The sequence below is a fragment of the Sphingopyxis sp. MC1 genome, assembly GCF_000371385.1.
Taxonomy (GTDB): domain Bacteria; phylum Pseudomonadota; class Alphaproteobacteria; order Sphingomonadales; family Sphingomonadaceae; genus Sphingopyxis; species Sphingopyxis terrae.
In genome coordinates, this window is the sequence record NZ_AOUN01000014.1 from 1 (window position 1) to 112327 (window position 112327).

Below are 112327 nucleotides of genomic sequence, written 5' to 3' on the forward strand. Positions count from 1 at the left end.
GTCCTCGGCTGCTTCCTCGAAGATCAGCGCAGCCGCAAGGAAGTGCTCAGCCTGATGGGCTATTGATGCGCGTCGTGATCGTCGGCGTGTTTGGGAAGACGGACGGTTAGGACCGATTGCGGACATGAAATCCTCCCTGTGGCCGCAGGCCATGGGGAGGTGGCCGCGCGAAGCGCTGACGGAGGGGCTAATGGCGCGCCGTCGCAGCCCCTCCACCATCGCCTGCGGCGACGGTCCCCCTCCCCATCGCTTCGCGACAGGGAGGATTGGAACCTCCGCTTCCCACCCAAAAACCATCGTCCCGTCAGCCGAGCAGCGCTTCCTCGACTTGTCCGAGTCGGTCCTTGCCGAAGAATATCTCGTCGCCGACGAAGAAAGTCGGGATACCAAAGGCGCCGCGCGCGACCGCGGCTTCGGTGTTGGCGGCGAGCTTGGCCTTGATCGCATCCTCCTGCGTGCGCGCCAGCAGCGCGGGGCCGTCGAAGCCGTTTGCTGTCAGGAAGGCAGCGGCGACCGCGGGATCATCCATCTTCAGCCCGTCTTCCCACATCGCGCGGTTCACCGCATCGATATAGTCGTCGAGCACGCCTTCGTCCTCGGCGACGACCGCGCCGCGCATGATGAGCAGCGTGTTCACCGGAAAATGCGGGTTGAGCCGGAATTTGGTGAGCCCGTGGCGCGCGATGAAGCGCCGCATCTCGAGATTTTCATACGCCATCTTCGCCGGCGCGTCGGCATATTGGATCATCGGCGCCTTGTTGCCGGTGGCCTTGAAAATGCCGCCGAGCAGGCAGGGGGTGATGATCAGATCGGCGCCTGTGCGGTCGAGCAGGTCGGGTAGTATCTTCATCGCCAGATAGGCGTTCGGACTGCCGAAATCGAAGATGAATTCGAGGGACTTTCCTGCGCTCTTGCTCACCATTTTTCTCCCCAGGGGCGAAGGTCGAGTTCGTGCGTCCACGCGCTTTTCGGCTGGCGGTGGAGCATCACATAATTGGCGGCGATGGCCTGCGGGTTGAGGATCAGATCCTGCGCCTTCGCATTGTCGAAATCGGGATGACGCCCCTTGATGAAATCGGTGTCGATCGCGCCGTCGATCACGACATGCGCAACATGGACGCCCTGCGGCCCCAGTTCGCGCGCCATCGATTGCGCCAGCATTCGCAGCGCCGCCTTGGCGCCCGAGAAGGCGGCATAGCCCGATCCGCCGCGCAGGGATGCGGTGGCGCCGGTGAAGATGATCGTGCCGCGGCCGCGCGGCGCCATGCGCTTTGCCGCCTCGCGCCCCATCAGGAAGCCGCCGAGGCACGCCATTTCCCAGACCTTGGTGTAAACGCGCAGCGTCGTCTCGGCGATCGGGAAGTTGACGTTCGCGCCGATATTGAAGACCGCGACCTCGATCGGTCCGACCTCGGCCTCGACCCGGTCGAACAGGGCGATCATCGCCTCTTCGCTACGCGCGTCGCCGGGAAAGGCGCGGGCATCATCGCCCTCATCGCGGATCGACTGCGCCAGCGCCTCGAGCGCATCGGCGTTGCGTTCGCGGCGGTTGACGCAGGCGGTGAGGCCTTCGGCGGCAAAGGCGCGGGCAATCGCGCCGCCGGTGGCGTCGCCGGCTCCGATGATGACGGCTGCGGGGTTGGGCATGCGCGACTCTCCTCTTGCAGCAGATTGTAGCTATGATAAACATAGTGACAAGAGGTTTTTGTCGGTGGGATGAGAATGCCGATGAAGAGAATGACAAGGGTATAGGGACATCATGCCCAAACGCGCTGATCTTTCGGATACATTTTGCCCGGTCGGCCGCTCGGCCGAAATCCTGGGCGACCGCGCCGTGCTGCTGATCCTGCGCGACCTGTTCTTCGGGCGCCGGCGGTTCGAGGCGATCGCCGCGAACACCGGCCTCGGGCCGCAGCTCGTGTCGGCGCGGCTCAAGCTGCTGGTGCATGAGGGTGTGGTCGAGCGTTATGTCTATCAGGATCGGCCCCTTCGCCACGAATATCGACTGACCGCGAAGGGCAAGGATCTGTTCGACGTGCTGTACGCGATGCGCAATTGGGCCGAGCGCTGGGCCTATGCGCCCGGCGAGACGGGAGGCGGACCGGCGATGCGCTATATTCACCGCGCCTGCGGCGCCGATGTCGGCACCGCGGTCGTCTGTCCGGGGTGCGGCGAAGCGCTCCATTATGGCGATTTGAAGGGCGAGCCTTCGGCGCCGCTTCAGGCCGAGCAGGCGGCGCGGAGCCGCGGTTGAAACCCCTCCCGCATGCGGGAGGGGCAGCGAGAGTTGCGAACTTGTTCGCTACTCGCAGCAGGGTGGGCGGGGTGATGCGGCGACAATGCCCACCCCATTGCGACTAGGCCCGGCTTCGCCGAACCAAGTCTCATTGCCCCTCCCGCATACGGGAGGGGCTGAACAATTTACGCCTTTTCCAGCGTGCATTGCAGCGGGTGCTGGTTCTGCCGCGCGGCGTCCATCACCTGATTGACCTTGGTTTCGGCGACTTCGTAACTGAACACGCCGCACACCCCGACGCCCTGTTGATGAACGTGCAGCATCACCTGCGTCGCGCGTTCGATGTCCATGTTGAAAAAGCGCTGCAGCACCATCACGACGAATTCCATCGGCGTATAGTCGTCGTTGAGCAGTAGCACCTTGTACATCGAGGGCTTTTTGGGTTTCGCGCGCGTGCGCGTCGCAATGCCGACACCCGGAGCGCCGGGCGTATCGTCATCCTTGCCCGCCATGGCGCGGACGATGTGAGGAATGGAGGCGGGAAGCATCATCATCGGGAATATCGCAAGCCGGGGCGGAATCGCAAGAGGGCGGGGATGCATTAACCCCCTTTTCGTCGCCCCCGTGAAGTCGGGAGCCTCTGGCAAGAGTGCACCAAGTCGATTGCGGCCCCCGCCTTCGCGGGGGCGACGATCAGGATAAAAACAAGAGCCGCCCGTTTCGCGAAGGAAACGAGCGGCCCTGTATGTGTCGGCGCGGGGTCGGGAGGAGGGGAGAGAGAGCCCGCGCCAACGATGGAAGAAAAAGGCCCTTAGGCTGCCTTCATCTTCGAGCTGATGACCGACACGCGGTTCGAGATCGGCGCGAAGCTGTCGTTGGCGAGCTTCACGACCATTTCGCTGGTCTTCGAGGTCTGCGCAACGGCGGCGTCGAACGCCTTCTTGCTGTTTTCGGCATAGAGCTTGAAGAACTCGGCCGGCGACTTGACGGCGGTGTAGCCCTTCAGCGCGGCGGTGGTGTCTTCGAAGCTCTTGCGAGCGAAGGCGACGCCTTCCTGGCCGAGCGTTTCGAAGCCCTTGGCCGCGATCTTGCCCGATTCAACCATGGCTTCGATGTTCGCCTTGTTGAATTCGACGGCTTCCTCGGCGAGCTTGCTGCTCTTGCTCATGGCTTCCTTCGCCTTTTCGTTGAATTCGGCGGTCATCGCTTCGGCGCGGGTCTTGGCGTCTTCGGCGAACTTCTTGACGGTGTCGTTCATGGTCTTGAATCCTTTGGAGGCGGCGGCAACCGGCTTCGGCGCGGCCTTTGCTTTGGGGGTGATGGTCTTGGCGGCCGCCTTCTTGGGGGCGACCTTCTTGGCGGCCGGTTTTGCGGCCTTCTTTTGGACCGGCTTGGCCTTGGCCTTCACGGTCTTGGTCTTTTCGGGCGCCGGAGCGGCAACCGCAGGCGCCACGGGAGTCGCAACCGGCTTGGCGGCGGTTTCCAGCGTCGCGGCTTCGAAAGCCTTTTCGGCACTATCCATCTTGGTAGCCATCGGAACAACTCCTTTATGTTGCACTGCACAATATAGGAGTGGATCGGCGATTTCAAGGGTATTTTTGTGCAGCGCACAAAAATTGTCGATGAACCGCCGCAGCTAATTGATAATCCCGCGATGTTACCGCTGTTTGACGTAGCGTCCGGGCGCGTCCTCGATCGCCTTTTTCTTGCCCTTGCCGGGCACGCGTGCGCCTTTGGCAGGCGTCCTGTCGCCGTCCTGATCGGCGATCCAGCCGATCCAGTGCGGCCACCAGCTTCCCTTGGTTTCGGTCGCGCCCGCCTCGAATTCGGCGAGCGAGGCGGCGTCATTGTCGCCGGTCCAATATTGATATTTGCCCGCCGCGGGCGGGTTGACGACGCCGGCGATGTGACCCGAACCCGCAAGCAGGAAGGTTTTTGGCCCCGACAGATGGTCCATCAGCCGCCAGACGCTGGCCAGCGGGGCGATATGATCTTCGCGTCCGGCCTGGATATAGGCGGGGGTGGTGATCTTCTTGAGGTCGATCGGGGTGCCCATCACCGTCAGGCTGTTCGGAATGACCATCCGGTTGTCGCGGTAGAGGTCGACAAGATATTGCCGGTGCCATTTCGCCGGCAGGTTGGTCGTGTCGCCGTTCCAGTAGAGCAGATCGAAAGGCGGATAGTCGTTGCCGAGCAGGTAATTGCTCACGACATAATTCCAGATGAGATCTCGGCCGCGCAGGCTGTTGAAGGTTGCGGCCATATAGCGGCCGTCGAGAAAGCCGCCGGCCGACAATTGCTGGAGCAGCGCCAGATAGCCGTCATCAACGAACAGCTTGAGTTCGCCCGCCAGTTCGAAATCGACCTGCGCGGTGAAGAAGGTGACCGACCTGACCTTGTCGGCATCGCCCTGCGCCGCGAGCATTGCGAGCGTGGCGGCGAGCGTCGTCCCGGCGACGCAGTAGCCGATCGCGTGGACATGCGGCACGTCGAGCAGATCGCGCACCGTGTCGATCGCATCGACCTGCGCCGCGATATAATCGTCCCACACGACATCCTTCATCGACGCGTCGGCCGATTTCCACGACACCATGAAGACGGTCAGCCCCTGTTCGACCGCCCAGCGCACGAAGCTTTTCGCGGGATTGAGATCGAGGATGTAGAAGCGGTTGATCCACGGCGGGAAGATGACGAGCGGGACGGTGAAGACGTCTTTCGTCGTCGGCTCATATTGGATGAGCTGATAGAGATCGGTTTCGTGGATCACCTTGCCCGGGGTCGTCGCGATATTCACGCCGACCTCGAACGCATTCTTGTCGACATGGCTCAACTGCCCGCGCGCAAGGTCGGCGAGCATGTGGCGCAGTCCCTTGAGCAGGCTTTCGCCGCGCGTTTCGACCGCGCGCTTGATAACTTCGGGGTTGGTGACGGCAAGGTTCGTCGGCGACAGCGCGTCGGCCATCGACTTTGCGGCAAATTCCATCTTGGCCCGCGCATCGGCGTCGAGCCCCTGAAGCCGGCGCGTGGTTTCGAGCAACTGGTCCGACAACAGGCCATAGGTCTGCCGGATCAGCGCGAAGGCGGGGTTTGCGGTCCAGTCGGGGTCGGCGAAGCGGCGATCCTTGGGCGCATCGGCCGCCGCGGAGGGCATGAAGGACGGCTGGATCGCGGCGAGCGACGACCAGAAATGCACGCCCTGTTCCCACATCTTCGCGCCCTGTTCGGCCCAGAGCTGGGTCGTCGGATTGTCGATCCATCTGGCGGGATCGAACAGCGGCCGCGCATCCTTTTCCTCGTCGGCCTGACCCAGCGCGAATTCGAGCATCATCTGCTGCGCGCGCGCCATCACGCTGGCCCAATGCTGCATATCGTCGGGGGACGGGAGAAAGGGATTCGGCGCCTCGACCGCGGCGCCGCCATTCTTGTCTTTTTCGCCCGCGTCGCTCATGCCGGTTCCCGCTGGTCAGCCTCTCGTCCGATGCGTATAACAGCCGCCGACGCGGCTGGCGAGGTGCCGATCGCGTTTCGACCGACTAAACGCTTACGAAAAGGAGTTGTTCTAGTTCCCCATGTCCGACGATGAATTCTACCGCATCAAGCGCCTGCCGCCCTATGTCATCGCTGAAGTGAATGCGATGCGAGCGGCCGCGCGTGCCGCGGGCGAGGACATTATCGACCTGGGAATGGGCAACCCCGACCTGCCGCCGCCGCAGCATGTGATCGACAAGCTGTGCGAGGTTGCGCAAAAACCCGACGCGCACGGCTATTCGCAGTCGAAGGGCATTCCGGGGCTGCGCCGGGCGCAGGCCAATTATTATGCCCGCCGCTTCAACGTCGAACTCGATCCCGAAAGCGAAGTCGTCGTGACGATGGGGTCGAAGGAAGGGCTCGCCAGCCTCGCGACCGCGATCACCGGCCTGGGCGACGTCGTGCTGGCACCGAATCCCAGCTATCCCATACACACCTTCGGCTTCATCATCGCCGGTGCGACGATCCGCAGCGTGCCGACGACGCCGGACGAAAATTACTGGCGCGCGCTCGACCGCGCGATGGCGTTCACCGTGCCGCGTCCGTCGATCCTGGTCGTCAACTACCCGTCGAACCCGACCGCTGAAGCCGTCGACCTCGCTTTCTACGAGCGGCTCGTCGCCTGGGCGAAGGAAAACAAGGTCTGGGTCCTCAGCGACCTTGCCTATTCGGAGCTTTATTACGACGGCAATCCAACGCCCTCGATCCTGCAGGTGCCGGGCGCGAAGGATGTGGCGATCGAATTCACCTCCATGTCGAAAACCTATTCGATGGCCGGGTGGCGCATGGGTTTCGCGGTCGGCAACAAGCGGCTGATCGCGGCGATGACGCGCGTCAAATCCTATCTCGACTACGGCGCCTTCACCCCGATCCAGGCGGCGGCTTGCGCCGCGCTCAACGGACCGCAGGATATCGTCGCGAAGAACCGCGAGCTTTACCAGAAGCGCCGTGACGTGATGGTCGAAAGCTTTGCGCGCGCCGGCTGGGATATTCCGAGCCCACCCGCGTCGATGTTCGCCTGGGCGCCGCTGCCGCCCGCGCTCAAGGAGATGGGCAGCCTCGAATTCTCCAAGCAGCTTCTGACCCATGCCAAGGTCGCGGTTGCCCCCGGCGTCGGCTATGGCGAGGATGGCGAGGGCTATGTCCGCATTGCGATGGTCGAAAACGAACAGCGCATCCGTCAGGCGGCGCGCAACGTTCGCAAATTCCTCCAGATGCATGGTGTCAACACGCCGTCGGTCGCGGCAGGATAGACGCGATGTTCGAAGGGGCGCCGACAATCGCCCAGACGATCCAATTGTCCGTCGCGCCGGTGTTCCTGCTCGTCGCGATGGGCAATTTGCTCAACGTCTTCACTGGCCGCCTCGCGCGCGTCATCGACCGGTCGCGCAAGCTGACCGAACGTCACGCGACGACGACGGGCGTCGAACATAGCCGGCTGGTCGAAGAATTGCGCGTGATCGCGCGCCGGATGCGCGTCATCAACACCGCCATCCTGTTCGCCGTATGCGGCGGGCTGGTGGTGTGCATCCTCGTGTCGCTGCTGTTCCTGCAATATGCGGCCGGCTTCCATCTCGGCGTCGCGGTATCGCTGGTCTTTGTGCTGGCGATGCTGTTCCTGCTGCTCTCGCTCGGCATGTTCCTCTACGAAGTGCGCCTCGCGACGCACGCCATATTGATCCCGACCGAATATCTCGAGCGTAACTAGCGTCAGGGCGTAACGCTGGCGCGATAGGTTGGCGCTACGCGTTTGCGGCTTGCCTGTTCATAGGCATATCCGGCCGCCAGAATATCGCCGTCGCTCCATTTGGTGCCGATGAAGGAGAGGCCGATGGGCAGCCCTTCGACCGCGCCCATCGGGACGGTGAGGTGCGGATAGCCGGCGACGGCGGGAAGCTGGCTGACGCCGGGACCGGTATAATGGTCGCCGTTGACGAGATCGGTGGTCCAGGCGGGCCCATTGGTCACGCCAACCAGCAGGTCGGCGCCGCTTTCGCGCAGCAGCCGGTCGATGCCCTCCGGTCCCGCTAGCCGCGCCGCCTTGGCCTTGGCGTCACGATAGGGCTGGCTGTCGAGGCCGCCCTTGCTTTCGGCAAGTTCGAACAGCGACTGGTCGAACCAGCGCATCTCGGCGGGCGTCGCCTTGTTGAAGGCGATCAGGTCGGCGAGCGAGCGCGGCGCCTCCTTCCCGGGCAGTCCGGCCAGATAGGCGGCCATGTCGAGCTTGAGTTCGGTCATCAATATCTCGAATTCGGCATCGCCCAGGCCGTCGAGACCGCTACGGCTATCCTTGATCTCGACGATCGTCGCACCGGCGGCGCGCATCGTGTCGAGCGCGGCATCGAACAGCGCGCCGATGTCGGCGCGGCCGCCGATGCGATCGCGCAGCACGCCAATCGTCTTGCCGCGCAGTGCGTCCGGCGACAGCGCGGCGGCAAAGTCACGGCGGTGCGCGTCGGCCTCTGCCGTTGCCGGATCGGCGGGATCGCTGCCCGCCATCACCGACAACAGCGTGGCCGCGTCGCGCACCGTCAAGGTCATCGGTCCCGCCGTATCCTGACTGTGGCTGATCGGGACGACAAGACTGCGGCTCACCAGGCCGACGGTCGGCTTGAAGCCGACCACGCCGTTCATGCCTGCAGGGCAGGTGATCGATCCGTCGGTCTCGGTCCCGATCGTCAGCGGCGCAAGGCTGGCCGCCGTCGCGGCACCGCTGCCCGCCGACGAGCCGCATGTGTTGCGGTCGAGCGCGTGCGGATTGCGCGTCAGCCCGCCGACGGCGCTCCAGCCGCTGGTCGCGTCGTTCGACCGGATATTGGCCCATTCGCTGAGGTTGGTCTTGCCCAGGATCACCGCGCCGCCTTCGCGCAGCCGCGCGACCAGCGGCGCATCGCGGCCGGTGATATTGCCTTTCAGGGCAAGCGAACCGGCGGTCGTCGCAACCGGCCCCGCCGCCTCGATATTGTCCTTCAGCAGCACCGGAATCCCGTGCAGCGGGCCGCGCACATGCCCCGCCTTGCGCTCCTGATCGAGCCGATAGGCCTCGCTCATCGCGCCGGGAAACACCGCGATCACCGCGTTGAGCGTCGGGCCCGCCTTATCGATATTCCGGATGCGCTCCAGATAGGCGGCGGTGATGACCTCGCTGCTCGTTTCGCCCGCGGTCATTTCCGCCTGCAGAGTTGCGGCATCCTTGCCGGCGACATCGGGAAGCGGCGGCGGCATGGCGGCGGCGGGGACGGAGGCGAGCAGAGCGGCTGTCAGCAGCGAAATTTTTTGCATGGCGCGAATGCTGGCAGCCGTAACGGCAATTGCAAGTGCCATTTTACGCCGTGCCGCCCCGGCGTTGACAGGGTGCAGCCGGGTCTGCACCTTCGCCCCCATCGGGAGAGAAAAATGTCGGAAAAGCCAGCTCTTGCCCTTGGTGCAGGGTCGCAAGCATCAACCAGCGTCGCCGCGAAAACGCGCACGATGCTGTGGGTGCTCTTGATCGTCTATATCCTCAATTTCCTTGATCGGCAGATCGTCAACATATTGGCCGAGCCGATCGCACGCGATCTCAAGCTGTCCGATTCCGACATCGGCCTGATGACGGGATTGGCCTTCGCGCTCTTTTACACCTTCCTGGGTTTGCCGATCGCGCGTTATGCGGACCGTCCCTCAACCAATCGCGTCGGGCTGATTTCGGTGTCGCTGGCGATCTGGTCGGGGATGACCGTGCTGTGCGGCATGGCGCAGAATTTCGTCCAATTGCTGCTTGCCCGCATCGGCGTCGGCGTGGGCGAGGCCGGGTGCACACCCGCGGCACACTCGCTCATCACCGATGCCGTCGAACCCGCCAAACGATCGTCCGCCATTGCCTTTTACGGGCTCGGGATTCCGATCGGCAGCCTCCTCGGTCTGATCGTCGGCGGCATCGTCAACGATCTCTGGGGCTGGCGCATCGCGTTCATGGTCGTCGGTGTGCCTGGCCTGTTGCTCGCCTTCATGGTCCCGATGTTCATCAAGGAGGTGCGCGCACGCGGCGCCGATGCTGCTGCGACGACGGGCGCGAGCGGCGCCCTGTCGATCGGGCAGGCGCTGCGCGAAGTTTTCAGCACCCGGGCCTTCGTTTACATCGCGATCGCGGCGTCCTTCACCGCCTTCCTGGGCTATGGCAAAGGCGTCTGGGCGCTGATCCTGTTTCAACGATCGCACGGGCTGAGCGCGGGCGAAACCGGACTTTTGCTGGGCGTCGCGCTGGGCATCGCGGGCATTTTGGGAACCTGGCTCGGCGGCTATTTCGCCGACCGGTTCGGCAAGACCGACCGCCGCCATATGCTCACCACGCCGGCGATCGGCATGGCGGTCGCGGCGCCGATCCTGTTTCTGGGCTACGCCGTGACCGAATGGCACGTCGCGATCGCGCTGCTGTTCGTGCCGACCGTGCTCAACGCCGCTTATTACGGGCCGACCTTCGCCTGCGTCCACGGGCTGGTGCAACCCGAGGCGCGCGCAATGGCCAGCGCGGTGATGCTGTTCCTGCAGAATCTGATCGGCCTCGGACTTGGCCCGCTCCTCTTCGGCATGGCGTCGGAGGAACTCAAGCCGACCCTCGGCACCGAAAGCGTCCGCTATGTCCTTTATGGGGCGGCGTGGCTCGGGCTGATCCCGGCCTTCTTCTTCTGGCGCGCCAGCCTGCGGCTCGGGAAGGAGCTCAAATCGGGTTAGAAGGGCGGCGGCGCTTGTTCGCGCTGCGCCTTCGCGGCGTCGGTCCACCAGGCAAGGTCGTCGGCGAAGCGCGGAAAGGCCCGTGCCAGCCGCTCGCCGTCCTCGCCCGCAGGCCCGCCGTCGGCATCGAAAGCACCACCGATGCGCGCGAGGCTGAGCGGGGTCGCGGTGACCACCATGCCCATCGCGCCAAGCGTCGTGCGCCACGCGGTCGCGGCGCGGATGCCGGCGAAGGGGCCCGCGGAATAAGAGGCGATGGCGGCGGGGCGCCACGCGAATTGGGGAAGATAATGGTCGACCAGATTCTTGAGGCCCGGTTGCAACCCGCCATTATACTCGCCGGTCACGAAAACGAAGCCGTCCGCGGCGGCGATCCGGTCGGCGAGCGCATCCATCGCGGCGGGGGCCTCGCCCGCTGCAAAATCGCTGTGCCGTCGGTCGAGCATCGGCAGATCCACCGCCATCGCATCGACCAGTTCGGCGCGGTCGCCGCGCGCAGCAAGGGAATCGACGATCCAGCGGGCAAGCTTGATGCCCTGCCGGTCGCGGCGATAGCTTCCGTAGAAGACCAGGATAGTGCGGCTCATCGGCCGACCGTGCCACGCCGCGCCGCCGAACGAAAGCGCGTCTTGCGCCGCACCGCGCGGCAATTCTAGAGTGATCGGGACCAAGGGGGGGGGATTATGCGGGTTTATCGTACACCGGACGAATGTTTTGCGGGCCTGACCGACTGGCCTTTCGCGCCGCGATATACCGAGATCGCGGGCGGCCTGCGCGTCCATTATATCGACGAGGGCGCCGCCGATGCACAGCCGGTGCTCATGCTGCACGGCGAGCCGACGTGGAGCTATCTCTACCGCCACATGATCGGTCCCGCGGTGCGCGCGGGCTTCCGGGCTGTTGCGCCTGACCTCATCGGCTTCGGTCGCTCCGACAAGCCGCTCGACCGGTCGGCCTACAGCTATGCGCAGCAGGTCGCGTGGATGCGCGCCTGGATCGAGACGCTCGACCTTCGGAACATGATCCTCGTCTGCCAGGATTGGGGTTCGCTGATCGGGCTGCGTCTGGTCGCCGAAATGCCCGAGCGCTTCGCGGGTGTCGCGCTATCGAACGGCGGACTGCCCGAGGGGCAGGCGGCGCCCCGCGCCTTTGCGATCTGGCGCGCCTTTTCGCGCTACAGCCCGCTGTTCCCGATCGGCCGGATCGTCAAGGCGGGAACGAAGCGCCCGCTCAGCGCCGAAGAAATCGCCGCTTATGACGCGCCCTTTCCGACGCGCGCGTCGAAGGTCGCACCGCGCATCTATCCGTCGTTCGTGCCGCTGGGCGACAATGTCGCAGTACCCGATCAGAAGCGCGCATGGGCCGCGCTCGAACACTTCGACAAGCCTTTCCTCTGCTGCTTTTCGGACGGCGACCCGATCACGCGCGGCGGCGATGCCCTGTTCCTCGGCCGCGTGCCCGGAACCGCCGGCATGCCGCACCGCACGCTAAAAGGCGGGCATTTCATCCAGGAGGATGACCCGGCGGGCTTCGTTGCCGCCATCGAGGCCGTCGCCGCGGCGGAGCGCGGGGCGTCAGCCGGGTAGCGGCAGCACGCGGCTCTGCTTGACCACGCCGTAGGCCAGGCTGGTGTCGATCGACGCGATGCCGTCGATCGCGTGCAGCCGTTCGCGCACGAAGCGTTCGTAGCCGTCGAGGTCGGGCGCGACGACCCGCAACAGATAGTCGATATCGCCCGTCATCAGGAAGCAGTCGAGAATATCGTCGATGGCGCCGATCGCCCGCTCGAACGCCTGCACGGTCGCTTGGTCATGCTTGCTGAGCCGGATGCCGACGAAGACGGTGATCGGATAGCCCATCGCCTTTTGATCGACGAGCGCGGCATAGCCGGTGATGACGCCGCGCTCTTCGAGCAGACGAACCCGGCGCAGACAGGGCGACGGCGACAGGTTCACCGCCGCGGCCAGATCCTGATTGCTCAGCCGGCCGTCGTGCATCAAGGCGCGGACGATCTGGTGATCCTTGCGATCCATAAAGGCAATACCTGGCAGAATATTCCAATATACGTTCTCCTAGTGGCATATATTGGAAGCACCTGCCACCAGCCTTTTGATAAAAGCGGCGCTCGTTCACCGCAGGAGCCGCGCCCGTCATGTCGTCCTTTCCGCTTTCGGGTTTCGCGACCCGCGCCATTCATGCCGGCTATGACGCAAAGGCCAATGACGGCGCGCTGGTGCCGCCGCTGCACCTGTCATCGACCTTTGTGTTTGAAACCGCCGAGGCGGGGGCCAAGATTTTTGCGGGCGAGCGCGAGGGCTATTTCTACAGCCGCATCGCCAATCCGACGGTCGACCTGCTCGAACGGCGGATGGCCGCGCTCGAAGGCGCGGAAGCCGCCGTCGCGACGGCGTCGGGGATGGGCGCGATATCGGCGGTTTTCTGGTCCTTTCTGAAGCCCGGCGACGAAATCATCGTCGATCAGACGCTCTACGGCTGCACCTTCGCCTTCATGCGCCACGGCCTTGCGCGGTTCGGCGTTCGCGTCACCCACGTCGACCTGACCGATCCCGCCAATCTCGAAGCCTGCATCTCCGACGCGACGAAGATCGTCTATTTCGAAACCCCCGCCAATCCGAACATGCGGCTGGTCGATATCGCCGCGGTGTCGGCGATCGCGCGCGACCATGGCGCGCGCACCGTCGTCGACAACACCTATGCGACGCCCGTCTTGACGCAGCCGATCACGCTCGGCGCGGACATAGTGGTGCATTCGGCGACCAAATATCTGGGCGGGCATGGCGATCTGGTCGGCGGCATCGCGCTCGGCACCGGCGCCGATATGCAGCAGGTGCGTCTGGTCGGGGTCAAGGACATGACCGGCGCGGTGATGGCGCCCTTCAACGCCATGCTGGTGCTGCGCGGGCTCAAGACGTTGAAGCTGCGCATGGCGGAACATTGCCGGTCGGCTGCGGCGATTGCGGCCACGCTGAACGATCACCCGGCGGTTGCTGCGGTGCATTATCCGGGGCTGGCATGTTTCGCCCAGCATGATCTGGCGCGGCGGCAGATGCCGGGTTTCGGGGGCATGATCGCCTTTGAACTGAAGGGCGGCTACGCCGCGGGCGTGGCGATGATGAACCGGCTGGCGCTTGTCCAGCGCGCCGTGTCGCTCGGCGATGCCGAAAGCCTGATCCAGCATCCGGCGAGCATGACCCATTCGACCTACACTGCGGAGGAGCGCCGCGCGCACGGCATCGCCGACGGGCTCGTGCGCCTGTCGGTGGGACTCGAGGAGGCCGACGAAATCGCCGCCGATCTGACGCAGGCGCTCGATGCAGAGGTCAGCGCGTCCGTCGACGCCTGATCGCTTCGCGGGGTCAGTCGCTGAACGGATCGCGGATCAGGATCGTGTCCTCGCGCTCGGGGCTCGTCGACACGAGCGCGATGGGGGTTTCGATCAGTTCCTGAACGCGCTGGATATATTTGATCGCCTGCGCCGGCAGGTCGGCATAGCTGCGCGCCCCTGCGGTCGATTCGCTCCAGCCGTCCATCTCTTCGTAGATCGGTTCGACCTCGGCCTGATCGGCGGCGTGCGCCGGGAAATAGTCGAGGATCTTGCCGCGCAAACGATAACCGGTGCAGATGCGCACCTTGTCGAAGCCGTCGAGCACGTCGAGCTTGGTCAGCGCGATGCCGGTGACGCCCGACACCGCGCAGCTCTGACGCACCAGCACCGCGTCGAACCAGCCGCAGCGGCGCTTGCGTCCGGTGACGGTGCCGAATTCATGCCCGCGTTCGCCGAGTCGCTGGCCGGTTTCGTCCTCGAGTTCGGTGGGGAAGGGGCCGCTGCCGACGCGGGTCGTATAGGCCTTGGCGATACCGAGCACGAAGCCGACGGCCGACGGGCCGAGGCCCGAGCCGCTGGCGGCAGTGCCGCTGACCGTGTTCGAGCTGGTGACGAAGGGATAGGTGCCGTGATCGACGTCGAGCAGCACGCCCTGTGCGCCTTCGAACAGGATGCGTGCGCCCGCCTTGCGGACCTTCTTCAGCCGCTTCCACACCGGCTGGGCATATTCGAGCACGAAATCGGCAATCTCGGCGAGGTCGGCCTTCAGTCGCTCGCGATCGATCGGCGGCTCGCCGAAGCCGGCACGCAGCGCGTCGTGATGCGCGGTCAGGCGATCGATCTGCGGATCGAGCTTGTCGAGATGCGCAAGGTCGCACACGCGCAGCGCGCGGCGGCCGACCTTGTCCTCATAAGCCGGGCCGATGCCGCGGCCCGTCGTCCCGATCTTGCCCGCACCCGCCGCGGTTTCGCGCAAGCCATCGAGGTCGCGGTGAAAGGGCAGAATCAGCGCGCAATTGTCGGCGATCGCGAAATTCTCCGCATTGATCTCGACGCCCTGGCCGCGCAGCTTGGCAATCTCGTCTTTCAGCGCCCAGGGATCGAGTACGACGCCGTTGCCGATGATCGACAGCGTGCCGGTGACGATGCCCGACGGAAGCAGCGACAGCTTGTACACCTGTTCGCCGACGACCAGTGTGTGACCGGCGTTATGGCCGCCCTGAAAGCGGACGACCGCGTCGGCGCGGCTGGCGAGCCAATCGACGATCTTGCCCTTGCCCTCGTCGCCCCACTGCGACCCGATGACGGTAACATTTGCCATGACGCTGTCCTGCTGAACGGGGCCCTTTCGACCCGGCGCGGCCTTAGCGGATTTGGCTGTCGAGGCAAGGGCGAAGGCCGTAAAATCGTGCGGCGCCGCGCCGATCGCGGCTGTTACATCTTGTCATAACATCGCGGTGCGTGGTCACATCCTCGCGACAATTGCGGGCTAGTGAACGGTGGATAGCAGGACGACGGAGGCGATGATGACGACGCGATTTTCGACCGGATGGGCCGCGATGGCGGCGTTTGTCGCGGCGAGCCTGATGGTGCCGGGCCCCCTCGCCGAGGCGCGGGAACGGCTGCGCGAGCGGATTGCCGAACGCATGGCGGAGCGCATGGGCGCCGATGCCGGGGCAAAGGTCGCGGGCAGCGAAACGATCGCCTATGGCCGCGATCCGCTCCAGACGCTCGACATATGGCGCGCAAAGGGCGCGGCCGGTCCGGCGCCGCTGATCGTCTTCGTGCATGGCGGCGGCTGGAAGCGCGGCGACAAGGACAATGCGACCGGCCAGTTCAAACCCGAACATTATCCTGCCGAAGGCTATGCCTTTGCGTCGATCAACTATCGTCTCGTCCCCGCTGCGACGGTCGAGGAGCAGGCCGCCGATGTTGCGGCAGCGGTGCGGGCGATCGTCGAGCGCGCCGATGCGCTGGGCATCGACCGGCATCGCATCGTGCTGATGGGGCACAGCGCGGGCGCGCATCTGGTCGCGCTGGTCGGCACCGACCCGCGCTATCTGAAGGGCGCCGGCCTGTCCTTTGCCGATATTGCGGGTGTCGTGCCGATCGACGGGGCGGCCTATGACGTGGCGGCACAGATGAAGGACGGGCCGCAAATCATGCAGTCGACCTATGCGCAGGCCTTCGGCACCGATCCGGCGCGCCAGCGCGCGCTGTCGCCGACGGCGCAGGCGGCCGCGCCCAATGCGTCCGACTTTCTGTTGCTGCACGTCCAGCGGCCCGACGGCGTGCGCCAGGCCAGGGCGCTCGGCGCCGCGCTCGAGGCCGGCGGCAGCCGCGTCGCGTTCGGCAGCTTTCCGGGCGAAGGATTGAAGGGCCATGCCGAGATCAACCGCCGCCTCGGCGATCCGTCCTACGCGGCGACCGCGACGGTCGATGCGTGGCTGAAGCGGGTGTTCGGGCGATAGATTCTGGGGGTCACCAACCGCCTTGGCCCCTGTCTCAAATCACGCCTTCCAACATCTCGTCATCCCGGACTTGATCCGGGATCCACTATTCCGGCGCTGCGTGAATGGATCCCGGATCAAGTCCGGGATGACGAGGGGAGAAGGGGCCGCTATCGGTCGTGGGTTGACTCTGCGCGGAGCCGTTTGTCGCAGGGCCAATGAGGCGGGTCAGCTGATGCCCGCCAAAGAGGCGCCAATGACCGATCCCGACGCACCCTATCACGCGCATATCTATTATGACCCTGCCGAGCGAACGGCAGCGGCGACCTTGCGCGACGCCTTCGGTGCCGATCCTGCAATCCTGTTTGTCGGGGCCATGACCGATGGCGCGGCCGGGCCGCATCCGATCGCGCAATATGAGGTGCATTTCCTCGCGCGCCATCGCGCCGCCGTCGTGGAGGCGATCGAGGCGACGGGGCTGCGCGCGCTCGTTCACCCGCTCACTGACGACGATCTCGCCGATCACACCCGCCTTGCGCACTGGATCGGCGAGCCGATCGAGCTCGACGTGACCGTGCTCGACCCGCCGGGCGTCAATCAGGGGATTCCGCGTTTCGGCGTTTCGGATTTTTAAGCGGCAACCGGCCCTTCGGGGCGGAGCGTGAAGCCGCACCCGAGCCGCACCGCTTCGTCGGCATCGGTGAGCGCCGCGACCGTTTGCCATCCATCCGCGCGCAGGCTGGCCGCGAGTGCCGGATCGTGGCCGAGCGGCAGGAATATCCGCCGATCGCTGTCGCGCTCGACGCCCAATCCTTCGTCGATCAACGGGTCGGGGTAGAGCGAAAAGCCCACCGCGGGTTCTTCCTGATCGTCGCCGACCGGGATCGCATAGCCGCCGCCGCGGCCGATCGCGTCGCCCTGGCCGGGGACGAAGATCTGGAAGCCGAACCAGCTTTGATAGGCAAAGCCGTGGCGCTCGGTCGGATCGAGGGTCAGATCGGCCCGGCCGCGGATCGGCGCCGCGATTTCTTCCAGCGCGTCGATACGACTGGTGAGTACGCCCGCGGTGTCGAACGCGCGCAGATCGGCGATCGCGCGGTCGAACGGTCCCGTCGCGCGCAGCAACGGCAGATAGGCTTCGGCTCCGATGCGGGCGAGCGCGCCGGCATCCTTTGCGTCGAGTTCGTCACGCAGCATCTGCAGGTCGGCCGTAATGGGCAGCGGACCGGCGGCGAGCAGGTCGACGACATCGGGCAGGGTGAAGTCGATCGTAACCCGGCCGATGCCCGCCGCATCGAGCGCGTCGATCGCGACCGATACAATCTCGCGCGCGGCGGCGACGCTGTCGCTGCCGATCAGTTCGGCGCCCACCTGCAGCATTTCGCGCGCCGGGCGGAGCTGGCTCGCGCGCAGCTTGACCACCTGGCCGGCATAGCACAGCCGCAGCGGCCGCGGCGCATGCCCGAGCAGCGAGGTTGCGATGCGACCGACCTGCCGCGTGATGTCGGGTCGCAGCGCGAGCGTGCGCTGTGACACCGGGTCGGTGAAGCGGAGCAGATCGCGCGCGGCGCGTTCGTCATTGCCGCCCAGCGTTTCGCGAAATTCGGCGAGCGGCGGCGAAACGCGGCCATAACCATGTGCGCGCATCGCATCGACGAGCGCGCGGGTGACGCGCGACGCGGCCTCGGCCTGCGCGGGCAGGCGGTCGCGGAGGCCTTCGGGCAGCAGGGCAGGGGCCTTGGTCATGGGGGTGGCCTTAGAGCGGGAAAAGCGAGGTTTCAATCAACGCCGTATCCCCGAGCGGAGACGAGGGGCTTTGCCGAGCGAAGTCGAGGCAGCTACCTCGCTGGTTCTCGCGACGCTCGAACGGGTCCCTCGTCTTCGCTCGGGAACACGGATTTCCTTGGAGCGATCAGAACTTCAGTCCCTTCACCATCTTGACGCCGGGCAGCTGGCAGACCTGCCACAACAAAGGTTCGGGCATGGCCGAGTCGAGGCTGAGCAGCAGCACCGCCTCGCCCCCGGCGGCGCGGCGGCCGAGGTGGAAGGTGCCGATGTTCAGCCCCGCATCGCCCAGCGTGCTGCCGATGCGACCGATGAAGCCGGGCGCGTCCTCGTTGACGATATAGAGCATGTCGCCGTCGAGATCGGCCTCGACCTTGATGCCGAACATTTCGACGAGCCGCGGTTCGTTGTTGCCGAACAGCGTCCCCGCGACCGAGCGGTCGCCGGCTTCGGTGGCGACGGTGACGCGGACGAGGGTGTGATAATCGCCCTCGCGATCATGGCGCACCTCGCGCACGTCGAGGCCGCGTTCACGGGCAAGATGCGGCGCGTTGACCATGTTCACGCTGTCCGAATATCGGCGCATCAGCCCGGTCAGGACCGCGGCGGTGATCGGCTTCAGGTTAAGCTCGGCCGCCGCCCCCTCGACCTCGATCGAGATGGTGGTGAGGTTGTCGTGGGCGAGCTGACCCACCAGACTGCCGAGCTTTTCGGCGAGGCTCATATAGGGGCGCAGCTTCGGCGCCTCCTCGGCCGACAGGCTGGGCACATTGAGCGCGTTGGTAATGCCGCCGGTGAGCAGATAATCGGAAAGCTGTTCGGCCACCTGGATGGCGACATTGACCTGCGCTTCGTCGGTCGATGCGCCGAGGTGCGGCGTGCAGATGAAGTTCGGCGTGCCGAACAGCGGATGATCGGCGGCCGGCGGTTCGGTCTGGAACACGTCGAGCGCCGCGCCCGCGACATGGCCGCTGTCGAGCGCGTCCTTCAGCGCCGCCTCGTCGATCAGGCCGCCGCGCGCGCAGTTGATGATGCGCACGCCCTGCTTGGTCTTCGCAAGATTTTCCTTCGACAGGATGTTGCGCGTCTGGTCGGTCAGCGGCGTGTGCAGCGTGATGAAATCGGCCTTGGCGAGCAATGTGTCGAGATCGGCCTTTTCGACGCCGAGCTCGATCGCGCGTTCGGGGGTCAGGAACGGATCGAAGGCGACGACCTTCATGCGCAGCCCCAGCGCGCGCTCGGCGACGATGCTGCCGATATTGCCGCAGCCGATCAGGCCCAGCGTCTTCGACGTCAGCTCGACGCCCATGAAGTCGTTCTTCGGCCATTTGCCTGCCTGCGTCAGCGCATTGGCCTCGGGAATCTGGCGCGCGAGCGCGAACATCATCGCGATCGCATGTTCGGCCGTGGTGATGCTGTTGCCAAAGGGCGTGTTCATCACGACGACGCCCTTCTTCGACGCCTCGGGAATGTCGACATTGTCGACGCCGATCCCGGCGCGGCCGACGACCTTCAGGTTTGTCGCGGCGGCGAGGACGTCGGCGGTGACCTTGGTGGCCGAGCGGATCGCGAGGCCGTCATAGGCGCCGATCATCGCGATCAGCTCGTCCTTCGTCTTGCCGGTGATGACATCGACGTCGATGCCGCGTTCCTTGAAGATCGCGGCGGCTTTGGGATCCATCTTGTCGGAAATCAGAACTTTGGGTGCGGTCATGGAATGAAACCTTCCGTGTGCTCCCGCGAAGGCGGGAGCCCAGCTCCCGATGCTTGCGGAATGAAATGGCAGGAGATGGGTCCCCGCCTTCGCGGGGACACACCGAAATCAGTTGAGCGAGGCGTAAGCCCAGTCGAGCCAGGGCCCGAGCGCTTCCACATCGGCGGTGTCGACCGTCGCGCCGCACCAGATGCGCAGCCCCGGCGGGGCATCGCGATAGCCGGCGATGTCATAGGCCGCGCCCTCGGCTTCGAGCAGCCCGGCGAATTTCTTGATGAAATCCGCGTCGGCCCCCGCGACCGACAGGCACACCGACGTCTTCGATCGGCTGGCGGGATCGGCGGCGAGATGGCTCAGCCATTCGCGTTCGGCGACGATCGTGTCGAGTGCCGCGGCGTTCGCATCGCTGCGCGCCTTCAGCCCGTCGAGACCGCCCAGCGACTTCGCCCATTCGAGCGCAAAGATCGCGTCTTCGACCGCGAGCATCGACGGGGTGTTGATGGTCTCGCCCTTGAACACGCCTTCGGCAAGCGCGCCCTTCGACATCAGGCGGAACACCTTGGGCAGCGGCCAGGCCGGCGTATGGGTTTCGAGCCGTTCGACCGCGCGCGGACCCAGGATCAGCACGCCGTGGCCGCCTTCGCCGCCGAGCACTTTCTGCCAGCTGAAGGTCGCAACGTCGATCTTGTCCCACGGCAGGTCATAGGCGAAAACCGCGCTGGTCGCGTCGGCGAAGCTCAGTCCCTCGCGCTCTGCCGGAATCCAGTCGCCGTCGGGAACGCGGACGCCGCTGGTGGTGCCGTTCCAGGTGAAGAGCACGTCGTTCGACCAGTCGACCTGGCCCAAATCGGGAAGCTGGCCGTAATCGGCGCGGATCACCGTGGGATCGAGCTTGAGCTGCTTGGCGACATCGGTGACCCAACCTTCACCGAAGCTCTCCCAGGCCAGCGCCGTCACGGGGCGGGCGCCCAGCATCGTCCACATCGCCATTTCAAAGGCGCCGGTGTCCGATCCCGGCACGATGCCGATGCGGTGCGTATCGGGCAGGCGCAGCATCTCGCGCATCAGGTCGATGCAATATTGGAGGCGCGTCTTGCCGATCTTCGCACGATGCGAACGGCCGAGCGATTCGGTGTTGAGTTTTTCGGGGGACCAGACCGGCGGTTTCGCGCACGGACCGGAGGAAAAATAAGGACGCGCAGGCCGTGCCTGCGGTTTACGCACTTCAGTCATGTCAGACTCTCCTTGCAGAGAGCTCGCGCGGCGTTGGGACCGCGTGGCCCGGCGCCGCGTTTAAGGCGGCGCGCGCAACTGTCAAACAAAATGCGCGGGACGTGCGAAATTTCCGGCAAGCCGCGCCAAAGCTTTACGCCCTGTTAACCAAGATGTCGGTAAATTGACGCCATGCCGATCCCGCCGTTCCTGAAGCCCCGGATCCTGGTCGCCGCAACCGCGGCGCTGGCGCTCTCGGCCTGTTTCAGCACCCCCGACGTGATGAAACGGAGCGACGCCAAACGCCCCGCCGCGACCAAGCAGCAGCGGCCGCAGCCGATCGGCGCCGCGTCCTTCAGCAGCCCCGAGGCGCAGCAATGCGCCTTCGATCTCAAACAGGCGGGGGTGCGCTTCACGCCGCTGCCCGATCAGGATCATGGCGGCGGCTGTACCTCGATCGATTCGGTCAAGCTGCTCGACATCGGCACCCCGGTGTCGAACCTCGGTCCGATGACCTGTCCGCTCGCGAAGAATTTCGCCGCCTGGGCGCAATATGCCGTCCGGCCCGCGGCGCGGAAATTCTTCGGGCAAGAGGTGGTGAAGATCGAAACCTTCGGCACCTACAGCTGCCGCAACATCTATGGTGGCCGGTCGGGCCGTCTGTCGCAGCACGCCTATTCCAACGCGATCGACGTGTCGGGTTTCGTCCTTGCCGACGGACGCCGGATCATGCTCGATGGCGGATGGAAGGGCGACCGGGCGTCGCAGGACTTCCTGCGTGCGCTGCACAGCTCGGCATGCCGCCGCTTCGGCACGGTGCTCAGCCCCGATTATAACGCCGCGCATTATAATCATTTCCACATGGACATGAGCGGCAACGGCTTCTGCCGCTGACCAAGCCCGCGCGCGGGCGTCTTGGCAAAGTCAACCGAAGCGGCTAGCCGTCCGCTAATGACAAAAGATAAACAGACCCATCGTTCGCGTTTTCACAAAGCCAAAGACGACGCCCAATTCGCCCAGCAGGCGACCTCGACCCCGCAGACCGCAAGCGAAGCCTATAAGCTCGCATTTCAGGATACCGACTTCCTGTTGCGCGAAGACCTGCGTCCGGTGCGCTTCCAGCTCGAACTGCTCAAGCCCGAACTGCTGCTCGACGAAGCGAAGATCGAATCGACGCTCGTCATCTACGGCTCGGCGCGTATTCCCGAACCCGATCAGGCCGACGGCCTCGAAGCCGCGGCGACCGACGATGCGTCGCGCAATATCGCGCGGCGGCTGAAGGCCAAGGCGCGCTATTATGACGAGGCGCGCAAGCTGGCGCGGCTGGCGAGCCAGGTTCCCGTCGATGCCAATGGCGACCGCAATTTCGTCGTCTGTTCGGGTGGCGGCCCGTCGATCATGGAAGCCGCCAACCGCGGCGCGGCCGACGAGGGGCGCGAATCGATCGGCCTCAACATCGTGTTGCCGCACGAACAGGCGCCGAACCGCTATGTCACCCCGTCGCTAAGCTTCCAGTTCCACTATTTCGCGCTGCGCAAGATGCACTTCCTGCTGCGCGCGCGCGCCGTCGCGGTCTTTCCCGGCGGTTTCGGGACCTTCGACGAAATGTTCGAGCTGCTGACGCTGATCCAGACCGGCAAGATCAAGCCGATCCCGATCGTGCTGTTCGGCAAGCAGTTCTGGAACCGCGTCGTCGATTTCGAGGCGCTGGTCGAAGAGGGCGTGATCAGCGCCCGCGACCTCAAGCTCTTCACCTTCGTCGAACATGCCGAAGAGGCCTGGGACGTCATCCAGAGCTTCTACGCCAACGCCGATCATCACTAGGGCCAGGAACCCCGAGGGCTTGGCCCTCGGGGAGCGGACGCCCGACGGATCAGGCTATTTCGACTGGTCTTCGAGGTAGAGAATCAGCGCCTGGCGATCGGCGGCGTCGATGACCCCGGCAAAGGCCATACGCGTGCCGGGGACGGTCTTCATCGGATCGGCAAGATAGATATCGAGCGCGGCGGCGTCCCAGACGCCGCCCTTTGCCTTCATCGCGCCCGAATAGGCAAAGCCCGGATGCGACGCGACCGGGCGGCCGACGATACCGTGCAAGTTCGGGCCGATACCGTTCGGGCCATCCTTGTCGATCGTGTGGCAGGCGGCGCAGCGCTTGAAAATCTGTTCGCCCATCGCCGCGGTCGGCGCGACGGCGGGCATAGCCTGAACCGCGGCTTCGGCCGCTGGCGCATCGCTCGCCGCCGTATCCGTCGGCGGTGCGGCCTTGCCGCAACCGGCGAGGGCCAAAACGCCCGCCAGAAGGACGGGCGCGCGGCGCATTATTTCCTGGCTTCGGCGGGCGCGGCAGCCGCGCCTTCGGCCGGGGCGGCCGCCTTGTCGCCTTCGGCCGCCGGTGCCGCGCCATCCTTGCCCTCCGCCGGAGCGGCGGCATCGGCAGCCGGTGCCGCTTCGGGCGCGGGCAGCGGCAGGTTCGAACCCTGCGCGTTCAGATAGACGATCAGGTTGGCGCGGTCCTCGGGGCTCGACAGGCCGGCGAACGACATTTTCGTGCCTGGCGCGAACTTGCGCGGGCTGGTCAGCCAATGGTCCATCTTTTCGAAGTCCCAGTTGCCGCCGACGCTCTTGAGCGCGTCGGAGAAGGCGAAGCCGCCCTTGCCCTGACCGATGGCTTCACCCATCGTGCCGTAAAGATTGGGGCCGATGCCATTGGCGCCGCCCTGATTGATCGTATGGCAGGCGGCGCATTTCGCGAACACCGCTTCGCCCTTTGCCGGATCGGCGGCTGCGAGCAGGTTGGGCAGCGGCACCGCCGCCGCGCCGCCGCCGCCACCGGCTTCGGCATCTTCGATAGGAAATCCGGGCTTTTCAGGGGCATGGCTCGCACCCAGCATGCCGGTGCCGATCGTCAGGCCCAGCGCGCAGATACCGGCGAAGAGAGCCCAGCCGGCGATAGTATTGTTGCGGTCGTCCATGTCAGGCCCCGTTCGCTGGCGCCCACCCCGGGCGCATCGATTGATTTGGACGCTCCCTTACTTGGGCATGGGCGGGGGCGCAAGGGGATGAAATGTCCCGGCGGCATGCGCACGTTCGGTTGCCTCCGCATCGCGGGGCCGCTATGCGCCGCGGCGCGGTTTTCTGGAAGGCGTTCATGGGCAGCTATTCGGCTTCGGCACAAAGACTGGTCGACACGATGACGGCGGCGGCGCTCGCCGATCCCGCGCGGGGGCTGGCCTTTCAGGGCGCGCCCGGCGCGAACAGCGACCTTGCGGCGCGCGAATTCGACCCGCAGGCGCTGCCGCTGCCCTGCTACAGCTTCGAAGATGCGATCGAGGCGGTGCGCGACGGGCGCGTCGACCGCGCGATCATTCCGATCGAAAACAGCCTGCATGGCCGCGTCGCCGACATTCATTTCCTGTTGCCCGAATCCGGTCTGTCGATCGTCGGCGAACATTTTCTGCGCATCCGCCACGGGTTGATGAGTCGCAATCTTGGCCCCGTCACGCGCGCGATGAGTCACGAACAGGCGCTGGGACAGTGCCGCCACTGGCTGCGCGCGCACCATATCTCGCCGATCGCGCATAGCGACACCGCGGGCGCGGCAGCCTGGGTCGCCGACAGCGACGAGGTCGGGCTGGCCGCCGTCGCGCCGCCGCACGCCGCCGATCTTTACGGGCTGACGCTGCACGAATCGGGCATCGAGGACGCCGATCACAATATGACGCGCTTCGTCGTGCTGGCGCGCGAACCGCTTGCCGACCTGCCTGCCGATGTGCCGCGGATGACGACCTTCATCTTCGAGGTGAAGAATATTCCGGCCGCGCTCTACAAGGCGCTGGGCGGCTTTGCGACCAACGGCGTCAACATGACGAAGCTCGAGAGCTATCAGGACGGCGGCAGCTTCGCCGCGACCAAATTCTATGCCGATATCGTCGGCGCGCCGGGCGAGGAAAATGTCGACCGCGCGCTCGAAGAACTGGATTTCCAGACCAAGACGCTGCGTCTGCTCGGTACTTACCCACAGGCGCGCGTCCGCGGCTGATCGGCCTCAGGGCTCGCGGCCGGCCAGCGTGCGCGCCAGCGTCAGGCTCTGGATCACGAACAGCGTCACCAGAATGCTCGCCACGCCGAGCCCGAACAGGTCGAGCGGCGAGAAATGGCTGCCCAGAACGCGCTCGTCGCCTAGCGCAGGCATCGCGAGCGTCAACGCCATCAGCATCAGCCGCAATTCGGTCGGCCCGCCCGCAAGGTAGGAAAGCCGGAATTCGCCGACGACCTTCGCCGCAAGGAAAGTGTGGATCGACAGCAGAAAATAACCAACAACCCCCAGCAGCGCGACATCGAAGCGCATGAAAGGGCTCATCCCCATGCTCGCGACCATCAGGAAAGTCGCGATCGCATCGACGCTATGGTCGACGAAATAGCCATAGGTCGGCCGCTCGATCTTGCGCCACCGTGCAAGGCTGCCGTCGAGCGAGTCGCCGAACCAGTTGACGACATAGCCGGCGAGCGACAGCGCCAGCCAGCCGCTGCCGAGCCAGCTCAACAGATAGCCGCCCGCGACCATCAGGGCGCCCGCAAAGCCGAGCGCCGTGAGCTGGTCGGGCGCTACCCAGGCGGGCAAACGCGCGCATAGCCAGTTGAGCAGGCGGCGCTCGCCACGCGCGAGGATATTCTGCTGGATACGCGTTGCCACCGGCGCGCGCTTGTCCGCATTGCTCATTGGATGTCCGCCTTTTCCGGCCCCATCACATGTCTGCACCCTGTCATCAAATTGTCATAGGCTCCGCGCGGCGGCGTGCAAGCCTTAACCCGCGCGGCCGGGCGCAGGCGAAGCGCGTTTCGGCGCCCGTATCGCGCCGTCAGTGCGCTCTCAATCCTGCCAGGGGCCGATTTCGCCGACGTCGCCGACGGTGCGAAAGCGCACGCCGCCATCGACCCATGCCACTTCCCACATCGGGGCCGGGCGGGCCCATTCGCCGATCACGAACAGCGGCAGGCGGTTCGCGGCGACGAACGCCAGATCGTCCGCAGTCGGCCCGGGAATGATCGTTTCCATCCGTTGGTGCAGCCGCACCACCGCCAGCGTCCCCGGCGGCGGCGCGGGCAGCGACTGCCGCGCCGGAAAGGCAAGGCTCGCCATGACCGCGGGATAGCCTTTGCCGTCGCGCGTAAGGAGCAGGATCTTGTCGGGATTGGCATAGGGGCCACCGGTCGGCCGTCCCGCGACCTTGCGCCCGTCGATCGCCGCAAATTCGCGCAGATCCTGATCGGCGACGGGGGACGGGGCCGTCGTCTCGACGCCCGGGGCTGCGGCTGCAGGACCGGCTGCCTGCACCGCGAACAACAGGAGCGCAGCGATCAATGCGCGTCGCCCCAGCTCTTGCCGGTTCCGACCTCCACCTCCAGCGGCACCGACAGCGTCAGGACCGGCTCGGCGGCGGCGGCCATCACGCGGCGGATCACGGCGCCGGCGGCTTCGGCCTTGTCCTCGGGTGCCTCGAAGACGAGTTCGTCATGGACCTGGAGCAGCATCTTCACCTCATCCAGCCCCGCCTCGGCGAGCGCTACGGGCATGCGCGTCATCGCGCGCTTGATGAGGTCGGCGCTGGTGCCCTGGATCGGCGCGTTGATCGCCGCGCGTTCGCTGCCCTGGCGTTCGTTCTGGTTCGCCGCCTTGATGCGCGGGAACCAGGTCTTTCGGCCGAACAAGGTCTCGGTATAGCCGCGCTCGCGCGCGCGCTCGAGCGTGCCCTGAATATAGTCGGAGATGCCGGGGAAGCGCTCGAAATAGCGGCTGATCAGCGCCTGCGCCTCGTCGGGCGTGATTTCGAGCCGGCCCGCAAGCCCCCAGCGCGAAATGCCGTAGAGGATCGAGAAATTGACCGTCTTCGCCTTGGCGCGGGTGTCGCGATTGACCTCGCCGAACAATTCGATCGCGGTCGCGGCGTGAATGTCCTGACCCTGCGCGAACGCCTCCTTGAGTTCGGGAACATCGGCCATATGCGCGGCGAGGCGCAGTTCGATCTGGCTATAGTCGGCGGCGATCAGCACGTGGCCCGGCGCGGCGATGAAGGCATCGCGGATCTGGCGGCCGATCTCGCTGCGGATCGGGATATTCTGCAAATTGGGATCGGTCGACGACAGCCGCCCGGTCTGCGCGCCGACGAGGCTGTAGCTGGTATGGACGCGCCCGGTCTTCGCATTGATCTGTTGCTGCAGCGCGTCGGTATAGGTCGATTTGAGCTTGGCGAGTTGCCGCCATTCGAGGATCATGCGCGCGATCGGCACGCCGTCGCGTTCGAGGCGCTCGAGCTCGTTCTGGTCGGTCGACCAGTCGCCCGACTTGCCCTTGCGCCCGCCCTTGAGGCCGAGCTTGTCGAACAATATCTCACCGAGCTGCTTGGGACTGCCGATGGTGAAGGGCTGTCCTGCCTCGGCATGGATCGCGGTTTCCATCCGCGCCATTTCCTGCGCGAATTCGCCCGACAGGCGCGCCAGATAATCGCGGTCGACCATGATACCCGCGCGCTCCATCGTCTCGACGACGCCGGCAAGCGGCCGGTCGACCATCTCGTATACGCGGGTGCCCCCTTCGAGCGGCAGGCGCAGCTTGAGCAGCCGCCACAGTCGCAGCGCGACATCGGCATCCTCGGCGGCATATTCGGTCGCGCGGGCGAGCGGGACTTCGGCGAAGCTGATCTGCGATTTGCCGGTGCCGCACACCTCCTTGAACGACAGGCAGACATGGTCGAGATGCAGCTTTGCCAGCTCGTCGAGGCCGTGACCATGTTGGCCCGCGTCGAGCGCGAAGCTCATCAGCAGCGTGTCGTCATAGGGCGCGACGCGCACGCCATGCTGGGCCAGCACGCCGATATCATATTTCAGATTATGCCCGACCTTCAGCACCGCGTCGTCGGCGAACAGCGCGCCGATCCGCGCGATGGCGTCGGCCATCGCAATCTGGTGGGGCTTTTCGGCGAACATGTCAGTGCCGCCATGGCCGAGCGGGATGTAGCAGGCCTGCCCCGGCGCGATCGCCATGCTGACGCCGACAAGCTCGCCGGTGACGCTGTCGAGACTCGCCGTTTCGGTATCGATCGCAACCACATGCGCCGCCTTTGCCGCCGCGATCCAGCGGTCGAGCGCGTCGAGGTCGGTCACGCATTCATAGGCTGCCCGGTCGATTGTCGGCATGGCGGGCAGCACCGGCGTCGTCGGGCCGGTGGGCGCCGCCGCGGCGGGCGCAGCGCCGGCGCGCGGCAGCGTGGGCGGCCCACCGGGGGCGACGCCATTGTCGAGCTTGGCGGAAAGCGAGCGAAAGCCATGTTCGTCGAGAAACAGTTTGAGCGGCGCCGGCGGGATCGCGTCGAGCTTCAGACTGTCGAGCGTGTCGGGCAGCGGGCAATCGCGTTTCAGATCGACCAGCACGCGCGACAGTTCGGCCATCGCCCGATGCTCGATCAGATTTTCGCGCAGCTTCGACGCTTTCATCGTCTCCGCCCCGTCGAGCGCCGCGGTCAGATTGCCATATTCCTGGATCAGCTTGGTCGCGGTCTTGGGTCCGACCCCGCGCACGCCGGGCACATTGTCGACGCTGTCGCCCATCAGCGCGAGCACGTCGCCGACGAGGTCGGGGGAGACGCCGAACTTCTCATGCACCGCGTCGATCCCCAGCCGGACATTCTTCATCGTGTCGAGCATGTCGACATGCGGTCCGTCCGCGGGTTCGCGGATCAACTGCATCAGATCCTTGTCGCTGCTGACGATGGTCACGTCCCACCCTTCGCGCACCGCGGCCTCGGCATAGGAGGCGATCAGATCGTCGGCCTCATACCCCTCCATCTCAATGCACGGCAACGAAAAGGCGCGCGTCGCGTCGCGGATCAGCGGGAATTGCGGGCGCAGATCTTCGGGCGGCTCGGGACGGTTCGCCTTATACTGATCGTAAATCTCGTTACGGAACGACTGGCTCGAATGATCGAGGATGACCGCAAGGTGCGTCGGTCCGTCCGCGTCGTGCAGATCCTTCGCGAGCTTCCAGAGCATCGTGGTGTAGCCATAAACCGCACCGACCGGCACCCCGTTCGGGTTCGTCAGCGGCGGCAGGCGATGATAGGCGCGGAAGATGTAGCTGGAGCCATCGACCAGATAGAGATGATTCTTCTGTGACATGGCGCGGGGTGTAGCAGGGGGAAGGAAGGCGGCCTAGCTATGTCCGCGTGCTGTGTTGCGGAGGGTCTGCTTTGGGGTGGGAAGCGGACGTTGTCTAATCACTCTCGTCATCCCGGCGAAGGCCGGGATCTCATCCTATCGTGGTAACGCACCGGCGAGATCCCGGCCTTCGCCGGGATGACGACGGAAGAAAAGTCGGCCGACGACCGCTAGCGGTCGCTCCCAGACATCGCTCACTCCGGATATCGGATCGCCAGCCTGTCCGCCGCCGCGACAGCGGCCGCCCGCGCGTCGTCGGTGGTGCCGCCCGCCACCTTTGCCAGTGCCACTCCCATGCGGCGATACGGCCGCGTGACGGGTTTGCCGAAGAGGCGCGCGTCAATGGAGGTTTCGGCGTTCGGCGGCGTCAGGGCTTCGGCGAGGCCGGTGATCGCGAAATCGCTTGCGTCGCGATCGGCCAGCAGCACGGCGCTGGCGCTGGCTTGCGGCACGTCGACCGGCGGAATCGGCAATCCCAGTATTGCGCGGGCATGAAGGTCGAATTCCGAATATTGCTGCGAGATCAGCGTCACCATGCCGGTGTCGTGCGGGCGCGGGGAAAGTTCGGAGAAGATGACATCGTCGCCCTTCACGAAAAATTCGACCCCGAAAATGCCATGGCCGCCGAGCGCATCGACGACCTTCGTCGCCATCGCCTGCGCGGCCTGCAGCGCCGCCGCGGACATGGCCGCGGGCTGCCAGCTTTCGCGATAGTCGCCGCGTTCCTGCCGATGTCCGATCGGCGGGCAGAAGGCGACACCGTCCGTGTGGCGCACCGTCAGCAGCGTAATCTCATAATCGAAATCGATGAAGGCCTCTGCGATCACGCGCAGCCGGTCGCCGCGCATCCCGGCGGCCGCATAATCCCATGCGGCGTCGATCCCGGCGGCGTCCTTCACAGTGCTCTGCCCCTTGCCCGAGGAGGACATCACCGGCTTCACGACGAGCGGAAAGCCGATCCGCGCCGCGGCGGCGGCGAGTTCTTCGCGGCTGGTGGCATATTCGAAGGTCGAGGTCGTCAGGCCCAGCTCGCTTGCGGCAAGGTCGCGGATCGCATCGCGGTTCATCGTGAGCTGGGCGGCGCGTGCCGAGGGGACGATGTGAAACCCTTCGGCCTCGAGTTCGGCCAGCACTTCGGTCCGGATCGCTTCGATCTCGGGCACGACATGGTCGGGGCGGTGCTTTTCGACCGCGGCACGCAGCGCGTCGCCATCGAGCATCGAGAAAACCTCGGCTTCGTCGGCGACCTGCATTGCGGGGGCGCCGGCGTAGCTGTCGCACGCGACCACATGGCAGCCGAGGCGTTTCGCAGAAATGACGAACTCGCGGCCGAGCTCGCCGGAACCGAGCAGGAGAATCTTTGCAGTGGGCGTCATTCGGGCCAGCTTTCGGTATCGTGGTCGGGATGTTGATGATTGGTCGCTGCGATCGCCGCGACAAGATCGGCCATGGTTTCCTCGGTCGTGCCTTCGGCCTGGATCGGCAGATCGGCGAAGACGGGCAGGCGGGCCTCCAGCCCGAACTGGAAACGCGGCGCGAAACGGCTGGGGTCGTCGAACGATCCCGTCGTCAGATTGATGTGCTTGCTCTCGAAATAATCGTAGAGCAGCGGCGTGCCACAATCGGCGCAGAAGCCGCGCGCCGCCTTGTCCGAACTGTTGAAGGTCGCGGGCATCCCGCGCGTCCAGACGATGGCATCGCGCGGAACGCCGATCAGCGCGATGAAGAAGTTGCCAGCGGCCTTCTGGCACATGCGGCAGTGGCAGATGTGCGACGTGTCGAGCACCGCGCTGATGCGATAGCGCACCGCACCGCACTGGCAGCCGCCGGACGCATCGACCTCAAGTCGTTCGTGGCTGCCCATGATGCGTCACTCCCACTCGATCGTGCCCGGCGGCTTCGAGGTATAATCGTACACCACGCGGTTGATGCCCTGCACCTCGTTGATGATGCGCGTCGCGCAGCGGCTGAGAAAGCTCGCGTCGAAGGGGTAGATGTCGGCGGTCATTCCATCGGTCGAGGTTACGGCACGCAGCGCGCAGACATGGTCGTAGGTGCGCCCGTCGCCCATCACGCCGACGGTCTTGACGGGCAGCAGCACCGCGAACGCCTGCCAGATCGCATCGTAAAGCCCGGCATTGCGGATCTCTTCCAGATAGACGGCATCGGCCTTGCGGAGGATGTCACAGCGCTCCTTCGACACCTCCCCGGGGATGCGGATTGCGAGGCCGGGGCCGGGGAAGGGGTGGCGGCCAACGAAGATGTCGGGGAGGCCGAGTTCCTTGCCGAGCAGGCGGACCTCGTCCTTGAACAGTTCGCGCAGCGGTTCGACGAGCTTCATGTTCATGCGTTCGGGCAGGCCGCCGACATTGTGATGGCTCTTGATCGTCACGCTCGGCCCGCCGGTGAAGCTGACGCTTTCGATGACGTCGGGATAGAGCGTGCCCTGCGCGAGGAAGTCGGCGCCGCCGATCTTCTTTGCTTCTTCCTCGAAGATGTTGATGAATTCGGCGCCGATGAACTTGCGCTTCTTTTCGGGGTCGGTGACCCCGGCGAGGCCTGCCATGAAGCGTTGCTCCGCATCGACGACGACGAGCGGGATGTTGTAATGGTCGCGGAACAGCCGTTCGACCTGCTCGCGCTCGTTCATGCGCAGCAGGCCATGGTCGACGAAGACGCAGGTAAGCTGCTCGCCGATCGCTTCGTGGATCAGCACCGCGGCGACCGCGCTGTCGACGCCGCCCGACAGGCCGCACAGCACGCGCTGGTCGCCGACCTGCGCGCGGATTTCGGCGATCTTCGTGGCGCGGAACTCGGCCATCGTCCAGTCGCCGCTGCAACCGCAGACATGGCGCACGAAATTGGCGATCAGCTTGGCGCCGTCGGGCGTGTGGACGACCTCGGGGTGGAATTGCGTGCCATAATAACGGCGTTCGTCGTCGGCGATCAGCGCGAAGGGGGCGCCGTCGCTGACCGCGACGATGCGGAAGCCGGGAGCGAAGCGGGTAACGCGGTCGCCGTGGCTCATCCACACCTGATGCCGTTCACCGACCTCCCACAGCCCGTCGAAGAGCACGCAGGGTTCGGTGACGGTCAGGAAGGCGCGGCCGAATTCGCCGTCGCGCTCGCCATCGGCGCCGCCGGGTTCGACCTGCCCGCCGAGTTGCTGGCTCATCACCTGCTGGCCGTAGCAGATGCCGAGGATGGGGAGGCCGCTGTCGAATACCGATTGCGGGGCGCGCGGGCTGCCCGCCGCAGGGACCGATGCCGGTGAGCCCGAGAGGATCACGCCCTTGGGCTTCATCCGTTCGAGCGCAGCGTCGGCGGCGCTGAACGGGACGATCTCGCTATAGACGCCAGCCTCGCGGACGCGGCGGGCGATGAGCTGGGTGACCTGGCTGCCGAAATCGACGATCAGGATCGATTCGGGGGCGGCGGAAGAGGCTGGAGTCGGCATGGCTGGCCGATACGGATGCCGGGGCCGACTGTCTAGGGTCAAGCCGGGCGGCCCAGCGCTTCGTCGGTCTGGAGGGGGCGTTGGTGGATGCGCCCTCGCGATGCCATAGTGTTGCGACAAATAGCGAATAGCTGCCCGGCAAGGCGGTAATTCGCTTCATCGCCGGTTCAATCGGCGGCGGCATGATAATCAAAAGACAAGATAAAGGCTCTCCCCCACCATGTATGTTCGACCGCTCCTTTCCATGCGCGCCCTGTTGCTGACCGGCGCCGCGATTGCGGCTGTTCCGGCCGCGATGGCGCAGGATCAGGCGACCGTCCCCGTCGTTTCGAGCTCGGGCACCGCGACCGACGACGATATCGACTATGCCGACGAGATCGTCGTGACCGCGCCGCGGATCGCGGGGCAACTCGACACCGATATCGCGGCCGAGGCCGAACTCGATGAAGCCGCGATCGCCAGCTATGGCGCCTCGTCGATCGAGGAATTGCTGACGGCGCTCGAACCGATCACGCGGTCGGGGCGCGGGCGCGGCAGCGGGCGCCCCGTTATCCTGGTCAATGGGCGCCGGATCGGCGGCTTCGGCGCGGTGCGCAACCTTCCGCCCGAAGCGATCGCCAAGGTCGAGATTTTCCCCGAGGAAGTCGCGCTGCAATATGGCTATGCCGCAACCGACCGCGTCGTGAATTTCGTGCTCAAGCCCGATTTTAAACAGGTGTCGGTGGAGGGCGAGGCAGGCGTGCCGACGCAGGGCGGGCAGTTCAAGAGCGAGCTGGAACCCGCGGTCGTCGCGATCGGGCAGAATGGCCGCTTCAACCTCAACGGGGGGTGGGAGCATCAGACGATGCTGCTCGAGCGCGAGCGCGACCTCGGCGACACGGGGCGTAGCCTGCTGCCGGCCAGCGACACCTATATCATCGACGGCACGATCGTCCGCAATCTCGACAAGGTCACCGATCTGTCGGCAAGCCTGCGGTTCGACCAGACCGACAGCCTCAGCCTCCTCGGTCCCGGCGCGGGCGGTGTCAGCGAGCCGCTGCGCCGCGACAGCCGGACACAGAACTGGACGGGTTCGGCGAGCGCCAACGGCATGCTCGGCGCGTGGCGTTGGTCGGTTACGGGCAATTATGCCGACAGCGATCAGCGCATCTTTACCGAACGCCTGAGTGGCGGCCGCGACCGTTTCGACAGCAGCCAGCAAAGCTTCGGCGGCAATGCCAATATCTCGGGCAGCGTGGTCGAGGGATGGGCCGGCCCGATCCGCGCATCGGTCACCGGCGCCTATACCGGCCTGCGCTATGACAGCCGCGCCGATCGCAGCGGCGTCATCACGACAAGCGACTTGGCGCGCGACACGCCGAGCGTTTTCGGATCGCTGACGGTGCCGATCCTCGATCCCGACTATGATGTCGGCAAGATCGGCCGCATTTCGCTGACGCTGAACGGCCAGGTCGAAAACCCCAGCGATTTCGCCGCGCTAAAAAGCTGGGGCGCGACGCTCAATTGGGGGCTGACCGACAATCTGTCGCTGCTCGCAAGCTTCAACCGCGACGAGGCGGCGCCTTCGGTGACGCAGCTCGGCGCGGCGCCGCTGGTTACCGACAATGTCACCTATTACGACTTCCGCACCGGCCAGACGGTACAGATCCAGACGACGACCGGCGGCAACCCTTTTCTCCTCGCCGAACAGCGCCGCGATGTGAAGCTCGGGCTCAACTGGTCGCCGCCGATGGTCGAGGGGCTGAGCTTTTCGATCAACTACAACAGCAACCGCAGCGACGACACCAGTAACAGCTTCCCGCTGCTGACGCCGGAGATCGAAGCGGCTTTCCCGGATCGCGCAACGCGCGTCGGCGGCGTGCTCGTTGCGCTCGACCAGCGTCCGGTGAATTTCGACCGCGCAACCAATTCGCAAATCCGCTGGGGGATCAATTTCGGCCGCAGTTTCGGCCAGTCGCAAGCGGGTCCGGGTGCGGGCCGCTTCGGTGGCGGTCGTCCGGCTGGCGGCGCCGAGCGACGTCCGCAGCCGGCGCAGGGCGACGCCCCGCCGCCGCCCGACGGGCAGGCCGCTAAACCCGCCGGATCGGGCGATGCGCCCGCCGCAGCGCCTGCACGCCCGCGTGGCCCCGGCGGCGGCTTTCGCGGGGGACGCGGCGGGCGCGGCGGTCCTGGCGGCATGTTCGGCGGACCGCAGGGCGGGCGCTGGCAATTGTCGCTCTATCACACGATCAAGCTGACTGACCGCGTGCTGATACGGCCCGGCGTTCCCGAACTCGATCTGCTGAACGGATCGGCGACCGGCAATGGCGGCGGCAGCAACCGCAATCTGGTCGAACTCGATGGCGGCGTCTTTTACAAGGGCATCGGCGCACGGGTCAGCGCCAAATATGACAGCGGCAGCCGCGTCGTCGGCGGCGCCAACGGCGACCTGACATTCCACGATCTTGCGACCTTCAACCTGCGCTTCTTCGTCGATTTCAATCAGAAGCCCGAACTGACCAAGGCGCTGCCGATCCTGAAGGGATCGCGCCTGCGCCTGTCGATCGATAATCTGTTCGATGCGCAGCGCAAGGTCACCGACGCCAGCGGCGTCGTGCCGCTCACCTATGCGCCGGGCTATATCGACCCGCTCGGCCGCTATATCGAGCTGGAGTGGCGCAAGGCCTTTTAGGCCAGGCGGGCTGAAATCCTGGCCGGCGACGGCGCGGATTCGGCAGGTACGAAGGTCAGTGCGCGCAGAAATTGCCGCGTGCAGTTCGGCCAGCTGTAGCGTTGGCCCAAAGCCGCGGCGCGGGCCGGATCGCGTGTCAGTGCCAGCGCGATCGCACGATCGAGATTGGTATCGAGAGCGCCAGCGTCGTCGGTGACGATGTCGGCCGGGCCGGCAACGGGATAGGCCGCGACGGGCGTCCCGCACGACAGCGCTTCGATCACCACAAGACCGAAAGTGTCGGTGCGGCTGGGGAAGACGAAGACGTCGGCGCCGGCATAGGCGCCGGCAAGACGTTCGCCGCCGAGCTTGCCGAGGAAGCAGGCATCGGGAAAGCGGGCGCGCAACTCATCGAGCGCCGGACCGTCGCCCACGATCACCTTCGTTCCCGGATGGCGGGTTTCGAGGAAGGCCTCGATATTTTTTTCGACTGAGACGCGGCCGACATAAAGCTGGATCGGGCGGGCGAGGCCGGCAAAGTCCGGATGCGGAGGGCAACCGGGATGAAATAGCGCGTGATCGACGCCGCGTTCCCACATCATCGTCTGCCCAAGGCCCTGCTCCGCGAGTTCGCGTTTCAGCGAGCGCGTTGCGACCATGATGTGCTGCGCGGGGCGATGGAACCAGCGAATGAAACGCCACACGAGCTGTGGCGACACCGGGATGCGCGCCGCGACATATTCGGGAAAGCGCGTGTGATAGGCGGTGGTGAAGGGAAAGCCGGTGTCGATGCACCAGCGCCGCGCCGCAAGGCCGAGCGGCCCCTCGGTCGAGATATGAATCGCCTCGGGTGCGAAGGCGCGTATGCGCCGTGCGACGGCGCGCTTGCCCGCGAAGGCCAGGCGGATCTCGCCATAGGTCGGGCAGGGGATTGACCGGAACAGATCGGGCGAGATCACCCCCACGACATGCCCCTGCGCGCGCAACTCGGCGATCGTCGCCTGCAGCGTGCGCACGACACCGTTGACCTGTGGCTCCCAGGCGTCGGTGACGATCAATATCCGCATGCGGCGCTCACGCGGCCTTGGCGGCAGCAGGAAGGCCGAGCGGGGCCGGCGCGTCGCGTGCGGCGACTTCTTCGGCCCAGTGCAGGATTTCCATGCGGCCGTCATGATGTTCGACCAGCGCGGTGCAACCCTCGACCCAGTCGCCGTCGTTGTAATAATCGACGCCGTCGATCGCGCGCATCTCTGCGCTGTGGATATGCCCGCACACCACCCCGTCGACCCCGCGCGAGCGCGCCGCATGGGCGACCACCTCTTCATAGTGGCCGATGAACTGGACGGCGTTCTTGACCTTGTGCTTGGCGACCATCGACAGCGACCAATAGGGGAGGCCGAGGCGGCTGCGGATCGCGTTGACGACCACATTGCACTTCATCAGCGCGGTGTAGGCTGCGTCGCCGACAAAGGCGAGCCAGCGGTGCGCGAGCATTACCGCGTCGAACTCGTCGCCATGGACGATCAGCAGCTTGCGGCCATCGGCGGTCTGATGAATCGCCTCGCGCCGGATTTCGACCCCGCCGAAATCGAAGCCGTCGAACGGCTTGACCATCTCGTCGTGATTGCCGGGGACATAGACGACGCGCGTGCCGCGCTTCGCGCGCTTCAGCACGCGCCAGACGACGTCATTATGCTCGGGCGGCCAGAAATGCCGCTTCTTCAGCCGCCAGCCGTCGATGATGTCGCCGACGAGATAGAGCGTCTCGCAATCGACATGGTCGAAAAAGTCGATCAGCAGCCCGGCGTTGCAGCCGCGCGTGCCAAGGTGGATGTCGCTGACCCACACGGTGCGGTAATTGCGCCGCTCGCCGATCACCCGCTCGGGCACATGCGGTTCGGTGGTGAAGGGATCGGGAAAGCGGTTCGGGATCGGCAGGGTCGAGATCGATGCCATGTCTCACTCCGTAGGCAGCCTTGGCTGCCCACGGCCTAGACACGAGTTTTGTTACATGCGGCGAATCAAAGCCGCGACAGTTTGAAGAATGTTTTGCGGCGGTTCGGTGACCATCGGCGGTTTCCATTCTTCGTCATTGCTTCGCTTCGCTCGCAATGACGCAGTTATTCAGGATCAGGCGCGCCGGATCACCAGATTGCGGATTTCGCTCATATCTTCCATCGCGAAACGGATGCCCTCGCGCCCGAGGCCCGAATCCTTGACCCCGCCATAAGGCATATTGTCGACGCGGTAGGAAGAGACGTCATTGACGACGATGCCGCCGACGTCGAGGTCGTCCCATGCTTCCAATATCTTGTGAATGTCACGGGTGAAGATACCGGCCTGCAAGCCGAATTTGCTGTCGTTGACCTCGTCCAGCGCCGCGTTCCAGTCGGTGAAGCGCGACAGGACGACCACCGGGCCGAAGGCTTCCTCGCGCACCACGTCGGCCCCCTCGGGCACATTTTCCAGCAAGCTGGCCTCGAGCATATTGCCCTCGCAGCCGCCACCCGCGAGCAGTGTCGCCCCGGCCGCGACCGCGTCGTCGATCCAGCCCTTGAGCCGCTGGGCTTCCTTCGCCGAAATCATCGGGCCGATGAAGGTGTCGCGCTTTTTGGGATCGCCCGATTTGAGCGTCTTCACCTTGGCGACGAGCATGTCGCGGAAACGGTCGTAGATTTCGGCGTGGATGATGACGCGCTGCACATGGATGCAGCTTTGCCCCGACTGATAATAGCCGCCGAAGATGATGCGAGCGAGCGCATGGTCGAGGTCGGCGTCCTTGTCGACGATCACCGCGGCATTGCCGCCGAGTTCGAGCACGACCTTTTTCTTGCCCGCCTTTGCCTTGAGATCCCAGCCGACGCCCGGCGAGCCGGTGAAGCTCAGCAATTTCAGCCGGTCATCGGTGGTGAACAGATCGGCGCCATCGCGGCTCGCGGGCAGGATGCTGAAGGCGCCTTCGGGCAATATGTCACATTCCGCCAGAACTTCGCCCATGATAATCGCGCCCAGCGGCGTCATCGAGGCGGGCTTCATCACGAAGGGGCAGCCCATCGCGATCGCCGGCGCGATCTTGTGCGCCGCAAGGTTGAGCGGAAAATTGAACGGCGAGATAAAGCTGCACGGGCCGATCGGCACCCGCTTCCACATCCCCATATAGCCCTTGGCGCGCGCCGATATGTCGAGCGGCTGGATCTCGCCATAGTTGCGCGTCGCCTCTTCGGCGGCGATGCGGAAGGTGTCGATCAGGCGCCCGACCTCGCCCTCGCTGTCGGCGATCGGCTTTCCCGCTTCCACGCACAGCGCATAGGCAAGCTCGTCGAAGCGTTCCTTGAAGCGCGCGACGCAATGATTGAGGACATCCTGCTTCTCGTAACTCGCGAGCCGCGCCATCGGCTCGGCGGCGCGCACCGCGCCGGCGATGGCTTCATCGATGACGTCGGGGGTCGCCAGCGCAGTACGGAACGCGATTTCGCCGGTGAATTTGTCGATCACCTTGAGGTCGGTGTTCGGCTGCACCGCCTTGTTGTTGAGATAGAGCGGGTAGACGTCTCTGAGTTTCATGCGCTTACTCCCCCCTCCCGCAGGCGGGAGGGGTCGGGGGTGGGCCAGCAGCGGTGCGGATGCCCACCCCGCTGCGACTAGGGAGCAAGCTCCCAAGTCTCGCTACCCCTCCCGCTCGCGGGAGGGGGTAAAAGATTAGAGTTCCTTCGACAATTTCTTGATGTCGATGTTCAAAATCTGGTCATTCTCCGAATAATCCACCGGGCAATCGATCAGGTGCACACCGGGAGTATCGCGCGTGTGGGCAAGAAGTTCCTTGAGGTGCGCGGCGCTTGTCACGCGGTGGCCGTGCGCGCCATAGCTTTCGGCATATTTGACGAAATCGGGGTTGCCATAGGTCAGTCCCCAATCCTTGAACCCCATATTCGCCTGTTTCCAGCGGATCATGCCATAGCTTGAATCGTTGAGGATCAGCACGGTCAGGTTGAGCCCCAGGCGAACCGCGGTCTCCATTTCCTGACTGTTCATCATGAAGCCGCCGTCGCCGCAGATCGCCATCACCTTGCGGTCGGGGTAGACCATCGCCGACATCATCGCGCTGGGCAGGCCCGCCCCCATCGTCGCGAGCGCATTGTCGAGCAATACGGTGTTCGGGCGGTAGGCGGTGTAGCCGCGCGCGAACCAGATCTTGTAGACGCCATTGTCGAGGCAGATGATGCCGTCGTCGGGCATCGCGTCGCGGACCTGCTGCACCAGATGCGGCGGAAAGATCGGGAAGCGCGTGTCGGCGGCGAGCGGGGCGGTATGCTCGACCTCCGCCTTGCGATAGGCGAGCATATGGTCGAACGACCAGCCGCCGTTCGGCACGATATCCTCCTTCATCTGCCAGATCGCATTGGCAATATCGCCAATGACCTCGATGCCGGGGAAATAGACCGGATCGACCTCGGCGGTCTTGGTCGATACATGGATAACGGTGGGCCCGCCGGGCTGCATAAAGAAGGGCGGCTTTTCAATCACATCGTGACCGATGTTGACGATGCAGTCCGACGCCTCGACCGCGCGGTGCACGAAATCTCCGGATGACAGCGCCGCGCACCCGAGGAATTTCGGATGCCGCTCGTCGATCACGCCCTTGCCGAGCTGGGTGGTCAGAAAGGGGATGCCGGTCTTTTCGATGAACTGCAGCAGCATCCGGCTGGTCATCGTGCGGTTCGCGCCCGCGCCGATTACCAGTACCGGCGCCTTCGCATTTTCGAGCGCCTTCACCGCCTCGCGGATCGATTTGACGTCGGCGGTCGGGCGGCGCGAATGGCTGCGCTTCAGCGGCAGGCTTTCGGTATGTTCGTCGGCGATATCCTCGGGCAGTTCGATATGCACCGCGCCGGGCTTTTCTTCCTCGGCCAGGCGAAAGGCCTCGCGCACGCGGCTCGGGATATTGTCCGACGAGGCCATCTGGTGCGTATATTTGGTGATCGGCCCCATCATCGCGACGACGTCGAGGATCTGGAACCGGCCCTGCTTCGATTTCTTGATCGGTTTCTGCCCGGTGATCATCATCATCGGCATGCCGCCAAGCTGGGCATAGGCGGCGGCGGTCACGAAATTGGTCGCGCCAGGGCCCAGCGTCGCAAGGCACACCCCGGTCTTGCCGGTGTGACGGCCATAGGTCGCGGCCATGAAGCCCGCCCCCTGCTCATGGCGGGTCAGGATCAGCTTGATTTTTTGCGAACGCGACAGGCTGTCGAGAAAGTCGAGATTTTCCTCGCCCGGAACGCCGAAGATATATTCGACGCCCTCTTCTTCCAGGCATTCAATGAACAGGTCAGATGCTTTTTTCACGGTCACTCGCCCCCTTCAGCAGCGCACCCCAAATCGGTGCGGCCCAAGCCCGTGCCGGCGACCATCGGCCCGTCAATCGGCGCAGCGAGTCCCGTCGTGGGGCTGCGAGTCCCTGCGGCGCCGGCGGCAATGTGTAACCGGCGGCGAAGGGGTTGTCACCCTATGGGTGGGAGCAGTTTTGGCACGGTTCCGGGTCAGATCACAGGGTCGGGTATATATAGTATCCGTACGACGGGCAGCAATATTACCCTCTTGACCGACTATGACGTTTCCGCTTTTGCTTGAGTGGGGGGAGCGGAATCATGCATTTTTTTCGTATTTTCTTTGTTGCGCTTGCCGCGGCGGCGACAATTAGCTCGGTTTCGGTGCTGGCACAGGAGCGGACCGCCGTTCGTCAGGGCTTTTCGTTGCCTGCAAACAGCGGGAAAGCTATCCTGTTGTTCCGGCCCACTGTACGCGTCGGGTCTCAGTCTACCGCCGGAATGTTCGAGCCCAATGCTGACTGGACAGCGCAAGGACGCGAGCAGTTGGGCACCTCTTTGAAAAATTTGCAGAGTCGTTTGGGGAATCGCGTCATTGAGGCCCCAGAACCGGTTGGTGAGGAAGCCCTTTTTTTATCCGAGCATATGTCGCTTTTCGCCGCGGTCTCTACGTCGGTAATCAACTATCAGTTCTTCGTCGGCAATCGGTTGCCAACAAAAAAACAGGACAATCGAAACGACGTATTTGAATGGACACTAGGTCCGCAGGTGGCTCAATTGCCTGGCGCTGCCGATGCGGATTATGGTTTATTCATCTATACCGAAGATCAATATGGATCGACAGGAAGGAAGCTTTTGCAATTCGCTGCGGCATTTGCAGGCGTGGGGGTGCAGTCGGGTGTCCATAGTGGTTACGCAGGATTGGTTGATCTGAAAACCGGCGAGTTGCTGTGGCTGAACGCGGATGGACAAATGGGCGGGGATGTCCGGACGAGCGAGGGCGCTGAGAAGCGCATGCGTCAGTTGCTCGAAGAATTCCCTGGCAGTGTGATCGAAGAGGCAAAGGCTCTGTGAGGCGGTCACTTGCGCGGATCGCGCTCGTCGCCGCGGCATTGACTCTAATCGGTGCAACAGCTGATTCAAAGCATGAGTTTGACTTGCCTACCTATGCTGGCGCGTATCAACCGCAGAATGCGGATGAGCGCGGTATGTGGATGGTCGATGACGAGAGCGAACGCGTCACTCGAGACTCGCGCTTGATCATCCGCGATGAAGCGCTGAATAGTTATGTCCGATCCGTATTATGTCGCGCGGTTGGTGATGATCGTTGCGGTGGTGTGCGCATCTACATTCTGCGCGTGCCGATATTTAACGCTTCAATGAGCCCGAATGGCACGATGCGTGTCTATTCCGGCTTGCTTCTCCGGATGCGAAATGAAGCGGAACTCGCATCAATCCTTGGCCATGAGTTTGCGCATTTTGAGTTGCGTCATTCGCTCGAGGACTTTCGCCGGCGTCGTTCGTCCAGCGACCTTTTGGCGTGGACTGCAGTGATGGGAGCGCTGGCGGCCAGTTATGGGAGTGGCGGCGGCCAGTCTTACGGCGATTATCGTATTTCTGTTTATGGAGCGCTGGCCCGCTTCAATCGAGACCAAGAGCGAGCTGCTGATATCAGGGGCTTTGGCTATATGGCTGCGGCTGGCTATCGTCCTTCCGCGGCATCGGAAGTTTGGCGTTCCGCAATGAACGAAGCTGATGCAACGTCGGCAGGACGCGCGTTGCGGAGCCGCAGATACGATGGCGTCGCCTTCTTTGCCTCGCATCCCACCGATCTTGAGCGCGCAGACACCCTATCTATTTTGGCCAACCGCGTATCCGGAGGCGAGTTTGAAGGTCGGAGCGCATATCAGGCGGCTATGGCCCCTTGGATAGATCAATTTCTTGCGGACCAAATTAAGCTGAACGATTTTTCCGGTTCGGAGTATCTCATCACTCGGCTTGGGTCTGAAGGTTGGACTGCTGCTCTGCTCTTCGCGCGCGGCGAGCTTTATCGGTTACGAGCCAACCCGCGCGACCTCCCCAACGCGGTCGATTTTTATCGCCAGGCCTTGGAACTCAATTCCGAGTTGTCTGGAGCGTATCGGGGAATGGGGCTCTCACTTATGCGGATGGACCGCAAAACAGAAGCTGCTTCTGTGCTTGCTCGTTATCTCCAATTGAAACCTGATGCGCCGGATGCGGAGATGATCCGTTCCTTGGTGGCGCCGCAATGAAAGCTATCCGGATGTCTAACGTCTTCTTGAGGCCAATTATCCTCTTCGCAACCTTTTCTGTAGCAGTCTCCCCCCATGCCTTGTCTGCCAATGATTTGATTAAGACCGGCGAGCGTGTCGCGGTCGCCAAATCGCAAATGACAGTCACACCGCCACGTGATTGGAATAAGTTGTCCCAGCGCGTCGGGAAGAAGGCGGAAACGTGGACGCTTGATGGCGAACGCCTGAATGACATTTCTTTCTTCGCCAACATTGCACCGGGAGAACCGCTGCTACGCGAGCGCAGCAAGAAGCATGACCCCTTGCCGAAGCTTCAGCCGAACAGTTTGCTGACGGATATTCCTGAGTTTCTGGAAGGCACCTACAGATCTTATCATGGCCTTGCAGTTTTCAACCTCGGGTCTTCGTCTCCTGCGAAGTTTATGGGTGAACCCGCCGTCCGCTTCAGCTATGAATATGTGACACCGGATGAACTGACGCGCAAAGGTGAGGCGATCGCGACATTGCGTAATGGCAGTTTGTTTATGATAACATTCGACGCGCCCAAGTTGCACTATTTCGAGAGGAATATCGAGGACTATCGGGCTTTAGTCGCGACAGCCGCTATGAACTGATCAATTTCCGCTCATTCTATGTCGAACAATCCCGCCAATTGTTCGACCATCGTGCCGCCCAATTGCTCGGCATCCATGATCGTGACCGCGCGGCTGTAATAGCGCGTTACGTCGTGGCCGATGCCGATCGCGCACAGCTCGACCGGCGATTTCTTTTCGATCCAATCGATCACCTGGCGCAGATGCTGGTCGAGATAGGCGCCATGATTGACCGACAGCGTGCTGTCGTCGACCGGCGCGCCGTCGCTGATCACCATCAGGATGCGGCGTTCCTCGGGGCGATTGACGATGCGGGTGTGCGCCCACATCAGCGCTTCGCCGTCGATATTCTCTTTCAGCAGCCCCTCGCGCATCATCAGGCCGAGCGACTTGCGGGCGCGGCGATAGGGTTCGTCGGCGGGCTTGTAGATGATGTGCCGCAGGTCGTTGAGGCGGCCGGGGTGCGGCGGGCGTCCGGCGGCGAGCCAGTCCTCGCGGCTCTGCCCGCCCTTCCACGTCCGCGTCGTGAAGCCCAGAATCTCGGTCTTCACGCCGCAGCGTTCGAGCGTGCGGGCCAGAATGTCGGCGCTGATCGCCGCAATGCTGATCGGCCGCCCGCGCATCGACCCGCTGTTGTCGAGGAGCAGCGTGACGACGGTATCGCGAAAATCGGTATCGCGTTCGATCTTGTAGGACAGCGAATGGCCCGGTGACACGACGACGCGGGCAAGACGCGAGGCGTCGAGCTGGCCTTCCTCCTGATCGAAATCCCAGGCGCGGTTCTGCTGCGCCATCAGGCGGCGTTGCAAACGGTTGGCGAGCTTCGTCACCGCGCCCTGCAGATGCGTCATCTGTTGGTCGAGATAGGCGCGCAGCCGCGTCAATTCCTCTTCGTCGCATAATTCGGTCGCGGCGACGATCTCGTCATGCTTCTCGGTGAAGCGGACATAGTTAAAATCGGGAACGTCGGTGGGCAGGCGGTTGGGCCGCACTGGCAACATGCCCTCGTCGCCTTCGCCGCCCATCTCGGGCTCGCCGTCGGCTTCCATTTCCTGCGCGTCGGGATCGCTTTCGCCATCGTCGGCCTGATCGCCCGACATTTCGGCGCGCGCGTCGACCTGACTCTCGCCGGTGCCGCCGTCCTCGCTTTCCTGTTCTTCCTGGCTCTCTTCGGCTTCGGTCTGATCGTCCTCGCCGCCGTCCTCGGCGCCTTCCTCGAGCGGATCGTCGGCCTGCATCAGGTCGAGGTGGCGTAGCGCAAGCCGCGCGGTTTCGGCAAAGGCGGCCTGATCGTCGATCAGCATCGCGAGCGCGGTCAGGTCGGCGCCGGCATCCTGGCTGATCCATTCGCGCACCAGCGACAGCCCGGTTTCGGTGCCCTGCGGCGCCTGTTCGCCGGTCAGCGCCTCGCGCAGCATCAGTTCGAGCGCGCTCGATATCGGGACTTCGCCGCGATCCTGCGCGCGGCTGATCGGGTCGCTGCGCATCCGCATCGCCAGGCTGGCGCGCAGATTGGCGCGCATTCCGGCCATGTTGCGGGCGCCCAGCGCCTCGACCCGCGCGCGCTCCATCGCATCGAAGGCCGCGGCGGCGAGCGGCTCGACAGGGCGTGCCGCGGCGTGCACCGTGTCGCTGTGATGCTTCATGCGCAGCGCATAACCGTCGGCAAAGCCGCGCGCTTCGGCCACCTGATCGGCGGGCAGGGTGCGCGACGGGGTCGGCACCTTGATCTGCTTGCCGATCTGGACCGGCGCGTCAGCGGTGAACCCCACCTCGACCTCGGCATCGCGCGTCACGGCGCGCGCTACACTCGACAGCGCGGTCTTGAAATCGTCGAGGGGAGACTGGCCGGACATCGAATCGGCTCTAACGGGCTTTCACCGACGAAGGAAGAGCATCGGCTCTAATCCTTGTCGCCATCGGGGAGACGGTTGCAAATCGTCTCGTCGAGCCGGCTCGGCATCTGCGGATCGGGGGCGAGGCGAAAGACATGGGCGAGATGCGTGGGCGTGCGTTCGGGCCGGCTGCGCTTGCCGCGGATCATGTCGACAAAATCCATGCAGGCGAGCGCGCTGCGCAGGAAATCGCTGTGCCCCGTCGATCCACGCGAAATGTCGGTGGTGTCGACGATCGTCAGGCCGGGAATGGCGGCGGCATAGCAGCGTTCGGGCAGGCCCTTTGCGCGCAGATCCGCCGCCTCGAACGGATCGAAGCAATACGGAGAGCCGAGCCGCGGATAGCCGTGCAGCGCGCGCGATGCCGCCAGCGCCTTGTCGCTGCGCGACACATAGGCGGTGATGCGTCGGTCGCGCGCGACCCGCGCCGGGGACAGCACATCGTTCGCAATGTCGCGCTCGAACGTCTCGCGGTCGAAATCGGGCGAGGCGAGGATGATGTTGGAAATGTTGCTGCTGTCCGCGCTCGGCGCCGTCCGGTCGACATAGGCGATTGCGGGTATCACCAGCCGCGCGCCGAGCGAGTGCGAAACGACCACGATTTCCTTCACCCACGGACGCTCCGCGAGCGCCTTCAGGAACAGGCGGAAATTGCGCACGTCATGATACATGTTGGTTTCGTCGACGGCATAGCTCAGCAGCTTGCCCTGCGACGGCCAGCTATATTCGACGATCGGCCCATCGAAACCGGTCATCCGCGCGATCTGCGCCGCATCCTTCGACGTCGTTTCGAACGTCTCGCGATAGCCATGGACATAAAGGAGGACGCGGCCCTGACGGCGATCGGTTTCGGCCTGCAGACCCGCCCACCAGTCGCCCGCCTCCTGAAAGGCAAGCGGGGTCAGAAAGCATGTCTTGCCGTCGACCTTCCTGTCGTGCGGCGCTGCAAAGCGGCCATAGCGGATGCGGTCGCCGCGATGGTTGGTCAGCCGGATGTCGGGCGTCCGGCAATCGGGTAGGCGGCTCGTCACGAAGAAGAGCGGCAGCGCCGCGGTATCGACCTCCGCCCCGGCCTGCGCGGTGCAGCGTGCGTCGGCGACATAGGCCGAATGCGGAACCTTGCCATAATCGACCGCGGTCGCACACCCTGCAAGCGGGAGGGCGAGAGCGAAAGCGAGCAAGCGCTTGGGGGGGCGGGGCATGCGCGGGAATCGCCGGATCATGGCGGCGACGCTGGCAGAGCGCAGCGGGCTTTGGAAGCGCGAAGTGCGGCTTCAGGCTGTATTGATGAATTAATACACGTTGGTATAGTGGCTCCACTGCGCGCGGTCGGCCGTGCAGCGACAGGGAAGGAAAATGATGTTCGCACTTGCCGCGCTGATGCTCGCTGCAACCGCCGCGCCCGCGGCTCCCGCCTATGAGCCGAGCTTCGACCCCAGCCGGCTCAAGCAGACTGTCGCGGGCGAGGCCGGGCAGGCACTCGTGCTCGGATCGCCGCACCTGTCGGGCTTTCCCAAGGATTTCGATGCCAAAGCCCTCGACCCGCTGCTGACTAGGCTCGCCGCGTGGCGACCGCAGATCGTCACCATCGAAGGGCTCTCGGGTCCCGATTGCGAGATGCTGCTGCGCTACAAACCGATCTATCCCGGCGTGTATGACGATTATTGCTGGAACCCCGAACCCGCGCGCGCGGCGACGGGGCTCGACGTTCCGGCGGCGACGGTCGAGGCGGAGCGGCTCCTCGCCGACTGGCCCGCCGAGCCCACCGCGGCGCAGCGCCGGCATCTCGCCGCGGTTTTCCTGGCGGGCGGCGAGCAGGCATCGGCGCTGGTCCAATGGCTGCGCTTGCCCGCGACCGAACGGCGCGCGGGCGATGGGCTCGATGCGGTGCTGGTCGAGCGGCTGACGATGCTGACGACACGCCGCAACGAAAATTTCCTGATCGGCGCGGCGCTGGCCGCGCGGCTGGGGCTTGAGCGTGTCTATTCGGTCGACGATCACAGCGCCGATGCGGCGACCAACCGCGTTGCGGGCGAAGCGGGTTATGGCGAAGAGATCCAGCGCGCTTGGGACAATCCGGTGACCGCGAAGCGCAGCGCTATCGATGCCGACCTCAGAAAGCGGCTCGACGGTGACGGCGTGCTCGCCCTCTATCGCGCCTACAACAGCCCGGAGGCGATGCGGATGGCGTTCGACAGCGATTTCGGCGCCGCGCTCGCCGAACCCTCGCCGCAGCATTACGGCCGCTACTACACCGGCTGGTGGGAAACGCGGAACCTGCGCATGGTCGCCAATATCCGCGCGGCGATGGCGGCGCAGCCCGGTGCGCGAGCGCTCGTCATCGTCGGCGCGTCGCACAAGGGCTATTTCGAAGCCTATCTGAACATGATGCACGACATCCGGCTCGTCGATGCCGAGGCGGTGCTGCGCTGAATGCGAAGGGAAGGGCGCGGCGCGCGCTCCCGCCTTATTTGCCGACGACGCCTTCGGGCAGGTCTTCGCCGAACACGCGCTGATAATATTCGGCGACGATCATCCGCTCGGCCTCGTCGCACTTGTTGAGGAACGACAGGCGGAAGGCGAAGCCCAGGCTGTGGAAGATCGCCGCATTCTGCGCCCAGCTGATGACGGTACGCGGCGACATGACAGTCGAGATATCGCCGTTGACGAAGCCCTGACGCGTCAGATCCGCAACCTTCACCATGTTGGCGACGGTGGCATCGTCGGTGCCCGGCACCTTCTTCAGGATGATCTCGCTCTCGGTCGCCGCGGGCAGATAGTTCAGCGTCACGACGATGTTCCAGCGGTCCATCTGGCCCTGGTTGATCTGCTGCGTGCCGTGATAGAGCCCGCTCGTGTCGCCCAGCCCGACGGTGTTCGCGGTGGCGAACAGGCGGAAGTGCGGGTTCGGGCGGATGACGCGGTTCTGATCGAGCAGCGTCAGCTTGCCTTCGGCCTCCAGCACGCGCTGGATCACGAACATCACGTCGGGCCGCCCCGCGTCATATTCGTCGAAGACGAGCGCGGTCGGCGTCTGCAGCGCCCAGGGAAGCAGGCCTTCGCGGAATTCGGTCACCTGCTTGCCGTCGCGCAGCACGATCGCATCGCGCCCGACAAGGTCGAGGCGGCTGATATGCGCGTCGAGGTTGATACGGATGCACGGCCATTTCAGCCGCGCCGCCACCTGTTCGATATGCGTCGATTTGCCGGTGCCGTGATAGCCCTGCACCATGACGCGGCGGTTATATTTGAAGCCCGCGAGGATCGCGAGCGTGGTGTCGCCGTCGAAGACATAGGAGGGGTCGAGGTCGGGAACCCGCTCGTCGGATTCGCTGAACGCCGGCACCTTCATGTCGATGTCGACCCCGAACAGCTCGCGCGCATCGACCTCGGTATCGGGCGCTGCCAGCAGCGTCGAACCATGATGGTCGGGAAGGCTGTTCGGAATATCGGTCATGTCGCAAGGTCCAGCAAAACGCATCGGGAGAGAGTCGCCGGACGGGCCGACGCTTCGGCTAGCGCGGTATCGCGATGGGTTGCCCCTTGCAACGCCTTATTCAGAACAGATCAAGCGCCTTCATCACCGCCGACTGGTCGTAATAGGGGCGCTCGCAGACGATCCGGTCGCTGCCTGGTGCGAATTCGAAACTCGCTGCCATACGGATACGAAAGGCCTTGCCCGTCGGCTCGACGGTACGCAGCCCCAGCTTCAGCGGGCCGAGGTGCGTGCCCGTCAGCCAGAATTCGACGAGCACGGTGTCGGTCGCCGCGTCGGCGGCGATCGCGATGATCTCGTTCGCCTGATCGGGGAAGGGTTCGCGCGACGCGGCGAAATAGGATCGCACCGCGGCCTCGCCGTCAAAGACGGTGCCGGGGCCGAGCAGTTCGTAACGTGGATGATCGAATGTCGCGATCACCCCGTCCCAGTCGTGCGTGATCTCCAGCGCCATATGGCGTTTCACCGTTTCGATCCGCGCCGCGTCGAGTTCGCTCATCCGTTCCTCTCCTATGCAAATGGCCTGGCCTTGCGCAGCAATTGATAGGCCGCGACGACTTCGCCCAGCCGCACCTCATGGCTGCGGTCGCCGCCGTTGCGGTCGGGGTGATATTTGCGCACCAGCTCGCTGTAGCGGCGGCGCAGCGCGGCGCGGTCGGCATCGGTGGCGAGCCCCATCAGCTGCAGCGCGCGATGCTCCTCGCGGGTGAAACGCGGGTCGGCGGCTTCGCGCCGCGCCTCGTCCATGCGCTGGCGAAAGCGCGCGCCGAGCGCATCCATCGGATCCTTGAAATCGGCCCAGCGCGGCGGCAGGTCGGCGCTGCCGGCAGCGCGAAAGGTGCGGCTTTCGGTCTCCCAACCCGCGGTCGGCGACTGCGCGGCCATGATCTGGTCGGCGTTCATGCCCTCGAAATAATTATAGCCCGCGTTGAATTCGCGAACATGGTCGAGGCACAGCCAGCGATAGGGCGGCGGTCCGTCGGGCGAGCGATGCGGCGACGCGGGGGCGCGAAATTCGCCGGGCTCTTGGCAGCCGGGAACGGCGCAAGGGGCCTCACGCGGAACGCGGCCGTGGAATCGGGGGGAGCGGGGGCTTGTCATGCTGGGTATCTGCTCCCAACATGGGGGCATGACGCAAAAAGGTCCAGCCCAACGCGAAATGGAAACGCTGCTCGCCGCGGCTTTCCCCGACGCCGATTTCACCCTGAATAACGACAGCGCCCAGCATCACGGCCACGCCGGCGATGACGGCAGCGGCGAATCGCATTTCAGCCTGACGATCCGATGGGCGGGCTTCGCGGGCCAGACCCGCGTCGCGCGCCAGCGGGCAGTGAACAAGGCGCTCGGCGACCTGCCGGGCAATCGCGTTCACGCGCTGGCGATCCGCGCGCTCGCGCCGGGCGAATAGGCCGTGCCGACTTGGCCCTGGAGAAAACCGCGTCCGGGCGTCGATAATTATGGGCGCAGCCCCCTATGGTATCAAGCCGCTGAAGGGGACGTTGCGGCGATACAAAAGAGCTTGAAAGCGGGGGCGGATGCGACCGCTGCAGACAAGGACGGATTTTCTGCGCTTCATGTCGCGGCCGAATATGGGCATGGCGCGGCGATAAAGATGCTCATCGCGGCGGGCGCCGATGTGAACCGCATCGATCGACAGGGCAATGGCCCACTCTGGGTGGCTAGCCGGTGCGCCAACGCCCCGGGCTATGATTTGGGCATCGTGGCGGCGTTGATCGAGGCTGGCGCCGACATGAATCACCGGAACCACGTCGACAAGGCGCCGCCGGGCTGGGCAATGAAAGAGGATTTGCAGGCGATCTTTCGCAGGGCAGGCTATACTGGAGACTTCGAACCATGACGATCGACAAGGTCAACCTTGCCGCCGCCTTTGCGAGCTTCCACGATCACTGGAACCCGCGGATCGCGGGCGACATCAATGATTTTCAGGTCAAGCTGGCGAAATTCGAAGGCAAGTTCGACTGGCATCACCATGAAACGGAAGATGAATTGTTCCTGGTGGTGCAGGGCCGGATGAAGATGGGCCTGCGCAGCGGCGATGTGATCGTCGGTCCGGGCGAATTCATCATCGTGCCGCACGGAACCGAATATTGTCCCGAGGCGCTGGACGGCGAGTGCCATGTGCTGCTGCTCGAACCGGGATCGACGCGCAACACCGGCACGGTCGAAACCGACAAAACGCGCCACAGGCTGGAAAGGATTGGCTGATGTTCACGGTCATTACCCCCTCGACCCACGATATCGGGGCCTTCGATGTGCGGCGTACGCTGCCGAACAAGGAGCGGACGATGGTCGGCCCCTTCATCTTCGTCGATCAGTTCGGACCGGCGCATTTCGACATCGGGCAGGGGATGGACGTGCGCCCGCATCCGCACATCAACCTCGCCACCGTCACCTATTTGTTCGAAGGCGCGATCGACCATCGCGACAGCCTTGGCACCTGGGCGACGATCCGGCCCGGCGCGTGCAATCTGATGACCGCCGGGCGCGGCATCGTCCATTCGGAGCGCACGCCCGCGGCCGAGCGCGCGACCGGGTCGCCGATCTCGGGCATGCAAACGTGGCTTGCGCTGCCCGACGGCAAGGAGGAGATCGACCCGGCGTTCGAGCATGTCGCCAAGGAGGATCTGCCGCTGATCGAGGACGGCAAGGTGTCGGCACGCGTGATCATGGGGACGCTGTGGGGCGCGACATCGCCGATCACCCAGCACGCCGCGACCATCTATGCCGACATATTGATGGCGGCGGGGGCAAGCGTGCCGATCGAAGCGGAGGCCGACGAGCGCGCGGTGCTGGTCGCGATGGGCGATGCGACCCTCGATGGCGAAGCGCTCGACCGTTACAGCCTCTATATATTGAAGCCGGGGCAGGCGATGACGCTGCGCGCTGACACCGACGCACGCGTGATGCTGCTCGGCGGCGAAGCCTTCCGCACCCCGCGGCACCTGTGGTGGAATTTCGTCAGCTCGTCGCGCGACCGGATCAATCAGGCGAAGCACGACTGGAAGGATGGCAATTTCCCGCTGGTCGCGGGCGACAGCGAAGAATTCATCCCCCTGCCCGAAGCGCCCAAGACGCCGGGCTATCCGTGATCGATTGCGAGCTTGCAGGGCCTATCTTTCGCGAGTAGCGCCGAACGACTTTTTTCACCGTCATCCCGGACTTGATCCGGAATCCATTGTTCCGACGCCGCGTGAATGGATCCCGGATCAAGTCCGGGATGACGAAAGGCGAATAGGCTCGCCTACCCCACTCCGTTCACCCTTCTACAAGCTCAGGGTGAGCAAGTGGGGAAGTGGCAATGTCCGCATTCGGTCCAAAGCCGCCGTCAGCGCAGCCGTTCCAATATTCTTGCAAAAAGCCAATCCGCGTCGCCGCCAGCGAAGCTGTGCGATGCGCTGTCGAGATGTTCGACCGGGATGTTTGCGGGCCGGCAATGCGCGATGAATGCCTGCGCGGTGCGGTCGCCGGTCGCGAGCAGGATCGTCGCGGGGCAAGCCAGCGCGGTCATCGCCGCGTCGAGCCGCGCGGCGAGGCTGTCGGGTGCGGCGGCTTGCGGCGTCCGTTTCATCGCCGACAGGCCGCGGACCAGTTTGCCGATATCGATCTCGCCCTTCAGCAGGCGCAGCAGGCTTTTGGGATCCTTGAGCCGCGCCAGATAGCGTGCGCGGATCGCCGAGGCCGGGGGCAGTGCCGGCTGCTCGCCCGCATCCGGTTCCGCGTCGTCATAAGTCCATGGATTGGCGAGGATCAGACCGTCGAGCGTGAGCGGCTGGTGCAGCAGCAGCGCGCTCGCCGCATCACAATTGCCGAAGGCGACGATGCGGGTGACGTGCGGCGCCGCCGTGCGGAACGCGGCGATCGCGGCGGCGATGTCGGCGCCGCTGTGCGTATAGCCGCCATTCTCGCCCTCGCTGTCGCCGATCCCGCGGCGGTCGAAGCGAAAGACCGGATGGCCCGCCGCCGCGATCCGCTGTGCCAGCATTGCCATGCCGCGATGCGCGCCGCTGCGGATCTCGTTGCCGCCCGACACGATCAGCAGCCCGGTCGTTCCCGGCGCGTCGTCGAGGCTCGCGGCGAGCGCCGCGCCTTCGCAGGGGAAGCTTAGCTGATGCCGCATGTCCGGCTCCATGCGGCGATGTCGGCGGCCATCGCCTCAGCCATGGCGGCGTCTTCGCCCGGTTCGGCGCGCAGCCACAGCGGCGTACCGCCAATCGCTTCGTCGCCGCTGCCCAGCGCCACAGTGCGCAGCGGCGTCACCGCCTGCGGCTCGCTTGTCGCGAGGGACGCGATCATCGCCGGTGACAGACAATTTCCGGCGAGCAACAAGGGCTCGCTTTTCGCCTGGTCCTGAAGGCTGTCGAGGGAAGATGTCACGCCCGCCTCGCGATCGGCACTGACGCGCGCGCGCAGCAGGGTGCGGAGCAGCGAGCCGCCGCCGACGGGCGCCAGCCGCCACCATGCTGCGGCCGCGGCATGATGGTCGATCAGCGCGCCGCCGCGCAGCGCGGCGATAATGATCGGCCCCTCTATTTCACCGGCCGTCTCGGCAAAGGCGCTCTGCCACCGGTTCAAATCGACATCGGTGAGCGCGACGGGGCTTTCATTCTGGCCCGGCAGGTCGGGGAGCACGGCGGCGAAACCCTGCGCCGCCAGCGCGCGCATCGCGCGCACGATAGTGCGGCGGGTGCGGTTCGCTTCCTCGAACAAGGGGGCCGCGAACAGGATCGTCGCGCGGGGCGTGCCGACGGGTGCGATGCGAAGCCTATGCTCGTCCATTCGCCCCTCGCATGCCGGTCAGCCCTGAACCTTGCGTTCGGCGAAGCGCAGCAGATTGCCATAGGTTTCGAAGATTTCGCCGTCGACATCGTCATCGTCGATCAGGATGCCGAGACGGTCCTCCATCTCGGTCAGCACGGTTGCGACCGCCATCGAATCGAATTCGGGCAGTTCGCCGAACAGGCCGCTGTCTTCGGTCAGCGCCGCTGCGCGTTCGTCGCCGAGGCCGAGGACGTCGGCGAGCAGGGCGCGAAGGGTGGCATCGACTTTATGGGCTTCGGTCATGTGTCTTTCCTGAGCAGCGAACGGGCAAAGGCCTTCAATGCCGGACCCCATGCCGCGATGCGCCCGCGATTGAAACCCTCCAATCGCCACAAGGGCTCGTGCCGGTTCATCCAGTCGCGCTTGTAAGCGTCGTTGCCGGTGCCGAAATCGATGCGGCGCACGCCATCGACCGTGATGACATGGCGGAACAGAGCCGCCGAAAGCAGGGTGCCGGGCGATGCCTTCAGACTGTCCTCGACATGCGCGAGCTTGTGGATGAAGGCGGTGCCGTCCTCGACCGTCCAATATTGCGCCGCCACCGCTGCGCCGTCGATCCGCGCCAGCCCCATGCGAAAGGTGCCGCGCGCGCTTTCGCTCTCGGCAAAGGCGCGGAGCAGCGCGGGGTCACCTTCTTCGGGCTTCCAGCTCGCGGCGTAGATATGCTCATAGGCCGCCCAGGCATCGGCGTCGAATGCGGTCAGAATCTCGATCGCGACAATATTCTTTTTCGCCTTGCGCTGGACCGTGCTGCGCAGCGCGCCGGGGCGGGTGGCCCACCAGCCGTCATGATCGAGCCCCGTCAGGTCGAGCCAGTGGCGATCGCCCGCCGGCACCGCGCGCACCCACCAGCCGGCGGCGCGCATCGCGGTTGCGATGCTGTCCTTTTCGGCATCGGGCACGGGATAGAGCGTCAGGCGTGCGGCCTCGGCGCGGGCGCGTGCGAACAGATCGCGCAGCGCCGCCATATGGTCGCCCTGGCCGGTATAAAGCGGGCGGATTGCAAAGCTGTACCAGTTGGCAAGCCCGGAAACCGCGCCCGATTTTTCACGCCGAAGCGGCAGCCACGCCGTGGTTTGGCCTTCGGAGCCCACCGCATCGATTCGGCCTTCTCCGGCGAATCCGTGCGCGGCGAGCAGGTCGAACCATTGGGGACGGTCGAACGGCGAAGCATGGCCCATGCCGCGCGCTGCGGCGGGCAGCTTGGCATCATTAGCGTGATGTTCACCGTTCCCATCCATGGTGCGGCGCTCTATCACCACTGTCCTAACAGCCGATGACCAAAGCCGAAAACCCGCCCTCATACCCCCTCGACCATCTCGCGCTGCGCGGCGCGGCCGATGCGCCTGCGCTGCTCATCGGCGACGCGCCGATGTCGTTTGCCGATCTCGATGCGGGTGTCGGCCGGCTGGCGGCATGGCTGCACGCCGCGGGCGCCCGGCCCGGCGACCGGGTGGCGAGCTGGAGCGCGAAGACGCGCGCCGCCTGCCTGATGCCGCTCGCCGCGGCGCGCGCCGGCCTGATCCATGTGCCGGTCAATCCGCTGCTGAAGGCACCGCAGGTCGCGCATATCCTGGCCGACAGCGGCGCCGCGCTGCTGCTCACCAATCGCGCGCGGGCCGACATGCTGGGCGACGGGCTTCCGGGCGACTGTGCGCTGCACGATCTGACCGTGGTAGAGGCGGCGATCGACGGCCATCCGGACAGGCTGCCGCCTTCCGCCGGCAATCCGGACGATCTGGCTGCCATACTCTATACCAGCGGATCGACCGGACGGCCCAAGGGCGTGATGCTCAGTCACGCCAATCTGTGGCTCGGTGCGGAGAGTGTCGCGACCTATCTGGCGCTCGGCGCCGATGATCGCGTGCTGGCGGTGCTGCCTTTCAGCTTCGATTATGGCCAGAACCAGCTCCTTTCGGCCTGGTATGCGGGCGGGGCGGTGGCGCCGCTCGACTATCTGGCGCCGCGCGATGTGGTGAAGGCGGTCGCGCGCCACGGCGCCACGACGCTTGCCGGGGTGCCGCCCTTGTGGGTGCAACTTGTCGAGGTCGATTGGCCCGCCGATGTCGCCGCATCGCTGCGCCGCCTTACCAACAGCGGCGGCGCGCTGACGCCGTCGCTGATCGACGCGATGCGCGCGACTTTTGTCGAGGCCGACATTTATCCGATGTACGGCCTGACCGAAGCGTTCCGGTCTACCTGGCTCGACCCGGAGTTGGTCGCGGCGCATCCGACCTCGATGGGCCGTGCGATTCCCCACGCCGAAATTCTCGTCTGCCGCCCCGACGGCAGCATCACCGCCGATGGCGAAGCGGGCGAGCTCGTCCATTGCGGGCCGCTCGTCGCGCAGGGCTATTGGCGCGACGCCGAACGCACCGCCGAGCGTTTCCGCGCGGCACCTGCCGCGTCGGCGTCGGGCGGCATCGCCGTGTGGTCGGGCGACACGGTGCGGCGCGATGGTGACGGCCTGCTCTATTTCGTCGGCCGCGACGATGCGATGATCAAGACCGCGGGCAACCGGGTCAGCCCGACCGAGGTCGAGGATGCCGCCGTCGCCACCGGCATGGTCTATGAAGCCGTCGCCTTCGGCGTGCCCGACGCGCGGCTGGGCGCTGCGATCCAGTTGATCGTGCGCGGCAAGGCCGATGCGGATCGCGAGGCGTTCGCCGCCGAACTGCGCCGGACGCTCCCCAACTTCATGCAGCCCAAGGCCGTCGAGTGGCGCGAGGCGCTGCCGCGCAATCCCAATGGCAAGCTCGACCGCGTCGCGATCGCGGCCGAATGGGGTGCAGGAGTGGCGGCATGAAGCCGCACGGCCCGATCCCGCCCGGCTTTGCTGCTGACGCCGACGGCATGCTGCGCATCGGGGGCCGGCGCGCCGATGCCCTCGCCGAGGCGGCGGGCGACACGCCGCTCTTTGTCTATGACCGCGCGATGCTGACCGCGCGCGCCGCCGAATGGCGCACCGCAATGCCCGGTGAGGTGCAGCTCCATTATGCGATGAAGGCCAATCCCTTCGCGCCGCTGCTCGCGCATATGGCGACCATCGTCGACGGGCTCGACGTGGCGTCCGGCGGGGAATTGGCGTTGGCGCTGGCGAGCGGCATGGCGGCCGAACACATCAGCTTCGCCGGCCCCGGCAAACGCGACCGCGAACTGGAAGCGGCGATTGCGGCGGGCGCGACGCTCAATCTCGAATCGGCGGGGGAGGCGGCACGGGCGCTTGCCATTGCCGACCGTATCGGGACGCGGCCCCGGCTCGCAGTGCGCGTCAATCCCGACTTCGACCTCAAGGGATCGGGCATGAAAATGGGCGGCGGCGCCAAGCCGTTCGGGGTCGATGCCGACGCGGTTCCGGCGCTGGTCCGAACGCTGATCGATGTCGGTGCCGATTGGCGCGGCTTTCATATTTTCGCAGGATCGCAGGCGCTTGATGCCGATGCGATCGCTGATACGCAGGCGCAGACGGTCGCGCTCGCGGCGCGGCTTGCGGAGGCGGTCGGCGCCGCCCCGCCGCTCGTCAATCTGGGCGGCGGCATGGGGGTTCCCTATTTCCCCGGCGACCGCGCGGTGGACGCTGCGGCGGTCGGCGCGCGGCTCGCCGAAACGCTTGGCACGCGGGGCGCCGCGCTGGCGGAGAGCGGTTTTGCGATGGAACTCGGCCGCTGGCTCGTCGCCGAGGCCGGGGTCTATCTCACGCGCGTCGTCGACCGGAAAGTCAGCCACGGGGAAACCTTCCTCGTCACCGACGGAGGACTGCATCACCAACTCGCCGCGAGCGGCAATTTCGGGACGGTGATCCGGCGCAACTATCCGATCGCGGTTGCCGGCCGGTTCGGCCGCGAGGCCGTCGAAACCGTGTCGGTCGTTGGCTGTCTGTGCACCCCGCTCGACCGGCTGGGCGATCAGGTTGGCTTGCCGCGCGCCGATGTCGGCGACCTGATCGCGCTGTTCCAGGCGGGCGCCTATGGCGCCTCGGCGAGCCCCGCTGCATTCCTCGGACAGGGGCCAGCGCGCGAGATGCTCGTCTGAACCTTACCGAACGGGGTTAAATTCTGTGCCGAAGCGGCACAATGTGCGACAAGCGCGGACACAACTTATTCCAATACTAACGGTATGTTCACCCTTTTCCAGCATGGCTGACCCTGACGCATTGGCTGTTGCTGCGGGGATTGGCGCCGCGGCGGCACCCGTCCGCTCGAAAGGTGAATTGAACATGACGTCCTTCCCCTCGCTTCGCGCCGCCCGCGCCGCGCTGATTTCCGGCATCGCCGCGACCGCGCTGACCGGGTGCATGGGGGCCGGCACCACCGCGCCGCAGCTTCCCAGCGCCAATTTCGTCGCGAACCAGGAAGGACCGGGCGAGGAATATATCATCGGGCCGCTCGACGAGTTGCAGATCTTCGTGTGGCGCAACCCCGAACTCGGCGGCAAGGTGCAGGTGCGCCCCGACGGCCGGATCACCACGCCGCTGATCACCGATATGCCCGCGGTCGGCAAGACGCCGACGATGCTTCAGCAGGACATCAAGCTCGCGCTCAGCCAATATATCACCGATCCCATCGTCAGCGTGATCGTCACCAGCTTCAACAGCACCTTCTCGCAGCAGGTGCGTGTCGTGGGCGCGACCGAAAAGCCGGCGTCGATCCCCTATCGCGCGAATATGACCGTCCTCGACGCGATGATCGCGGTCGGCGGACTCGGCGATTATGCGGCCGGCAACAAGGCGCGGCTCGTCCGCTTCGACAAGGGCAGCGGCAAGCAGCATGAATATGCGCTTCGCCTCAACGACCTGATCAAGCGCGGCGACATCAAGGCGAACGTCAAGCTTCAGCCGGGCGACGTCATCATCATCCCCGAAAGCATGTTCTGACGGCGTTTGCGCGCCCCCGACCGCCACTGCCCAGCAAGGACTGACGACAAGCGATGAACGGCCTTTACGACGAATTCCGGGTTGCGGTGCACAGCGTCTGGACGCGGCGCTGGCTCGTGCTCGCGGTCGCCTGGGGCATTTGCATCCTCGGCTGGCTGGCGATCGCGTCGATCCCGAACCGCTATGACAGCCGCGCGCGCCTGCTTGTCGATGTGAACCAGATCCTGCCCGACGATGCGCAGGGCGGATCCTTTGGCGGGCGCCAGCAGATCGACCAGATTCGCGAAACGCTGACCAGCGCGCGCAATCTGGAGAAAGTCGCGACGACCACCGGCCTGATCCCGGCGGGTGCGGGCGAGCGCGAGAAAGCCGGTGCGGTCGCGATGCTGCAAAAGAATATCAAGATCGTGCCGCAGCAGGATAATATCTTCGAAATCACGTCGAGCGTCGGCATCGGCAGCCTGTCGGACGCCGACAATGCCAAGCTGGCGAGCGGTGTGCTTGACAGCCTGATCACCGTCTTTCGCGACGATCAGCTGCGCGGTGGCCGCGTGGATGCGCGCGAGGGGCTGAAATTCCTCGATTCGCAGATCGCTGACCGCGAAAAATCGCTGCGCGAGATCGAGGCGCGGCGCGCCGCGTTCGAGGCGCAGAATATCGGTCTGATCCCGGGCGGCGCCGGCTCGCCGGCCCAGCGTGTCGATGCGGCGCGCGCCGAACTCAGCCAGATCGAAACACAACTGGTTGCGGCGCAGGCGGCGCTGGCGGCCGCCAACGGCCAGCTCGCCTCGACCCCCGCGACGGTGCCGGGCGCAGGCGGTGTTGGCGGCGGCGTCGCGCGGCAGCAGCTTGCGGGCGCGCAGAACGAGCTTGCATCGATGCGCGCACGCGGGCTGACCGACGCGCACCCCGATGTCATCGCGCTCAAGAGTCAGATCGCCTCGCTGAAGGCGCAGGCCGACCGCGAAGGCAATGGCGGTGGCGGCGGGATGCAGAACCCCGCCTATTCGTCGCTGGCCGCGATGCGCGCCGAGCGGCAGGCGACCGTCAGCGCGCTGTCGGCGCGCAAGGCGCAGCTCACTGGCGACATCGCGCGCATCACCTCGCAGCAGATCCAGAACCCGGGCATTGCCGCGGAATATGACCGGATCAACGGCGAATATACGGCGCAAAAGGCGCAGTATGACAAACTGCTCGCGCAGCGCGAACAGGTGCGGTTGCGCGGCGATGTGCAGACCGAAACCGACGCGATCCGGATCGAATTGCTCGATCCGCCGTCGAAGCCGACCAGCCCTGCGGCGCCCAATCGCCCGCTGTTCCTGACGCTCGTCCTGCTCGCCGGCGTTGGCGGCGGCATCGGCGCGGCCTTTGGCCTGGCGCAGGTGCGGACAAGCTATGCCACCGCCGCGAAGCTCGAGCGTGCGAGCGGACTTCCCGTCATCGGATCGATCACCGAGGTCGTGACGCCCGACCGGCACGTCGAGCGGCGCAAGCGGCTTGTCTGGCTTGCCGGCGGGGGCGCGGCGCTCGTCGGCCTCTATGCGCTGCTGCTCGTCGCCGAGTTCGTCCAGCGTGGCATGGTCGCGTGAGCGAGGAAAAGGACATGAACGACCAACGCCCCGTCAAGCGCCAGCCCTCGCTGCTCGAACGCGCTGCCGACATGTTCGGCCTTGATCCGGCGAAGCATGCACCGACGATCGACGTGTCGCAGCTTCCGCCCGAACCCGAGCGCAAGGCGAAGAAGGCAAAGCCCGCTGCCGAAGCGCCGCAGCCCGAAATCCTGCCGCCCGAAGCGCCGGCACCGGCGGTCGAGGCGACGCCCCCATCCACCTCCACGCCCGCGGCAAAGGCATCGCCGCGCAAGGAAGTAGCGCGCGCCGCCCCGGCGATCGTCGCGAACCGGCAGGGCAAGATCGATCGCGAGCGGCTCGCCGCGCGCGGGATGGTGGTACCTGGCGCCCCGGTTACCGGCATCGCCGAAGAATATCGTATCGTGAAGCGCGAGATCATTCGCAACTTCGCGGGCACCGCCAACCGTCCCGTCGTGCCGCGCGGTCACCGCGTGCTGATCGCATCGGCCAATCCGGGCGAGGGCAAGACCTTTACCGCGGTCAATCTGGCGCTCAGCCTTGCGGTCGAGGCCGATCACGACGTGTTGCTGATCGATGCCGACATCGCCAAGCCCAGCGTCCTCGAAACGCTGGGGCTGCCCGATGGGCCGGGCCTAATGGACGCGCTCGCCGATCCGCATTTGCCGCTCGGCGACTGCCTGATCCAGACCGATATTCCGGGGCTGAAGGTCATGCCTGCCGGTACGCAGCATATGCACGACACCGAACTGCTCGCATCGGCCCGAACCGAGACGCTGCTCGCGCAGCTCGAACAGGGTGCGCCGGGGCGGATCATCATCCTCGATTCACCGCCGGTTCTCGCCGCCTCGCCGGCCGCGGTGCTCGCGGGGCATGTTGGCCAGCTCATCATCGTGGTGCGCGCCGATCAGACGCTCGAATCCTCGCTGCGCGATGCGGTCGGGCTGATGGGCGGTTGCCCGCATATCCAGCTGCTCCTCAACGGGGTGAAATTCTCGCCGGGCGGCCGCCGCTTCGGCACCTATTACGGACAGGGAGGCGCGTCATGATGCGCGACCGGACTTATTTGCGCGGCGTGGCCGCGATCGCGGCGTTGTTGCTCGCCGGCACGGCGACGGGCGCGCAGGCCCAATGGTCGCAGGACAGCGGTTCCGGCTCGGGCTCGGGCGCAAGCGATGCTGCCCCGGCTTCGGGTGCGGCGTCCGGCGAAAGCGACCGCAAGGGCGGCAAGCGCGCCGAGAAGCAGAAGAAGCGCCGCCAGGTCGACGTCAGCCCCTATCTCGAGATCGGGCAGGTACTCACTGCCGAGCTCAAGAATGGCAGCGACGTGCTCACCTACACGACCGTAGCGGCCGGCGTCGATGCGGTGATCGCGACGCGCCGCGCCGAGGCGGCAGCCACGATTCGCTACGAACATCGCTTCGGCGAATCGGGCGGTCTTGGCGATGCCGACTTGCTCAGCGGTCTCGCGCGGGCGCGCCTCGAACTGATGCAGGGCTTCAATATCGAAGGCGGCGCGCTTGCGACCCGTGCGCGCGCCGACGGTCGGGGCGCCGACAGCGGCCTGTTCATCGGCGGCGCGAACAATGTCGCCAATCTCTATTCCATCTATGCCGGGCCGACGCTGACCAAGCGCATCGGCAACCTCGACTTCGGAGCCGGCTATCGTTTCGGTTATACGAAGGTCGACATCGATACGCCCGCGGTGCTCGCACCGGGCGTTCCGGTCGGCGATGCCTATGACAGCTCGACCAACCATGTCGCCTGGGCCAGCCTCGGCCAGCGTCCGGGCGATCTGCCCTTCGGCTGGCAGGTTTCGGGCGGCTATGAGCGCGAGGACAGCAATCAGCTCGACCAGCGGTTCGAGGGCAAATATGCCCGCGCCGACGTTACGGTGCCGATCAGCCCCAGCGTCGCCTTGCTGGGCGGCGTGGGCTACGAAAAGGTCCAGATAAGCCAGCGCGATCCGCTGCTCGACACCAATGGGGTGCCGGTGCGCGATTCGAACGGCCGCTTTGTCACCGACACGTCGCAGCCGCGACAGCTCTCTTTCGACACCGACGGACTGATCTGGGATGCCGGCGTGATGTGGCGCCCGAGCCCGCGCACCTCGCTGACCGCGCGCGTCGGTCGCCGCTATGGCGACACGGTCTATACGGGCAGCTTCGCCTATCGTCCCGACGACAGGACGCTGTTCCAGCTTGGCGTTTATGACGGGCTTTCGAGCTTCGGGCGCGGGCTGACCACCGGGCTGTCGGCGCTGCCGACGCAGTTCGATCCGACGCGCAATCCGATCAGCGGCGATGTGAACGCCTGCGTCTTCGGGCAGCAGAGCGGTGGATGCCTTGCCCCGCAGCTTGCCAATACGACGACCGCGCAGTTCCGCAGCAGCGGCGTGCAGGCGATCCTGTCGTCGCGCTATGGCCGCTGGAGCTATGGCGTCGGCGCCGGGTACGACCGCCGCAAGCTGCTGGTGCCGACCGGATCGGTACTCGGCGCGATCAACGGCACGGTGGATGAGGCCTATTATCTCTTCGTCTCCGCCGGGCGCCAGCTCGATTCCTCGTCGGACCTCAGCATTTCGGGCTATCTCAACTATTTCGACAATGGTTCGCCGGGTGCGTCCGATGTCCAGTCGGCCGGGATCTCGGCGGCCTATTCGCGGCGCTTTTGGCGCGGCCTGACCGGAACGGCGGCGGCAGGGCTCAATGCCTTCGACCAGGATGGCTTCAACAGCCAGCTTATCGGATCGGCGCTCGTCGGTCTGCGTTACAACTTCTGATCCAGCACAACGGGATTACTGCGATGTACGATCAATTCTACGGCTTCACCGGACGCCCGTTCCAGCTGACGCCCGATCCCGCTTTCTATTTCGAGAGCGGAACGCACCGCAAGGCGATGTCCTACCTTGGCTATGGGCTGGCGCAGGGTGAAGGTTTCATCGTCATCACCGGCGATGTCGGCGCGGGCAAGACGACGCTGGTCGGCCATCTGATGAACACGATCGATCCGAACCGGCTGACCGCCGTCAAGCTGGTGTCGACACAGGTCGAGGGCGACGATCTGCTGCGCCTTGTTGCCGAACAATTCGGCATCGAATGGGAAGGGCAGAGCAAGGCCGAACTGCTGCGCGCGATGGAGCAATATCTGCGCGAACAGGCACGCGCCGGGCGGCGCACGCTGTTGATCGTTGACGAGGGGCAGAATCTTGCGATCTCGGCACTCGAAGAGCTGCGGATGCTGTCGAACTTCCAGCTTGGCGGCCATTCGCTGCTGCAGATTTTCCTGCTCGGCCAGCCCGAATTCCGCCAGACGCTGTTCCATTCGCCAACGCTCGAACAATTGCGCCAGCGCGTGATCGCGACGCACCATCTCGATCCGATGGAACCCGAAGAGGTCGAACCCTATATCCTCCACCGCCTGGGCAAGGTGGGCTGGACGGGCAACCCGAGCTTCAGCCCCGACAGTTTCGAGCTGATGTATGATTATAGCGAAGGCGTGCCGCGCAAGCTCAACGTCCTCGTCAGCCGCCTGCTGCTGTTCGGCGCGGTCGAGGAGCTCAACCGCATCAACGCGCAGCATGTTCGCAACGTGATTGCCGAGATCGAATCGGACCGCGGCATCGACGAGGCGAGCCTCGCGCCGTTGCCCGTCGAGGAAGTGGTGGCGCATGCTGCATCGGCGAGCGCGCCGCACGCCGCCCCACCGCACGAATGGCCGGTGGCAAGCGCAGAGCGCGCGCCCTTCGCGGCGCCGGCGACGGACGCCGCTACGCCGGTAGTCGCGGCTCCGCAGGATACGGCGCAGTTCGATGCGCTGCGCGCGCAGATTTCGGCGCTCGAGACACGCATTGCCGAACAGGACGAAGCGTTGCGCCGGGTTCTCGATCTGCTGATCGAATGGGTCGAGCGCGATCCGGATAATGCCCCCAACCCCGCAAAATCGCAGGTTTGGGCGGCCTGACGGCAGCGCCGATTTCGGCTATGCGACCGGCAGAGGTGATGGACGATGCAGAACGGCCTGTCGGTCGATGTCGAGGACTGGTTCCAGGTCGGCGCCTTTGAGCGCACGATCGATCGCGCCGACTGGCCGGCGCTCGAATGCCGGGTCGAGGCGAATTGCGACGCGGTTCTGCACCTGTTCGCCGAAGCCGGGGTTCGGGGCACTTTCTTCACGCTCGGCTGGGTCGCCGAACGCTATCCCGCGCTGATCCGGCGGATCGTCGATGCCGGGCACGAGCTGGCGAGCCATGGTTATGACCACAAGCGCGTGTTCCAGATGACGGCCGGCGAATTTGCCGCCGACCTTGAAAAGACGCGCGCCATCTTGGAAAATCTGGGCGGACAGCCCGTGCGCGGCTACCGCGCACCCAGCTTTTCGGTCGATATGCGCACGCCCTGGGCGCATGCCGTCCTTGCCGAACAAGGCTATGCCTATTCGAGCAGCGTCGCGCCGGTGGTGCATGATCATTATGGTTGGGCACAAAGCCCGCGCCATGCGTGGCAACCGCTTCCCGACAGCGCATTGATCGAATGGCCGGTGACGACTGCGCGCGTCGCGGGCCGCACGCTTGCTGCCGGCGGGGGCGGCTTCATGCGTTTGCTTCCTTATCGGTTCACGCGCTGGGCGATCGAGCGGATGAACGCCGAGGGTCATCCGGCGATCCTCTATTTCCACCCGTGGGAGATCGATCCCGGTCAGCCGCGCGTCGCCGATGCGCCGCTACGGTCGAAGGTCCGGCATTATACTGGCCTCTCCGCGATGGCGGGTAAGCTGAAGAAGCTGCTCGACGATTTCGAATGGACGCGCGCCGATGCGTTGCTTGCGGCGCAGCAGGAGCGCGCCCGGCCGTGGCGCGCCGCGGCGTGAACGCGCCGGTCAAAACGATGAGCGACGCCTTTGCCGGTGCGCCGCTTGCGGACGCAGCGGCGTGGGACGCCTATGTCGCCGCGCACCCCGATGCGACGCCCTTTCATACGCGCGCCTGGTGCGAAGCGATCACCAAGGCGACGGGTCACCGCTGCCATCTCGTCACGGCGCGCGATGCGCGCGGCGCGCTGACCGGCCTCGTCCCGTTGCACCACGTCCGCTCGCCGCTGTTCGGACAGGCGCTGGTCGGCAGCGGCTTTGCCGTCGATGGCGGACTGCTGGCGGACGATGCAGCGGTTGCCGCCACACTGGCCAAGGGCGCCGCCGACCTGGCTCGCGCGCTCGGCGTTCCGTCGGTCGAACTGCGCGGCGGCCCGCTGCCCGCAGGTGAGGGCTGGCGCTGCGAAGGCGATGTCTACGCCGGCTTCACGCGCGACCTCGCCGCCGATGACGAAGCCGAATTGCTCGCCGTCCCGCGCAAGCAGCGCGCCGAGGTGCGCAAGGCGCTGGCGGGCGATCTGTCGGTGACGACGGGGCGCGATGCCGCCGAGCGGCGCGACCATTACCGCATCTACGCGACGAGCGTTCGCAACCTCGGCACGCCGGTCTTTCCGAAGGCGCTGTTCGATGCGGTGCTCGACGCCTTTGGCGAGGATGCCGACATATTGACCGTGCGCGCCGACGGCCGGCCGGTGGCGAGCGTGCTCAGCCTCTATTGGCGCGGCACGGTGATGCCCTATTGGGGCGGCGGGACGGCGGAAGCGCGCGGGCTGCGCGCCAACGAGCTGATGTATTTCGCGCTGATGGGGCATGCCCGCGCGCGCGGCTGCACCCGTTTCGATTTCGGCCGTTCGAAGCTTGGCACCGGTCCCTTCGCCTATAAGAAGAATTGGGGTTTCGAACCCCGCCCACTGACTTATGCGCGCTGGCTCGCGCCGGGCGAGGCGCCGCGCGACACCAACCCGAACAGCGCCAAATACCGGTTGCAGGTCGATCTGTGGAAGAAGCTACCGCTGTGGGCGGCCAACCGCATTGGGCCGATGATCGCGCGCGGATTGGGTTGACCCGCGCGATGGCCGAAATCCTGTTCCTGGTCCACCGCGCGCCCTGGCCGCCCGACCGCGGCGACCGGATAAGAAGCTGGCACATGTTCGAGGCGCTGCGCAAGCTGGCCCCCGTCCATGTCGCCGCGCTCGCCGACAATGCGGGCGAGGCGGAGACGGCGCGGAAGAAAATGGCGCCGCTTTGTAAAAGCCTGTGCATCGACGCGCGCCGCGCTGCGCGGCCCATCGCGCTCGCGCAGGCGGTGCTGCGCGGCGAGCCGGTGTCGAACCGGCTGTTCCGCAGCGGTGTGGTCGCCTCCTACGTCGATGCCTTGCTGGCGACCGGGCGCATTACCCATATCGTCGCCTTCTCGGGCCAGATGGCGCAATTTCTTCCGGCGCGTTTCGACGGACCGGTCATCATGGATTTCGTCGACGTCGATTCGGCCAAATTTGCGACCTATGCCGAACAGGACAGGCGCCAGCCCATGAACTGGGTTCACCGGCGCGAAGCGGCAAAGCTCGGCGCCTATGAAGCGAAAGTCGCACGTTCGGTCGATACCAGCTTGTTCGTCAGCGAGGCGGAGGCGGCGCTGTTCCGGACGTGCAGCGGCCTTGGCGGCGACATCGCCGTCGCGGTCGAAAATGGCATCGACACCGACCGTTTCGACCCGGCGCAGGATTTCGCGGCGGTGGATGAAGGCGATGGACCGCTGGCGGTGTTCACCGGACAGATGGACTATCGCCCCAATATTGACGCGGTGAGCTGGTTTGCGGCGGCGGTGCTGCCGCTGCTGCGCCAGCGCGAACCGCGCGCACGCTTTGCGATCGTCGGCCGCGCGCCGACCGAAGAGGTGCGGCTGCTCGCCCGGCTGCCCGGCGTCACCGTCACCGGCGAAGTCCCCGACGTGCGCCCGTGGCTCGCTGCCGCCGATGTCGTCGTGGCGCCGCTGCTGCTCGCGCGCGGGGTGCAGAACAAGCTGCTCGAGGCGATGGCGATGGCGCGGCCGGTCGTCGCGAGCGCCGCCGCCGCGACCGGGATCGACGCGGTCGACGGCGACCATCTGCTCGTCGCCGATGGGGCCGCGGCCATGGCGGACGCAATCGCGCGCCTGTTCGCCGATCCGGGACGGGCCGCGCAGATGGGTGCGAGCGCGCGTGACCGAATGATCGCGCGCTATGGGTGGGACGCGCGGCTGGAACCACTCGGCGACTTGCTGGGGCTTCCCGAATGACCGCCCGGCCGATCGCGGCGCTGCACGGCTGGTCGCCGTGGCAGCGGCATCTGGCTGCGCTCGGCGCGCTCGCGGCGGCGATCCTGCTGCTGTTCGCGCGCGATGCCGCCGACATGGCAGGCATCTGGTGGCACAGCTCGACATTCACCCATTGCCTGTTGATGGTGCCGATGATCGGCTGGCTGGTGCAGCAGCGCTGGCCGCAGCTTCGCACGCTGGCGCCGGTCTGGTGGTGGCCCGGCGCCGTATGGCTGGCGGGCGGCGGCTTCGTCTGGTTGGTGGGCGAAGCGGCGGGCGTCGGCCTGTTCAGGCAGTTGGGGCTTGTCCTGATGTTGCAGGGCGCGGTCGGTGCTGCGCTCGGCGAAAACCTCGTGCGCGCGCTTCTCTTCCCGCTTGGCTATGCGCTGCTGCTCGTTCCTTTCGGCGAGGAATTGGTGCCGCTGCTCCAGACGCTGACGGCGCGGATCAGCGTCGTCCTGCTTCATCTCTCGGGGCTCGACGCGGCGATCGAGGGCGTGTTCATCACCACGCGCGCCGGCTTCTTCGAGGTGGCGGAGGCTTGTTCGGGGGTCAATTTCCTGATCGCGATGCTCGCCTATTCGGTGTTCGCCGCGAACCTCTGTTTCAAAAGCTGGACGCGGCGGATCGTCTTCGTCGCCGCGGCGCTCGCGACGACCGTCGCCGCCAATGCGCTGCGCGCCTATGGCACGATGGTCGCCGCCGAAATCTGGGGGATCGAGGCCGCGGGGGGCATCGATCATGTCTTCTACGGCTGGATATTCTTTGGGATCGTGATCCTGATCGTGATGCTGGTCGCAAAGCGATGGTTCGACCGGCCGGCGAACGATGTGGCGGTCGACATCACTGGGCTGGATGCGCCGCTGCGATTTGCCGGTCGGGCGCCTGCGGTATTGGCGGTCGCCTTCGCGCTGCCGCTCGCCTTTTCGGGGTGGGCCGCGCTGATTGGGGGCCGCGCCGCGCCGCTGCCCGCGACGATGGCGGCGCCGCCGCCGCCGGGCTGGCACGACGCAGCGAGCGAGGGCGCCGCGTGGCATCCGCGCTTCGACGGTGCCGACCGCCGGTTGGTCCGGCATTTCGTCGATGCCGCGGGACGCCACGTGACAGTCGCGATCGGGGGCTATGAACGACAGGCCGAAGGCCGCGAGGTCGTCGGCTTCGGGCAGGGCGCGATCGACCCCGACAGCAAATGGGCGTGGAGCGCGGCGCTGCCCGCTGTCGATGGCGGCAAGACCGAGCGGCTGCTTCATCCTGGCCCGGTGCTGCGCGACGCGGCGACCTGGTATGTCGTCGACGGCCGCGCGACGGGCAGCGCGCGCGCCGCGAAATTGGCCGAACTCAAGGCGCGGCTGCTCGGCGGGGATCCGCGCGCGCTGGCGCTGATTCTGACGGCGGAGGAGCGCGCGGGCGGCCGCGATGCGATCGCCGATTTCCTTTCCGCGTCGGGCGGAGCGCAGGCGATGGCTGACCGCGCGCTGAAACTGCGCTAGGGCTGCTTCCTATATGTGTGGGATCGCGGGCATTTATCATCTGGAGACGGCCAAGCCCGTCGATCCCGCGCGGCTGCGCGCGATGCTGCATCCCATGAGCCATCGCGGCCCCGATGGGTCGGGCGAATGGACCGCACCAGGCGTCGGGCTTGGGCATCTGCGGCTGTCGATCATCGACATCGAAGGCAGCCCGCAGCCGATGGCGAGCGACGACGAAGCGGTGACGATCAGCTTCAACGGCGAGATCTATAATTTCCGGCAATTGCGCGCCGAACTCGAAGACCGTGGCCACCGCTTTCGCACCAGCGGCGATACCGAGGTGATTCTGGCGGCGTGGCGACAGTGGGGTCCGGATTGCCTGTCGCGGCTCAATGGCATGTTCGCCTTTGCAATCCACGACCATCAGCGGGGTTGCCTGTTCCTTGCGCGCGACCGGCTGGGCGTGAAGCCGCTGCATTTCGCGCAGCTGTCGGACGGATCGATCGCCTTTGCGTCCGAACTCAAGGGCCTGCTGCGGCATCCGCTGCTGCGGCGCGAGGCCAATCTGTCGGCGGTCGAGGACTTTCTGGCGCTGGGCTATGTGCCCGACGACAATTGCATCGTGGCGGGCGTCAGCAAATTGGGCGCGGGCCATTATCTGCTGCTCGAACGCGGCAAGCCGTTTCCCGCCCCGACCTGCTGGTGGTCGCCCGATTTTTCGAACCGCATCCGCGCCAGCGAGAGCGAAGCGGCCGAGCATCTTGTCCATTTGATGCGCGCCGCGGTTACCGACCGCATGGTCGCCGACGTACCGCTCGGCGCCTTTCTGTCGGGCGGCGTCGATTCGAGCGCGGTGGTGGCGCTGATGGCCGAGGCGAGCGCGAAAGCGGTCAAGACCTGCACCATCGGTTTCGATCAGGCGGCGCTCGACGAAACGGCCTATGCGGCGACGATCGCGGACCGCTTCGCCACTGACCACCGCACCCGCACCGTCGCGGCCGCCGATTTCGCGCTGGTCGACCGCATCGCTGACATGTTCGACGAACCCTTCGCTGACGCGAGCGCGCTGCCGACCTATCGCGTCTGCGAATTGGCGCGCGAAGAGGTGACGGTCGCGCTGTCGGGAGACGGCGCCGATGAGGCGTTTGCGGGCTATCGCCGGCTGGTCTTCCATCATCAGGAGGAACGGTTGCGGACGCTGATCCCCGCCGTGCTGCGGCGCAATCTTCTGGGGCCGCTCGCGCGCGTCTGGCCGCAGATGGACTGGGCGCCGCGCCCGCTGCGCGCCCGCGCTACGCTTGCCAGCCTGTCGAAGAGCGGCGCCGAAGGCTATGCCGAAGCGGTCGGCGTCACCGGCCCGGACCAGCGCGCGCGCCTGTTCAATGATGCCGCGATCCGCGCGCTCGGCGATCATGTCGCGGAAACGCGCTATTGGCAGGCGATGGCCGAGGCGCCGGCCCGCGAACGGCTCGACCGCGCGCAATATGCCGACCTCAAGATCTGGCTGCCCGGCGACATTTTGACGAAGACCGACCGGATGAGCATGGCCGTCAGCCTCGAGGCGCGCGAGCCGCTGCTCGATTATCGGCTCGTCGAATTCGCCGCCTCGCTCCCCGCCGCGATGCGGGTGAAAGGCGGGACGGGGAAAGCGATCCTGAAACAGGCGATGGAACGCTATCTGCCGCACGACATATTGTACCGGCCCAAGATGGGGTTCGTGACGCCGGTGTCGCACTGGTTCCGCGGCGCGCTGACCGAACAGGCGCGCGCGCTTGCCCATTCGGGAACGCTTGCACGGACGGGATGGTTCGACATGGCGGAGATCGAACGCGTTGTCGCCGCGCACCAGTCGGGCCGCCGCGATCATGGGCGGCTGATCTGGCAATTTTTCATGCTGGAAAAGTCGCTGGCGAAGCTTTTTGGTATCTAGTTTCTCGGCGGCGCGCGTGGTGCGAAGCCGCTGAATCGCCACCGCTTCTTAACAACTCGCTGCTAGGCTCGCCGCCGATGACGGTGCATCCCGCCTTTCCGACCCATGCCGCCGAAGCCGCGCCGCTGACCGTTCGTGTTGTCGATCCGCTCGCGCTGTCGGACGATCTTGCCGCGGCTTGGGACCGCCTGGCCGCGGCGGCGAGCGAGCCCAATCCCTTCGTCGAACGCTGGTGCCTGCAATCGGCGCTGCACCTGCTCGATCCTGAGCGGCAGGCGCGGCTGGTGATGGTGATGACGGGCAGCGACGGGCCGCTGATCGGCGTGATGCCGCTGGCGCCCGCCGCACGCTACGGCCCGTTGCCGCTCCGCCATGTTGTCGGCTGGGCGCATCCCAATCATTTTCACGGCGCCCCGCTGGTGCGCGCGGGCTGCGAGACGCTTTTCTGGTCGATCCTGCTTGGCTGGTGCGATGCTGCGCCGTGGGCGCAAACGCTGGTTCAGGTGCCGCGATTGACCGAAGACGGCCCGCTGCATCGCGCGCTGGCCGAAGTCGTGCGCGGTCGCGGCGACGAGGCCGAAGCCGTCCACCGCGAGGAGCGCGCGCTGCTCGAAAGCGACCTGTCGCCGGGCGCCTATTGGGAAGCCGCCATGCGCGGCAAGAAGCGCAAGGAATTGCGGCGCCAGGCCAACCGCCTTGCCGAACTGGGGCCGCTGATATTTCGCCAGTGGCGCAGCGGCGACGCGATCGAGGGCTGGATCGATGCCTTCCTCGATCTCGAAGCGCGCGGCTGGAAGGGGCGCGCCGGATCGGCGCTTGCGAGCCAGAGCGAAACCGAGGCCTGGTTCCGCGCGATCCTTGCCGCAGCGGCCGAGGCGGGCCGGCTCGACATGCGCGCGCTCGATCTTGGCGAGCGGCCGATCGCGCTGCTGATCAACTTCGTGGCGCCGCCCGGCGCCTTTTCCTTCAAGACCGCCTTCGACGAGGAATATGCCCGCTTCTCGCCCGGGGTGCTGCTTCAGCAGGCGAATCTCGATATCCTCGCCGACGCGCGCGTCGCATGGGTCGACAGTTGCGCGGCGCCCGATCATCCGATGATCGACAGCGTCTGGCGCGAACGGCGCCGGCTGGTGTGGATCAACGCGCCCCTGTCGGGCGCCTCGGACCGCTGGCGCTTTCGCGCGCTGGCGCGTGCCGAGAAAATCTGGCGCCGCCTGAAGCGCGCCGCCCCCAAACCGCCGATCGAACAGGATCCGTCATGACCGCGCAATCCGCCGACCAAGTTCGTGTCTTTCCGCCCGAAACGCTGGAGCGTATGACCGCGCTCTATCCGGCGCAGGCGGGGCTGCTGCACCACCACCTGCCCGACCATCCCTTGCTCTCGCTCGATGCGCTGGCCGCGCTCGCCGACACTTTGCCGGGGTCGCAGGTCGAATATAATCCGGGCGATCTGCCTGTCGGTATCCGGCCCGAGGATGTGCCATCGAACGGGCTGTCGATTGCCGAAACGATCCGCACCATCGATAGCAACCGCAGTTGGGCGGTGCTCAAGAATATCGAAACGGTCGATGCCTATCGCACGCTGCTGATGGATCTGCTTGGCGAGCTGGAACCCGTCGTTTCGCCGCGGACGGGTGCGATGCTGACGCCGCAGGGGTTCGTCTTCATCTCGTCGCCAGGGTCGATCACGCCCTATCACTTCGATCCCGAGCACAACATCCTGCTCCAGCTTCGCGGCAGCAAGGTGATGCACGTCTGGCCCGCGGGCGACGAACGCTTTGCGCACCGGATCGAGCATGAACGCTATCACACCGGCGGTCACCGCAATCTGCCGTGGGAAGATGGTTTCGAGGGCGATGAGCAGGCGGTGCCGCTCGCGCCGGGCGATGCGGTGCTGATGCCCGTGATGGCGCCGCATTATGTCCGCAACGGCGACGCGCCCTCGATCTCGCTCTCGATCACCTGGCGCAGCGAATGGAGCTACCGCGAATCCGAAGCCCATGCCGCCAATGCCGCGCTGCGCCGGATGGGGCTGAACCCCGCAATGCCGCCACGCTGGCCGAGCTATGCCTGGGCAAAGACCGTCGGCTGGCGCGTCGCGCGCAAACTGAAACTCGTGTCCTGACGCCACCGCGACAGATGGCTTTCAATTGCGCGCATTTGGAGCTATGGGCGCGCATCCTTAAATTTCGAGCCCATAGAGGATAGATGGCGAAAGAAGAACTTCTCGAAATGCGCGGCCAGGTGGTCGAACTGCTGCCCAACGCGATGTTCCGCGTCCGGCTGGAAAACGACCATGAAATTCTGGGCCATACGGCCGGCAAGATGCGCAAGAACCGCATCCGCGTTCTGGTGGGCGACGAAGTGCTCGTCGAACTCACCCCCTATGACCTGACCAAGGGTCGGATCACCTATCGCTTCAAGTGAGCGGGGCGGCGATCTTGCCCGCACCGTCGCTCGTGCTCGCATCGACGTCGCCGCGTCGGCGCGAGCTGCTGGCGCGCATCGGCATCGAGCCGGCGCGCATTGCGGCCCCCGACATCGATGAAACGCCGCTGAAGGGCGAACTGCCGCGCGCCTATGTCGCGCGCCTCGCCGAAAGCAAGGCCCGCGCCGTCGACCGCGCGGCGGACGAGGTGGTGCTGGCGGGCGACACGACCGTCGCGGTCGGGCGCCGGATTCTCGAAAAGCCCATCGACGAGGCCGATCTGCGCCGGATGCTCGGCCTGTTATCGGGGCGGCGCCATCATGTCTATTCGGGGGTTTGCGTCGTCGGGGCGGACGGCCGCCCGCGCGTTCGCGTCGCCGACACCATCGTCGCCTTCAAACGGCTGACGCCTGCCGAGATCGACTGGTATGTCGCGAGCGGCGAGGGGATGGGCAAGGCCGGCGGCTACGCCATCCAGGGCAAGGCCGAGATGTTCGTGCGCTTCCTTTCGGGCAGCCATTCCAATGTCGTCGGCCTGCCGATCTTCGAGACGCGCGCGCTGCTGACGAGTGCCGGAGTGCCACTTGGCTGAGTGGCTATACGAAGCCGGCATCGGCGAGGCGCGGGCCGCGCTGATCGAAGACGGTCATATCATCGAGGCGCGGATCGAACGCGAGGGCGAGCGGCCGCGCGTCGGTGCTATTATCACCGGGCGGCTGATCGAACCGGGGGTGGTGCGGCTCGACCTGCTGGGCGACCCCGTCGCGACCGTGGCGGCAAGGGGCGTTCCGCTCGGCACGCGGCTGGCGGTCGAGATCACGCGCATGGCGCTGCGCGAGCGCGGCCGCGACAAGCCCGCGCGCGGCCGGCTTAGCGACGCCGCGCCAGATGACGGCCCCGACCTGCGCGCGCGCATCGCCGCGAACGGCCTGCCGGTGACCGACCTGGCGCCGACCGGTCCCGACCGGCTCGAGGAAGCGGGCTGGTCCGATCTGATCGATCACGTCGGCACCGGCCATTGGCCTTTCGCCGGCGGCGCGCTGTGGGTCGATGCCACGCCGGCGATGCTGCTCATCGATATCGACGGCGACGGCGATCCGCTGGCGCTGGCACAAGCCGGCGCCGCCGCTGCGGCGCATGTGGTGCGCTGCTGCGACATCGGCGGTTCGATCGGCATCGATTTTCCCTCGCTGCCCGGCCGCGCCGAGCGGCAGGCGGTCGATGGCTGGGTCGATGCGTATTTCCCGCAGCCGTTCGAGCGCACCGCGACCAACGGGTTCGGCTTTCTGCAGATCATCCGGCGCCGCGAGCGTCCGTCACTGATCGAGCAGGTTCGCTTCGATCCCGTGGCGACCGATGCCGCGCTGCTCTTGCGTCAGGCCGAGCGTGCTGTCGGCGCCGGGCCACTGCAACTCACGGCGCGACCGGCCGTTGTCCAGTGGATCGGCGCGCACCCGCACTGGATCTCGATGCTCGAACGGCGCACCGGGCGCGCGGTCGCGATCGTCGCCGATGCGCAAGTGAAAGGAACGGGCCATGCCCAGTAATGCCGCCGCCCGATCGCGCCGCTGCCCCTTGTGCGGCAAGCCGCGCGACGAGACCTACAAGCCCTTTTGCAGCCGCGGTTGCCGCGACCGCGACCTCAATCGCTGGTTCGACGAAGGCTATCGCGTACCGGTCGATCAGGCGCCCGACGGGGGCCTCGACGGCGACCGTTTCGAGGATGAATGACAGGACAAAATTTGCGCAACAAAGGCTCTGGACAGGATCGAAACCCCTGCCTATAGCCGCCGCTCCCGAACAGGCCGCACGGCCTTGTGGAGCCCGTGCCCGGGTAGCTCAGTTGGTAGAGCATGCGACTGAAAATCGCAGTGTCGGTGGTTCGATCCCGCCCCCGGGCACCACGGTCCCTTGGCGACCGTTCCGGAACATCTTGAAACCGGGATAATATCCCTGCGATGGCTCGCGTGGCTCGTCGGCGCGGCGTGGCGCGCCATGCCGCTCGGTTCCGATCCGAAAATTCCCGGCCGGCCTTCTGTGGGCGCGTGCATGGCGCGATCTCTCAGGCCGGCGCGTGGGGGTGCCATGCGGCAATCGCTTGCCAAGGCTCTGGCGCGCGGCTAAAGGCCGCCCATTCGGACAGATGCGCCGTTTTCCTTCCGCCTTTCGCCGACATGCTCGGGGAGGGTGGGCGGACTATTGCCTGAAGCCGCGCTTGACGCGGCGGGGGCGGCAACCCATCTGGCCGTAAACTGAGACGCATGAAGGACGGGACGATCGATATGGCGAGGCCCAAAATTGGCGAATTCGTCAACCAGGTAAAGGCGGAAGCCGGCAAGATCGTGTGGCCGACGGGCCGCGAGACGATGCAGACGACGATCATGGTTCTGATCATGACGATCCTGCTGTCGCTGTTCTTCTTCGGCGTCGACACGGTATTCAAGCTGATCGTCGGCTGGCTGACGTCGCTCGCGGGCTGATCCGCGCTTCACACCCAATTTCAGGACAGGACACGCACAGATGGCGCGCTGGTACATCATTCACGCCTATTCGGGTTTCGAGAACAAGGTTCGCGATTCGGTCGTCACCGAAGCCGAGCGTCTGGGACTCAGCGATTTCGTCGAGGCGGTCGAAGTGCCCGTCGAAACGGTGACCGAGGTCAAGCGCGGCAAGAAGGTTCAGTCCGAACGCAAATTCTTCCCCGGCTATGTGCTCGCCAAGCTGACGATGACCGACGATGTCTATCATCTCGTCAAGAATACGCCGAAGGTTACGGGCTTCCTGGGATCGTCGGGCAAGCCCCAGCCGATCAGCGAAGCCGAAGCCGCGCGCATCCTGAACAGCAAGGAAGAAGCCGCCGCGCGCCCGAAGACCGAGATTCGCGTAGATTACGAAATCGGCGATCAGGTCAAGGTGCTGGAAGGCCCGTTCGCGAGCTTCAACGGCGTCGTCGAGGAACTCGATTTCGACAAGGCGCGCGTCAAGGTCAGCGTATCCATCTTCGGCCGTGCAACGCCGGTCGAGCTCGATTTCGAGCAGGTCGAACGGATGAAGTGATGGCCGTCGGCCGTCGCTTTTCGCAACATGGGATAATCGCATGAGTCTGAGTCAGGACGAGATTCAGGCTCGCATTGCACGCGCCCGCGAAATCAACGCGGGTGTTTCGGCCGAGAAGGTCGTCGCGGCGGTCGCGCGGCTGTTCGATCTTGATCCCGTGCCGGGTGTCGAGGACGAATTTACCTTTCCCGCCCTTGCGACCACCGCGCGCGACCGGATTTTCGGCGGGCAGGTCATCGCGCAGGCGATGTTCGCGGCCTCGCGCACGGTTGAAACCGGAAAGCAGGTTCATTCGCTCCACGCCTATTTCCTGCGCGGCGGCGACGAGACCAAGCCGCTGCACTTCCGCATCCACCGCGATTTCGACGGGCGCAGCTTTTCGAACCGCCGTGTCGTGGTGCGGCAGGACGGCAAGGTCATCTTCAACCTGACCGCATCGTTCCAGATTCCGGCGAAAGGGCTGTCGCATCAGGTGCCGATGCCCGACCTTCTGCCGCCCGAGCAGTGCTGGGACTTCACCGATTTCATTGCAGCCGATCCCAATATTTCGGATCGCCACCTTGCCCATATGGCGCGGCGGCGGCCGTTCGAGGTGCGCAGCTATCGCCCGCCGGCTTCGGCCAAGGCGACGCAGCATTATCAATGGTTCCGCGTCGCCGCGCCGATCGGCGACGACCCGCTGCTCCATCGCGGTTTCCTCGCTTTCGCATCCGACATGGGACTTTTGTCGTCGGCGATGCTGCCGCACGGCCTCAACTTCTGGACGCCGGGCATGGTGTCGACCAGCCTCGATCATGCGATGTGGTTCCACGACGATATTCGCGTCGACGACTGGTTCGTGTTCGTGATGGACAGCCCGTGGACCGGCGGCGATCGCGGGCTGTGCCGCGGGTCGATCTATCGCCAGGACGGCACGCTGATAGCAACCGTGGTGCAGGAAGGCCTGGTACGCTATCGCCCGGATGCCGTGCGATAGCGATTGCGCGCGCCGCAGAAGGGGGCTGCTTTTCGAATGGGAACGGACGGCACGGCCATCGGACGATTGAAGCAGCTTGACGGTGTGCGCGGGCTTGCCGCCTGCGCCGTCGCCTTCGGTTATCACACTCAGGTGATGTTCGACCGTGCCGTCTTTGCCGACGGCTGGGGCGGACCGGTCATAGTATGGCTCCGTCACTATGGATGGGCGGGGGTCGACCTGTTCTTCATCCTGTCAGGCTTTGTCTTCGCGCATGTCTATCGCTTTGGCGAAACGCTGCGAACACCGGCAAACTTGGCCGATTTTACCGTGGCGCGTATTGCGCGGCTCTATCCGCTTCACCTGTTCATGCTCGGGGTTACGGCTATCGCCTTCTGGTGGATGTCCTATAATACTGTGGGCGCTTTCATCGCTCACCTGTTCATGTTGCAGGTGTTCACGCAGCCCGTCGCGCGAACCTTTGATGGGCCGTCCTGGTCGATCTCGGTCGAAATTTTCTGCTACATCCTTTTCGCTGCGGCAGCGTTTGTCGGGCGGCGGACACTCGTGGCGGTCGCGTGTCTGGCGATTGCCGTAAGTGCGGCGGTGCTGCTGCTCGACGGACATGCCGGCCAACCGCTGACGTCCGCGAACAGCCTTGCCCGCGGCGGGCTCGGCTTTTTCATCGGTTTGCTGCTCTGGCGCTATCGCGCGCTGCTGGCGCGCGTCCCGACCTTGCTGCTCGCCGCGATCGCGGTGGCCGGATTGTTCATTCCGACGGGTATGGCGAATCCCGCCTTGCCCTTCGCCATACTGACATGGCCGGCGGTGCTGATCCTTGCGCTCCGGACCCGGTTCATGGGTGCAGCCCCGCTCGTCTGGCTCGGCGATCGCAGCTATTCGATCTATCTGCTGAATATCCCGGTCGCGGAAGGTCTGTTGAGGCTGACCACGAAGTTCCGGCACTGGGACTATGGCTTGTTGACGGCGCATATGCTCTTCGCAGCAATCGTGTTGCTGCTCGCCGAACTCACCTATCGCATCGTCGAGCGTCCGGCGCAGCGCATCATCCGAAACCGGTGGAAGAATCGCCGGAGCGGACTGGCGGTCGCGGCCGCCGTCTGATCGCGCCGCGCGGCGCGTCTTTCCTTGCATTTGGGGCGAAAGCCCGCTAACGGCCGCGCTTCGCGATCGCCCTCCTTTGGAACGGCGGCGTGATTCCGCGCGGGAGGAGGGCTGATAACCCTCTGCTGGACCGCTTACTTTGAGCCCCGGATCCGTCCGTGGCGACAGAAAGAAAGGAGGCCATCATGGCCAAGAAGATCAGCGGCTATATCAAGCTGCAGGTGCCCGCCGGCACTGCCAATCCCTCGCCGCCGCTCGGGCCGGCGCTGGGTCAGCGCGGCGTCAACATCATGGAATTCTGCAAGGCGTTCAACGCCGCGACCGACGGCATGGACAAGGGCACGCCGACCCCGACCATCATCACCGTCTTTGCGGACAAGAGCTTCTCGTTCGTCACCAAGACGCCGCCGGCGACCTACCTCATCAAGAAGGCTGCGAATCTGAAGTCGGGTTCCAAGGAGCCCGGCAAGATCAGCGGTGGCAAGATCGCGCGCTCGAAGCTCGCCGAAATCGCCGAGATCAAGATGAAGGATCTGAACGCCAACGACATCGAACAGGCGACCAAGATCATCGAAGGCAGCGCCCGTTCGATGGGCCTCGAAGTGACGGAGGGCTGAACCGATGGCAAAGCTGACCAAGAAGCAGAAGGCCCTCGAGGGCAAGGTCGACGCGACGAAGCTGCACAGCATCGAAGACGCGCTGAAGACCGTCCGTGAACTCGCTTCGGCGAAGTTCGACGAAACGCTCGAAATCGCGATGAACCTGGGCGTCGATCCGCGTCACGCCGACCAGATGGTCCGCGGCGTCGTCACGCTGCCCGCCGGTACCGGCAAGGACGTCAAGGTCGCGGTCTTCGCGCGCGGCGACAATGCCGAAAAGGCGCTGGCCGCCGGTGCCGACAAGGTCGGTGCCGAAGACCTGATGGAAGACATGCTCGCGGGTAACCTCGACTATGGCCGCGTCATCGCGACGCCGGACATGATGGGCATCGTCGGCCGCCTCGGCAAGACGCTGGGTCCCAAGGGCCTGATGCCGAACCCGAAGCTGGGCACCGTCACCCCGAACGTCGCCGAAGCCGTCAAGGCAGCCAAGGGCGGCCAGATCGAATTCCGCGTCGAAAAGGCCGGGATCATCCACGCCGGCCTCGGCAAGCTGTCGTTCGGCGAGGAAAAGCTCCGCCAGAATTTCGACGCGTTCGTCGACGCGATCGTCAAGGCCAAGCCGGCCGGTGCGAAGGGCAAATATGTCCGCAAGATCGCGCTGTCGTCGTCGATGGGCCCGGGCGTCAAGATCGACACCGCGGACGTCGCCGGCGCCTGATTTTCAGGCAAAGCCATTCAAGGAAAGGGCCGGGGGAAACTCCGGCCCTTTTCTTATGGGCCGAAGGGATGGATTGGGATGGAAAGCGGGCGTTGCCGCTAACCGCATGGTGTTCCTCGGCGAAAGTCGGGGCCCAAGGCTTTACAGTATCAACATCAGCGTTCGACACTCGGGACCCCGGCCTTCGCCGGGGAACACAATGACGACGTGGAGCTCTATTCGTTCGTCATCCCGGGCTTGATCCGGGATCCATTATTCCGACGCTGCGTGAATGGATCCCGGATAAAGTCCGGGATGACGATGAGGATCAGGTGCCCCTTTCCGCTCGAAATCCGCTATTCCCGCAAGCCTCGCAATGCCGCCCCCGCCGCGAAGGGGCCGATCACCGTCAGCAACAGGCTGGTAGCGGCGAGCAGTTTCACTGCGCCGCGGCCCGATGGATCGAGCATTCCGGCGCCGAAGATCAGTAATGGCACCGCGAGCGGCAGGACGAGCAGGCCGCCGATCGCATTGCCGCCCTTGAGGTTCGCCGTGAGCGCGGCGCTGAGCACCGCGAGCGAGGCGAGGGCGGGGATGGCGATGGCGAGGCCGATGGCAATCGTCGCGACGCGTGCCGCATCCTGTGCAAGCAGCGCCGCGGCTGGCAGCAGCGCAATCAGCAACGGCAATCCGAAGCCGATCGCATGGGCGGCGATCTTGACCGCCGCGACGACCTCGTCGGCGATGCCGCGTACCGCCAGCTGATCGAGCACGCCCGCATCCTTGTCGGGGCGGATCAGCCGGTCGATCGGCAGCAGCGCCGCGAGCAGCGCCGCGACCCACAGCATGCCGCCCCCCGTGCGCGCGAGCAGTGGCGCGTCGGGACCCACCGCGAAGGGAAAGGCGGTCGCGACCAGCAGGAAAAAGACGACGGGCAGCCACAGCGCGCCGCTGCCCCAGGCGCGGCGCAGGTCGCGCCAGAAAAGCGTGAGCAGGGCGGTCATGCGCGCGCGCCCATGTCCAGCTCGGCAAGATCCGGGATGTCGAGCGCGAAGTGCGAGGCGAGCAGTACCGCGCCGCCGTTCGCGCGGTGCGCCGCGATCGCTGCGACGAGCCGCGTCCGGGTGGCGTCGTCCATGCCATTGGCGGGTTCGTCGAGCATCCAGATCGGCGCCGCGCTGCCGATGACGCGTGCCATCGCGGCGCGTTTGCGCTGGCCCGTCGACAGCATAGCAACCGGTACTTCGGCAAGAGCGCCGAGCGCCATGGCCTCCATCGCGCGCTGCGTCATCGGGCCGTCGATGCCGTCGATGCGCGCCCAGACGTCGAGCGCCCGGCGCAGCGGCAGTTCGGCATCGAGCGCCGCGGCTTCGTCGATCAGCGCGCAGCGTTCGTGCCGCGTCACCGTGCCCGCCGCGGCGCGGAGCAGGCCCGCGGCAACGCGGATTAGGCTCGATTTGCCGGCACCGTTGGGACCACGCAGCCACAGCGCCTCGCCGCGCGCGAGCGCCAGCGACAGGCCTTCGAACAGCAGCCGGTCGCCACGGATGCAGGCAATGCGGTCTAGCTGGAGCAACAGCGTCACGCCATGTCTTCCAGCGCGTGCATGTCGTCGTCCGAAAAGCCGAAATGATGTCCGATTTCGTGGATCAGGACGTGGCGCACCAGCCAGTCGAGCCGTTCGCCGCCTTCGATCCATTCGATCAGAATCGGGATGCGATAGAGCGTCACCCGGTCGGGCATGCCGCCGCTCATGTCGATGCTGCGGTCGGTCAGCGGCCGGCCTTCGTAGAGGCCGGTCAGATCATAGGGATGCTCGATACCGAGCGAAGCGAGCGTTTCGTCGTCGGCAAATTCCTCGATCGCGACGACCACGCCGCGGATGTGCGGCTTGAAAATATCGGGCAGCGCGGCCAGCGCCGCATCGGCCATTGCGTGAAAGGCATCGGCATCGGGGGCGCCGCCGGTCCAGCCGTCGGGCAATCGGGAAAGGGCGGCCTTGTCGCTCATCGCGCCCTTCCTTATGGCGGGGACACGGTCTTTACCAGCGGGAGAAAGCGGATGGTCCAGAAACTCGACGATGCGGCGCGTGCGGCGCTGCTCGCGCGCTTTCCCGAATGGACGCACGAGCCGCAGCGCGACGCGATCACGCGCCGGTTCCGGTTCGACGATTTCGCGCAGGCCTTCGGCTTCATGGCGAGCGTCGCGATCATCGCCGAAAAGATGGATCACCATCCCGAATGGTCGAACGTCTATAATCGCGTCGATATCCTGCTGACCACGCACGACGCCGACGGGCTGTCCGATCGCGACGCGCGCCTGGCGGAAGCGATCGAAGCCTTGCTTTGATCCGCCGATGATCCGTTTCGATCAGGCTTATCGCACGCTCGCCGTCGGGATCGCGATTCTGGCGGGCTTCGTCGATGCGATCGGCTTCGTCGAATCGGCGGGCTTTTTCGTGTCGTTCATGACCGGCAATTCGACCCGCCTCGCGGTCGGGGTGGCGGAGGGCCATCGCGCCGCCCTGCTTGCGGGCAGCATCATCGCGATTTTCGTCACCGGCGTCGTCGCCGGATCGTTGATCGGCGCGCGCGCAGGGCGGCGGCGCACGCCGGCGGTGCTGATGTGCGTGACGCTGCTGCTGGTCGTCGCGGCGCTGCTGCGCGTGGCCGATGCCGGCTGGGTCGCCATTCTCGGCCTCGCTTTTGCGATGGGCGTCGTCAATGCGGCGATCGAGGGCAGCGACGGCACTGTGGTCGGCGTCACCTATATGACGGGCACGCTCGTCCAGATGGGGCAGAAGATCGCCAACGCGCTTCGTGGCGAGGGCGACCGGCGGTGGCGCCATCATCTGGGGCTGTGGGCCGGGCTGGCGGGCGGTGCCGTCCTGGGTGCGCGCACCGTTCTGTGGTCGGCACCGCTGGCTTACGGGCTCGCGATCGCGCTTGCCGCGGGGCTGGGGGGGCGCGCGATGTGGATGGCGAGACAGGCGCCCTAGGGTCAGGACCCATTAATTCCACGATCGAGGCGTCGAAATGGCGAAGATATCGGGTCTGCGCGGGTGCAGCGGGTAGCATCGCTACCCGCAAGGCCGCGCGGGCCCGAGATCGAAGCCATTTCGGCGTCCCTGCGGGATTTGACCGATTTTGCCCCGGCGTCGTCGAAAAGTTTCGAAATATATTCATATTCCTTCGCCTTTTCTCCTCGCCCTGAGCAAAATCGCTTCAAACCTCGAACGCGGAATCAATGGGTCCTGACCCTAAGGCGGCGCTTGCCTTCCCCGGCCGACCGTTCCAAAAGTCGGCAATAAAGTAACACGCCAAATCGTGAGACAGGGGAGTGTGCCGCATGTCCGACAGCCTATTTCGCCGCAAGGCGATCGTTCCCGACGCGCATGAGCACAAGCTCGCGCGCACGCTCGGATGGCCGCATCTCGTCGCGCTCGGTGTCGGCGCGATCGTTGGCACCGGTATCTTGACGCTGATCGGCGTCGGCGCCGACAAGGCGGGCCCCGCGGTCATCCTTTCGTTCGTCATCGCCGGACTGATCTGCGCCTGCGCCGCGCTTGCCTATGCCGAAATGGCGACGATGATCCCTGCGTCGGGCAGCGCCTATACCTACAGCTATGTGGTGATCGGCGAACTGATCGCGTGGATCGTCGGATGGAGCCTGATCCTCGAATATTCGCTGGTCGTCAGCGCGGTCGCGGTCGGCTGGTCGGGCTATGCCGCGCCCCTGCTCCACGAATGGGCGCGGGTGCCGCAGGAATTGATGCAGGGCCCCGAACTCGGCGGGATCGTCAACCTGCCGGCGATCGCGATCATCGCGGTGGTCGCGGGAATGCTGCTTTATAGTATGCGCGAGAGTGCGACGGTCAACGCCATCCTCGTGCTGGTCAAGATCGTCGCCCTCGCGGTGTTCGTGGCGGTCGCGCTGCCCGCCTTCGACGCCGCCAATCTCGAACCCTTCAGCCCGTTCGGCTTTGCCAAGCATATGGGGCCTGACGGCGTCGAGCGCGGTGTAATGGCGGCGGCGGCGATCATCTTTTTTGCCTTCTACGGCTTCGACGCAATCGCGACGGCCGCCGAGGAGGCGAAGAATCCCGACCGCGACCTCAAGATCGGGATCGTCGGGTCGATGATCGCCTGCGTCCTGATCTACATTGCCGTCGCGGTCGCGGCGGTGGGGGCCATTTCCTACAGCCGCTTTGCGAACAGCCCCGAACCGCTGGCCTTGATCCTGCGCGAACTCGGCCAGCCGCTCGCCGCTCATTATCTGGCGATTTCGGCCGTCATTGCGTTGCCGACGGTCATCCTCGCCTTTTTCTACGGGCAGAGCCGCATCTTCTTCACCATGGCGCGCGACGGGCTGTTGCCCGCCAGCCTGGCGAAGCTGTCGGCGCGGGGGACGCCGGTGCGGATCACGATCTTCACCGCCGCGGTCGTCGCGGTGCTGGCGGGTTTCATCCCGCTCGGCGAGCTGGCGGCGCTGGCCAATGCGGGCACCCTTGCGGCCTTTACCGCGGTGTCGGTGTGTATGCTTATCATGCGCCGCCGCGCGCCCGACGCACCGCGGACCTTCCGTGCGCCGATGCCATGGGTAGTCGGCGGCATCGCAGTGCTGGGATGCATCTATCTTTTCTTCAGCCTGCCGGCAAAGACGCAGCTGTGGTTCCTCGTCTGGAACATCGGTGGTCTGGGCGTCTATTTGCTTTACGCACGGAGCCGCGCCGTCGCGGGCTGAGCAATAGATCCATGCTGGCATGGAATGGCGGTTGCATCATGCCGCCCGCCCATGCAGGCTGGGATTTGTTTTGGGGCATTTGATTGGGGGAAAAGGCCGATGGCCGGATGGGGACGTGTTGCAGGTGTGGTATTGCTGATTGGCCCGGCCGGGTCGGCGTTGGCGGGCGAGCAACCGCTCTATCAGCCCGCCCCCGACTGGGCACAGGTCGCCACCCTGCCCGACGCCGCACCGGGCGGCGGGTTGCAGGTGCTCGATATCGAGCAGCGCATCGACGGCGCGACGGTGTGGAACTACACCGACACCGTCATCAAGCTCAACACGCCCGAAGAACTGGCACAGAACAGCAATGTGACGGTCGGCTGGGCGCCCGACAAGGGCGATCTGATCGTTCATGAACTGTCGATCATTCGCGACGGACAGGTTATCGACGCGCTGGCAGGCGGCCAGAAATTTACCGTTCTGCGCCGCGAAGAAGCGCTCGAACAGCGCGAACTGACCGGCATCCTGTCGGCCAATCTGCCCGTCGAGGGACTGCGCGTGGGCGATATGCTGCGGCTGCGCATGTCGATCACCAACAAGGATGACGCGCTGGGCGGCCGCGCTCAGCTGGCGGTGCCGCTGATCGCCGAACCCGCGCGCATCGGATCGGGCAGCTACCGCCTGTCCTGGCGCGCCGATGACAAGCTGCAATGGAAATCCTTCGCCAATGGCGTCACGCTGAAACCGGTGCGCAAGGGCGCTTATTTCGAGCTGCCGGTCACGTTGCCGATCGCGAAACAGGCCGAAATGCCGTCGGACGCGCCGATGCGCTTTCGCAGCCCGCCGCTGATCGAGGCATCGACCTTTTCGGGCTGGTCCGACGTGTCGAAGGTGATGGCGCCGTTGTATGCGACCGCCGGCACGATCGCGGACGACAGCCAGCTTGCAGCCGAGGTGGCGGCGATCAAAGCGGCGACGACCGACCCGCTCGAACGCGCGGCCAGGGCCTTGCAACTCGTGCAGGACAAGGTTCGCTATCTGGCGGTCGGCATGGACGGCGGTAATTATGTGCCGCAGGCGCCCGCGAAGACCTGGGACGTTCGCTATGGCGACTGCAAGGCGAAGACGCTGCTGCTGCTCGCGATGCTGCACGCGATGGATATCGACGCCGAACCGGTGCTTGCGCATGCGCAGCTCGGCGATGCGGTGGCGAGCCGCCTGCCCACCGCGCTGGCTTTCAATCATGTCATCGTCAAGGCGACGATCGGCGGCGAGCCGCTGTGGCTCGACGGGACGGGCCTTGGCACGCGGCTCGCCGATATTCGCGATACGCCGGCCTTTGGCTATGTCCTGCCGGTGCGCGCCGAAGGGGCGGAGCTCGAGAAGATCGCGCTGCGCCGTCCGGCGCGTCCGACGATCGACCTGGCGCTCGATGCCGACGAAAGCACCAGCATCGACCTTCCGTCGGTCATCAAGGTCGACATGGTCGTGCGCGGCCAGCTCGCGAGCCTGCTTACCCTGTCGACCGCGCAGCTCGGTCCCAAGGAGCAGGAGGACATGCTGAACGGCCTGCTCCAGAATTTCGTCGGGCAGGCGCAGTTCGACAAGCTGGAAGCCAAACCCGACGCCGCGGACGGCAGCGTGACGATCACGGCACGCGGCGTGTTCGGATCGGGGTGGGAGCGCGAGGATAATCGCAGCGAACGCTGGCTGTCGCGCGTCGGCAATCTGATCGAATTTTCGCCCGACCGCGCGCGCGCTTCCTGGGCGAATATTCCCGTTGCGACGGGCGCGCCCGACTATGCGCATTATCGTTTGCGCGTCCGGTTGCCCGACGGCGGCCGTGACTACAAGATCGAGGGTGAAGGCGCGCTCGACGCGCGGCTCGCCGGCGTCGATGTCAAGCGCAGCGTGACGATGGCCGACGGCTATGTCGTCGTCGACGAGGTGCTGGCGAGCAGCGGCGTCGAAATCGCGCCGACGGATGTCGCGGCCGAGCGCGACCGCGTTGCCACCGTCATCAGCCAGACCCCGCGGCTGGTCGCGCCCGAAGATGCGCGGCGGCGCTGGAACCTGAAAGGCGCACCATCGACGTCGCAGCTCGACGCAGTGCGGTCGATTTATGCGGTCAACGCCGCCAAGGCCGATGAGGAAAATGTGTCGGCGCTGATCAGCGAAGCGTCGTTCCAGCGCGGCATCGGCGATTACAAGGCAGCCGAGCAGACGCTGACCCGCCAGATCGCGCTGCAGCCGTCGGAGGACGCCTATCTGTCCCGGTCTGGGGTGCGCAAGGAATTGGGGAATATTGCGGGCGCGCTCGCCGATGCCGAAGAGGCGCGCAAGCTCGACCCCTCGTCGCTCGGCGCGATCGGGGCTGTCGCAATGCTGACCGCCGAAAAGGGCGATGTCGCCGCGGCAACGCGGATGTTCGATGATCGCATCGCGCTTGGCGGCAAATCGAAAAGCGACCTCCGGCTCGCCAAGGCGGCGATGGTCGGCGAATTCGGCGATCCCAAGGCCGCGATCGACGAGCTCGATGCGCTCGTTGCGACAAAGCCCGGGTCGCCCGACCTGCTCAACGCGCGCTGCTGGGTGAAGGCATCGCGCGAAGTCGCGGTCGACAGCGCCCTCAAGGACTGCACCTCGGCGATGGAACTGGCGGACAGCACGGCGCATATTCTGGACAGCCGCGCGCTGGTGTGGCTGCGCCTCGGCCGCAACGACGATGCGCTGCGCGATCTCGACGCGGCGTTGCTGCAGGTGCCGTCGCTCGCATCGAGCCGCTTCCTGCGTGCGATCGTCTACCAGCGGCTGGGCCGCGCCACCGATGCCGCGGCCGATCTTGCGATCGCGCGCCAGCTGTCGCCGTCGACCGAACGCGATTATGCCCGCTTCGGGCTGAAGCCGTAACGACAGCGAAAATCGATGCGGGAAATGCATCCGGGGGGCGGGGCCTGAAGGCCGCTCCGCCCCCCGTCTGCGTCGGGGGCAAGTGGGGATGTCCCGGTGGGGGCAGGGGGCATCAGGGACCAGACCGATGCCCCCCACCGCTCCATTGAGCGGAACACTCGGGAACATATCTTACTATACAAGTGCCGTGCCATTTTCGGGCCGTCGCGCAAATCAGCGGGTTACGCTGGTTAGCGATTTCTTACCGCGCGGCAGACTTGTCAAAAATCCCGACACCGGCCGGAAAAATCCCGTTCATCGACCGTTCAGTCAATTGACTACATTTGTAGTCGCATAGATTGTCGCAGCCGAAGGGAGGGGTTCATCGCGGCGGAACGACCAAGCGAATCCGAAATGCAGGTGCTGGCCGCACTGTGGGACGACGCCCCGCAGACCGCCGCCGATCTGACCGCGCGCGTCGGCCGGGCGAACGGCTGGACACAAGCGACGGTCAAGACGCTGCTCGCGCGGCTCGTGCAGAAAGGCGCGGTTGCGGCGGAGGCCGACGGCCGGCGTTATCTCTATCGCCCGGCAGTCGATCGCGACGCAGCGGTGGGCGAGGAATCGCAGCGTTTCGTCGATCGCCTCTTCGGCGGTCGCGTCAGCCCGCTGATCGCGCATCTCGCCGACCGCGAAGCCTTGACCGACGCCGATATCGCCGAGATCGAGGCGCTGCTCCGGAAGCTCAAGTCATGAGCGGCGCGACCATCATGCAGATTTGGGGCGACACGCTCGTCACCACCGCTCTGCTCGTCCTCGCGGTGCTGCTGGTGCGCAAGCCCTTCGCCCGCCATTTCGGTCCGCGCCTGACCTACGCGCTCTGGCTCGTGCCGGCGCTGCGGCTCGTGCTGCCGCCCTTGCCCTTTGCCGATCCCGTGGCGGCCCCGGCCGCGGCAACCGTCCCGGCCGACGTCGTGCCGATCGAGGCGGTCGACGCGGCGCGGACGATCGCGACGCCGGCGGCGATGCCGCAGCCGAGCTGGGGACTGGCCGACGCGCTGCCGCTGCTGTTCGCCTTGTGGACGGCGGGCGCACTGTTACTGATCGCGGCGGCAATCGTGCGGCATATGCGCTTCCGGCGGCTGGTGCTGGATGCGGCGGTCGCGCTCGAACCGATCGGGTCGATCCGTCTCGTCATGAGCGGCGCCGTCGATGGTCCCGTCGCCTTTGGCCTGTTCAGCCGATATGTGGCGGTACCGCACGACTTTTTTGCCCGCTACGCCGCCGAGGAGCGCGCGCTGGCGATCGATCATGAACTTGCGCACCATAGCCACGGCGACCTGTGGGCAAACAGCGCCGCGCTGCTGTTGCTCGCCTCGCAATGGTTCAACCCGCTCGCGTGGCGCGCGATCCGGGCGTTTCGTTTCGACCAGGAGGCGGCGTGCGACGCGCGCGTGCTGACGATGGCCGATACCGCCGAACGCCGCGTGCGCACCGCCCATTATGCCGCCGCGATCGCCAAGGCGGCGGTCGGTGCGCGCCTGTCACTTGCCGCCCCGATGGCGGTTCACGATAATCTGCAGGAGAGGCTGACCATGTTGACTCAGCAGGATATTTCGAAAAAGCGACGCCTTGCCGGAAAGCTTCTCGTAGGCAGCGCGACGCTGGCCGTGCTCGGCGCGACCGCGACGCTCGTTCCAGCTGGGACCGCCACCGCGCATGTTCAGGACGCCGGTTTGATCGCGCCCCCGGCTCCGCCTGCTCCGCCCGCCGCGCCCGAAGCGCCCCCGGCCCCTCCCGCACCTCTTGAGCCGGTTGCGGACGGTCCGCACCATATCATGATCGTCACCACCAAGGGCGATGGCGAGAGCGAAACCGTGACGACCTCGGCCGACGGCACGCGGCGCGAAGTGAACCGCGTGGTCGTGCGCCAGATCGCGGATGGCGACGGCAAGGCGGCGCGTGTCACGCTGGCGCCCGGTACCGGAGAGGGACGGCGGTTCGAGCTTCACTTGCCGGGGAATCTGTCGCGCGAGGACATTCTGGCGACGCTGAAGGAACAGGGCATCAGCGGCGCGCGCGCCGAGGCCATAGCGGACAAGCTGGAAGCCAAGCGCACCGAGCGCTTCCGCACCGCGCTGGCACCGATGCCGCCAATGCCGCCACTCCCGCCGATGCCTCCGATGGGCGAAGGCGCCTGGCGTTCGAAGGATGGCAAGGCGATGGCGACGGCCACCTGCAAGGACGGGCCGAAATCGGTTCGGCTGTTTTCCAGCGACGAACAGGAACAGGGCGGCCGCAACCGCATGGTGATGATGGTGTGTGGCGATGCCGGGGCGAGCAAGGCCGATCGGGTCGCGGCGCTCAAACAGGCGCGCGACCGGTTGGCCGCCGACAGCCGTAGCGCGATGTCCGGCGAAATGCGCGCCAAGGTGATCGCCGACATGGATCGCGCCATCGCAGAAGCCGAAAAGGGCCAGTAACCGGATCAGCTTTGACGCCGGTCTTTGCTCCCCGGTTGGGATCGGCGGCAGGGGCGGGGAAAGGGAGCGCGGTTGTCCCCGCTTCCTTTCTCCGTCCCCCTTTTGCCCTTCTTTCGGCGGGCGCGGGCTTTTCCTTTCGCCCGCGCGATGCCACATGGGAGGGGTGAGCGAAGAAAAACCCTGGCCCGACACGATCCGTGCCGGCGACTGCGAACAGCATGAGCCGCTGGTGCGCCGCGTGCTCGCGCCCAATCCGTCCCCCTATACCTTCACCGGAACCCAGACATGGATCGTCGGCGCCGGCCGCGATGTCGCGATCATCGACCCCGGCCCGACCGGATCGGGGATGAGCATCGGCGATCCACCCGACGCGAATGGCGCAGGGCATGTCGATGCGATTTTGCGCGCCGTCGAAGGGCAGAGCGTGGCGGCGATCCTCTGCACGCATACGCACCGCGACCATAGCCCCGCCGCGATGCCGCTGAAACAGGCGACGGGCGCGCCGATTATCGGCTGCGCACCGCTCGCGCTTTCGGACGATGGCCCGCGCGCCGATTCGGCCTTCGACCCCGATTATGCGCCCGACCGCGTGCTGACCGACGGTGAGCAGATCGCGGGCGACGGCTGGACGATCGAGGCGGTGGCGACACCGGGCCATACGTCGAACCATTTATGCTACGCGCTTATGGAAAGCGGCGCGCTGTTCACCGGCGATCATGTCATGGCGTGGTCGACGAGCGTCGTCAGCCCGCCCGACGGCGATATGGCCGCCTATATGGCGAGCCTTGCCAAGCTCTATGACCGCGACGACCGCGTCTATTATCCGGCGCATGGTCCCGCGGTCGCAAAGCCCAAACAACTCGTCCGCGGCATGCTCGGCCATCGCCGGCAGCGCGAGCGTCAGATATTGCGGGAACTCGAAAAGGGGCCGCGCGTCGTCCCCGATATGGTGAAGCATATGTACAAGGGGCTCGACCCCCGCCTGACCGGCGCTGCGGGCCGGTCGGTGCTCGCCCATCTTCTCGACCTCGAAAGCCGCGGCCGGGTGACGCGCGACGCGGACTGCTGGCGTCTGGTGGCATGACCAAGGGATCGTTCCGCGTCCTGATCGTCGCGCTGCTGGCGCTCGCCATCTTTCTGGGATGGCGCGCGTGGGACGGATGGCAGAAGAGCTATGATCCGCAAACCGTGGTCGCGGCGAGCCTGCAGGGGCTTCAGGAGCAGAATGTCCTCGTGCCCTTCACCGCCCGCTATGTCGCGGTCGTGACCTCGACGCAGAACCGGCTGGGGCTGGAGGCAAAGAAGACGCTGATCATGCCGGGGACGGTGCGGTACGAGGTCGATCTTGCCAAGCTGAAGCCCGCCGATCTCGACTGGGATGCGGCGAACAACGCGCTGACCGTGATCTTGCCGCCACTACGCCTCGCAGGCCCGGAAATCGATATCGATGCGATCAGCGAATATCGCGACGGGCTGATCCTTCTGACGCTGACCGATGCCGAACAGGCGCTCGATGCCGCGAATCGCAAGGCGGGGCAGGCCGAATTGATCAAGCAGGCGCGCGGCGACACGCCGATGCGGCTCGCCGAAAATGCTGCCCGGGCGGCGATCGAACAAAGCTTTGCGATGCCGCTCAAAGCCGCAGGCATCGACGCCAAGGTCACGGCGCGCTTCAAGCGCTGAGCCTCTCCGAAATTTCGGCTTTCGTCCGCGCGGGCTTCACGCTAGCTTCCGCCGCCTGTCCGGCCGGAGGGGGGTATGGCATGGCAACGACCGCAAATCGCGCGCTCGCCGGCGAGCGTTTCTGGCAGCGTATGGCAATCGGCCTCGCGCTTTTCATCTTCGTCGCATTCGCCCAGTTCGCATTTCGCGGGCTGGCCGATCCGGTAGCCGCACCGATTTGGGTGCATCTGCACGCGCTGGCGATGTTCGGCTGGCTCGGGCTTCTCGTCGTCCAGCCTCGCCTGGCGGCGGCGGGCAACCGGACGCTGCACCGCCAGCTTGGCTGGACCGGCGCCGCGCTGGCGACGATCATCGTCGGGCTTGGCATCTTCACCGGCTTTGCGGCGGTGATCCTGCACCGCCAGCCGCCCTTTTTCACCGCACCCTATTTTCTCGCGCTGACCGCAATCGAAGCGATCGCGTTCGGGTTGCTTGTCTATGCTGCGATCCGCCGCCGCCGTGCCACCGACTGGCACCGGCGCCTGATGCTGGGGGCGACGATCATCGTCCTCGAACCGGCGCTTGGCCGTGTCTTGCCGCTACCGCTGATGATCGGCTGGTCCGACATTCCGATCGGCCTCGTCGAACTCGCGGTCGTCGGCCTGATCGCGCTCCATGACCGCCGCACGATCGGGCGCGTGCACCCGGCGACGATCCGGGTCGCGCTCGCGGTGGTGCTAACCCGCATTGCGGTCTACTCGCTCGCATTGGCACAGCCGGTCGAGGAGCTTGCGCGGCGCCTTGGCGGCGGCTGACCAGCCGCAGCCGACATATGCCGCGGCGGGCGCGTTTGCCCTTGCGCCGACGGCGGTGTAGGGAGCGCCCGACAAGCACCGACAAGGAACCGCCATGACTGCTCCCGTCCGCGAAAATCTCTCCGGCCTCGACCTGCGCGCCGAGATCGATCGTCTGCGCAAGGAGCGCAATGCGGTGATTCTGGCGCATTATTACCAGAAGCCCGAAATTCAGGATCTTGCCGATTTCGTCGGCGATTCGCTCGAGCTTTCGCGCAAGGCGGCGGAGACCGATGCCGATGTCATCGCCTTTTGCGGCGTCAAGTTCATGGCCGAGACGGCCAAGATCCTCAGCCCCGAAAAGATCGTGATCCTGCCCGATCTCGACGCCGGGTGCAGCCTGGAGGACAGCTGCCCGCCTGAACAATTCGCGCGCTTCCGCGCCGCCCATCCCGACCATATCGCGCTGACCTATATCAACTGCTCGGCGGCGGTGAAGGCGCTCAGCGACGTCATCGTGACCTCATCGAGCGCTGAGACGATCATCAGCCAGATCCCGCCCGAACAGAAGATCATCTTCGGCCCCGACCGCCACCTTGGCGGCTATCTGAACCGCAAGTTCGGGCGCGACATGCTGCTGTGGCCTGGCGTGTGCATCGTCCACGAAGCCTTCAGCGAAACCGAGCTGCTGAAGCTGAAGGCGCAGCATCCGGACGCGCCGGTCGCGGCGCACCCCGAATGTCCGCCCTATATCGTCGATCATGCCGATTATGTCGGATCGACCAGCGGCATCCTGCAATTCGCCAAGACCTTCGACGGCGATACGCTGATCGTCGCGACCGAACCGCATATCATCCACCAGATGCAGCTCGCGCTGCCCGGGAAGAATTTCATCGGTGCGCCGGGCGCCGACGGCAACTGCAACTGTAACATCTGCCCCTATATGGCGCTCAACACGATGGAAAAGCTCTACATCGCGCTGCGCGACCTGACGCCGCAGATCGAACTCGACGAGGAGCTGCGCCTTGCCGCGCGCAAGAGCCTCGACCGGATGCTCGAAATGGCGTCGGGAACGGTCGGCAAGGGCGATCTGGGCGCTCGCTGAGTCGCGAGTCGTCGTCGCGCGGGGCGAGTCGGATCGGCGAGTCGTCGCTCAAACCGCCTCTAGGCGAATCCGAAAATGCTGCAGCGCTGTTACAAAAATGCTGCACCGAATCCGCTTGTTGCTAATGCCGGACTTATCCACAGAAGGCGGCGTGTGCTGCGCGCGAAAGCGCGTTTTTTATTTGGCGCTCCGCGGCCTTCATGTCAGCTTCAAATCATCGGACGACAGAGACGTCGGACCGCCGGGACACGAAGGGTGGTTGCAAGACTAGCCAGAAGAGAACGGGCCGGTTGACGAGGAAATTGACCGATAGCTCGATCACGGAACGCCGCGATTCCCACGAGTTGAGGCGAACCCGATCGGGTGCGGGAAAGCAGACCGTCGCTTGGACGGCGACCGCTTCGGCGGACGCGCAGACCGGATGACGAAGGGCTTTCCGGGTGAGGCCGGCCCCCGAAAGGGGGCCGACCGAACCATCGCCGGATCGAGCCGGCGCGCGCCGCGACGCATCGTTTGGCGGGCTGCTGGTCGCCAGGCCAGCGGTTCGGGATGAAGCGGAACGGACGCGCGACGATCGAAACCGGATAGTGGGGGTTGGCAGCGATGTCGGCCCCCATTTCGTTTGCGTGCCGCCTGTTTGGGTGCCGCTATCGGCCTTCGGCATTTTTTTCGCACCTGTGATGCCTGTCACAACCGCGGTGCACCAATCCCCCTAAATCCCGTCCTGCGACCCGGAGCAGTTCCCCGACCGGAACTGATCCCACTGTCCCGGCCGTGACCTTTCGGGGAAGCGGCCGGGAACTTTTCGACCTCCATCGACATTATGATCGCATCGTTGAAGCGATGTCGCACCGCGACCGGCCGAGCGTCGGAACGGGCGCCGCATCGATGTTCGACTGTGTCCAAGGAGGAGATTGCAACATGATCGGCATTATCATTTGGCTCGTTGTCGGCGGTGTGGTCGGCTGGCTCGCCAGCATCGTCATGCGCACCGACGCGCAGCAGGGCATCCTGCTCAATATCGTTGTAGGCATCATCGGCGCCTTCATTGGCGGCCTGCTGATCGGCGGCGGTTCGATCAACAACGCGATTACGCTGTACAGCTTCCTCGTGTCGCTGCTGGGTGCGATCATCCTGCTGGCGGTCGTGAATCTGGTGCGCCGCGGCAGCGTCCGCTGACCCCGATGGCGGCGTCCTTCGGGTCGCCGCCAATTCATTAGGCAATCGGGGCCGTTCGCGTTATCAAGCACATACCCGCAGACTGGCGGGCAACAATGATCGTAGGGGGTCAATGTCATGATCGATTTCATCATCGCTATCGTCGTAGGCGGCATCATCGGCTGGCTTGCCAGCATCGTGATGCGGACCGATGCACAACAAGGCATTTTCCTGAATATCATCGTCGGCTGCGTCGGCTCGATTCTTGGCCGGTTCCTGCTTGGCGGTCTGATCGGCGGCGGCCATTTGCGCGGCGACGCGTTCGATCCCAAGACGTTGCTGACGGCCTTTCTGGGCGCCGTGATCCTGCTTGCCATCGTCAATCTGGTCAGGCGGGGCAGGGTGCGTTGACGCGCTGAAACCGACATAGCTCCAAAGCGGAGCGAAGGTTCGAAAAGGGCGGTCTGCGGTGGCAGGCCGCCTTTTTTCGTGGGTCATAAGCGCTGGAAAAGACCGATGATTTCGTCTAGTTGCGCGCGGCTGTGCGCGGGGTGCGCACGGGCTCAATCGCCTCTTGTATGTGGTGATGTAATAGGGTAATACACCTTCGACATATTTGTCCTGCCGTTCGGAAGAGAGGGGCGGCCGTCACGAACGGCTGCGGCACATGCCGGCGCGGAGGGATGGGGAGTTCGACGTGAACTACGAGCGGAAAGTGGATTCGATGGATAGCCTGGCGGGTTCGACCCAAAGCTTTTACGAAGAGGCGGACAATCGCCGCAAGCGGACGATCCTGATCGTCGCGCTGGTATTGACCGCGATCGTGCTTGCCGTCGCCTGGTTCGCGTTCGGTTCGGGTAAGGCCGGCGACGATGCGGCCGCGGGCGGTGCAGCGGGCGCCGCTGCGGGTGCCAGCACGCCGACCGTGACGGTGATGATCCCGGGCCGCCAATCGGTCCAGGCGGTGATCGCTGCCAACGGTACCATCGCGGCGCGCCGCGAGATGCCGGTCGGCGTCGCGGGCGAGGGCGGTCAGGTCGTCAGCGTCCTTGTCGAACCCGGTCAATGGGTCGGCGCGGGCCAGACGCTCGCGGTGATCGACCGGTCGGTGCAGGCGCAGCAGGCCGCAAGCCTCTCCGCATCGATCCGCGTCGCCAAGGCCGACGCCGATCTGGCGCAATCAGAACTCGATCGCGCCGAAGCGCTGGTCGGACGCGGCTTCATTTCGAAAGCGGACCTCGACCGCAAACGCGCGACGCGCGATTCCGCGAACGCGCGGGTTCGCGTTGCCGAAGCGCAGTATAAGGAAGCCGTTGCGCGCAATGGCCGCCTGAATATCGTCGCACCTGCGGCGGGCCTGGTGCTCACGCGTCAGGTCGAACCGGGCCAGGTCGTCGGCGCCGGCAGCGGCGTTCTGTTCCGCATGGCCAAGGCCGGCGAAATGGAAATGCTCGCGCAACTGGCCGAGGGCGACCTCCAGCGTGTCCGCACCGGAACGCGCGCGACCGTGACCCCGGTCGGCACCAATCTGCAGATCGCCGGACAGGTGTGGCAGGTGTCGCCGGTCGTCAATCCCGACACGCGGCAGGGCACGGTGCGCATTGCTGTTCCCTACAGCGACGCTCTGCGTCCGGGCGGCTTCGCCGACGCCCGCCTGGTCTCGGGTTCGGCCGAGGCGCCGCTGCTTCCCGAAAGCGCGGTGCAGAGCGGTCCCGAGGGCAATTATGTCCTGATCGTCGGCAAGGGCGACAAGATCGAACGGCGTCCCGTCAAGGTCGGAACCGTCACCGATGGCGGCGTGTCGATCGCGTCGGGTCTGACCGGCAATGAAAAGGTCGTCGTGCTTGCGGGCGCCTTCCTGAACGTCGGCGACAAGGTGAAGCCGACGATCCAGAAGTCGTCGCAATAAGCCTCTCCCCCGACCGACTGCGCACAAGGGCGTTTGAATCATGAGCTTTCGCAACATTTCCGCCTGGTGCATCCGCAATCCGGTGCCGCCGATCGTCCTGTTCGCGCTGCTGCTGCTGGCGGGGATCGTCAGCTTCAACCGGATGGACGTCAACGACAATCCCGACATCGAATTCCCGGCGGTGCAGGTCATCGTCGCGCAGCCGGGCGCCGCGCCTGCGGAACTCGAAACGCAGGTGACGCAGCGCGTCGAAGCTGCGGTGCGCAGCGTCAGCGGGGTCGATGAACTCTCCTCCTATGTCAGCGAAGGCAGTAGCCGTACGATGGTGCAATTTGCGATCGGGACACCGATCGACCGCGCCTATAATGACGTCAATCAGGCGATTTCGCAGATTCGCAGCAACCTGCCCGACGGCATCCTCGAACCGCAGGTGGTTCGCGTCGATATCGCGGGCGGCCCGATCACCTATTTCTCGGTCGAGGCGACCGACATGACGCTCGAGCAATTGTCGTGGTTCGTCGACAATACCGTGGCTAAAGAGCTGCTGTCAGTCCCGGGCATGAGCCAGGTGCGCCGTTCGGGCGGGGTCGACCGCGAAATCCGCGTGATCCTCGATCCCGCGCGGATGCAGAGCTATGGCCTGACCGCGAGCCAGGTGAACCAGCAGCTCCGTCAGGTCAATCTGAACGCGGCGGGCGGGCGCACCGAAATTGCCGGGTCGGAACAGGCGGTCCGCGTCCTCGGCAACGCGCAGAATGCATTCCAGCTCGGCGAAACGCGCATTTCGATCGGCAACGGCCGGACGATCCAGCTTTCGGACGTGGCCAAGGTGACCGACGGTTATGCCGAACAGCGTAATCTGGCCAAGATCAACGGCCGTCAGGTGCTGTCCTTCTCGATCGAAAAGGCGAAGGGCTCGTCCGACGTCAGCGTCCATGACGAGGCGATGAAAAAGCTGGCGGAGATCGAGAAGAACAACCCCAAGGTGAAGTTCAAGATCCTCTTCACCCGCACCGAATATACGAAGGAACAATATCGCAGCTCGATGGCCGCGATGATCGAAGGCGCGGTGCTCGCCGTCGTCGTCGTCTTCCTGTTCCTGCGCGACTGGCGCGCGACGATGATCAGCGCGATGGCGATCCCGCTGTCGGCCATTCCGACCTTCTGGTTCATGGATCTGATGGGCTTTTCGCTCAACAGCCTGTCGCTGCTGGCGCTCAGCCTTGTCGCCGGGGTGCTGGTCGACGACGCGATCGTCGAGATCGAGAATATCGTCCGACATATGCGTATGGGCAAGACCGCCTATCAGGCGTCGATCGACGCCGCCGACGAAATCGGGCTTGCGGTTGTGGCGACGACGATGTCGATCGTCGCGGTCTTCCTGCCCGTCGCGCTGATGCCCGGCATCTCGGGCCAGTTCTTCATCCAGTTCGGGATGACCGTGGTGTTCGCGGTGCTGATGAGCCTTGCCGTCGCGCGTATGATAACGCCGATGATCGCGGCCTATTTCCTGGCCGCGCATGGCGAACAGGCGCACGCCGAAGGGCCGTGGATCGATCGGTACGAGCGCGTGCTGCGCTGGACGCTCGACAATGGCAAGCATCACGCGGTGCGCGCCCGCTACGAAGCGGTTCCGACCCGGCTCGCCTTCCTCGCTGTTCCCCTGATCCTGTCGGGCATCTTCGTCCTCTATTCGGCCTACGCCTATTTCCAGCCGGTGCCGGTCGGTCAGGATGCGCCGAATACCGCGCTCTATTTCCTGCTGCGCACGCCGGCGCTGACCGTGATCGTCTTCCTTGCGACCAGCTTGCTTGCGATCTTGCTCGGTGCGCTCGCCTGGTTTGTCGGTATGCGCCAATGGGAATTTACCGGCTGGGCCAAGTTCATGCTGCAGCGCGCCTGGGCACGGCTGTTCGATCACCGCGTGTGGATCGTCGGCATCGGCGCCGCGGCCTTCGTGCTGAGCATCGTCCTGTTCGCCACGCTGCCGCAGCAGTTCCAGCCGACGATCAACAGCGATTACAGCCAGATCAAATATGAACTGCCGCCGGGATCGACGCTGGCGCAGAGCGAGCATATCGCGAACCAGGTTTCGTCGATCCTCAGCGCAAGCCCCGCCGTCGATACCGCCTTTTTCGACGTCAATGTCGGCGGCGGCAATGCCTTCCTGACGCTCAAGAAGGACCGCGATATCAGCAGCGTCGAATGGGAACGCAGCCTGCAGCCGAAGCTGACGGCGATTCCCGATGCGCGCGTGTCGTTCCAGAGCCAGTCGGGCGGCTTTTCGGGCCGCGACATCACAATGGTGATCGGCGGCGACGATCCGGTCGCGCTGGAAAAGCACGCGCTCAAGATCGTCGACGAAATGAGCAAGCTCAAGGAACTGCGCGCGCCGCGGATCGAGGGCGACATTCCGCGGCCCGAGATCATCGTCAATCCGCGCATGGATCTGGCCGCCGAACTCGGCGTGACCACCGCGGCGCTCAGCCAGACGATCCGCATCGCGACGCTGGGCGATATCGATCAGAATGCGGCGAAATTCTCCCTGTCCGATCGCCAGATACCGATCCGCGTGCTGCTGTCAGAAGATTCGCGCCGCAGCCTCGCGACGATCGAGAATCTGCCGGTGCCGACCTCGCGCGGGACGACCGTGCCGCTGAAATCGGTGGCAGAAATCGGCTTCGGCGCCGGTCCGACCGAATTGCGTCGCTACAATCAGACGCGGCGTATCGTCATCGGGGCGGACCTTGCGCCCGGCCTTGTCACGGGCAATGCGCAGCAAAAGATCGATGCGCTGCCCGCGGTCAAGAACATGCCGCAGGGCATCCGCAAGGTCATCCAGGGCGACCAGAAGTGGCAGGCCGAGCTGATCAAGAACTTCCTGATCGCGGTCGTGTCGGGCCTGATGCTCGTGTTCTCGACGCTCGTGCTGCTCTATCGCCGCTTCCTGTCGCCGCTGGTCAACATGTCGTCGCTGCTGCTGGCACCGCTCGGCGGGTTGCTCGGCCTGCTCGTGACCGGGATGCCGATCTCGATGCCCGTCTATATCGGCCTGCTGATGCTGCTGGGGATCGTCGCCAAAAACTCGATCCTGCTCGTCGATTTCGCGATCGAGGAAATGGACAAGGGGATCGGCAAGGTCGAGGCCCTCGTCGATGCAGGGCGCAAGCGTGCGCAGCCGATCATCATGACGACCGTCGCGATGGTCGCGGGCATGGTGCCGACGGCGCTGTCGCTGTCGGGTGACGGCGCATGGCGCGCGCCGATGGGTGTCGTCGTCATCGGCGGCCTGATCCTGTCGACGATGCTGACGCTGCTGATCGTGCCCGCTGGCTTCAGCCTAGCCGACAGCATCGAAAAGCGCCTTGGCCGCTTCTTCTCGAGCAACCTGCTCACCTACAAGAAGGGCGACGATACGCGGCCGCACGGCGATGCCGCGCCGCAGCCGGCCGAGTAACCGGACGCGACCGGCGACCGCGCGCGCGGTCCGCCGGTTGCAACCTTTGGCGGGCTGCCCCATTTGAACGGCATGACCAGCGTATCGCCCCCGACCGAAAGCAGGCGCGCCCACCCCGCCGGAGTGGGCGTCGCCGTTCCGACCGGCGGCATCAATGTCCGCATTGTGGCAACCGGACTGCTGCTCTTCATGGCTGCGGTCTTCGTGACCGCGAAATATTATCAGGATGTGCATCCTGCGGTCGGCTTCGTCCGCGCCTTTGCCGAAGCGGCGATGGTCGGCGGGCTGGCCGACTGGTTTGCCGTGACCGCGCTGTTCCGTCACCCGATGGGGCTGCCGATTCCGCACACGGCGATCGTGCCGCGTAACAAGAACCGCATCGGCGACACGCTGGCGCGCTTTCTGCTCACCAATTTCCTGTTGCCGCGCCTGATCGCGCGCAAGATGCAGACGGTCGATGTTGCGGGCGCGGTCGGCAAATTCCTCTCGCAGCCTGCCGAGGGCGGCGGGCGGCTTAGGCTGGGCGCGTCGCGAATTATCGCCGACGGGCTCGGCGCGCTCGATCAACAGCGGCTCGGCGGCATGGTCAAATCGGCGATTGCCGACCGGCTTCGCGAACTCGACGTCGCGCCGCTGCTCGGGCAGGCGCTGCAGGCGGCGCTGGCCGAGGGGCGGCATCAACCGTTGCTCGATGCGATGGTCAAATGGGGGTCGAAGACGCTCGACCTCAACGAGCATCTGATCCACCAGATGGTCCACGACAATTCGGGGGCCATCGTCCGCTTCACCGGCCTCGACGAGAGCATTTCGAACCGCATCGTCGCCGGCCTGTCGAAGCTGCTCAGCGAAATGGCGGTCGACGAAACCCATCCGATCCGCATCCGCGTCGAAGAGGGGCTCGCAAAGCTGGCGCTCGATCTGCAGCATGACCCGGAAATGCAGGAAAAGGTTGCGCGGGTGCGCGACGAACTGCTCGATAACCCGGCGGTCAAGCGCTGGCTCGACGGATTGTGGGAACAGGGGCGGGGCGCCTTGCTGCGCGCGGCGCGCGATCCCGAGACGATGCTCGCGGGCCGGATCGGCGAGCTGGTGACGCAGTTCGGCGCGATGCTGGGCGAGGACCGGGCGATCAAACGCACGCTCAACCGCTACGCCCGCCGCGCCGTCGTCGGCGCGGTCGACAGCTATGGCGAGACGGCGCTGAAGCTGGTGTCGGACACGATCCGTGGCTGGGACGCGAAAACAATCACCGACCGGCTGGAAAATGCGGTCGGCGACGATCTGCAATATATCCGCATCAACGGCACGCTGGTCGGCGGACTGGTGGGCGTTTTGATCCACGCGATCGATATCTGGATTTGACCGTCGCCCCTCGAAGGGTGGAGCCGCTGGCCTAAAGACAGGCCGCCAGTCCCTCGCGAAAACTCGGGTAGCGCGGAATCCACCCCAGCTGCCGTTTCGCCTTGCCGTTCGCAACGCGGCGGTTCTCGGCGTAGAAGGCACGCGCGGCGGACGACAGGCCGGCGGCGTCGAGCGACTGCAGCGGCGGCAGCGGCGCCCCCAGCAGCGCGCAGCCCCATTCGACGAGGCGGTTCTGGTGGCACGGCGCATCGTCGGCGAGGTTGTAGACGCCCGCCGGGCCGCGGAAGGAGGCGATCACGCCGCCCGCGATATCGTCGACATGGATGCGGCTGAAAACCTGATCGGGCAGATCGATCCGGTGGGCGCGGCCTTCGCGGATGCGATCGAGGATGCTGCGGCCGGGACCATAGATGCCCGGCAGCCGAAAGACGCACATGTCGCCGCGCAGCGCGGCCCACGCCGCATCGGCGGCGTTGCGGTCGGGACGGCGGCCCTTCACCGGTGCGCTTTCGTCGACCCACGCGCCGCCGGTATCGCCATAAACGCCTGTCGAGGAAAGATATCCGGTCCAGGCCGCCGGCGCGAGCGCCACCGCCTCGCCATAGCGGGCGAGCACCGGGTCGGTGCCGTCCGCCGGGGGAACCGACGACAGGATATGCGTCGCCGATCGCAGCGCGCCCAGCACCGCGGCCTCGTCGGCGAAGGCGATGCTGTCGCCGCGTCCGTCGCGCGTCGTCCCGCTCACCTCCCACCCGCGCGCGCGCAACCGGTCGGCGATATGGCCCGCCGCATAGCCCATTCCGAAAATCAGCATATGTCCCATCGCCGCCCTTATTGCGCGGCGCGCGGCGCAAGCCTAGACCCGCATTATGACCGACGCTTCTTCCTCCCCCGTTCCGCCCGTGACCATCCACCGCAGCGATTATCGCCCGCCCGAATGGCAGGTGCCCGACATCGCGCTCGATTTCGCACTCGGCCTCGATACGACGCGCGTCGGTGCTGCGCTGTCGGTCGTGCGCCATGCCGATGCGCCGGCGCCGCTGACGCTGCGCGGCGACGGCCTGACCCCGCTCGCGGTGCGCGTCGATGGCGAAAGCTGGAACGATTGGCATATGGAGGGCCCCGACCTGATCGTCGATCTCGGCGACCGGGCCCGCGCTATCGTCGAGGTCGATACCGCGATCGATCCCACGGCCAATACCCAGCTCATGGGCCTTTATGCCTCGAACGGCATGCTCTGCACCCAGTGCGAGGCCGAGGGGTTCCGGCGGATCACCTTCCATCCCGACCGTCCCGATGTCCTCAGCCGCTACAAGGTGCGGATGGCGGGCGACAAGACGGCCTTTCCCATCCTGCTGTCGAACGGCAATTGCGTTGCAAAGGGTGCGGGTGACGACGGCAGCCATTGGGCTTTATGGGAAGATCCCTGGCCGAAACCTTCCTATCTTTTCGCGCTCGTCGCGGGCGATCTTGTCGTCAACCGCGACAGCTTTACCACCATGTCGGGGCGCAAGGTCGAACTGGGCATCTGGGTGCGCGCGGGCGACGAGGGCCGCACCGGCCACGCGATGCAGGCGCTCAAGGACAGCATGGCGTGGGACGAGCGCGTCTATGGCCGCGAATATGACCTCGACCTGTTCAACATCGTCGCGGTCAGCGATTTCAACATGGGGGCGATGGAGAACAAGGGCCTCAACATCTTCAACACGCGTTATATCCTGGCCGATCCCGACACAGCGACCGACCTCGACTATGACGGGGTGCAGGGGGTGGTCGCGCACGAATATTTTCACAATTGGTCGGGCAATCGCGTCACCTGTCGCGACTGGTTCCAGCTCAGCCTGAAAGAAGGCTTCACCGTCTATCGCGACCAGAGTTTTTCGGCCGATATGGGTTCCGCACCGGTCAAGCGAATCGAGGATGTCCGCCTGCTTCGCGCCGCACAGTTTCCGGAGGATGCGGGGCCGCTCGCGCACCCGATCCGGCCCGACAGCTATCAGGAGATCAGCAACTTCTACACCGCGACCGTTTACAACAAGGGCGCGGAGATCATCCGGATGATGGCGACCCTGCTCGGTCCGCAGCGCTTCCGCGCCGGCACCGATCTCTATTTCGACCGCCACGACGGCGAAGCGGCAACGTGCGAGGATTTCGTGCGCGCGATGGAGGAGGGCGGGGCGATCGATCTGACCCAGTTCCGCCGCTGGTACGAACAGGCGGGGACGCCGCGGCTCAAGCTGACGCTTTCAGAGGATCAGGGGCAGTGGGCGCTCGATGTGGTGCAGACCGTGCCGCCGACCCCCGGCCAGCCCGAAAAACTGCCGATGATGATGCCGCTGCGTATCGCGGCCTTCGATAGAAGCGGCGGTGCATCGCTGCCCGATACGCTGGTGACGCTGACCGGTGCGACGCAGCGGATCGCGCTCGGCGCCTTCGACGGGCGCCCTGCCTTGTCGGTCAACCGCGGCTTTTCGGCACCGGTCATCGTCGATTTCGATCGCGCGCAGGGGGAACTCGCCTGGCTTGCGGCGCATGATGACGACCCCTTCGCGCGCTACGAAGCCTTGCAGCAGTTCATGCTCGACACGCTTGTCGCGGCAGCGGCGGGGAATGAAGTCGATCATCGGGCGGTGGTCGATGCGGTGGCGCAGACGCTGCGTGGGCGCGGCGAAGATCCGGCCTTCATTGCCGAGGCGGTGCTGCTGCCCAGCGAGGCGTTCATCGGCGACCAGATGCTCACCGTCGATCCCGACGCAATCCGCCGCGAACGGCTGGCGCTGCAGGCCGCGATCGGCCGCGCGCTCGCGGAGGAATGGCGCGCGATACTGGCGGGCAAGGCACCGCCGGCGACCGACCTGTCGCCGCACGCCAAGGGTGAACGGCGCCTGCGCGGCGTCGCGCTCGCCTATCTTGCCGCGACGGGGATCGCCGATATCCCGGCGCTCGTCTTCGGGGTGTTTTCGGATGCCGACGGTATGACCGAGCGTCAGGCGGCGCTGGCGACGCTCGCGCATGGCGACAGCGACGAACGCGCCCATGCCCTCGACATCTTCTATCAGCGCTACCGCGACAATCCGCTCGTGCTCGACAAATGGTTCCAGGTACAGGCGTGGTCGATGCGCCCCGACACGGTGGAGGCGGTGCGCCAGCTGGCCGAGCATCCCGATTTCACCCTGTCCAATCCGAACCGGGTGCGATCGCTTTATGGGGCGTTCACGGGCAATCAGGCGGCCTTTCATCAGGCCGATGGCGCGGGCTATCGGCTGATCGCCGACCTTGTCATCGCGCTCGATCCGCGCAATCCGCAGACCGCGGCGCGAATGATCCCGCCGCTCGGGCGGTGGAAGCGCTTCGACGAGGCGCGCGCCGCGATGATGCGCGCCGAACTGGAACGCATCCTCGCCCAGCCCGGCCTGTCGCGCGACACGACCGAACAGGCGTCGAAGAGCTTGCTGGGCTGAGCGATCAGGCCGGCGCCGACAGCTTCGTGCCGACGACGCCGATCACGATCAGCGCCATGAAGCCGATCTGCACGGTGCCGATTTTTTCGCCGAACAGGACGATACCGCCGATGATGACGCCGACCGCGCCGAGGCCGGTCCAGATTGCATAGGCGGTGCCGGCCGAAATCTCGCGCATCGCAAAGGCGAGCAGCGCCATGTTGAGGAAGCTGAGCGCGATCGGCACCGTCGAGGCCTGCCACGTGCCCAGCGTTGCGGCCCATTTCAGGCTGAGTGCCCAGCAAATTTCGGTGAAAACGGCGATTGCCAGGATGAACCATCCCATGCGCGAGTCCTTTCGTCAGGCGGGCTCGTGCGGGAGGCGCACGCCGGAAACCCGAAAGAGGCGATGCGCGAAAGAGGCGGCTATCGCGGCCGCGGCTCGCCCCTAAGGGGCAGGAGCGCAAAGCGCAAGAGCGGAGCGGCCGCGAGCCGGCGCGGCCCGCGTCAGCCGGCGAGCCAGGCCGCGATGTCGGCGGCGACCTTGTTGGCGGCGCGCGTCAGCGCCTCGCCGACCGGCTTTGCCTCGATCTTGCCGCCGATCGGTTCGCGCACCTCGAAGCGGCGCTGCGTCACCGTCTTGCCGCCCGCCGCGACGCGCATCGCCTGGAGCGAGACGACCGCTTCGTTGGTGCGCGCATCGACGCCGAATTCGAGCAGCTGGCTGGCAAGCTGTTCGCCCGGCGCGGTCAGATACTGGCCCTCGTCGAGCACGACCAGCGGGGTTTTTGCCGCGACGGTTTCCGACAGGAGCCGCTGGAACAGGCGCTGCGGCGCCTCGACCCACTGGGCGTCCTTGACATAGGCGACGCTCGCATCGTCCTGCTGCACGGGGATGCGCGTGGTGCGCAGCTTTTGCGGCGCATTCGGGATCAGGATCGTCAGCGTCTGCGCTTCGCCCGCCGAGCGCGCCTCGCCGACGACCGGGGCGACATCGGAATCGAGCGTGAGCAGAAAGGGCGGCGCCTTGCCGCCGAAACTGACACAGGCCGAGAGCGACAGCGCGCCCAGCGCGAGCAGCGCGGGAGTGCGAAGACGGCGAAGCGGGTGGGGCATGGCGGTCGTCATCCTCATTTCTTGTAATCGGGCAGCTTGCTGCCGCCGAGCACCGCGCCCGCGCCTTGCTGATCGAGCTTGTCGGTCAGGCTCGAAAGCGAGGAGGAGGTGCGGCGCAGGTCGCGGATCAGCGCATTCGCTTCGGGAATCGTCGTTTCGCTGAAGGTCTTGAGGCCGGGCCGGGCGTCCGAAATCGCCGATTCGAGCGTCTGCATCGACTTGTTTGCGGAGGCGAGCGTGTCGCGCAGATTGCGCATCGCAGGATCGACATTGCGGTCGATCGTGCCCTGCGTCGCGGCGGCAAGATTGCCGATCTGTTCGGCCGCGGTCCCCGTCTGCTGGATCGCGACGCGCGTGTCGGCGAGCGCGGCTTCGATCGCCGGGCCGTTGCGCGCGAGGATCGCGGTCGATTGCTCGACATTCTTCAGGATCGCCGCGAAGCTCGCCTGATTCTTGTCGTCGGCCAGTTCGGCCAGCCGCTCGGTCAGCGTCGACAGGCGCTGGAGAAGCTGCGGCGCGGTGTTGAGCAGTTCGCCGAGCCCACCGACGCGCGTCGGGATGACCGGTTTGCCGGCGGGGCCCTTGTCGGCGATCGGCGGCGCGCCCTTGACCGCGCCGTCGAGCGAGATTTGCGATACGCCGGTGAAGCCGACGCCTTCCAGCGCCGCGGTCGTCCCCTGCAGCACCGGCACATGCTCGTCGACCTCGATACGCACGCGGACGAATTGCGGATCGTCGGGCCACAGCGCGATCTGCCGCACCTGGCCGACGGGAACACCGGAGAATTGCACCTGTGCGCCTTTGTTCAATCCGTCGACAGACTGTTTGAAAAATATATCATATTCCTGACGCTTGCCGCCGCTGTCGTTCGCCAGCCAGACCACGAACAGCGCGAGCGCAACGGTGAACAGCAGGACGAAGGCCCCGACCAGAACATTGTTCGACCGCGTTTCCATCAGCTCTTCCTATCTGCCCGCGTCAGCGCGTCGTTGCTGCCAGAGGCGGCGCGTCCGCGCGGTCCGTTGAAATATTCCTGTATCCAAGGATGCTCGGTGGCAAGAAGTTCCGGAATCGTGCCGACCGCGATCACTTTTTTCTCGGCCAGCACCGCGACCCGGTCGCAGGTCGCGTAGAGCGAATCGAGGTCGTGGGTGATCAGGAACACGGTCAGCCCCATCGTGTCGGCCAGTTCGCGGATCAGCTCGTCGAACTTCGCGGCGCCGATCGGGTCGAGCCCCGCGGTCGGTTCGTCGAGGAACAGCAGCGCCGGATCGAGCGCCAGCGCCCGCGCCAGCCCCGCACGCTTGACCATGCCGCCCGACAGCTCGGCCGGATATTTGGGGCCGGCATCGTTTGGCAGGCCGACCATCGCGACCTTGTAGGCCGCGATTTCGTCGAGCAGCTCTGAGTCCATGCGCGGATAGAACTCGCGCAGCGGCACCTGGATATTCTCCGCAACGGTGAGCGTCGAGAACAGCGCACCGCCCTGGAACATCACGCCCCAGCGACGGCGCAGGTCGCGCGATTCCTCTTCGTCGACGATCGTGTCGAGCGTCTTGCCATAGACTTCGACCTCGCCCGCGGTCGGGATCTGCAACCCGATGATCGACCGCATCAGCACCGACTTGCCGGTACCCGATCCGCCGACGACGCCCAATATCTCGCCCGACCGCACGTCGAGATCGAGGTCTTCGTGGATCACCGCATCGCCGAACTGGTTGCACAGGCCGCGCACCTTGATCGCAATGTCGAATTTTTCGGGTTCGATGAGCTCGGCCATCAGTTCCAGCCCAGCGAGGTGAAGAAAACGGCGAAAAAGGCGTCGAGAACGATGACGAGGAAGATGGCGGCGACAACCGCCGAGGTCGTCCGCTTGCCGACTTGCTCGGCGTTCTGGCGCACCTGCATCCCTTCGTAACAGCCGGTGACGCCGATCAGGATGCCGAAAACCGGTGCCTTGATCAGCATGATCCAGAAATCGGTCATCGGGATGATTTCACGGATGCGCTGGACATAGGTCAGCGGCGGGATTTCCAGCCCGACCCAGCAGAAGATGCCGCCTCCGATGATCGCGCAGATGCTGGCATAAAAGCCGAGCAGCGGCATGGTGATCGTCGACGCCGCGACGCGCGGCAGGACGATCGCCTCCATCGGCGACACGCCGATCGTGCGCATCGCATCGACTTCCTCGGTCAGCTTCATCGTCCCGATCTGCGCGGCGAAGGCCGAGCCCGACCGGCCGGCGACCATGATTGCGGTCATCAGCAATCCCAGCTCGCGGATCGAGGCACGGCCGACGAGGTTGATCGTGAACACCTCGAGCCCGAATTGCTTGAGCTGCACCGATCCCTGCTGCGCGATGACGATGCCGATCAGGAAGCTCATCAGCCCGATGATGGGCAGCGCGTCGACGCCGACGGTCTGGAACCGCGTGACGATCGCATTCCAGCGGATCGCGCGGCGGGCGCGGATCTGGTTGAACAGCGCGACGACCATCGCGCCGAAAAAGCCAATGATGCCAAGCAGTTCGTTCCAGATCGCCACACTTGCGGTGCCGAGCTGTTCGAGCATACGCACCCAGGCAGGGCGCCGGTCGCCATGGATGCGATACTCGCTGGTGTCGTTCGCCAGCGCGTCGAGCAGCCGCTGCGCATCCTGGCTCGCGCCGACGACCTTCGCGTCGTGGCGATGCATCGTGCGCGTCACGATCCACGCCCCGACGGTGTCGATGCGGGTAATATTTGAAAGATCGAGGAGCGAAATCGGTCCAAGCTCGTCGAGCCGCTGCGGCAGGTCGCCCATCCGGGCGAGCGTCAACCGGCCCGAGAAGCGGACCTCTGCGCCGTCAGCGCCATCGTTCGTTTCGAAGTCCGCCCAAACCGCCATGACGCGGGCGACATTGGATTATTTGCCAGGGCACGGCAAGCGAATTGGCCGCGCTTGCGGCAGGCTGCGCTCTTGGCCGGCGGTGGGCGCGCGGTTATAGCGGGAGTATGGAGGTTCCGACGCTCGATCCCGTCCGCGACTATGCGCATCGTGTCGCGATGTACGACATGGACCGCACGATCACGCGGTCGGGGACGTATAGCGGCTTTCTGATGCACGTTGCGCGGCGGCGCCAGCAATGGCGGCTGCTGTTGCTGCCGCTGGTGGCGCTTGCCGCCGCCGCCTATTCCTTGCGTCTGATCGACCGGTCGCGGCTGAAGGCGATCAATCTGCGGCTGCTGGTCGGAAAGAGTTTCAACCGCGCCGAGATCGCTCCGCTCGCCGAAAGCTATGCCGATCAGGTCATTGCGCGCGGCGTGCACGCGGCGGCGCTCGACCAGATCGCGGCCGACCGCGCGGCGGGTTACCGCGTCCTCCTCGCGACCGCGTCCTTCCATCTCTATGTAGATGCGATCGCGCGGCGGCTGGGCATCGATGATGTGCTGGCGACCCGCCTCGACGCACCCGACGGCGCCGATCACATCCACGCGCGGCTGGCGGGCGACAATTGCTATGGCGCGGCCAAGTTCGCGCGCATCGGCGAATGGCTCGCCGATAATGCCATCACCCGCGAAGACGCGCACATCCGCGCCTATTCGGATCATGTCTCCGATCATCCGATGCTGGGCTTCGCCGACGAGGCGGTGGCGACGACGCCGTCGCGCGCGCTGAAGAAGCTGGCGCCGCAGCGGGGATGGGCCGTCGTCGACTGGCGGCAGAAGACATAGTCATCCCGGCGGTGCGGGAGGCTTGCCTCGCTTCCGCTCAGACCGCGTCCAGTGCCTGCGCGAAGTCGGCGATCAGATCGTCGGCATCCTCGATCCCGATAGAGATGCGGACGAGATTGTCGGTGATGCCCAGCGCCTTCTTGCGTTCGTCGGGGACCGACAGATGCGTCATCGCCGCCGGATGGCTCGCGAGCGTTTCGGTGCCGCCGAGGCTGACCGCGAGCTTCGCGATCTTGAGCGCGTCGAGAAAGCGGAAGCTCTCTTCCTCGCCGCCCTTGATGAACAGCGAGAAGGTCGATCCCGCGCCGCTGCAGTGGCGGTCGAAGATGTCCTGCTGGCGCGGGTCGGCAATGAAGCCGAGATAGCCTAGTCCTTCGACCTTGGGATGATCGCGCAGGAAGGTGCAGACCTTCAGCGCATTCTCGCCCGCCCGGCTCATGCGCAGTTCGAGCGTCTCGAGGCTGCGCAGCAGCATCCACGCCGTGTTGGGATCGCAGATGGTGCCGATCGTGTTGCGCATCGGCCGGATGATGTCGATCAGCCGCTGATCGCCCGCCACACCGCCCGCGACCAGGTCCGAATGACCGCCGGCATATTTGGTCAGGCTATAGACGACGAGTTCGGCGCCCTGCTTGAGCGGCTGTTGCCAGAGCGGGCCGAGGAAGGTGTTGTCGATCGCGATCGCGGGCTTGTGGTCGCCGGGGAAGGCGGCATCGCGTGCGCCGCGCACCGCCTCGACATCGACGAGCGCGTTCGTCGGGTTCGCTGGGCTTTCGAGATAGACGAGAGCGACCTTGCCGCCCTTTTCGTCGGCGAGCGCCTGGGCGCGGGCGAGCACGTCGTCGATCTGCTCGCGCGTCGCGCCTGCCGGAAAATCGACGAAGCCGACGCCGAAGCGCGAGAGGATGCGCGCGATCAGCGTCTCGGTCGCGGCATAGAGCGGCCCCGAATGGACGACCACGTCATTCTGTCCGACGAGCGCCAGCATCAGCGTCGCGATCGCCGACATACCGCTTGAAAAGACGAGCGCATCGTCGGCGCCGTCCCACAGCGCCAGCCGGTCCTCGACGATTTCCTGATTGGGGCCGTTGAAGCGCGAATAGACAAGGCCATCGGCGGGGCCCTGCCTTTTGCCGGTGATATGTTCGAAGAAGCGCTTGCCCGCCGCCGCGCTTTCGAACGCGAAGGTCGAGGTCAGGAAGATCGGCGGCTTCAGCGCGCCTTCGGACAGAAAGGGGTCATAGCCATGCCCCATCATCTGCGTCGCGGGGGTCAGCTTCTTGCCGCCGACTGCTTCGATATTCGCCTTGTTCTTGCCGCGCGTGGCCATGACATGCTCCTGAGAATGATCACGCAGCTATAGCAAGGTTGGTTACGATTGAAACCGGTTCGCGGTCAGCCGGGTCAGGCAAGTGCGGCGATGGCCCAGATAATGCCGATGAGCAGCGGTACGCCGAGCAGATCGAGCGCCAGCCCCGCCTTGAGCATACGCGGCAGAGCGATGTTGCCCGTCGCCCAGGCAAGCGCGTTGGGGCCCGTTCCCGATGGCAGCATGAAGCCCCAGCTTGCCGCCATCGCGACGGGCAGGGCAAGGAGGACGGGATCAGTGCCGGTCGCGGCGATCAGCGCGGCGAGCACGGGCATGATGCCGCTCGCCGTTGCGACATTGCTGGCGAATTCGGTGATCAGGATCGTCAGCGCGACAATCACCGCCGCAAGGAGGATTGTCGGGATCGAACCGAGCGGTGCGAGAACCGCGCCCAGCCAGGCAGCAAGTCCGCTCTCGGTGATTGCGGCAGCGAGGGCAAGCCCGCCACCGAACATCATGATGACGCCCCAGGGCGCGCGATCGGCTTCCTTCCAGACGAGCAGCGGTCGGCCGGTGCCGTCGGGCACGACGAACAGCAGCAGGCTGCCCGCTACTGCGACGGTGCCGTCGGTCAGCGCGCCCTTCGGGAACAGCGGTTCGAGCCAGGGCTGCATCACCCAGGCGATCAGCACGAGCAGAAACACGGGCACGACGCGCCGCTCGGCGGTCGACCAGATTGCCTGGTTGCCGAGCGCGGCCGCCGCCGCGCGCCCGTCGAACGGATGCTCGGCAAGCCGCTGCACCCGCGCAAGGACGATCATCGCAAAGGGCACCGACACAAGCACCACCGGCACGCCATAAATCGCCCAGTCGAGGAAGGAGATGTGCAGCCCGAGCGTCCGCTCGATCAGGCCCGCGGCGATGGCGTTGGTCGGGCTGCCGACCAATGTGCCCAGTCCGCCGAGCGAAGCGGCGAAGGCAATCCCCATCATCACGGCGCCGGGGAAACCCTCGGTATCGCCCTCGCGGGCGCCGGCGGCTCCGACGACCGCCAGCGCGATCGGCACCATGATCAGCGCGGTCGAGGTGTTGGAAATGAACATGCTCAGCAGCGCGGTCGCCGCCATGAAGGCGAAGAGCAGCCCGGTCGCGGTCGGCGGCGCGCGCTTGAGCAGCGCCAGTGCGAGCCGGCGGTGCAGCCCGACGCGCTCGATCGCGAGTGCGAGGAAGGCACCGCCCAGGATCAGAAACAGGATCGGCGAATAATATTCCTTGGCGATGGCATTGGCGTCCATCACCCCGAAGGCCGGGACGGTCAGGAAGGGAAGGAGTGCGGTGACGGTCAGCGGCATCGCTTCGGTCATCCACCAGATTGCCATCAGGACGGTCAGCGCCGCAACGCGCCACGCCGTCGGTTCCATGCCCGCGGGGGCCGGCAGCGCCAGCATCGCGACGAAAGCCAGCAAGCCGCCGATCAGCCCGAGCAGGCGCGTGCGCGTCATCCGTCCCCCAATCCGATCACCGAAAGCTGCCGGCCATAGCTGTTCTCGCTTTTATGGCAGGCGCGGCGATAGCTGAAATAATCCTCTG

Annotated in this window: 106 protein-coding genes and 1 tRNA gene (1 of these 107 cut by a window edge); 62 read left to right on the plus strand and 45 right to left on the minus strand. The window is 65.6% G+C overall.

Translation table 11 applies throughout. The features are described 5' to 3' along the window. Window positions 1-304: 304 nt before the first annotated feature. Together EBMC1_RS13880 and EBMC1_RS13885 are read right to left on the minus strand one after the other, a co-directional pair. Window positions 305-922, minus strand: a complete 618-nt coding sequence (locus tag EBMC1_RS13880; protein ID WP_003048921.1) for a 2-hydroxychromene-2-carboxylate isomerase — start codon at window positions 920-922, stop codon at window positions 305-307. Next, entirely contained in the window at window positions 916-1647 is a 732-nt protein-coding gene (locus EBMC1_RS13885; protein ID WP_003048923.1) for an SDR family oxidoreductase, read from the minus strand. The genes EBMC1_RS13880 and EBMC1_RS13885 overlap by 7 nt, the downstream gene beginning before the upstream one ends. A gap of 112 nt (window positions 1648-1759) precedes the next feature. On the opposite strand from EBMC1_RS13885, the gene EBMC1_RS13890 reads away from it, so the two are divergent. Further along, window positions 1760-2254 (plus strand): winged helix-turn-helix transcriptional regulator, encoded by a 495-nt coding sequence (locus EBMC1_RS13890; protein WP_003048927.1) that lies wholly within the window; start codon window positions 1760-1762, stop codon window positions 2252-2254. Between the two features lie 167 nt (window positions 2255-2421). Here EBMC1_RS13890 and clpS read toward each other — a convergent pair whose 3' ends face one another. The 3 genes from clpS to EBMC1_RS13905 form a co-directional block, all read right to left on the minus strand. After that, window positions 2422-2787 carry an ATP-dependent Clp protease adapter ClpS gene (gene clpS / locus EBMC1_RS13895; protein WP_051066442.1) on the minus strand — a complete coding sequence of 122 codons (366 nt, stop codon included), beginning with the start codon at window positions 2785-2787 and terminating at the stop codon, window positions 2422-2424. Between the two features lie 260 nt (window positions 2788-3047). Next, the gene (locus EBMC1_RS13900; protein WP_003048931.1) at window positions 3048-3770 is read right to left on the minus strand and encodes a phasin family protein; all 723 of its coding nucleotides are present in this window, start codon (window positions 3768-3770) and stop codon (window positions 3048-3050) included. 123 nt (window positions 3771-3893) lie between these two features. Next, entirely contained in the window at window positions 3894-5684 is a 1791-nt protein-coding gene (locus tag EBMC1_RS13905; protein ID WP_003048934.1) for a PHA/PHB synthase family protein, read from the minus strand. A gap of 121 nt (window positions 5685-5805) precedes the next feature. Between EBMC1_RS13905 and EBMC1_RS13910 the strand changes: the two genes are divergently transcribed. Further along, the gene (locus EBMC1_RS13910; RefSeq protein WP_003048936.1) at window positions 5806-7017 is read left to right on the plus strand and encodes an LL-diaminopimelate aminotransferase; all 1212 of its coding nucleotides are present in this window, start codon (window positions 5806-5808) and stop codon (window positions 7015-7017) included. Between the two features lie 5 nt (window positions 7018-7022). Next, window positions 7023-7472, plus strand: a complete 450-nt coding sequence (locus EBMC1_RS13915; protein WP_003048937.1) for a DUF2721 domain-containing protein — start codon at window positions 7023-7025, stop codon at window positions 7470-7472. 2 nt (window positions 7473-7474) lie between these two features. Here EBMC1_RS13915 and EBMC1_RS13920 read toward each other — a convergent pair whose 3' ends face one another. Continuing rightward, entirely contained in the window at window positions 7475-9046 is a 1572-nt protein-coding gene (locus EBMC1_RS13920; RefSeq protein ID WP_040590418.1) for an amidase, read from the minus strand. Between the two features lie 114 nt (window positions 9047-9160). On the opposite strand from EBMC1_RS13920, the gene EBMC1_RS13925 reads away from it, so the two are divergent. Then, window positions 9161-10474: a spinster family MFS transporter gene (locus EBMC1_RS13925; protein WP_040590421.1), complete on the plus strand. Its 1314-nt coding sequence runs from the start codon at window positions 9161-9163 to the stop codon at window positions 10472-10474. Here the strand turns inward: EBMC1_RS13925 and EBMC1_RS13930 are convergent. Continuing rightward, window positions 10471-11061: an NADPH-dependent FMN reductase gene (locus EBMC1_RS13930; protein WP_040590438.1), complete on the minus strand. Its 591-nt coding sequence runs from the start codon at window positions 11059-11061 to the stop codon at window positions 10471-10473. The genes EBMC1_RS13925 and EBMC1_RS13930 overlap by 4 nt on opposite strands. A 96-nt stretch (window positions 11062-11157) precedes the next feature. On the opposite strand from EBMC1_RS13930, the gene EBMC1_RS13935 reads away from it, so the two are divergent. Beyond that, window positions 11158-12060 (plus strand): haloalkane dehalogenase, encoded by a 903-nt coding sequence (locus EBMC1_RS13935; RefSeq protein ID WP_003048944.1) that lies wholly within the window; start codon window positions 11158-11160, stop codon window positions 12058-12060. Here EBMC1_RS13935 and EBMC1_RS13940 read toward each other — a convergent pair. Continuing rightward, window positions 12049-12507: an Lrp/AsnC family transcriptional regulator gene (locus EBMC1_RS13940; RefSeq protein WP_003048946.1), complete on the minus strand. Its 459-nt coding sequence runs from the start codon at window positions 12505-12507 to the stop codon at window positions 12049-12051. The two genes, EBMC1_RS13935 and EBMC1_RS13940, sit on opposite strands and share 12 nt — an antisense overlap. Before the next feature lie 119 nt (window positions 12508-12626). Between EBMC1_RS13940 and EBMC1_RS13945 the strand changes: the two genes are divergently transcribed. Then, on the plus strand, window positions 12627-13838 hold the full coding sequence (locus tag EBMC1_RS13945) for a methionine gamma-lyase (RefSeq protein ID WP_003048948.1): 1212 nt from the start codon (window positions 12627-12629) through the stop codon (window positions 13836-13838). Between the two features lie 13 nt (window positions 13839-13851). Here EBMC1_RS13945 and EBMC1_RS13950 read toward each other — a convergent pair whose 3' ends face one another. Further along, complete coding sequence (locus EBMC1_RS13950; RefSeq protein ID WP_003048950.1) at window positions 13852-15141, minus strand: adenylosuccinate synthase; 1290 nt, start codon at window positions 15139-15141, stop codon at window positions 13852-13854. Between the two features lie 202 nt (window positions 15142-15343). On the opposite strand from EBMC1_RS13950, the gene EBMC1_RS13955 reads away from it, so the two are divergent. Beyond that, complete coding sequence (locus EBMC1_RS13955) at window positions 15344-16291, plus strand: alpha/beta hydrolase (RefSeq protein ID WP_003048952.1); 948 nt, start codon at window positions 15344-15346, stop codon at window positions 16289-16291. 235 nt (window positions 16292-16526) lie between these two features. Next, entirely contained in the window at window positions 16527-16904 is a 378-nt protein-coding gene (locus EBMC1_RS13960) for a DOPA 4,5-dioxygenase family protein (RefSeq protein ID WP_003048953.1), read from the plus strand. Here the strand turns inward: EBMC1_RS13960 and EBMC1_RS13965 are convergent. The 3 genes from EBMC1_RS13965 to EBMC1_RS13975 form a co-directional block, all read right to left on the minus strand. Further along, complete coding sequence (locus EBMC1_RS13965; RefSeq protein WP_003048954.1) at window positions 16901-18016, minus strand: ATP phosphoribosyltransferase regulatory subunit; 1116 nt, start codon at window positions 18014-18016, stop codon at window positions 16901-16903. The genes EBMC1_RS13960 and EBMC1_RS13965 overlap by 4 nt on opposite strands. 166 nt (window positions 18017-18182) lie before the next feature. After that, on the minus strand, window positions 18183-19769 hold the full coding sequence (gene serA / locus EBMC1_RS13970) for a phosphoglycerate dehydrogenase (protein ID WP_003048955.1): 1587 nt from the start codon (window positions 19767-19769) through the stop codon (window positions 18183-18185). Between the two features lie 108 nt (window positions 19770-19877). Beyond that, a complete protein-coding gene (locus EBMC1_RS13975) occupies window positions 19878-21002 on the minus strand; it encodes a phosphoserine transaminase (protein ID WP_003048957.1) in 1125 nt (374 codons plus the stop codon). A gap of 171 nt (window positions 21003-21173) precedes the next feature. On the opposite strand from EBMC1_RS13975, the gene EBMC1_RS13980 reads away from it, so the two are divergent. Both EBMC1_RS13980 and EBMC1_RS13985 read left to right on the plus strand, forming a co-directional pair. After that, window positions 21174-21875 (plus strand): extensin family protein, encoded by a 702-nt coding sequence (locus tag EBMC1_RS13980; RefSeq protein ID WP_003048959.1) that lies wholly within the window; start codon window positions 21174-21176, stop codon window positions 21873-21875. Between the two features lie 57 nt (window positions 21876-21932). Then, window positions 21933-22805, plus strand: coding sequence for an LOG family protein (locus EBMC1_RS13985; protein WP_003048961.1), 873 nt, complete (start codon window positions 21933-21935; stop codon window positions 22803-22805). Between the two features lie 54 nt (window positions 22806-22859). On the opposite strand, the gene EBMC1_RS13990 is transcribed toward EBMC1_RS13985, so the two are convergent. Both EBMC1_RS13990 and EBMC1_RS13995 read right to left on the minus strand, forming a co-directional pair. Further along, the gene (locus EBMC1_RS13990) at window positions 22860-23303 is read right to left on the minus strand and encodes a c-type cytochrome (protein ID WP_003048962.1); all 444 of its coding nucleotides are present in this window, start codon (window positions 23301-23303) and stop codon (window positions 22860-22862) included. Further along, window positions 23303-23956 (minus strand): c-type cytochrome, encoded by a 654-nt coding sequence (locus EBMC1_RS13995; protein WP_003048964.1) that lies wholly within the window; start codon window positions 23954-23956, stop codon window positions 23303-23305. Before EBMC1_RS13995 ends, EBMC1_RS13990 begins: the two co-directional genes overlap by 1 nt. A gap of 176 nt (window positions 23957-24132) precedes the next feature. Between EBMC1_RS13995 and EBMC1_RS14000 the strand changes: the two genes are divergently transcribed. Continuing rightward, entirely contained in the window at window positions 24133-25023 is an 891-nt protein-coding gene (locus EBMC1_RS14000) for a prephenate dehydratase (RefSeq protein ID WP_003048965.1), read from the plus strand. Window positions 25024-25029: 6 nt separating this feature from the next. Here the strand turns inward: EBMC1_RS14000 and EBMC1_RS14005 are convergent, their stop codons facing one another. From EBMC1_RS14005 to guaA, 6 genes are all read right to left on the minus strand, one after another. Then, on the minus strand, window positions 25030-25704 hold the full coding sequence (locus EBMC1_RS14005; protein WP_003048967.1) for a CDP-alcohol phosphatidyltransferase family protein: 675 nt from the start codon (window positions 25702-25704) through the stop codon (window positions 25030-25032). A 150-nt stretch (window positions 25705-25854) separates the two neighbouring features. After that, entirely contained in the window at window positions 25855-26346 is a 492-nt protein-coding gene (locus tag EBMC1_RS14010; RefSeq protein ID WP_003048969.1) for a hypothetical protein, read from the minus strand. After that, entirely contained in the window at window positions 26343-29156 is a 2814-nt protein-coding gene (gene polA, locus EBMC1_RS14015; protein ID WP_003048971.1) for a DNA polymerase I, read from the minus strand. The genes EBMC1_RS14010 and polA overlap by 4 nt, the downstream gene beginning before the upstream one ends. A gap of 233 nt (window positions 29157-29389) precedes the next feature. Next, a complete protein-coding gene (purT, locus tag EBMC1_RS14020) occupies window positions 29390-30571 on the minus strand; it encodes a formate-dependent phosphoribosylglycinamide formyltransferase (protein WP_003048972.1) in 1182 nt (393 codons plus the stop codon). Continuing rightward, the gene (locus EBMC1_RS14025; RefSeq protein ID WP_003048974.1) at window positions 30568-31059 is read right to left on the minus strand and encodes a GFA family protein; all 492 of its coding nucleotides are present in this window, start codon (window positions 31057-31059) and stop codon (window positions 30568-30570) included. The genes purT and EBMC1_RS14025 overlap by 4 nt, the downstream gene beginning before the upstream one ends. Before the next feature lie 6 nt (window positions 31060-31065). Then, a complete protein-coding gene (guaA, locus tag EBMC1_RS14030) occupies window positions 31066-32652 on the minus strand; it encodes a glutamine-hydrolyzing GMP synthase (RefSeq protein ID WP_003048977.1) in 1587 nt (528 codons plus the stop codon). A 244-nt stretch (window positions 32653-32896) separates the two neighbouring features. Between guaA and EBMC1_RS14035 the strand changes: the two genes are divergently transcribed. Further along, window positions 32897-35323: a TonB-dependent receptor plug domain-containing protein gene (locus EBMC1_RS14035; RefSeq protein ID WP_231292934.1), complete on the plus strand. Its 2427-nt coding sequence runs from the start codon at window positions 32897-32899 to the stop codon at window positions 35321-35323. Here the strand turns inward: EBMC1_RS14035 and EBMC1_RS14040 are convergent. The 4 genes from EBMC1_RS14040 to EBMC1_RS14055 all read right to left on the minus strand — a co-directional run bounded on the left by EBMC1_RS14040 (window position 35320) and on the right by EBMC1_RS14055 (window position 40648). Next, window positions 35320-36369: a glycosyltransferase family 4 protein gene (locus tag EBMC1_RS14040; RefSeq protein WP_003048982.1), complete on the minus strand. Its 1050-nt coding sequence runs from the start codon at window positions 36367-36369 to the stop codon at window positions 35320-35322. The genes EBMC1_RS14035 and EBMC1_RS14040 overlap by 4 nt on opposite strands. Before the next feature lie 7 nt (window positions 36370-36376). Further along, window positions 36377-37258, minus strand: a complete 882-nt coding sequence (locus tag EBMC1_RS14045; RefSeq protein ID WP_003048984.1) for a UDP-2,3-diacylglucosamine diphosphatase — start codon at window positions 37256-37258, stop codon at window positions 36377-36379. 174 nt (window positions 37259-37432) lie between these two features. Next, window positions 37433-38866 carry an aldehyde dehydrogenase family protein gene (locus EBMC1_RS14050; protein WP_003048987.1) on the minus strand — a complete coding sequence of 478 codons (1434 nt, stop codon included), beginning with the start codon at window positions 38864-38866 and terminating at the stop codon, window positions 37433-37435. Window positions 38867-39001: 135 nt separating this feature from the next. Continuing rightward, window positions 39002-40648: an acetolactate synthase large subunit gene (locus tag EBMC1_RS14055; RefSeq protein WP_156001312.1), complete on the minus strand. Its 1647-nt coding sequence runs from the start codon at window positions 40646-40648 to the stop codon at window positions 39002-39004. Between the two features lie 302 nt (window positions 40649-40950). On the opposite strand from EBMC1_RS14055, the gene EBMC1_RS14060 reads away from it, so the two are divergent. The 3 genes from EBMC1_RS14060 to EBMC1_RS14070 are packed head-to-tail and all read left to right on the plus strand — an operon-like array spanning window position 40951 to window position 43516. Beyond that, on the plus strand, window positions 40951-41703 hold the full coding sequence (locus tag EBMC1_RS14060) for a hypothetical protein (RefSeq protein ID WP_003048992.1): 753 nt from the start codon (window positions 40951-40953) through the stop codon (window positions 41701-41703). Window positions 41704-41741: 38 nt separating this feature from the next. Then, window positions 41742-42902 carry a M48 family metallopeptidase gene (locus tag EBMC1_RS14065; protein WP_231292935.1) on the plus strand — a complete coding sequence of 387 codons (1161 nt, stop codon included), beginning with the start codon at window positions 41742-41744 and terminating at the stop codon, window positions 42900-42902. Then, window positions 42899-43516, plus strand: a complete 618-nt coding sequence (locus tag EBMC1_RS14070; RefSeq protein ID WP_231292936.1) for a hypothetical protein — start codon at window positions 42899-42901, stop codon at window positions 43514-43516. Before EBMC1_RS14065 ends, EBMC1_RS14070 begins: the two co-directional genes overlap by 4 nt. Before the next feature lie 11 nt (window positions 43517-43527). On the opposite strand, the gene cobT is transcribed toward EBMC1_RS14070, so the two are convergent. Both cobT and EBMC1_RS14080 read right to left on the minus strand, forming a co-directional pair. After that, the gene (gene cobT / locus EBMC1_RS14075) at window positions 43528-45351 is read right to left on the minus strand and encodes a cobaltochelatase subunit CobT (RefSeq protein ID WP_003049002.1); all 1824 of its coding nucleotides are present in this window, start codon (window positions 45349-45351) and stop codon (window positions 43528-43530) included. Between the two features lie 47 nt (window positions 45352-45398). Next, on the minus strand, window positions 45399-46592 hold the full coding sequence (locus EBMC1_RS14080) for an alpha/beta hydrolase (protein ID WP_003049006.1): 1194 nt from the start codon (window positions 46590-46592) through the stop codon (window positions 45399-45401). Window positions 46593-46746: 154 nt separating this feature from the next. On the opposite strand from EBMC1_RS14080, the gene EBMC1_RS14085 reads away from it, so the two are divergent. Further along, the gene (locus EBMC1_RS14085) at window positions 46747-47823 is read left to right on the plus strand and encodes a DUF5694 domain-containing protein (protein WP_003049009.1); all 1077 of its coding nucleotides are present in this window, start codon (window positions 46747-46749) and stop codon (window positions 47821-47823) included. 34 nt (window positions 47824-47857) lie between these two features. On the opposite strand, the gene cobS is transcribed toward EBMC1_RS14085, so the two are convergent. The 3 genes from cobS to EBMC1_RS14100 form a co-directional block, all read right to left on the minus strand. Beyond that, the gene (cobS, locus tag EBMC1_RS14090) at window positions 47858-48847 is read right to left on the minus strand and encodes a cobaltochelatase subunit CobS (RefSeq protein ID WP_003049013.1); all 990 of its coding nucleotides are present in this window, start codon (window positions 48845-48847) and stop codon (window positions 47858-47860) included. Between the two features lie 100 nt (window positions 48848-48947). Next, on the minus strand, window positions 48948-49385 hold the full coding sequence (locus tag EBMC1_RS14095) for a nuclear transport factor 2 family protein (RefSeq protein ID WP_003049016.1): 438 nt from the start codon (window positions 49383-49385) through the stop codon (window positions 48948-48950). Window positions 49386-49396: 11 nt separating this feature from the next. Further along, window positions 49397-49987 carry a DnaJ domain-containing protein gene (locus tag EBMC1_RS14100; protein WP_003049017.1) on the minus strand — a complete coding sequence of 197 codons (591 nt, stop codon included), beginning with the start codon at window positions 49985-49987 and terminating at the stop codon, window positions 49397-49399. 28 nt (window positions 49988-50015) lie between these two features. On the opposite strand from EBMC1_RS14100, the gene EBMC1_RS14105 reads away from it, so the two are divergent. Genes EBMC1_RS14105 through EBMC1_RS14120 form a run of 4 tightly spaced genes read left to right on the plus strand, consistent with a single transcriptional unit; the run spans window position 50016 to window position 51996 of the window. Then, window positions 50016-50294 (plus strand): BolA family protein, encoded by a 279-nt coding sequence (locus EBMC1_RS14105; RefSeq protein WP_156001315.1) that lies wholly within the window; start codon window positions 50016-50018, stop codon window positions 50292-50294. Window positions 50295-50297: 3 nt separating this feature from the next. Further along, the gene (locus tag EBMC1_RS18950; protein WP_081611210.1) at window positions 50298-50744 is read left to right on the plus strand and encodes an ankyrin repeat domain-containing protein; all 447 of its coding nucleotides are present in this window, start codon (window positions 50298-50300) and stop codon (window positions 50742-50744) included. Next, window positions 50741-51112 carry a cupin domain-containing protein gene (locus EBMC1_RS14115; protein WP_003049025.1) on the plus strand — a complete coding sequence of 124 codons (372 nt, stop codon included), beginning with the start codon at window positions 50741-50743 and terminating at the stop codon, window positions 51110-51112. Before EBMC1_RS18950 ends, EBMC1_RS14115 begins: the two co-directional genes overlap by 4 nt. After that, window positions 51112-51996 carry a pirin family protein gene (locus EBMC1_RS14120; protein ID WP_003049026.1) on the plus strand — a complete coding sequence of 295 codons (885 nt, stop codon included), beginning with the start codon at window positions 51112-51114 and terminating at the stop codon, window positions 51994-51996. Before EBMC1_RS14115 ends, EBMC1_RS14120 begins: the two co-directional genes overlap by 1 nt. 236 nt (window positions 51997-52232) lie before the next feature. Here the strand turns inward: EBMC1_RS14120 and EBMC1_RS14125 are convergent, their stop codons facing one another. The 4 genes from EBMC1_RS14125 to EBMC1_RS14140 are packed head-to-tail and all read right to left on the minus strand — an operon-like array spanning window position 52233 to window position 54966. Beyond that, window positions 52233-53024, minus strand: coding sequence for a hydrolase 1, exosortase A system-associated (locus EBMC1_RS14125; protein WP_003049028.1), 792 nt, complete (start codon window positions 53022-53024; stop codon window positions 52233-52235). Next, complete coding sequence (locus EBMC1_RS14130) at window positions 53009-53683, minus strand: hypothetical protein (protein ID WP_003049031.1); 675 nt, start codon at window positions 53681-53683, stop codon at window positions 53009-53011. The genes EBMC1_RS14125 and EBMC1_RS14130 overlap by 16 nt, the downstream gene beginning before the upstream one ends. 18 nt (window positions 53684-53701) lie before the next feature. Next, window positions 53702-53968, minus strand: coding sequence for an acyl carrier protein (locus EBMC1_RS14135; RefSeq protein WP_003049034.1), 267 nt, complete (start codon window positions 53966-53968; stop codon window positions 53702-53704). Next, window positions 53965-54966, minus strand: a complete 1002-nt coding sequence (locus EBMC1_RS14140) for a GNAT family N-acetyltransferase (protein ID WP_003049036.1) — start codon at window positions 54964-54966, stop codon at window positions 53965-53967. Before EBMC1_RS14140 ends, EBMC1_RS14135 begins: the two co-directional genes overlap by 4 nt. A 35-nt stretch (window positions 54967-55001) precedes the next feature. Between EBMC1_RS14140 and EBMC1_RS14145 the strand changes: the two genes are divergently transcribed. From EBMC1_RS14145 to rplA, 25 genes are all read left to right on the plus strand, one after another. Continuing rightward, window positions 55002-56531 (plus strand): acyl-CoA ligase (AMP-forming), exosortase A system-associated, encoded by a 1530-nt coding sequence (locus EBMC1_RS14145; RefSeq protein ID WP_003049039.1) that lies wholly within the window; start codon window positions 55002-55004, stop codon window positions 56529-56531. Continuing rightward, window positions 56528-57757, plus strand: coding sequence for a pyridoxal-dependent decarboxylase, exosortase A system-associated (locus EBMC1_RS14150; protein ID WP_003049043.1), 1230 nt, complete (start codon window positions 56528-56530; stop codon window positions 57755-57757). The genes EBMC1_RS14145 and EBMC1_RS14150 overlap by 4 nt, the downstream gene beginning before the upstream one ends. 184 nt (window positions 57758-57941) lie before the next feature. After that, complete coding sequence (locus tag EBMC1_RS14155; RefSeq protein ID WP_003049047.1) at window positions 57942-58598, plus strand: XrtA/PEP-CTERM system exopolysaccharide export protein; 657 nt, start codon at window positions 57942-57944, stop codon at window positions 58596-58598. Window positions 58599-58651: 53 nt separating this feature from the next. Continuing rightward, entirely contained in the window at window positions 58652-60187 is a 1536-nt protein-coding gene (locus EBMC1_RS14160; protein WP_003049050.1) for an XrtA system polysaccharide chain length determinant, read from the plus strand. Between the two features lie 14 nt (window positions 60188-60201). Beyond that, window positions 60202-61236, plus strand: a complete 1035-nt coding sequence (locus tag EBMC1_RS14165) for an AAA family ATPase (protein ID WP_003049052.1) — start codon at window positions 60202-60204, stop codon at window positions 61234-61236. After that, window positions 61233-62969, plus strand: coding sequence for a hypothetical protein (locus tag EBMC1_RS14170; RefSeq protein WP_003049055.1), 1737 nt, complete (start codon window positions 61233-61235; stop codon window positions 62967-62969). The genes EBMC1_RS14165 and EBMC1_RS14170 overlap by 4 nt, the downstream gene beginning before the upstream one ends. Before the next feature lie 23 nt (window positions 62970-62992). Beyond that, window positions 62993-64150 carry an XrtA/PEP-CTERM system-associated ATPase gene (locus tag EBMC1_RS14175; RefSeq protein ID WP_003049058.1) on the plus strand — a complete coding sequence of 386 codons (1158 nt, stop codon included), beginning with the start codon at window positions 62993-62995 and terminating at the stop codon, window positions 64148-64150. 45 nt (window positions 64151-64195) lie between these two features. Further along, a complete protein-coding gene (locus EBMC1_RS14180) occupies window positions 64196-65056 on the plus strand; it encodes an XrtA system polysaccharide deacetylase (protein ID WP_003049061.1) in 861 nt (286 codons plus the stop codon). 17 nt (window positions 65057-65073) lie between these two features. Beyond that, complete coding sequence (locus EBMC1_RS14185; protein ID WP_040590452.1) at window positions 65074-66120, plus strand: FemAB family XrtA/PEP-CTERM system-associated protein; 1047 nt, start codon at window positions 65074-65076, stop codon at window positions 66118-66120. 8 nt (window positions 66121-66128) lie between these two features. Continuing rightward, on the plus strand, window positions 66129-67334 hold the full coding sequence (locus EBMC1_RS14190) for a TIGR03087 family PEP-CTERM/XrtA system glycosyltransferase (protein WP_003049066.1): 1206 nt from the start codon (window positions 66129-66131) through the stop codon (window positions 67332-67334). After that, the gene (gene xrtA / locus EBMC1_RS14195) at window positions 67331-68842 is read left to right on the plus strand and encodes an exosortase A (RefSeq protein WP_003049069.1); all 1512 of its coding nucleotides are present in this window, start codon (window positions 67331-67333) and stop codon (window positions 68840-68842) included. Before EBMC1_RS14190 ends, xrtA begins: the two co-directional genes overlap by 4 nt. Window positions 68843-68855: 13 nt before the next feature. Beyond that, entirely contained in the window at window positions 68856-70751 is a 1896-nt protein-coding gene (locus EBMC1_RS14200; RefSeq protein ID WP_003049072.1) for an XrtA/PEP-CTERM system amidotransferase, read from the plus strand. A gap of 77 nt (window positions 70752-70828) precedes the next feature. Further along, a complete protein-coding gene (locus tag EBMC1_RS14205; RefSeq protein ID WP_003049075.1) occupies window positions 70829-72013 on the plus strand; it encodes a GNAT family N-acetyltransferase in 1185 nt (394 codons plus the stop codon). After that, entirely contained in the window at window positions 72010-72876 is an 867-nt protein-coding gene (locus EBMC1_RS14210; RefSeq protein WP_003049078.1) for a cupin-like domain-containing protein, read from the plus strand. Before EBMC1_RS14205 ends, EBMC1_RS14210 begins: the two co-directional genes overlap by 4 nt. A gap of 83 nt (window positions 72877-72959) precedes the next feature. Then, entirely contained in the window at window positions 72960-73178 is a 219-nt protein-coding gene (gene infA, locus EBMC1_RS14215; RefSeq protein WP_003049127.1) for a translation initiation factor IF-1, read from the plus strand. Beyond that, on the plus strand, window positions 73175-73771 hold the full coding sequence (locus tag EBMC1_RS14220) for a Maf family protein (protein ID WP_003049130.1): 597 nt from the start codon (window positions 73175-73177) through the stop codon (window positions 73769-73771). The genes infA and EBMC1_RS14220 overlap by 4 nt, the downstream gene beginning before the upstream one ends. Beyond that, the gene (locus EBMC1_RS14225) at window positions 73764-74726 is read left to right on the plus strand and encodes a hypothetical protein (protein ID WP_003049132.1); all 963 of its coding nucleotides are present in this window, start codon (window positions 73764-73766) and stop codon (window positions 74724-74726) included. The genes EBMC1_RS14220 and EBMC1_RS14225 overlap by 8 nt, the downstream gene beginning before the upstream one ends. Continuing rightward, window positions 74716-74910 carry a DNA gyrase inhibitor YacG gene (locus EBMC1_RS14230; protein WP_003049134.1) on the plus strand — a complete coding sequence of 65 codons (195 nt, stop codon included), beginning with the start codon at window positions 74716-74718 and terminating at the stop codon, window positions 74908-74910. The genes EBMC1_RS14225 and EBMC1_RS14230 overlap by 11 nt, the downstream gene beginning before the upstream one ends. Window positions 74911-75007: 97 nt before the next feature. Beyond that, window positions 75008-75083 (plus strand) — tRNA-Phe (locus EBMC1_RS14235). 378 nt (window positions 75084-75461) lie between these two features. After that, window positions 75462-75659, plus strand: coding sequence for a preprotein translocase subunit SecE (secE, locus tag EBMC1_RS14240; protein WP_040590458.1), 198 nt, complete (start codon window positions 75462-75464; stop codon window positions 75657-75659). 40 nt (window positions 75660-75699) lie between these two features. Beyond that, window positions 75700-76236, plus strand: a complete 537-nt coding sequence (gene nusG, locus EBMC1_RS14245) for a transcription termination/antitermination protein NusG (RefSeq protein WP_003049140.1) — start codon at window positions 75700-75702, stop codon at window positions 76234-76236. A 40-nt stretch (window positions 76237-76276) separates the two neighbouring features. After that, the gene (locus EBMC1_RS14250) at window positions 76277-77212 is read left to right on the plus strand and encodes an acyl-CoA thioesterase (protein ID WP_003049142.1); all 936 of its coding nucleotides are present in this window, start codon (window positions 76277-76279) and stop codon (window positions 77210-77212) included. 66 nt (window positions 77213-77278) lie between these two features. Next, on the plus strand, window positions 77279-78316 hold the full coding sequence (locus EBMC1_RS14255; RefSeq protein WP_231292938.1) for an acyltransferase family protein: 1038 nt from the start codon (window positions 77279-77281) through the stop codon (window positions 78314-78316). 185 nt (window positions 78317-78501) lie between these two features. Further along, entirely contained in the window at window positions 78502-78933 is a 432-nt protein-coding gene (gene rplK / locus EBMC1_RS14260) for a 50S ribosomal protein L11 (protein WP_003049146.1), read from the plus strand. Between the two features lie 4 nt (window positions 78934-78937). Next, entirely contained in the window at window positions 78938-79636 is a 699-nt protein-coding gene (gene rplA / locus EBMC1_RS14265; RefSeq protein WP_003049148.1) for a 50S ribosomal protein L1, read from the plus strand. 335 nt (window positions 79637-79971) lie between these two features. On the opposite strand, the gene EBMC1_RS14270 is transcribed toward rplA, so the two are convergent. From EBMC1_RS14270 to EBMC1_RS14280, 3 genes are read right to left on the minus strand one after another with little or no spacing between them, the layout of a single operon-like run. Continuing rightward, window positions 79972-80619: a heme exporter protein CcmB gene (locus EBMC1_RS14270; RefSeq protein WP_003049149.1), complete on the minus strand. Its 648-nt coding sequence runs from the start codon at window positions 80617-80619 to the stop codon at window positions 79972-79974. Then, window positions 80616-81200, minus strand: a complete 585-nt coding sequence (gene ccmA, locus EBMC1_RS14275) for a heme ABC exporter ATP-binding protein CcmA (protein ID WP_003049151.1) — start codon at window positions 81198-81200, stop codon at window positions 80616-80618. The genes EBMC1_RS14270 and ccmA overlap by 4 nt, the downstream gene beginning before the upstream one ends. Continuing rightward, window positions 81197-81625: a metallopeptidase family protein gene (locus tag EBMC1_RS14280; protein ID WP_003049153.1), complete on the minus strand. Its 429-nt coding sequence runs from the start codon at window positions 81623-81625 to the stop codon at window positions 81197-81199. Before EBMC1_RS14280 ends, ccmA begins: the two co-directional genes overlap by 4 nt. 51 nt (window positions 81626-81676) lie before the next feature. Between EBMC1_RS14280 and EBMC1_RS14285 the strand changes: the two genes are divergently transcribed. From EBMC1_RS14285 to EBMC1_RS14355, 15 genes are all read left to right on the plus strand, one after another. Continuing rightward, window positions 81677-81964, plus strand: a complete 288-nt coding sequence (locus EBMC1_RS14285) for a 4a-hydroxytetrahydrobiopterin dehydratase (RefSeq protein WP_003049156.1) — start codon at window positions 81677-81679, stop codon at window positions 81962-81964. Between the two features lie 7 nt (window positions 81965-81971). Continuing rightward, entirely contained in the window at window positions 81972-82613 is a 642-nt protein-coding gene (locus tag EBMC1_RS14290; protein ID WP_003049160.1) for a YoaK family protein, read from the plus strand. Window positions 82614-82963: 350 nt separating this feature from the next. Further along, window positions 82964-84358 (plus strand): amino acid permease, encoded by a 1395-nt coding sequence (locus EBMC1_RS14295; RefSeq protein ID WP_003049163.1) that lies wholly within the window; start codon window positions 82964-82966, stop codon window positions 84356-84358. A gap of 99 nt (window positions 84359-84457) precedes the next feature. Beyond that, on the plus strand, window positions 84458-87250 hold the full coding sequence (locus EBMC1_RS14300; RefSeq protein ID WP_040590429.1) for a DUF3857 domain-containing protein: 2793 nt from the start codon (window positions 84458-84460) through the stop codon (window positions 87248-87250). 393 nt (window positions 87251-87643) lie between these two features. Beyond that, entirely contained in the window at window positions 87644-87985 is a 342-nt protein-coding gene (locus EBMC1_RS14305) for a BlaI/MecI/CopY family transcriptional regulator (protein ID WP_003049170.1), read from the plus strand. Further along, on the plus strand, window positions 87982-89712 hold the full coding sequence (locus EBMC1_RS14310) for a M56 family metallopeptidase (protein WP_003049173.1): 1731 nt from the start codon (window positions 87982-87984) through the stop codon (window positions 89710-89712). Before EBMC1_RS14305 ends, EBMC1_RS14310 begins: the two co-directional genes overlap by 4 nt. A gap of 154 nt (window positions 89713-89866) precedes the next feature. Continuing rightward, window positions 89867-90796 (plus strand): MBL fold metallo-hydrolase, encoded by a 930-nt coding sequence (locus tag EBMC1_RS14315; protein ID WP_040590431.1) that lies wholly within the window; start codon window positions 89867-89869, stop codon window positions 90794-90796. Next, window positions 90793-91395, plus strand: coding sequence for a DUF4230 domain-containing protein (locus tag EBMC1_RS14320; protein ID WP_003049178.1), 603 nt, complete (start codon window positions 90793-90795; stop codon window positions 91393-91395). Before EBMC1_RS14315 ends, EBMC1_RS14320 begins: the two co-directional genes overlap by 4 nt. A gap of 80 nt (window positions 91396-91475) precedes the next feature. Beyond that, a complete protein-coding gene (locus tag EBMC1_RS14325) occupies window positions 91476-92189 on the plus strand; it encodes a hypothetical protein (RefSeq protein ID WP_003049180.1) in 714 nt (237 codons plus the stop codon). Window positions 92190-92283: 94 nt separating this feature from the next. Beyond that, window positions 92284-93273: a quinolinate synthase NadA gene (nadA, locus tag EBMC1_RS14330; protein ID WP_003049182.1), complete on the plus strand. Its 990-nt coding sequence runs from the start codon at window positions 92284-92286 to the stop codon at window positions 93271-93273. Between the two features lie 924 nt (window positions 93274-94197). After that, on the plus strand, window positions 94198-94452 hold the full coding sequence (locus EBMC1_RS14335; protein ID WP_040590464.1) for a GlsB/YeaQ/YmgE family stress response membrane protein: 255 nt from the start codon (window positions 94198-94200) through the stop codon (window positions 94450-94452). Between the two features lie 117 nt (window positions 94453-94569). Continuing rightward, a complete protein-coding gene (locus EBMC1_RS14340) occupies window positions 94570-94842 on the plus strand; it encodes a GlsB/YeaQ/YmgE family stress response membrane protein (protein ID WP_003049187.1) in 273 nt (90 codons plus the stop codon). Window positions 94843-95155: 313 nt separating this feature from the next. Beyond that, window positions 95156-96340, plus strand: a complete 1185-nt coding sequence (locus tag EBMC1_RS14345) for an efflux RND transporter periplasmic adaptor subunit (protein WP_003049190.1) — start codon at window positions 95156-95158, stop codon at window positions 96338-96340. Between the two features lie 40 nt (window positions 96341-96380). Beyond that, on the plus strand, window positions 96381-99797 hold the full coding sequence (locus EBMC1_RS14350; RefSeq protein ID WP_003049193.1) for an efflux RND transporter permease subunit: 3417 nt from the start codon (window positions 96381-96383) through the stop codon (window positions 99795-99797). Window positions 99798-99869: 72 nt separating this feature from the next. Continuing rightward, entirely contained in the window at window positions 99870-101159 is a 1290-nt protein-coding gene (locus tag EBMC1_RS14355) for a DUF445 domain-containing protein (protein ID WP_081611211.1), read from the plus strand. 31 nt (window positions 101160-101190) lie between these two features. On the opposite strand, the gene EBMC1_RS14360 is transcribed toward EBMC1_RS14355, so the two are convergent. After that, window positions 101191-101982, minus strand: coding sequence for a hypothetical protein (locus EBMC1_RS14360; protein WP_003049198.1), 792 nt, complete (start codon window positions 101980-101982; stop codon window positions 101191-101193). A 46-nt stretch (window positions 101983-102028) separates the two neighbouring features. On the opposite strand from EBMC1_RS14360, the gene pepN reads away from it, so the two are divergent. Further along, window positions 102029-104620, plus strand: a complete 2592-nt coding sequence (gene pepN, locus EBMC1_RS14365) for an aminopeptidase N (RefSeq protein ID WP_040590434.1) — start codon at window positions 102029-102031, stop codon at window positions 104618-104620. Between the two features lie 4 nt (window positions 104621-104624). Here pepN and EBMC1_RS14370 read toward each other — a convergent pair whose 3' ends face one another. The 5 genes from EBMC1_RS14370 to EBMC1_RS14390 form a co-directional block, all read right to left on the minus strand. Continuing rightward, entirely contained in the window at window positions 104625-104945 is a 321-nt protein-coding gene (locus EBMC1_RS14370; protein ID WP_003049205.1) for a DMT family transporter, read from the minus strand. 161 nt (window positions 104946-105106) lie between these two features. Further along, a complete protein-coding gene (locus EBMC1_RS14375) occupies window positions 105107-105727 on the minus strand; it encodes an ABC-type transport auxiliary lipoprotein family protein (protein WP_003049208.1) in 621 nt (206 codons plus the stop codon). Between the two features lie 2 nt (window positions 105728-105729). Further along, window positions 105730-106671, minus strand: coding sequence for an MlaD family protein (locus EBMC1_RS14380; RefSeq protein ID WP_003049211.1), 942 nt, complete (start codon window positions 106669-106671; stop codon window positions 105730-105732). Continuing rightward, a complete protein-coding gene (locus EBMC1_RS14385; RefSeq protein ID WP_003049215.1) occupies window positions 106671-107495 on the minus strand; it encodes an ABC transporter ATP-binding protein in 825 nt (274 codons plus the stop codon). Before EBMC1_RS14385 ends, EBMC1_RS14380 begins: the two co-directional genes overlap by 1 nt. Continuing rightward, window positions 107495-108601 carry an ABC transporter permease gene (locus EBMC1_RS14390; RefSeq protein WP_003049217.1) on the minus strand — a complete coding sequence of 369 codons (1107 nt, stop codon included), beginning with the start codon at window positions 108599-108601 and terminating at the stop codon, window positions 107495-107497. Before EBMC1_RS14390 ends, EBMC1_RS14385 begins: the two co-directional genes overlap by 1 nt. Window positions 108602-108708: 107 nt before the next feature. Here EBMC1_RS14390 and EBMC1_RS14395 point away from each other — a divergent pair, with 107 nt between their 5' ends. Continuing rightward, complete coding sequence (locus EBMC1_RS14395; RefSeq protein WP_003049220.1) at window positions 108709-109428, plus strand: HAD family hydrolase; 720 nt, start codon at window positions 108709-108711, stop codon at window positions 109426-109428. A gap of 37 nt (window positions 109429-109465) precedes the next feature. Here EBMC1_RS14395 and EBMC1_RS14400 read toward each other — a convergent pair whose 3' ends face one another. From EBMC1_RS14400 to pgeF, 3 genes are all read right to left on the minus strand, one after another. Beyond that, window positions 109466-110758 carry a cystathionine gamma-synthase family protein gene (locus EBMC1_RS14400; protein ID WP_003049223.1) on the minus strand — a complete coding sequence of 431 codons (1293 nt, stop codon included), beginning with the start codon at window positions 110756-110758 and terminating at the stop codon, window positions 109466-109468. Between the two features lie 74 nt (window positions 110759-110832). Continuing rightward, window positions 110833-112239, minus strand: a complete 1407-nt coding sequence (locus tag EBMC1_RS14405) for an SLC13 family permease (RefSeq protein WP_003049226.1) — start codon at window positions 112237-112239, stop codon at window positions 110833-110835. Next, window positions 112236-112327, minus strand: the final stretch of a protein-coding gene (gene pgeF / locus EBMC1_RS14410) for a peptidoglycan editing factor PgeF (protein WP_003049229.1). Its footprint extends 676 nt past the window's final position; only the last 92 of its 768 coding nucleotides appear in the window; its start codon lies beyond the right edge, outside the window; the stop codon is at window positions 112236-112238. The genes EBMC1_RS14405 and pgeF overlap by 4 nt, the downstream gene beginning before the upstream one ends.

Excerpts from the sequence above, each read along its gene's own strand:
- EBMC1_RS14070 (WP_231292936.1), top strand. The coding sequence starts at position 42,899 with ATGAAAGCTATCCGGATGTCTAACGTCTTCTTGAGGCCAATTATCCTC.
- EBMC1_RS14085 (WP_003049009.1), top strand. The coding sequence starts at position 46,747 with ATGATGTTCGCACTTGCCGCGCTGATGCTCGCTGCAACCGCCGCGCCC.
- EBMC1_RS13960 (WP_003048953.1), top strand. The coding sequence starts at position 16,527 with ATGACCGATCCCGACGCACCCTATCACGCGCATATCTATTATGACCCT.
- EBMC1_RS14120 (WP_003049026.1), top strand. The coding sequence starts at position 51,112 with ATGTTCACGGTCATTACCCCCTCGACCCACGATATCGGGGCCTTCGAT.
- EBMC1_RS14100 (WP_003049017.1), bottom strand. The coding sequence starts at position 49,987 with ATGACAAGCCCCCGCTCCCCCCGATTCCACGGCCGCGTTCCGCGTGAG.
- EBMC1_RS13945 (WP_003048948.1), top strand. The coding sequence starts at position 12,627 with ATGTCGTCCTTTCCGCTTTCGGGTTTCGCGACCCGCGCCATTCATGCC.
- EBMC1_RS13930 (WP_040590438.1), bottom strand. The coding sequence starts at position 11,061 with ATGAGCCGCACTATCCTGGTCTTCTACGGAAGCTATCGCCGCGACCGG.
- EBMC1_RS14150 (WP_003049043.1), top strand. The coding sequence starts at position 56,528 with ATGAAGCCGCACGGCCCGATCCCGCCCGGCTTTGCTGCTGACGCCGAC.
- EBMC1_RS13980 (WP_003048959.1), top strand. The coding sequence starts at position 21,174 with ATGCCGATCCCGCCGTTCCTGAAGCCCCGGATCCTGGTCGCCGCAACC.
- EBMC1_RS14355 (WP_081611211.1), top strand. The coding sequence starts at position 99,870 with ATGACCAGCGTATCGCCCCCGACCGAAAGCAGGCGCGCCCACCCCGCC.
- rplK (WP_003049146.1), top strand. The coding sequence starts at position 78,502 with ATGGCCAAGAAGATCAGCGGCTATATCAAGCTGCAGGTGCCCGCCGGC.
- EBMC1_RS14115 (WP_003049025.1), top strand. The coding sequence starts at position 50,741 with ATGACGATCGACAAGGTCAACCTTGCCGCCGCCTTTGCGAGCTTCCAC.
- EBMC1_RS14325 (WP_003049180.1), top strand. The coding sequence starts at position 91,476 with ATGGCAACGACCGCAAATCGCGCGCTCGCCGGCGAGCGTTTCTGGCAG.
- cobT (WP_003049002.1), bottom strand. The coding sequence starts at position 45,351 with ATGTCCGGCCAGTCTCCCCTCGACGATTTCAAGACCGCGCTGTCGAGT.
- EBMC1_RS13950 (WP_003048950.1), bottom strand. The coding sequence starts at position 15,141 with ATGGCAAATGTTACCGTCATCGGGTCGCAGTGGGGCGACGAGGGCAAG.
- EBMC1_RS14180 (WP_003049061.1), top strand. The coding sequence starts at position 64,196 with ATGCAGAACGGCCTGTCGGTCGATGTCGAGGACTGGTTCCAGGTCGGC.
- purT (WP_003048972.1), bottom strand. The coding sequence starts at position 30,571 with ATGACGCCCACTGCAAAGATTCTCCTGCTCGGTTCCGGCGAGCTCGGC.
- EBMC1_RS14035 (WP_231292934.1), top strand. The coding sequence starts at position 32,897 with ATGCGCGCCCTGTTGCTGACCGGCGCCGCGATTGCGGCTGTTCCGGCC.
- nusG (WP_003049140.1), top strand. The coding sequence starts at position 75,700 with ATGGCGCGCTGGTACATCATTCACGCCTATTCGGGTTTCGAGAACAAG.
- EBMC1_RS14185 (WP_040590452.1), top strand. The coding sequence starts at position 65,074 with ATGAGCGACGCCTTTGCCGGTGCGCCGCTTGCGGACGCAGCGGCGTGG.
- clpS (WP_051066442.1), bottom strand. The coding sequence starts at position 2,787 with ATGATGCTTCCCGCCTCCATTCCTCACATCGTCCGCGCCATGGCGGGC.
- EBMC1_RS14025 (WP_003048974.1), bottom strand. The coding sequence starts at position 31,059 with ATGGGCAGCCACGAACGACTTGAGGTCGATGCGTCCGGCGGCTGCCAG.
- EBMC1_RS14050 (WP_003048987.1), bottom strand. The coding sequence starts at position 38,866 with ATGAAACTCAGAGACGTCTACCCGCTCTATCTCAACAACAAGGCGGTG.
- EBMC1_RS14375 (WP_003049208.1), bottom strand. The coding sequence starts at position 105,727 with ATGACGACCGCCATGCCCCACCCGCTTCGCCGTCTTCGCACTCCCGCG.
- EBMC1_RS13885 (WP_003048923.1), bottom strand. The coding sequence starts at position 1,647 with ATGCCCAACCCCGCAGCCGTCATCATCGGAGCCGGCGACGCCACCGGC.
- infA (WP_003049127.1), top strand. The coding sequence starts at position 72,960 with ATGGCGAAAGAAGAACTTCTCGAAATGCGCGGCCAGGTGGTCGAACTG.
- EBMC1_RS14295 (WP_003049163.1), top strand. The coding sequence starts at position 82,964 with ATGTCCGACAGCCTATTTCGCCGCAAGGCGATCGTTCCCGACGCGCAT.
- EBMC1_RS14040 (WP_003048982.1), bottom strand. The coding sequence starts at position 36,369 with ATGCGGATATTGATCGTCACCGACGCCTGGGAGCCACAGGTCAACGGT.
- EBMC1_RS14320 (WP_003049178.1), top strand. The coding sequence starts at position 90,793 with ATGACCAAGGGATCGTTCCGCGTCCTGATCGTCGCGCTGCTGGCGCTC.
- EBMC1_RS13920 (WP_040590418.1), bottom strand. The coding sequence starts at position 9,046 with ATGCAAAAAATTTCGCTGCTGACAGCCGCTCTGCTCGCCTCCGTCCCC.
- EBMC1_RS14340 (WP_003049187.1), top strand. The coding sequence starts at position 94,570 with ATGATCGATTTCATCATCGCTATCGTCGTAGGCGGCATCATCGGCTGG.
- EBMC1_RS13990 (WP_003048962.1), bottom strand. The coding sequence starts at position 23,303 with ATGCGCCGCGCGCCCGTCCTTCTGGCGGGCGTTTTGGCCCTCGCCGGT.
- EBMC1_RS14060 (WP_003048992.1), top strand. The coding sequence starts at position 40,951 with ATGCATTTTTTTCGTATTTTCTTTGTTGCGCTTGCCGCGGCGGCGACA.
- polA (WP_003048971.1), bottom strand. The coding sequence starts at position 29,156 with ATGTCACAGAAGAATCATCTCTATCTGGTCGATGGCTCCAGCTACATC.
- EBMC1_RS14380 (WP_003049211.1), bottom strand. The coding sequence starts at position 106,671 with ATGGAAACGCGGTCGAACAATGTTCTGGTCGGGGCCTTCGTCCTGCTG.
- EBMC1_RS14175 (WP_003049058.1), top strand. The coding sequence starts at position 62,993 with ATGTACGATCAATTCTACGGCTTCACCGGACGCCCGTTCCAGCTGACG.
- EBMC1_RS13890 (WP_003048927.1), top strand. The coding sequence starts at position 1,760 with ATGCCCAAACGCGCTGATCTTTCGGATACATTTTGCCCGGTCGGCCGC.
- EBMC1_RS14395 (WP_003049220.1), top strand. The coding sequence starts at position 108,709 with ATGGAGGTTCCGACGCTCGATCCCGTCCGCGACTATGCGCATCGTGTC.
- EBMC1_RS14140 (WP_003049036.1), bottom strand. The coding sequence starts at position 54,966 with ATGGATGGGAACGGTGAACATCACGCTAATGATGCCAAGCTGCCCGCC.
- EBMC1_RS14130 (WP_003049031.1), bottom strand. The coding sequence starts at position 53,683 with ATGGACGAGCATAGGCTTCGCATCGCACCCGTCGGCACGCCCCGCGCG.
- guaA (WP_003048977.1), bottom strand. The coding sequence starts at position 32,652 with ATGCCGACTCCAGCCTCTTCCGCCGCCCCCGAATCGATCCTGATCGTC.
- EBMC1_RS13905 (WP_003048934.1), bottom strand. The coding sequence starts at position 5,684 with ATGAGCGACGCGGGCGAAAAAGACAAGAATGGCGGCGCCGCGGTCGAG.
- EBMC1_RS14400 (WP_003049223.1), bottom strand. The coding sequence starts at position 110,758 with ATGGCCACGCGCGGCAAGAACAAGGCGAATATCGAAGCAGTCGGCGGC.
- pepN (WP_040590434.1), top strand. The coding sequence starts at position 102,029 with ATGACCGACGCTTCTTCCTCCCCCGTTCCGCCCGTGACCATCCACCGC.
- EBMC1_RS13995 (WP_003048964.1), bottom strand. The coding sequence starts at position 23,956 with ATGGACGACCGCAACAATACTATCGCCGGCTGGGCTCTCTTCGCCGGT.
- EBMC1_RS14360 (WP_003049198.1), bottom strand. The coding sequence starts at position 101,982 with ATGGGACATATGCTGATTTTCGGAATGGGCTATGCGGCGGGCCATATC.
- EBMC1_RS13915 (WP_003048937.1), top strand. The coding sequence starts at position 7,023 with ATGTTCGAAGGGGCGCCGACAATCGCCCAGACGATCCAATTGTCCGTC.
- EBMC1_RS14170 (WP_003049055.1), top strand. The coding sequence starts at position 61,233 with ATGATGCGCGACCGGACTTATTTGCGCGGCGTGGCCGCGATCGCGGCG.
- EBMC1_RS14210 (WP_003049078.1), top strand. The coding sequence starts at position 72,010 with ATGACCGCGCAATCCGCCGACCAAGTTCGTGTCTTTCCGCCCGAAACG.
- EBMC1_RS13985 (WP_003048961.1), top strand. The coding sequence starts at position 21,933 with ATGACAAAAGATAAACAGACCCATCGTTCGCGTTTTCACAAAGCCAAA.
- EBMC1_RS14160 (WP_003049050.1), top strand. The coding sequence starts at position 58,652 with ATGAACGGCCTTTACGACGAATTCCGGGTTGCGGTGCACAGCGTCTGG.
- EBMC1_RS14350 (WP_003049193.1), top strand. The coding sequence starts at position 96,381 with ATGAGCTTTCGCAACATTTCCGCCTGGTGCATCCGCAATCCGGTGCCG.
- EBMC1_RS14125 (WP_003049028.1), bottom strand. The coding sequence starts at position 53,024 with ATGCGGCATCAGCTAAGCTTCCCCTGCGAAGGCGCGGCGCTCGCCGCG.
- EBMC1_RS14200 (WP_003049072.1), top strand. The coding sequence starts at position 68,856 with ATGTGTGGGATCGCGGGCATTTATCATCTGGAGACGGCCAAGCCCGTC.
- EBMC1_RS14205 (WP_003049075.1), top strand. The coding sequence starts at position 70,829 with ATGACGGTGCATCCCGCCTTTCCGACCCATGCCGCCGAAGCCGCGCCG.
- nadA (WP_003049182.1), top strand. The coding sequence starts at position 92,284 with ATGACTGCTCCCGTCCGCGAAAATCTCTCCGGCCTCGACCTGCGCGCC.
- EBMC1_RS14190 (WP_003049066.1), top strand. The coding sequence starts at position 66,129 with ATGGCCGAAATCCTGTTCCTGGTCCACCGCGCGCCCTGGCCGCCCGAC.
- EBMC1_RS14000 (WP_003048965.1), top strand. The coding sequence starts at position 24,133 with ATGGGCAGCTATTCGGCTTCGGCACAAAGACTGGTCGACACGATGACG.
- EBMC1_RS14385 (WP_003049215.1), bottom strand. The coding sequence starts at position 107,495 with ATGGCCGAGCTCATCGAACCCGAAAAATTCGACATTGCGATCAAGGTG.
- EBMC1_RS14105 (WP_156001315.1), top strand. The coding sequence starts at position 50,016 with ATGACGCAAAAAGGTCCAGCCCAACGCGAAATGGAAACGCTGCTCGCC.
- EBMC1_RS13940 (WP_003048946.1), bottom strand. The coding sequence starts at position 12,507 with ATGGATCGCAAGGATCACCAGATCGTCCGCGCCTTGATGCACGACGGC.
- EBMC1_RS14300 (WP_040590429.1), top strand. The coding sequence starts at position 84,458 with ATGGCCGGATGGGGACGTGTTGCAGGTGTGGTATTGCTGATTGGCCCG.
- EBMC1_RS14305 (WP_003049170.1), top strand. The coding sequence starts at position 87,644 with ATGCAGGTGCTGGCCGCACTGTGGGACGACGCCCCGCAGACCGCCGCC.
- EBMC1_RS14230 (WP_003049134.1), top strand. The coding sequence starts at position 74,716 with ATGCCCAGTAATGCCGCCGCCCGATCGCGCCGCTGCCCCTTGTGCGGC.
- EBMC1_RS14345 (WP_003049190.1), top strand. The coding sequence starts at position 95,156 with ATGGATAGCCTGGCGGGTTCGACCCAAAGCTTTTACGAAGAGGCGGAC.
- EBMC1_RS14080 (WP_003049006.1), bottom strand. The coding sequence starts at position 46,592 with ATGCCCCGCCCCCCCAAGCGCTTGCTCGCTTTCGCTCTCGCCCTCCCG.
- EBMC1_RS14145 (WP_003049039.1), top strand. The coding sequence starts at position 55,002 with ATGACCAAAGCCGAAAACCCGCCCTCATACCCCCTCGACCATCTCGCG.
- cobS (WP_003049013.1), bottom strand. The coding sequence starts at position 48,847 with ATGACCGATATTCCGAACAGCCTTCCCGACCATCATGGTTCGACGCTG.
- EBMC1_RS13935 (WP_003048944.1), top strand. The coding sequence starts at position 11,158 with ATGCGGGTTTATCGTACACCGGACGAATGTTTTGCGGGCCTGACCGAC.
- xrtA (WP_003049069.1), top strand. The coding sequence starts at position 67,331 with ATGACCGCCCGGCCGATCGCGGCGCTGCACGGCTGGTCGCCGTGGCAG.
- EBMC1_RS13955 (WP_003048952.1), top strand. The coding sequence starts at position 15,344 with ATGATGACGACGCGATTTTCGACCGGATGGGCCGCGATGGCGGCGTTT.
- EBMC1_RS14270 (WP_003049149.1), bottom strand. The coding sequence starts at position 80,619 with ATGACCGCCCTGCTCACGCTTTTCTGGCGCGACCTGCGCCGCGCCTGG.
- EBMC1_RS13965 (WP_003048954.1), bottom strand. The coding sequence starts at position 18,016 with ATGACCAAGGCCCCTGCCCTGCTGCCCGAAGGCCTCCGCGACCGCCTG.
- EBMC1_RS14390 (WP_003049217.1), bottom strand. The coding sequence starts at position 108,601 with ATGGCGGTTTGGGCGGACTTCGAAACGAACGATGGCGCTGACGGCGCA.
- rplA (WP_003049148.1), top strand. The coding sequence starts at position 78,938 with ATGGCAAAGCTGACCAAGAAGCAGAAGGCCCTCGAGGGCAAGGTCGAC.
- EBMC1_RS14370 (WP_003049205.1), bottom strand. The coding sequence starts at position 104,945 with ATGGGATGGTTCATCCTGGCAATCGCCGTTTTCACCGAAATTTGCTGG.
- EBMC1_RS14045 (WP_003048984.1), bottom strand. The coding sequence starts at position 37,258 with ATGGCATCGATCTCGACCCTGCCGATCCCGAACCGCTTTCCCGATCCC.
- EBMC1_RS14095 (WP_003049016.1), bottom strand. The coding sequence starts at position 49,385 with ATGAGCGAACTCGACGCGGCGCGGATCGAAACGGTGAAACGCCATATG.
- EBMC1_RS14005 (WP_003048967.1), bottom strand. The coding sequence starts at position 25,704 with ATGAGCAATGCGGACAAGCGCGCGCCGGTGGCAACGCGTATCCAGCAG.
- EBMC1_RS14310 (WP_003049173.1), top strand. The coding sequence starts at position 87,982 with ATGAGCGGCGCGACCATCATGCAGATTTGGGGCGACACGCTCGTCACC.
- EBMC1_RS14405 (WP_003049226.1), bottom strand. The coding sequence starts at position 112,239 with ATGACGCGCACGCGCCTGCTCGGGCTGATCGGCGGCTTGCTGGCTTTC.
- EBMC1_RS14315 (WP_040590431.1), top strand. The coding sequence starts at position 89,867 with ATGGGAGGGGTGAGCGAAGAAAAACCCTGGCCCGACACGATCCGTGCC.
- EBMC1_RS14290 (WP_003049160.1), top strand. The coding sequence starts at position 81,972 with ATGATCCGTTTCGATCAGGCTTATCGCACGCTCGCCGTCGGGATCGCG.
- EBMC1_RS13880 (WP_003048921.1), bottom strand. The coding sequence starts at position 922 with ATGGTGAGCAAGAGCGCAGGAAAGTCCCTCGAATTCATCTTCGATTTC.
- EBMC1_RS14250 (WP_003049142.1), top strand. The coding sequence starts at position 76,277 with ATGAGTCTGAGTCAGGACGAGATTCAGGCTCGCATTGCACGCGCCCGC.
- EBMC1_RS14165 (WP_003049052.1), top strand. The coding sequence starts at position 60,202 with ATGAACGACCAACGCCCCGTCAAGCGCCAGCCCTCGCTGCTCGAACGC.
- EBMC1_RS13975 (WP_003048957.1), bottom strand. The coding sequence starts at position 21,002 with ATGACTGAAGTGCGTAAACCGCAGGCACGGCCTGCGCGTCCTTATTTT.
- EBMC1_RS14285 (WP_003049156.1), top strand. The coding sequence starts at position 81,677 with ATGGTCCAGAAACTCGACGATGCGGCGCGTGCGGCGCTGCTCGCGCGC.
- serA (WP_003048955.1), bottom strand. The coding sequence starts at position 19,769 with ATGACCGCACCCAAAGTTCTGATTTCCGACAAGATGGATCCCAAAGCC.
- EBMC1_RS14155 (WP_003049047.1), top strand. The coding sequence starts at position 57,942 with ATGACGTCCTTCCCCTCGCTTCGCGCCGCCCGCGCCGCGCTGATTTCC.
- secE (WP_040590458.1), top strand. The coding sequence starts at position 75,462 with ATGGCGAGGCCCAAAATTGGCGAATTCGTCAACCAGGTAAAGGCGGAA.
- EBMC1_RS13910 (WP_003048936.1), top strand. The coding sequence starts at position 5,806 with ATGTCCGACGATGAATTCTACCGCATCAAGCGCCTGCCGCCCTATGTC.
- EBMC1_RS14135 (WP_003049034.1), bottom strand. The coding sequence starts at position 53,968 with ATGACCGAAGCCCATAAAGTCGATGCCACCCTTCGCGCCCTGCTCGCC.
- EBMC1_RS14280 (WP_003049153.1), bottom strand. The coding sequence starts at position 81,625 with ATGAGCGACAAGGCCGCCCTTTCCCGATTGCCCGACGGCTGGACCGGC.
- EBMC1_RS13900 (WP_003048931.1), bottom strand. The coding sequence starts at position 3,770 with ATGGCTACCAAGATGGATAGTGCCGAAAAGGCTTTCGAAGCCGCGACG.
- EBMC1_RS13925 (WP_040590421.1), top strand. The coding sequence starts at position 9,161 with ATGTCGGAAAAGCCAGCTCTTGCCCTTGGTGCAGGGTCGCAAGCATCA.